Genomic DNA, 115,343 nt, shown 5'->3' with positions numbered 1-115,343 from the left:
ATGACCCGCTCGGTGTCGACGCCGTTCGCGCTCGCCGTTTCCGACAAGATCCATGCGCCGAAGGACCTGACCGCGCTGTTCGTGATCGCGACCGGCATCTGCGGGATGCTGCTCGGCGAGATCGTGCTCGCGCTCGTGCCGATGCGCACGCGGCTCGCGCGCGGCGCGCTGTTCGGCGCGGCCGCGCACGGCGTGGGCACCGCGAAGGCGCGCGAGATCGGCAGCGAGGAAGGCGTCGTGTCGAGCCTGACGATGATGATCGCGGGCGTCGCGATGGTGCTGCTCGCGCCGCTGCTGACGCTGCTGCCGATCTGACGGCGGCCGCCCGGCCGATCGCGGCTGCCGGCGCTCGCCCGGCCCTTTGCCGTTGCCGGCCCTCCGGCTGCCCGTCGCTGCGCCCCCTCACCGCCCCGCCCGCCCGACAATCGCCTGAGATAACCGCAATTCCCCCCTCTTTTCCGCCCATCGGCTTCGGGCCGGATGCCGAACAATGCATGCTACGAGTCACCACGCACGCATTCACATGGCCTCCACGACTGCAAATCCGCCCGCCGACAAGCCGGCTTCGTCCGGCAAGCTCAAGCGCATCGCGCTGTTCGCCGTCATCGCGCTCGGCGCCGCGGCCGCCGCCGCGGGCGGCATGTACGTGTTCCTGAGCAAGCAGGGCGTTAGCCACGCGAGCGGCCCGGTCGAGCCGCCGCCGCTCGCCGCGCCGGTGTTCTTCCCGCTCGACCCGCTCACCGTGAACCTGCAGTCGGAAGACGGCATCCAGCACTACCTGCGCGTCGGGCTGTCGCTGAAGATCACCGATGCGAAGGCGCAGGAGCAACTGACCGCGCGCATGCCGGAGATCCGCAGCCGCATCCTGCTCGCGCTGAGCAACAAGCACCCGGAGGAGCTCGCGACGCCCGACGGCAAGCGCGCGCTCGCCGGCGAGCTGAAGGGCCTGATCGAGCAGCCGACGCAGCCGGGCAACCAGCACGCGAAGGTCGACGACGTGCTGTTCACCGAGTTCGTCGTCCAGTAACTCGCCGACAAAGGAACGCAGATGGGCCACTCGGAGTTCATGTCCCAGGAGGAGGTCGATGCACTCCTCAAGGGCGTCACGGGCGAAGCCGACGCGGATGACGACAAGCGCGACGCAGCCGGCATCCGCCCCTACAACATCGCGACGCAGGAGCGGATCGTCCGCGGCCGGATGCCCGGCCTCGAGATCATCAACGACCGCTTCGCGCGCCTGTTGCGCATCGGCATCTTCAACTTCATGCGGCGCACGGCGGAAATCTCCGTCAGCCAGGTGAAGGTGCAGAAGTACAGCGAGTTCACCCGCAACCTGCCGATCCCGACGAACCTGAACCTCGTGCACGTGAAGCCGCTGCGCGGCACGTCGCTGTTCGTGTTCGACCCGAACCTCGTGTTCTTCGTCGTCGACAACCTGTTCGGCGGCGACGGGCGCTTCCACACGCGCGTCGAGGGCCGCGACTTCACCGCGACCGAGCAGCGCATCATCGGCAAGATGCTGAACCTCGTGTTCGAGCACTACACGACCGCGTGGAAGAGCGTGCGGCCGCTGCAGTTCGAATACGTGCGCTCGGAAATGCATACGCAGTTCGCGAACGTCGCGACGCCGAACGAGATCGTGATCGTCACGCAGTTCTCGATCGAGTTCGGGCCGACGGGCGGCACGCTGCACATCTGCATGCCGTATTCGATGGTCGAGCCGATTCGCGACGTGCTCGCGTCGCCGATCCAGGGCGAGGCGCTCGAGGTCGACCGCCGCTGGGTGCGCGTGCTGTCGCAGCAGGTGCAGACGGCCGAGGTCGAGGTGACCGCGAATCTCGCCGAGATCCCGGTGACCTTCGAGCAGATCCTCAACCTGCGCGCGGGCGACGTGCTGCCGCTCGCGATCGAGGACACGATCACCGCGAAGGTCGACGGCGTGCCGGTCATGGAATGCGGTTACGGGATTTTCAATGGTCAATATGCGTTGCGCGTGCAGAAGATGATCAGCGCGAACGACACGATGAGGGAAGGTGGATATGAGTGAGCTGAATCAGACGGACGACCTCGACCCGCAGGCGCTGGCTGACGCCGCACTCGCGGAGACGGCGCCCGCGGCCGCGCCCGCGGCTGCCGCCGACGCCGATGAGGAGCAGGGGCTGGACGACTGGGCGGCCGCGCTCGCCGAGCAGAACCAGCAGCCGGCGGTCGAGCCGGGCGCGACGGGCGCCGGCGTGTTCCAGCCGCTGTCGAAGGCCGCGTCGACGTCGACGCACAACGACATCGACATGATCCTCGACATCCCGGTCAAGATGACCGTGGAGCTCGGCCGCACGAAGATCGCGATCCGCAACCTGCTGCAGCTCGCGCAGGGCTCGGTCGTCGAGCTCGACGGCCTCGCGGGCGAGCCGATGGACGTGCTGGTCAACGGCTGCCTGATCGCGCAGGGCGAAGTGGTGGTCGTGAACGACAAGTTCGGCATCCGCCTGACCGACATCATCACGCCGTCCGAGCGCATCCGGAAACTGAATCGATGAGATTCGCGCCGTCCGGCCGCCGCGCGGCCGCGTTCGTCGCCAGCGCGTTCGTCGCCGAGGCGGCAAGCGCCGCCGACCTGAACGCGGTGAACCATGCCGGCGCGATCGCGTCGAGCGTGGTGGTCGGCTCGGCCGCGCCGTCGCTCGGCGTCGGCGCGGTGCTGCAGACGCTCGTCGGGCTCGCGGTCGTGATCGGCCTCGTGTTCGGCTGCGCGTGGCTCGCGCGCCGCTTCGGCTTCCAGCCGGCGCGGCGCGGCGGCCCGCTGAAGGTCGTGTCGAGCGTCGCGGTCGGCGCGAAGGAAAGCGCGACGATCGTCGAGATCGGCGATACGTGGCTGGTGCTCGGCGTCGCGCCCGGCAACGTCCGGCTGCTGCACACACTGCCGGCCGGCTCCGCGCCCGCCGGTGCGGCCGTCGCGGCCGATGCGCCGCCGGCCTCCGCGCCCGCTGCCGGCGACGGCCTGCCCGGCACGTTCGGCCAGCGCTTTCGCGATGCGCTCGCGGGCGAAGCCGCGAAACGTTTCGGGCGCGGCAAGGACCGCTGAGATGCGGCTCGCGCGCCCTTCCACTCACCGCATTCCGATGAAACACGTCTTCCTGCGCCGCGCGGCGCGCATCGCGCCCGCCCTGATCCTCGGCCTTGCCCCCGCGCTCGCGTGCGCGCAGGCGGCGGGCCTGCCCGCCTTCAATGCGGCCCCCGGCCCGAACGGCGGCACGACCTACTCGCTGAGCGTGCAGACGATGCTGCTGCTCACGATGCTGTCGTTCCTGCCGGCGATGCTGCTGATGATGACGAGCTTCACGCGCATCATCATCGTGCTGTCGCTGCTGCGGCAGGCGCTCGGCACGTCGTCGACGCCGCCGAACCAGGTGCTGGTCGGCCTCGCGATGTTCCTCACCTTCTTCGTGATGTCGCCGGTGCTCGACCGCGCGTACAACGACGGCTACAAGCCGTTCTCCGACGGCAGCGTGCCGATGGAGCAGGCGGTGCAGCGCGGCGTCGCGCCGTTCAAGGGCTTCATGCTGAAGCAGACCCGCGAGACCGATCTCGCGCTGTTCGCGAAGATCTCGAAGGCCGCGCCGATGCAGGGCCCGGAAGACGTGCCGCTGTCGCTGCTGGTGCCCGCGTTCGTCACCAGCGAGCTGAAGACGGGCTTCCAGATCGGCTTCACGATCTTCATCCCGTTCCTGATCATCGACATGGTCGTCGCGAGCGTGCTGATGTCGATGGGGATGATGATGGTGTCGCCGTCCACCGTGTCGCTGCCGTTCAAGCTGATGCTGTTCGTCGTCGTCGACGGCTGGCAGCTGCTGCTCGGCTCGCTCGCGCAGAGCTTCACCTGAAACACGCCGGAGAGCATGCGATGACGCCCGAACAAGTGATGACGCTCGCGCACCACGCGATGGTGGTCGGCCTGCTGGTCTCCGCGCCGCTGCTGCTCGTCGCGCTCGCGGTCGGCCTGCTCGTGAGCCTGTTCCAGGCGGCGACGCAGATCAACGAATCGACGCTGTCGTTCATCCCGAAGCTGCTCGCGGTGCTGGCCACGCTCGTGATCGCGGGCCCCTGGATGATGACGACGGTGCTCGACTACCTGCGGCAGACCCTGCTGCACGTCGCGACGCTCGGCGCGGGCTGAGCGGCGCACGCCTAGCGGCTCCGGGCTCCGGCGATGTTCTCGGTCACCTACGCGCAGCTCAATGCGTGGCTCACGGCGTTCCTGTGGCCGTTCGTGCGGATGCTCGCGCTCGTCGCGGTCGCGCCGGTGACCGGCCACGCGTCGGTGCCGGGGCGCGTGAAGATCGGCGTCGCGGCGTTCATGGCGCTGGTCGTCGCGCCGACGCTTGGGGCCATGCCGGCCGTCACCGTGTTTTCCGCGCAGGGCATCTGGATCGTCGTCACGCAGTTCCTGATCGGCGTGGCGATGGGCTTCACGATGCAGATCGTGTTCGCCGCCGCGCAGGCCGCCGGCGACGCGATCGGCCTGTCGATGGGCCTCGGCTTCGCGACCTTCTTCGATCCGCACGCGAGCGGCGCGACGCCGGTGATGGGCCGCTTCCTGAACGCGGTCGCGATCCTCGCGTTCCTCGCGTTCGACGGCCACCTGCAGGTGCTCGCGGCGCTCGCCGCGTCGTTCCAGGCGCTGCCGGTGTCGGCCGAACTGCTGCACGCGCCCGGCTGGCGCACGCTCGCCGCGTTCGGCGCGACGGTGTTCCAGATGGGGCTGCTGCTCGCGCTGCCGGTGGTCGCGGCGCTTTTGATCGCCAACCTCGCGCTCGGCATCCTGAACCGCGCGGCGCCGCAGGTCGGGATCTTCCAGGTGGGCTTCCCGGTCACGATGCTGGTCGGCCTGCTGCTCGTGCAGCTGATGGTGCCGAACATGGTGCCGTTCTTCGGGCATTTGTTCGACATGGGGCTGGATGCGATGGGGCGGGTGCTGGGGGGATGGCGGTAGGCGCCGTCCGCACCCATTCGTCCGGCCAGATTGCTGGAAAACCCCTAAAGGAATTGCCGCCCCGCGAAAGGTAGCGGAAGGTTTCGGGTCCCTATACTCGTTGCAACGATGCAAGAAAGCATCGCGCCATACGGACAACGAACGGAGACACCCCGATGCGCCCCATCCTGCGCCCCCTCGCCGTTGCAGCCACCCTGACCTGCGCGCTCGCCGCGCATCCCGCCTTCGCCGCGGACGACGGCGGCAAGATCACGATCATGGTCGGCGGGATCGCGAAGCTGATCTACCTGCCCGCGCGCCTGACCCAGGAACTCGGCTACTTCAAGGACGAAGGGCTCGACGTCGAGCTGCTGTCGCAGCCGGCCGGCGTCGATGCCGAGAACGAGCTGCTCGCGGGCGCGGTGCAGGGCGTGGTCGGCTTCTACGACCACACGATCGACCTGCAGAGCAAGGGCAAGGACGTGAAGGCGATCGCGGTGTTCGGCCAGGTGCCGGGCGAAGTCGAGATGGTGGCGACCAAGGCCGCGCCGACCTTCAAGTCGATGGCCGACGCGAAGGGCAAGACGCTCGGCGTGACGGGCCTCGGCTCGTCGACGAGCTTCCTCACGCAATACCTCGCGCTGCAGCACGGCGTGCCGTCGACCCAGTACACGATGCTGCCGGTGGGCGCCGACGCGAGCTTCATCGCCGCGATCAAGCAGGGCCGGATCGACGCCGGGATGACGACCGAGCCGACCGTGTCCGCGCTCGAGAAGATGGGCGACGCGAAGGTGCTGGTCGACCTGCGCACGCTCGAAGGCACGCGCGCGGCGCTCGGCGGCACCTACCCGGCCGCGAGCCTGTACGTGCAGTCCGCGTGGGCGGATTCGCACAAGGCGCAGGCGACCAAGCTCGCGCATGCGTTCGCGAAGACGATGCAGTTCATCCATACGCACAGCGCCGAGGAAATCGCCGCGAAGATGCCGGCCGACTACCAGAAGGACAAGGCGCTGTACGTGAGCGCGCTGAAGGCGTCGCTGCCGATGTACACCGCCGACGCGAAGATGCCGGCCGACGGCCCGGCGACCGTGCTGAAGGTGCTGTCGGCGTTCAACCCGTCGGTGAAGGGCAAGCACATCGACCTGGCGCGCACCTACACCAACGAGTATGTGAGCGCGAAGTAAGCGCGAAACAAGCGAGGCCGCGGACGATCCCGCGCGCCCCGCTTCCCCGTTCCGGCCCGGCTGACCGGCCCAGGCGCCGCCCGCGACGCGGCGTCCCACACGCAGGACCACATGCGATGAACCAGGCAGTTTCACCGAGCACACCGGCGATCGAGTTTCGCAACGTGTCGTGCCGCTTCATTTCGCCGGAAGGCAAGGCAACCGTCGCGCTGCGCGACTTCAGCATGAGCGTCGCGCGCGGCGAGTTCATCGCGATCGTCGGGCCGACCGGCTGCGGCAAGTCGACGACGCTGAACCTGATCACCGGCCTGCTCAAGCCCGCGTCGGGCGAGGTGCGCGTGATGGGCCGCCCGGTCGACGGGATCGACCCGCGCATCGGCTTCGTGTTCCAGGCCGACGCGGTGTTCCCGTGGCGCAACGTGATCGACAACGTCGCCGCGGGCCCGCTGTTCCGCGGCCGCTCGAAGGACGTCGCGTATGCGCAGGCCGAGGAATGGATCCGCAAGGTCGACCTCGACAAGTTCACGAAGCACTACCCGCACCAGCTGTCCGGCGGGATGCGCAAGCGCGTCGCGCTCGCGCAGACCTTCATCAACCAGCCGGAAATCCTGCTGATGGACGAGCCGTTCTCCGCGCTCGACATGCAGACCCGCACGCTGATGCAGGACGAGCTGCTGCAGCTCTGGTCCGCGAACAAGGGCTCGGTGGTGTTCGTCACGCACGACCTGGAAGAGGCGATCGCGCTCGCGGACCGCGTGTTCGTGCTGACCGCGCGCCCGGCGACGCTCAAGCGCGTGTACCCGATCGACCTGCCGCGCCCGCGCGTCACGTCGGAGATTCGCTATCACCCGCACTTCATCGAGATTTCCAAGGACATCTGGCACGACCTGCGCGAAGAAGTGCAGATCGGCTGACGCAAGCAAGGACGCAAAGGACAGGAGCATGACCGACATGACGCTTCCCCCCACCGCCATTCCGGCGCCGACGCTCGAGGACGAGTCGCGCGCCGCACAGGCCCGGCTGCGCCGCCGCCGGCAACTGATCATCGGCCTGCGGATCGCCGTGCTCGTCATCGTGCTGGGCGGCTGGGAACTCGCCGCGCGGCTCAAGTGGATCGATTCGTTCTTCTTCTCGCAGCCGACGCTGATCTTCGCGCAGATCCAGGACTGGTTCGTCAACGGCACGTCGCAGGGGCCGCTGCTCACGCAGGTCTGGGTGACGCTCGAGGAAACCACGATCGGCTTCCTGATCGGCTCGGTCGCCGGCGTGATCTGCGGGATCGTGCTCGGCCGCAACAAGCTGATGGCCGACGTGTTCGGCCTGTACATCCAGATCGCGAACTCGATCCCGCGCGTCGTGCTCGGCTCGGTGTTCGTGATCGCGCTCGGCCTCGGGATGGCGTCGAAGATCGCGCTGGCCGTCGTGATGGTGTTCTTCGTGGTGTTCGGCAACGCGTTCCAGGGCGTGCGCGAAGCGGACCGCTACCTGATCGCGAACGCGCAGATCCTCGGCGCGTCGCGCCGGCAGATCACCACGTCGGTCGTGATCCCGTCCGCGCTGAGCTGGATTCTCGCGAGCCTGCATGTAAGCTTCGGCTTCGCGCTGGTCGGTGCAGTCGTCGGCGAATTCCTGGGTTCCAAGCAGGGCATCGGCCTGCTGATCTCCACCGCCCAGGGCGCGTTCAACGCGAGCGGCGTGTTCGCGGCGATGATCGTGCTGGCCGTGGTCGCGCTGGCCGCCGATTACCTGTTGACCCGGATCGAGAAGCGGCTGCTGAAGTGGCGTCCGGCGCAATTCTGAGCGCCGCCGCAAGACAACGGACCGCGCCTGAGGCCTTGCCGGCCCCGGCGCGGTTCGGCATTGAGAAGAAGGAGCGGGAACGGATGACGCACAGCCTGCGCGGTCGGCTGCTCTGGTGGCTGCTGCTGCCGCTCGCGGCGTTCGTGCTGATCGCGGGTGCGATGTCGTACGACACCGCGCGCCGCACCGCCGACCTCGTGCAGGACAGCGAGCTCGTCGCGTCCGCCCGCACGATCGGCGAGGACGTCGAGTGGCGCAACGGCTATCTCGCGGCCGACGTGCCGCCGGCCGCGCTGGAGATTTTCGAGTCGCCGTCGCGCGATTCGGTGTTCTACAAGGTGGTCGACGGCCACGGCCGGCTGCTCGCGGGCAATCCCGGGCTCGAGGTGAGCGCGCGGCACGGCGCCGAGCCGACGCTCTACGACACGTCGCTCGACGGCATCGGGCTGCGCGCGGTCGCGTACGACCGCCAGCTTTACAACGAAGGCCAGGTCGAGACGGTGACGGTGGCCGTCGCGAAGACGCCGCGCTCGCGCGGCGCGATGCTCGACACGATCTGGCGGCCGCAGCTCGCGCGGCTGTCGCTGATGCTGCTGCTCGCGGTCGCGCTCGTGTATCTCGGCCTCACCTTCGAGCTGCGGCCGCTGATGAAGCTGAAGGACGACGTCGCGGACCGCGGGCCGATGGAGCTGGAGCCGATCCGCCCGGAGCGGCTGCAGCACGAGCTGCGGCCGATCGTCGACGCGATCAACCAGTGCATCGCGCGGCTGAACACGCACACCGCGACGCAGCGGCGCTTCATCGCCGACGCCGCGCACCAGCTGCGCACGCCGATCGCGGTGCTCGACACGCAGATCCAGTACGCGCAGCAGCGCGAGCGCGACGATCCGGAGCTGACCGCGATGCTCGACAGCATGCAGCGCAGCAGCCGCAAGATGGCGGACGTAACCGACAAGCTGCTGCTGCTCGCGCACGCGGAGGCGACGCCGCCGACGCTGCTCACGCATCGCGTCGACCTGGCGGCGGTCGTATCGAGCGTGTTCGAGGAGACGATCGTGCTCGCGCAGCGGCGCAATATCGACCTCGGCGCGGATCTCGGCGACCATCTCGACGTGACGGGCAGCGACAGCCTGCTGACCGCGCTCGTGATGAATCTCGTCGACAACGCGGTGCGCTATACGCAGCCGGGCGGCTGCGTGACGGTCGCCGCGCGCCGCGACGGCGACACGGTCGTGCTCGACGTGATCGACAACGGCCCCGGCATTCCTGCGGAGGCGCGCCCGCACGTGTTCAAGCGCTTCTACCGCGTATCGAGCGATACTGAGGGATCGGGGCTCGGCCTCGCGATCGTGCGCGAGATCGCGCAGGCGCACGGCGGGATGGCGTCGCTCGCGCCGGGGCCCGGCAACCGCGGGGTCGTCGTGACGGTGCGGCTGCCTGCGTATGTTTGAAGAGAACGTCTGATGAAACTCCTGCTGGTCGAAGACAACGCCGAGCTCGCGCACTGGATCGTGAACCTGCTGCGCGGCGAGGATTTCGCGGTCGACAGCGTCGGCGACGGCGAGCGCGCGGACGCGGTGCTGAAGACCGAGCGCTACGACGCGGTGCTGCTCGACATGCGGCTGCCGGGCATCAGCGGCAAGGAAGTGCTCGGCCGCCTGCGGCGCCGCAACGACAACGTGCCGGTGCTGATGCTGACCGCGCACGGCTCGGTCGACGACAAGGTCGACTGCTTCGGCGCGGGCGCCGACGACTACGTCGTCAAGCCGTTCGAGTCGCGCGAGCTGGTTGCGCGCATCCGCGCGCTGATCCGCCGCCAGGCGGGCGTCGGCGCGACCCGGCTCGTGTGCGGCGATCTCGTCTACGCGTTCGGCACGCGCGAATTCCGCTGCAACGACGTGCCGCTGACCCTGCGCCGCCGCGAGCACGCGATCCTCGAGACGCTGATGCTGCAGCAGAACAAGACCGTGTCGAAGGCGCGGCTGATGGACAGCGTGTTCGCGCTCGACGACGAGCCGAGCGCGGACGCGATCGACATCTACATCCACCGGCTGCGCAAGCATCTCGCGCTCAGCACGGCGGAGATCATCACGCTGCGCGGGCTCGGCTACATCCTGCGCGCGAAGACCGCGCAAGGCTGACGTCGCATAACCCCACGGGCTGCCGCCGGCGCGGCGGCGCTTGCGCACGCCCGCAAAATCGCCGCGGGCCGGCCGCGCTCACTGTTGTATTCATGCAAACGCCGCAGATCCCGGCGCGCGGCGCCGATGATCCTGCTCTCCCCCGCCCGCACGGCCTTCGGCACTCGTCAGGACTCCGTCGTTCGGTGTTTTCACCGATCCGATTCGCCGGGCCGGGAAAGCGGCGTGAAGGATTGCGCGCTCTACGATGCTACGCGTCGGTCCTCTCGCTAAGGCCGGCAGGAGACGGCAACCAATAGGTACTGCCAACAACCGAATTTCAATGCGGCAGCTCGGAGGAGACGATCTTGAAACGAAAATACCTGGCCCTTTCCATCGCGGCGGGGCTGTGCGCCGCGACGCAGGCTCATGCGCAATCGAGCGTGCAGCTCTATGGCCTGATGGACCTGAGCTTCCCGACCTACCGCACGCACGCCGACGCGAACGGCAAGCACGTGATCGGCATGGGCAACGACGGCGAGCCGTGGTTCAGCGGCAGCCGCTGGGGCTTGCGCGGCGCCGAGGACATCGGCGGCGGTACGAAGATCATCTTCCGCCTCGAAAGCGAATTCGTGGTCGCGAACGGCCAGATGGAAGACGAAGGCCAGATCTTCGACCGCGACGCGTGGGTCGGCGTCCAGGACGACCGCTTCGGCAAGCTGACGGCCGGCTTCCAGAACACGATCGCGCGCGACGCGGCCGCGATCTACGGCGACGCGTACGGCACCGCGCAGCTGACCACCGAGGAAGGCGGCTGGACCAACTCGAACAACTTCAAGCAGATGATCTTCTACGCGGCCGGCCCGACCGGCACGCGCTACAACAACGGCCTCGCGTGGAAGAAGCTGTTCAGCAACGGCATCTTCGCCAGCGCGGGCTACCAGTTCAGCAACTCGACCAGCTTCGCGACCGGCTCCGCGTACCAGGTTGCGCTCGGCTACAACGGCGGGCCGTTCAACGTGTCGGGCTTCTACAGCCACGTGAACCACAACGGCTTCAGGAACCAGACGTTCTCGGCCGGCGGCAACTATACGTTCAGCATCGTGCGCGTGAATGCCGGCTACTTCCGCTACAACGGCGACCAAGGCGCGCTCGGCCAGCGTCACGACAACGCGTGGACCGTGTCGATGAAGATCGCGCCGCAGGGCCCGCTCGACTACGAGCTCGGCTACCAGCAGATGCGCATCAAGAACGCCGCGTACAACGCGGACGGCTTCACGCCGAACGCGAACCTCGGCGCGTTCAGCCTGACCAACGGCGTCGGCAACGGCTTCAAGGAGACGATCTACGGCTCGATCTTCTACCACCTGAGCAAGCGCACCGAGCTCTACCTGGCGGGCGACTACATGAAGCTGCACGGCGGCTACAAGGTGTCGTCGACGTTCGGCTCGAACAACCAGCTCGAGCTGACGACCGGCATCCGCACCCGCTTCTGATCCTCTTCTGACCCTCTTCCGACCCCGTGCGGGGCGCCTCGCGCCCTGCCCGGGACCCTCATTCACGCATGCTCCCTCGGGGCACGCCGGCGCACCGCGCCGTCCGTGCCCCTTTTTTTCGTCCCCTATTCCGGCCCGCCCGCCGCGCGCTGCGACAACGCGGCCGATGCCCCGCCGCGCCCGTCCGGCGGGCGATCCCGCTCGTCGGAGCGGTTTGCGGCGCACGACGGCGCTTGACCTGCGCCGACCGACTCGCTAGCGTTTCGGGTTCGCCCGCGGCGGCCCCCTCTGCCGGCCGCCGGCATCGCGACAGCGCCCGACGTCCGGGCGCGGCGCGGCCGGGCCCAGGATGAAAATGACGATGCACAAACTCGATGCGGCGAGCCCGCAGGCGAAGTCGACGGATTTCACCGCCGACAACGTCGCGCGCCTGAAGGCGCTGTTCCCCGAACTCGTGACCGAAGGCCCCGGCGGCGCATCGGTCGACGTCGACGCGCTGAAGGCGCTGGTCGGCGATCGCACGGTCGGCGACGCCGACGAACGATACGGCTTCCACTGGCACGGCAAGCGCCGCGCGCGGCAGGCGGCGCTCACGCCGTCGACCGGCACGCTGCGGCCCTGCCCGGCCGACAGCGTCGCATGGGACGACACCCGCCACCTCGTGATCGAGGGCGACAACCTCGACGTGATGAAGCTGCTGCACAAGAGCTACACGGGCAAGGTGAAGCTGGTCTACATCGATCCGCCGTACAACACCGGCAGCGATTTCGTGTACCCGGACGACTTCAGCGACAGCCTGCGCCACTACCTCGCGGTCACGGGCCAGACCGACGGCGGCGTGAAGCGCAGCACCAACACCGAGGCGAACGGCCGGTTCCATACCGACTGGCTGAACATGATGTATCCGCGCCTGAAGCTCGCGCACGCGCTGCTGTCCGACGCCGGGCTGATCGCCGTGCACATCGACGAGCACGAGGTGCATGCGCTCGTGCTGATGCTGCGCGAGATCTTCGGCGAGGAGAACGAGCTCGGCGTGGCCGTGTGGGACAAGCGCAACCCGAAGGGCGACGCGCGCGGCGTCGCGTACCAGCACGAATCGCTCGTGCTGTTCGCGCGCAACGCGGAGGCGCTGCACGAAGCGACGCCGCTCAAGCGCCCGAAGCGCAACGCGCAGCGCATGCTCGACGCGGCGTACGACCTGGTGCGCCGCAGCGGCACCCACGCGGACGCCGCGCAGGCGTATCGCGCGTGGGTCAAGGCGCAGACCAACCTGTCCGGCGGCGAGGTGATGTACGACCGGCTGTCGGAAGACGGCCGCGTGTACCGCCTCGTGTCGATGGCGTGGCCGAACAAGAAGAAGGCCCCGGACGAGTACTTCGTGCCGCTCGTGCACCCGGTCACGGGCAAGCCGTGCGCGATGCCGGAGCGCGGCTGGCGCAATCCGCCCGCGACGATGCAGGCGCTGCTCGAGCGCGGGCTGATCGAGTTCGGCGCGGACGAGACCACGCAGCCGCAGCGGATCTACTACCTCGACGAGAACATGTACGAGAACGTGCCGTCGGTGCTGCCGTTCGGCGGCTCGGACGACGCGCTGCTGAAGGCGCTCGGCGTGCCGTTCGAGCAGCCGAAGCCGGTCGATTTCGCGGCGGCGGTGATCGGCTGGTGCACGCGCGGCGACGACATCGTCGTCGACTGCTTCGCGGGCTCCGGCTCGACCGGCCACGCGGTGATGCAGCTCAACGCGACCGACGGCGGCGCGCGCCGCTACGTGCTCGTGCAGCTGCCCGAGCCGCTCGACGGCCGTGACAAGGCGCAGCAGGCCGCGGCCGAATTCTGCGCGAAGCTGAAGAAGCCCGCGACGCTCGCCGAGCTGACCAAGGAGCGCCTGCGCCGCGCCGCGCAGCAGGTCGCGCGCGACTATCCGGAAAGCTATGGCGACCTCGGCTTTCGCGTGTACCGGCTCGACACGACCAACGTGATCGAGTGGGACCCGCGCCGCGACGATTTCGACCATGCCCTCTTCGCATCCGTCGAGCACGTGAAGACCGGCCGCAGCGACGACGACCTGCTCGCCGAGCTGACGCTCAAGCTCGGCCTCGACCTGTGCACGCCGGTCACGCATCACGCGGTCGCCGGCAAGACGGTCCACCTGATCGGCCGGTCGGTCGTTGCCTGCTTCGACGCGCGCGTGTCGCGCGACGACGCCGAGCCGCTCGCCGACGGCATCGTCGCGCTGCTCGACACGCACGGCGCGCCGCGCGACGTCACCTGCCTGTTCCGCGACAGCGGCTTCGTCGACGACGTCGCGAAGCTCAATCTCGCCGCGCTGCTCGAGCAGCACGGCGTGAAGCGCGTGCGGAGCCTGTGATGCGGCTGCATTTCGAAGCGGACCTCGACTACCAGCGCGACGCGATCGACGCCGTCTGCGACCTGTTTCGCGGGCAGGAGGCGTGCCGCGGCGACTTCAGCGTGCTCGCGAACGCCGCGCCCGGCACGTCGGCGAGCGCGCAGACGGCGCTCGGCTTCGCGCTGTCGGAGCGCGGCGTCGGCAACCACCTGTCGATCACCGCCGACGCGCTCGCGCGCAACCTCGCCGACGTGCAGCTGCGCGGCGGGCTGCCGCCGTCCGGCGACCCGGCCTCGCGCGACTTCACGGTCGAGATGGAGACCGGCACCGGCAAGACCTACGTATACCTGCGCACGATCTTCGAGCTGAACCGCCGCTACGGCTTCACGAAGTTCGTGATCGTCGTGCCGTCGGTCGCGATCAAGGAAGGCGTGCACAAGACGCTGCTGATCACCGAGGATCACTTCCGCGGCCTGTACGCGGGCATGCCGTACGACTACTTCCTGTACGACTCCGCGAAGCTCGGCCAGGTGCGCCACTTCGCGGCGAGCGCGACGATCCAGATCATGGTGATGACGGTCGCCGCGATCAACAAGAAGGACGTCAACAACCTCTACAAGGACAGCGAGAAGACCGGCGGCGAGAAGCCGATCGACCTGATCCGCGCGACCCGGCCGATCGTGATCGTCGACGAGCCGCAAAGCGTCGACGGCGGCCTCGAGGGGCGCGGCCGCGAGGCGCTCGCCGCGATGGACCCGCTGTGCACGCTGCGCTACTCGGCGACCCACGTCGACCGGCACCACATGGTGTACCGGCTCGACGCGGTCGACGCGTACGAGCGCAAGCTCGTCAAGCAGATCGAGATCGCATCGGCGATCGTCGAGGATGCGCACAACAAGCCGTACCTGCGGCTCGTCGGCGTGTCGAACCGGCGCGGCGCGATCGCCGCGCGCGTCGAGCTCGACGTCGCGACGGCGGCCGGCGTGAAGCGCCAGATCGTATCCGTGACCGACGGCGACGATCTCGAGCGCGTGACCAGGCGCGCGCTGTACGCGGGCCTGCGGATCGGCGAGGTGCATGCGGCGAAGGGCGCGGAATACATCGAGCTGCGCCATCCGGAGGGCGAGGCGTTCCTGTCGCTCGGCGAGGCGTACGGCGACATCGACACGCTCGCCGTGCAGCGCGAGATGATCCGCCGCACGATCCGTGAGCATCTGGACAAGGAGCTGCGGCTCGCCGAGCGCGGCGTGAAGGTGCTGTCGCTGTTCTTCGTCGATTCGGTCGAGCGCTACCGCCGCTACGACGAGAACGGCATGCCCGTGAAGGGCGACTACGCGCTGATCTTCGAAGAGGAATACGCGCGCGCGGCGCGCGTGCCCGCGTATCGCGCGCTGTTCGACGGCGTCGACATCGCGCGCGAGGTCGAGGCGGCGCACAACGGCTACTTCTCGATCGACCGCAAGGGCGGCTGGACCGACACCAGCGAGAGCAGCGCCGCGAGCCGCGAGAACGCGGAGCGCGCGTACGGGCTCATCATGCGCGAGAAGGAAGCGCTGCTGTCGTTCGACACGCCGCTCAAGTTCATCTTCTCGCACTCGGCGCTCAAGGAAGGCTGGGACAACCCGAACGTGTTCCAGATCTGCACGCTGCGCGACATCCAGACCGAACGCGAGCGCCGCCAGACGCTCGGCCGCGGGCTGCGCCTCGCGGTCGATCAGGACGGCGAACGGGTGCGCGACCCGGGCGTGAACACGCTCACCGTGATCGCGACGGAGCGCTACGAGAGCTTCGCGGAGAACCTGCAGAAGGAAATCGAGGCCGATACGGGCATCCGCTTCGGGATCGTCGAGGAGCACCAGTTCGCGGCGCTCGCGGTGCAGGAAGGCGACGGGCCCGCGCATGCGCTCGGCATCGAGCTGTCGGGCGTGCTGTGGACGCACCTGCGCGAGCACGGCTACGTCGACGCGCAGGGCAAGGTGCTCGACCGGCTGAAGGATGCGCTGCGGCAAAGCACGCTCGTGCTGCCGCCGGCGTTCGAGATGCTGCGCCCGGGCATCGTCGCGACGCTGCGCAAGGTGTCCGGCCGCTTCGCGGTGCGCAACGCGGACGAGCGCCGCGAGATCGCGCTGCGCCGCGACCCGTCGGGCAAGGCGGTGGTGCTCGGCCCCGACTTCCGCGCGCTGTGGGAGCGCATCAAGCATCGCACCGTGTACCGCGTGCAGTTCGACAACGCGAAGCTCGTGAGCGATTGCGCGGCCGCGCTGCGCGACGCGCCCGAGGTGGCGCGCGCACGGCTGCAGTGGCGCAAGGCCGAGATCGACATCGGCAAGGCCGGCGTCGAGGCGATCGAGGTGACGGGCGCCGGCACGGTGCTGATCGACGAGGGCGCGCTGCTGCTGCCTGACCTGCTCACCGAGCTGCAGGACCGCACGCAGCTCACGCGCCGCTCGCTCGCGACGATCCTCGCGGACAGCGGCCGGCTCGACGATTTCCGGCTCAACCCGCAGCAGTTCATCGCGCTCGCGGCCGACGCGATCAACCGCTGCAAGCGGCTCGCGCTCGTCGACGGCATCACGTACCGCAAGCTCGGCGAGCGGCACGTGCACGCGCTCGAATCGTTCGAGAGCGAAGCGCTGACCGGCTACCTGCGCAACCTGCGCACGGACGCGCGCAAGTCGATTCACGAGGCGGTGGTGTGCGAGACGGATGCCGAACGTGCGTTCGCCGATGCGCTCGAGGCGCGCGACGACGTGCAGCTTTACGCGAAGCTGCCGCGCTGGTTCGACGTGCAGACGCCGCTCGGCAGCTATCACCCCGACTGGGCGGTGCTCGCGGGCGGTGACGGCGACGCGCGCCTGTATTTCGTCGTCGATACGCCGCGCAGCGCCGACGACGAAGCGCCGCGCGAGCACGAGCGCGCGAAGCTCGCGTGCGGCGACGCGCATTTCCGGGCGCTTGCCGACGGCGACGATGCGGCGCGCTTCGTGCGGGCGCGCGACGTCGACGCGCTGTTCGCGCGCGAGCCGCTCGCGAGCGGCGAACGGTAACGCAACGGGGCGGCCGCGCCTGCGCCCGCCCCGCTCTTTTCCCCTCCTTTCCCCCTTGCTCGGCCGGCCCGCGACCCGCGTGTCGCAGCGCCGCAAAACCGGTTCCCCCTTCCATCCGCCTGCGTGCCGTTGCCTGCCTGAAAGCCTGCCGCGCACCGCGTTTTCGCCAGCCGGTTACGCCTCGTTGCAAATTTGAAGAAATGCAGCGACGGGCCGGCACTATGCTCCGGGCACCCTGACAAGAATTGAAGGAGGGGGTTCGCCATGAACAACTTGCTTAAGACGCTTGCCTGTGCATCGGTCATTTCGCTCGCGCTCGCCGGATGCGGCGGCGGCGATGGCGGCGGCAGCCCCGGCGGGCAGACCGGCACGCTGCACGTCGCGATGACCGACGCACCGTCGTGCGGCTTCGATCACGTGTTCGTCACCGTGTCGCAGGTGCGCGTCAACATGAACGCGAACGCCGGCGACAACGACGCCGGCTGGTCGACGGTCGCGCTGCCGGCGCAGCAGAAGATCGACCTGCTGTCGCTGACCAACGGCACGCTCGTCGACCTCGGCCAGACCGCGCTGCCGGCCGGCCAGTACCAGCAAATCCGCCTCGTGCTCGCGCAGAACCAGGGCAACACGCCCGCGAACTCGGTCGTGCCGACGGGCGGCGCCGAGCAGCCGCTCGTGACGCCGAGCGCGACGCAAAGCGGCATCAAGCTCATCAGCCCGTTCACGGTCCAGCCGAACACGCTCGTCGATCTCGTGCTCGACTTCGATGCATGCAAGTCGGTCGTGCAGCGCGGCAACGGCTCGTATGCGCTGAAGCCGGTCGTGACCGCGACGCCGACCATCGTGAGCGGCGCGATCTCGGGCTACGTTTCGCCGACGGAAGCCGGCGCGACCGTGTACGCCGAACAGGGCGGCAAGGTCGTGCGCGGCACGGTGGCCGACGGCAGCGGCAAGTTCGTGCTGTCGCCGCTGGTCCAGAGCACGACGCAGGGCAACTACGACGTCGTGATCGTGCAGAACAACGTCGCGTCGGGCGTCGTCCGCTCGGTGCCGGTGGTCGTGAACACGACCACGGCCGTGTCGACGTCGAACGTGCCGATCGCGCTGCCGGCCTCGACGATGAGCTCGGTCAGCGGCACCGTGACGCCCACCGCGAACGCACTGGTGCGCGCGCTGCAGACGGTCGATGCGAACGCTTACGAGATCACGTCGGCCAACGCAAACCTGGACACGGGCATCTACGCGCTGTCGGTGCCGACCGCCGCGCCGATCGTCGGCACGTACACGGGTTCGCTGCCGGTCGCGCTGGCTGCGGCGCCGGCCGCCGCGGGCCAGTACACGATCGAGGCGGACGCCGCGTCGGGTGCGACGCAATCGACGAACGTCAACGCGACGACCAGCCAGACGAACGTCAATTTCAACTTCTGACGACGGATGCGAAATGGGCGCCCGAGGGCGCCCATTGCTTTGGTGCGTGCCGGACGACGCTTACAGCGTGCGGCCGAACGCGTTGTGCTTCGAGTGATGCGTATGCGAGCTCGCGTGCGCGGTATGGCCGTGCACGTGGCCGTGGCCCGGCTGCACGCCTGCGCGACCGGCAATCGTGTCCGAGCGGTCGGCCGCGCGCGACAAGCCCTTGTCGCGGTCGCCGGCATGGATGCCGTTCGAGTTGGACAGGGCCTCGCCGCTCATGTGGCCGCCCGACATGCCGCCGGCGTTGCCCCCGGAGCCGCCCGCGCCATGACCGCCGCCACCGCCGTTACCGCCTGCCGCCGCGTGTGCCGAGACCGCGCCGAGCGCGAGGAGTGCCGCTGCGAGCGCGGGCAGGAAGCGTCGTTGTTTCATCTTTTGCTCCTTGGAGCGCATTGAGGTGATTGCATTGTACGAACGCGCCGATTCGCGACATGCTCACCTTGTAAATATTCGTAACGCGGGATTCGTCAACCATTCATCTGACCAATTCACGCGTGCCGGCAGTTGAAACACCGTCCGTCCCGCGCGACACTCATCTGACCGCGCCCGCCCGGCGCATTCCGGAGATCCGATGGAATCGCGCACCGCCGTATCGTCCCGTCCCGCGATCCCCCGCACCGTGTGGGCGCTGGGGTTCGTCAGCCTGCTGATGGACCTGTCGTCGGAGCTCGTGCACGCGCTGCTGCCGGTGTACCTGGTGACGACGATGGGCATGAGCGTCGTCGCGCTCGGCGCGCTCGAGGGCGCGGCCGAAGCCACCGCGCTGATCGTGCGGATTTTCTCGGGCGCGATCAGCGACTGGCTCGGCCGCCGCAAGGCGCTGCTGCTCGCCGGGTACGGGCTCGCCGCGCTGACGAAGCCGCTGTTTCCGCTCGCGCACGGGCCGGGGCTCGTGATCGCCGCGCGCCTCGTCGACCGCTTCGGCAAGGGCATCCGCGGCGCGCCGCGCGATGCGCTCGTCGCCGACGTCGCCCCGCCCGAGATTCGCGGCGCGTGCTACGGGCTGCGGCAGTCGATGGATACCGTCGGCGCGGTCGGCGGCCCGCTGCTCGCGATCGCGCTGATGTTCGTATTCGCGGATCACATCCGCGCGGTGCTGTGGTTCGCGTCGATCCCCGCATTCGCGACGCTCGCCGTGCTGATGTTCGGCGTGCGCGAGCCCGCTGCCGCGCGGGCGGGCCGCATCAGCCCGTTCCGCTCGCCGCTCGACCGGCGCGCGCTGCGCATGTTTTCGGCACGCTACTGGTACGTCGTCGCGATCGGCGCGACGTTCACGCTCGCGCGCTTCAGCGAGGCGTTCCTCGTGCTGCGCGCGCAGCAGACCGGGATGGAGCTCGCGTGGGTGCCGTCGGTGATGGTCGTGATGAGCTTCGCGTATACGCTGTCCGCGTATCCGGTCGGCGTCGTGTCGGACCGGCTCGACCGGCGCGCGCTGCTCGCGATCGGCATGGCGCTGCTGATCGCCGCCGACCTGCTGCTCGGCGCGCGCGCCGATGCCGCGACGGTGCTGACCGGCGTCGCGGTGTGGGGGCTGCACATGGGGTTCACGCAGGGGATACTCGCGGCGATGGTCGCCGATACCGCGCCGGCCGAATGGCGCGGCACCGCGTTCGGGCTGTTCAATCTCGCGAGCGGGGTCGCGATGCTGCTCGCCAGCGCGATCGCCGGATGGATCTGGCAGCGCTTCGGCGCGCCGGCGACGTTCTTCACCGGCGCGGCGATCGTGGTCGTGCCGCTGGCGATGTGCGCGTTCGCGCCGGGACGGCCGCAACGCTGACGCGCACGGCGCGTTTGCCGTGCGCGGTTCTTGTCGTGCCGGTTGCCCGACGTGTCTGCAGGTATCAATCCCAGCGGCCGCGATCGCGCCATTCGCGTTCACGCCACTCGTGCTCGCGCCATTCATGACGGCGCCACGCGCGTTCCCGCCATTCGCGGGCGCGCCAGTCGTCGTAGCGATAGCCGACCGGCGCATACGCAACGGGCGGCGCGACGTACACCGGCTGCGGGGACGCATAGACGCCCGGCACGCCGATGCCGACCGCGACGTCGACGTGGGCCGACGCAACGCCCGACGCCGCGAGCGCTGCTGCACCGAGAACGGCGCCGATGAGAAGTTTCGTGTTCATCCCGCGACTCCCTGCACTTGACGTGCTTCCAGTGAATACGGTTCGGAGTGTAGGCGGGAGGCGGCGATACAGGTGCTACGGGTCTGCGAGACTGGTAACGGGCGTTTACGCGTTGCGACGCCGCCCGTCGTCACGCACGAACGTCGCCCGGGCTGCGCAGCCAGTGCACGCTGAACAGGCGCGCGTCGTCGGTCCACACGGCATCGGGCTCGAAGCCCGCGCGTCGCGCGATCGCACGAAAGCCGTCGACGGTGAACTTGTACGAGTTCTCGGTGTGGATCCGCTCGCCGGCGTCGAAGCGGAACGTGCGGCCGCATACGCGCACAGTCTGCGCGCGCACGCTGACGAGATGCATTTCGATGCGCTGCCGTTGCGGATCGTAGAACGCGTGATGTGCGAAGCCGTCGAGATCGAAATCCGCGCCGAGCTCGGCGTTCGCGCGCGCGAGCAGGTTCAGGTTGAACTCCGCGGTCACGCCCTGCGCGTCGTTGTACGCGCGGTGCAGCGTGGCTTCGTCCTTCACGAGATCGGCGCCGACCAGCAAGGCGCCGCCGCGCAGCAGCCGCGCCGCGTCGCGCAGGAACGTGTCGGCTTCGTCCGGCGAGAAATTGCCGATCGTCGAGCCGGGAAAGAAGCCGATGCGGCGACGCGGCTCGGCCGCCAGCGCGGCGAGCTGCTCGGCCTTCGTGTAGTCGGCGGCGATCGGCGCGACGTCGAGCCACGGATAGGCGGCGCGCAGGCGCGCGGCCGCCTCGTGCAGGTAGTCCGCGGAAATGTCGACCGGCACGTAGCGCGCGGGCGCGCGCTCCGCCGAAAACGCATCGAGCAGGATGCGGATCTTCGCGAGCGAGCCCGCGCCGAACTCGACGATGTCCGCGTGCGGGCCGACGCGCCGCACGATCTCCGTCGCGTGCGCGCGCAGGATGCCGAGCTCGGTGCGCGTCGGGTAGTACTCGGGCAGCGCGCAGATGCGGTCGAACAGCGCGGAGCCCGCCGCGTCGTAGAAATACTTCGGCGGAATGCTGCGCGGCCGGCGCGACAGCCCGTCGATCAGGTCGCGCTCGAATGCGACGGGCCGCGGATCGCGGGCGGATTGCAGGCCACCGCTCGTGGCCGTCAGGTCAGACGTCTCGCGCAAGTCGGACTCCCGTGAACTGCCAGCGCGCGGCCGGCGGAAAGAAGTTGCGGTACGTCGGCCGCGCGTGGCCCGGCGGCGTCGCGATGCTGCTGCCGCGCAGGACCAGTTGGCCGACCATGAACTTGCCGTTGTATTCGGCCGCGATGCCCGCGAGCGGCCGGAAACCCGGATACGGGTCGTAGGACGAGCGCGTCCATTGCCACACATGTCCCGTCATCTGCCGCACGCCGTCGGCGCCGTATGCGGCTTCCCATTCGAATTCGGTCGGCAGCCGCGCGCCCGCCCATTCCGCATACGCGGCCGCTTCGTAGAAGCTCAGGTGGCACACCGGCGCAGCGGGCGCGAGCGGCTCGACGCCATGCAGCCCGAACGCGCGCCATGCGCGGTGCGGCGCGTCGCGCGGCGCCGCTTCGGCGTCGCCGTCGAGCCAGTACACGGGCGCGCGCCAGCCGTCGCGCTGGACCGTCGCCCAGCCGTCCGACAGCCAGAACTCGGGGCGCGCGTAGCCGCCGTCGGCGACGAACGCGGCGAACTCCGCGTTGGTCACGAGGCGATCCGCGATCTCGTACGGCTGCACCAGCACCGCATGCCGCGGCCGCTCGTTGTCGAACGAAAAGCCGTTGCCGTCATGGCCGATCTCGACGAGCCCGCCCGGCTGGCGCAGCCAGCGCGGCGCGCCGGTCGTTGCGTGCTCGACGCCGCTCGCGCCGTCGCGCGGCCGGAACGCCGGCCGCAGCGGATTGCACGAGAACGCATGCAGCATGTCCGTGACGATCAGCTCCTGGTGCTGCTGCTCGTGCTGCAGCCCGAGCTCGATCTCCGGCGCGATCGCTTCCAGCAGCGCCGCATCCGCGTTCGCGATCGCCGCCAGCATCGCTTCGTCGACGTAATGGCGGTACGCGCGCACCTCGTCGAGCGACGGACGCGTCAGCAGCCCGCGCTGCGGCCGCGGATGGCGCGGGCCGAGCGATTCGTAGTAAGAATTGAAGAGAAAGCGGTAAGCGTCGTCGAACGGCGCATAGCCCGCGACGCGGCGCGACAGCACGACCGTCTCGAAGAACCACGTCGTGTGCGCGAGATGCCATTTGGCCGGGCTCGCGTCGGGCATCGACTGCACGGCCTGGTCTTCGGCGGACAGCGTCGCCGTCAGCTCGACGCTGTGCGCGCGAACGTCGCGGTAGCGGCGCTGAAGCTGGGATGCAAGGAGGCTCATCGGTTCACCGTCCACGTCGCGATTAGCTGCGTTGCCGGAAAAGAAAGCCCCGCGCTCGGTGCGCGCGACTGACGTGCGACCTTCGATGCTGCGACGGGCAGGACCACCGATGCGGCGTCGATTCGTCCGCCCGTGCAGAGCAGTATGGCCCAGAAATGTGAATGTCGCGACCTGCGATTGGAATGAAACGGCGACGCAAGTGGAATGAAAGCCTGCGTCGTTGCGACGCTTGCGTGCGCATCCGGTCGCCTGCGGCCCGATCGTGACGATCATGTGACGCCGCAATCGTCGGAAGATCGGCAGCCGCACGCACGCCGCACAATATTTTTTGCGCGCATGTCACACACGCGGGGGGCTCGCTCGTCATGTCATCGAAACCCAACCCAAGGAGATGAAACCATGACTGCCAAACTCGACCCGTTCGCCGCCGCCCCGTCGCTGATGAAGAACTGGATGAGCACGTCGCTGGCCGCTGCCGCGAGCCTCGAGCCGACGCTGATCGAGCTGGTCAAGGTCCGCGCATCGCAGATCAACGCGTGCGCGAACTGCATTAACATGCATACCGCCGAAGCGCGCGCGAACGGCGAGACCGAGCAACGCCTGTACCTGCTGTCCGCGTGGCGCGAAGCGCCCTGCTACACCGACCGCGAACGCGCGGCGCTCGGCTGGACCGACGCGCTCACGCGGCTCTCCGAAGGCCACACGCAAGAGCAGGCGTACGCGGCGCTGAACGACCACTTTACGCAGGAGGAACAGGTGAAGCTCACGCTGATGATCAACGTGATCAACGGCTGGAACCGGCTCGCCATCGGCTTCGGCCTGTGGGTCGACCCGGCCGCGGCGAAAGCCGCGCAGGCCGCGGCATGACGCCGGAGCGCGATCCCGCCGCGGCAACGAACGCAACGGACGCCGCGGCGAGCTTCGACCCGCTGCGCCGCCTGCTCGTGCGCGTCGCCTACCGGATGCTCGGCTCGGTCGCCGATGCCGAGGACATCGTGCAGGAGGCGTTCATTCGCTGGATGGACGTCGATCGCGGCGAGGTGCGCGTGCCCGAGGCGTTCCTGCGCCGGATGGTGATGCGGCTGTGCCTCGACCAGCTCAAATCCGCGCGGCATCAGCGCGAGACCTACGTCGGCCCGTGGCTGCCCGAGCCTGTCGTCGAAGAGGACGAGCAGGAGGACGTCACGCTGCCGCTGATGCTCGCGCTCGAACGCCTGTCGCCGCTGGAGCGCGCGGCGTTCCTGCTGCACGACGTGTTCGGCCTCGAGTTCGACGAAGTGGCCGCGACCATCCGGCGCGAGCCGGCCGCGTGCCGGCAGCTCGCCGCGCGGGCGCGCACGCACGTGCGCGAAGCGCGGCCGCGCTTTCGCGTGGAGAAGCAGCGCGGCGTCGAGATCGCCGAGGCGTTCTTCGCGGCGTCGCGCAGCGGCGACATGCGCGCGCTCGGCGCGCTGCTCGCCGAGGACGTGAGCCTGCATGCGGACGGCGGCGGCAAGCGCTCGGCGGCCGGCAAACCGGTGTTCGGCTTCGGGCCCGTGATGAAGGTCCACGAATATCTCGCGGCGCTGTTCCGCCAGAACGCGTCGACGCTCGTGCGCGCGGGCTTCATCAACGGGCTGCCGGGCTTCGTCACGCTGGAGGCCGACGGCGAGCTGCAGACGACCGCGCTCGAGATCCAGGACGGCAAGGTCGCGGCGATCTACGTGGTCCGCAATCCGGACAAGCTGCGGCATCTGCATTGACGCCGCGGCGGTACGTCATCCGCGCATCACCAGTAGTACTGCAGCGACTGCGCCCACTTGCTGCGCGGATACGCCGCCTTCAGCGTGTTGAACCACTGCTTGCGTGTGCGGGTCGGGATGTCGTTGCCGCCGCATTCGCTGTAGCCCGCCGGCGCGAAGCAGCGGACCGCGCGATACAGCGCATACGCGCGATCGTCGGCCGGCGCCTGCGCGTTGCCGATCACCTTCCGGTAACTGTCGATCCGCGCGTAGTTGCGGCCCGGGAACTGCGACGGCGCGCTGCCGAGCGACGGCGGTCCGTCTTTCTTCGACGCCCACATGCGCGGGTTCGCGGGCGACAGCCCGAACAACGGGTCGTCGCCGCCATAGACGGGCGGATTGCGCCGCACGAATTCGGCGATGCAATTGAGCCCCTTCGGATCGTCGGGCGTCTGCTTCAGCGTTGCGGCGACGTCGCGGATCGACGGGCACGCATAGCTTGCGTCGCCGACGCCGCCCTTCTGCACGTAGGACTTCAACGCGTCCGACGGCCTGGCCGGCACGAGCGCGAGGTCGTCGAGGAACGCCGCGTAGCGGCCGCGCGTCAGCTCCTTGTACAGCAGCGTCGCCAGCGCGATCTCGCGCAGCACCGCGTCGCCCGAGCGGTTTTGCGCCTCGCGGCGCAGCAGGTCCGCGTCGGCGGCGTGCTGCAGCAGGATCGAACGGATCGCCGGGCTGCGGATCAGCGAGCCTTCCGCGAACATCGGCGCGATCTGCCCTGCCCGCTCCAGGTTGATCGCGAGCGCAAGCTCCAGCGCCTCGCGCTGCAGCGGAAATTTCGCGAGCGGAATCAGCCGTTCCCACAGTTGCCGCGCCTTTGCAGGCTGGCCGCTGTCCTCGAGCGCGAAGCCGCGCAGCGTCTGCTGGCTGAGGGCGAGGTAATCGAGCGATGCGCCGGGCGACGACGGCAGCAGCGCGAGCGCCTGTTGCGGCTGCTTGTCGACGTATACGTGGTACGCCGCCAGCAGGTAGTCGTGCAGCGCCGGCGCGGCGGCGAAGCGCGGCTTCTGCGCGCGCAGCTCGTTCAGCGTCAGTGGCTTGGGCTTGCGGTCGCTCCAGTACACCGTGTCCGCGGACCGCATGCGCGTCAGGTCGACGAGCGCGAGCACGGCGGGCGACTGAATGCGGCTCGTATCGTCGCCGAGCGACATCAGCATCTTGCTGTCGAGCTCGTTCGCGAGCTGGCCGAGCGGGACGTTCGACGCTGCCGGCGACCACGTCGAGAAGGCGTTGTCGTACATCGCGGCCAGTTGTTGCGTGTCGCCGCCGAGCCACGCGATGCGCCGCTGCAGGCCAAGCGCGGACGCCGCATAGCGGCCGTGCGGATACGCATGCAGGTAGTCGCGGAACGCCGCGTCGGCGGCGGAGAGCGCGGCCTTGTCGACGCGGTCCGGGCTCATCGTGTCATTGCTGGAACCGAATGCGCCGGCCTGCGCAACGTTGAGCCGCGCGCGGCCGACCATGTACAGCGCGGCTTCCTTCAGCCACGGATCGGCGCTGTCGCGCAGGCCGCCGAAGGTGGTGGCCGCGACGGCGAAGTCGCCCGCATAGAACGCGTGCGCGCCGTCGAGATAGGTTGCGAACTGCTGGCCGAGCGGCGACTGAAGGCCGGCCGGCTTCGCCCAGCCCGCCCCTGCCGCGTTCGCGCCCGGCGCGCAGGCTTTCACCATGTCGGCGCGGGCCGCGCGCAGGCGCGCCGCATCGTCGCCCGAGAGCCCCTTCGCCGCGTCCAGCGCGTCGTTGAACGCGGTGGTGCCCGACGACGCGCTGCGGCAAATGCCGCCCTCGCCGTCCGCGTAGGTGTCGGATTGCGTGCCGTCGGCGACCTGCATCGTCGTCGCCTTCTGGCCGATGTCGATCCATCCCGAGAAGTCATACCAGAACGGCACGCTGAGCCGTGCCGCGCGGTCCGCCGGCGCGACGGCGGCCGGGCTCGGGAACGCGTGAGCGAGCTTGCCGCTGCCGGCCATCAGCAGCATCGCGTTGATCCGCGTGTCGTTGGCCGGGCTCAGGAACGGCACGCCCGCGCAGGTGTACGAGTCGTAGCGCAGCGTCGCGCCCGGAAAGCAGTCGATGTCGCCGCTCGCGTGCGCGGCGGCCGCGGGCAGCAGGCTCGCGATCAGCGTCGCGACGACGCGCTGCGCCCGCCATGCGGCGATGCGGTTGGAAGTCTTGGTATTGATGTCGGCCATGCTTGGCGTGCTCTCAGTCGGGCGCGATGCGCGTTGTTGTTCTGTTGCACCCGCAATCGAGCGGCAGGCGGCGCGGCCGCTGCGTCGGGCGCCTGATTCTAGCAAGCAAAACGGTTGACGGCGCCGGTCGGGCGCGTCGAGAATGGCCGCGACGACGACGCTCGACGGGACGATGCACGCAGCATGACGACCGCAATCGACCTCCGCGAACGGCACGACTGCTGGGTCGTGATGTCCGACCTGTTCGTCGACAACGAAGTCGATTACGCGTACATCGCCGCGTCGCTGCGCAAGCGCTGCCCGAACCTGTCGCACGCCGCGCTGGAAGCGGCGTTTTTCGACGAAGTCGCGCCGGTGCTGGGCAGCAACCTGCTGACGCCCATCCCGCCCGTGTGGCTCGCGTTCGCCGACGAAGACGTGATCCGCGAGATCTCCGTCTGGCTCGACCAGCAGCAGGCGTCCGCGTTCAGCCGCTTCGAGGCCCGCTGCCGGCGCGCGATCTGCCGCCGCCGATGCATCTTCCGCAGCATCTGGCAGGAGCTCGATCGCGAACTGACGGCGTTGCGCGCGCCGTGACGCCGGCCGCGCAACGTCCCTCCCCTTACTCGACCGTCACGGATTTCGCCAGATTCCTCGGCTTGTCGATATCCGCGCCGCGCACGCATGCCGCGTGATACGCGAGCAACTGCAGCGGCACGACGTGCAGGATCGGCGACAGCAGCCCGTAGTAGTCCGGCATCCTGAGCACCGACACGCCGTCGCCGTTGTCGATGCGCGTATCGGCATCCGCGAACACATATAGCTGCCCGCCGCGCGCCCTCACCTCCTGCATGTTCGACTTCAGCTTTTCGAGCAGCATGTCGTTCGGCGCGATCGTCGCGACCGGCATCGTGTGCGTGACGAGCGCGAGCGGCCCGTGCTTCAGTTCGCCCGCCGGATACGCCTCGGCGTGGATGTACGAGATCTCCTTCAGCTTCAGCGCGCCTTCGAGCGCGATCGGATAATGCAGCCCGCGCCCGAGGAACAGCGCGTTCTCGTGGCGCGCGAATTCCTCCGCCCAGCGTTCGATCTGCGGCTCGAGCGCGAGCACGTCGGCAAGCGCGTCGGGCACGCGCCGCAACTGCGTCGCATAGCGCGCGAGCTGCGCGTCGTCGACGCAGCCGCGCAGCCGCCCGAGCGTGACCGACAGGATGAACAGCGCGACGAGCTGCGTCGTGAATGCCTTCGTCGACGCGACGCCGATCTCCGGGCCCGCGCGCGTGAGGAAGCGCAGGCTGGTCTGCCGCATCATCGCGCTGGTCGGCACGTTGCAGATCGCGAGCGTGTCCGGATGCCCGAGCGATTGCGCGTACTTGAGCGCCGCGAGCGTGTCGGCCGTCTCGCCCGATTGCGACACGACGACCACCAGCGTGTTCGGCAGCGCGAGCGCGTCGCTGTAGCGGTATTCGCTCGCGATCTCGACCTGCGCGGGCAGCCGCGCGATCGTCTCCAGCCAGCGGCGCGCGGTGAGCCCCGAGTAATGGCTCGTGCCGCACGCGAGGATCAGCACGTTGTCGATCTGCTCGAAGATGCGCCGCGCGTCCGGCCCGAACACCGCGGGATCGAACAGGCCCGCATCGGGAATCGTCGCCGCGACCGCGCGCGGCTGCTCGAAGATCTCCTTCTGCATGAAGTGGCGATACGGGCCGAGCTCGACTGCGGCGTCGCCCGACGTCACCGTCTGCACCGGGCGCTCGACCTGCACGCCGTCGCGATCGAAGATCCGCGCGTGGCCGGCCGTCAGCTCGACGATGTCGCCTTCCTCGAGGAAGATGAAGCGGTCGGTGATGCCGGCGAGCGCGAGCGCGTCCGACGCGACGAAGCACTCGCCGTCCTTCAGCCCGACCACGAGCGGCGAGCCGACCCGCGCGCCGACGAGCCGCTGCGGCTCCGACTTGCTGAACACCGCGATCGCATACGCGCCGTGCAGTTGCGAAGTCGCGTCGCGCACCGCCGCGAGCAGGTCGCCGCGATACACGCTGTGGATCAGGTGCGCGACGACCTCGGTGTCGGTCTGGCCGTCGAATTCATAATGTTCGCTTGACAGTTGCGCGCGCAACGATTCGTGATTCTCGATGATGCCGTTGTGCACGAGCGCGATTTCGTCGCGCGAGAAGATCGGGTGCGCGTTGCAGGTCGCCGGCGCGCCGTGCGTCGCCCAGCGCGTGTGCGCGATGCCCGTGCTGCCGGAAAGCCCGGCGCTCAGCACGTGCGCTTCGAGATCCGCGACGCGCGACACGCTGCGTTCGCGGCGCGCCGCGCCGTCCACCACGGTCGCGACGCCGCACGAGTCGTAGCCCCGGTATTCGAGGCGGCGTAAGCCTTCGATCAGTATCGGAACGATGTTCCGTTGCGCGACCGCGCCGACGATCCCACACATACGCGTTACCTCCAGTGAAGTGAGCGGTGCCGCGCGCATGGACGCTCGGCGCGCAGGCGAAACGATTCGCGATGACGGCCGCGGCCGTCGTGATGCTGGTGAGCAGTGGCGCGATGCGCCCGCGCGGCGTGCGGCAGCGAGCCGTCCGATGGTCCGTGACCGGCGCAGGGCGACGGTGGCGGCGCGGTCGCGGCCAGCGGCAGCAGGCGCAGCAGCACGCGGCACGGCAGCGGCCGGCCCGGTGTGCGACACGCGCGTGCGCCGTGCGCACAGCCGCTCGCATGCGAGGCCGCGCGCCGGCCGGGCGGGGCGCGCGTCACGAGGCGACGGGCGTCGCGACCGTGCTGGCTCGCGTTGCGGCGCGGTGGAGCGGGTTCGCGAAGATGGCCGTCGTCGACGGGCGGTGCTGGCGGATCGACGGAAGCGGCGAGGGCGCGCGGCGCGCCTGACGCACACGCACGCGAAAACCGGTCGCAGCAGATCGCGCCCGCGACGACGTGCCAGGCCGGCGGCGGGCAGGGCGACGCAAGCAGGAAGCGGTTGGGGCAATGCGGCAGCGCACGCACGTTGCGCGCGCAGACGAGCAGCGCCGCGAGCCACAGCCACGCGGCGCAATACGGCGGCGGGAAGACGAAATCGCGGCAGGCCGGGCACGACAGCGCCGCATCGCATGCGGCGAGCGCGCAGGCAAGCGCGACCAGCAACACGTCGTCGACGCAGAGCGAACCTGCCCGACAGTCCTTCATCGTTCGTCCCCGTGTCCGCGCCGGGATCGCCGTCGCGGACGTACAGCATTCAACGGGAGCCGGTGGAGCGCGCATCGATCCGCGACGCCGCTTTCCGCGCACGGCGCTGCCGATACCGACCGCTCACACCGCCCCCCGGCCTCGTGTCAGTCGCATTCAACCGTCCCGGTATTTGCAGCGAATCGTTCAAGCGTTGGGACGTGGCACAGCCCATCCGAAGCAAAGGCCGAGCCATCCTGCGGCGTGCCCCGTCCGGCAAGGTGAGATTGCGTTTCAGCCGAGACCCGGGATACACGGTCGACAGGTTTTTGATTCATCGGCGTATCAGCCGTGTGCGCGGCCCGAGGAACGTCCGTTGCAGGAGCTGTCATCGGCATCACGCCTTCGCCGCGCCTTGTGCGCAGTGCCGCAACGGTTCGGCGCGCGCCTGCATGCGGCTCACCGGTTGCCGTCGCGAGACGGCCGCGGAAAGGGCGCCGAATGCCCGTTTCATGGACGCAACATTTCGCTCCGGCCGCACGTCGCCTGTGCCGGCATGGGGAAAATCCCCATGCGCGCGCAACGGTCGCCGATGCCTGCGGTGTCGCGTCTCGCGCACTGCCGAAGCAGCAGTCGTGCCGACGCTCGATCATCCGGCATTCGTCAGCGGACACGCGCCGATTGCCGCGTCGCGCCTGCCCGGCGCGCGCTGCGCGTCGTATCACGTGTGCAACGTTCCGTCATGCCGGCGCGACGGCCGAACACGCCGCACGACGCGGCCGCCGGATGCGGAGCGGCTGGTTTGAAATTTGCATCATCCCGCATGCCGCCGGCCGTGTTGCGCCACCGGTTCACCCGTGCTTGCGCGCGGGGCAGACTCCCGCGCCAGGACGAATCAGGGAGCAATTCGAGGTTCGATATGCGGAAATTCCTGTTTGTGCTCGGCTCGCGCCAGGAGGCGGCCGGGATGGCGCCGCTCGTGCGCGCGCTGAGGGCTCACGGCAACATCGACGCGAAGGTCTGCGTCACGGTGCGACGGCGCGAGACGTTCGACCCGCTGCTCGCGCTGTTCGACATCACGCCCGACTACGCGCTCAACCTGACGGATGCGGGCCACGCGCAGGCCGACGCGACGTCCGGCCTGCTTCATGCGGTCGGCGACGTATTCGACCGGCTGCATCCGGACACCGTGGTGGTCTACGGCGACACGATCACGACGCTGATGGTCAGCCTCGCGGCGTTCTACCGTTATCTGCCGGTCGCGCACGTCGAGGCGGGCCTGCGCAGCGGCGACATCTGGTCGCCGTGGCCCGAGGAGCTGAACCGCCGCATCACCGACGCGGTGTCGACCTGGCATTTCGCGCCGACCGAGCGCGCGCGCCGCAACCTGTTCAGCGAGGGCGTGCCGGCCGGCAGCGTCGTGCTGAGCGGCGACACGCTGATCGACGCGCTGCAGGGCGTGCGGCGCATCCTCGAACGCGACGAGGCGTTCGCACGCACGATCGTCGAGCGCTATCCGTTCGTCGCCGGCGACAGCCGCATCGTGCTGGTGTCCGGCCACCGCTTCTACGGCGGCGACATGCGCGCGTGCTTCGGGCATGCGCTGCGGCTCCTCGCGAGCCGTCACCGCGACGTGCAGTTCGTCTATGCGCTGCACGGCGAATCGGGCGTCGACGAACCGATGTGCGCGCTGCTCGACGGCATCGCGAACCTGCACGTGATCGAGCCGCCCGCGTACCTGTCGTTCGTGTTCCTGATGTCGCGCGCGCACTTCATCATCACCGACTCGTGCGGCATCCAGGAGGAGGCGCCGGCGCTCGGCAAGCCGGTGCTCGTCACGCGCGACACGTGCGAGCGCCCGGAGGCGGTCCAGGCCGGCAACGCGCGGCTCGTCGGCACGGACGCGGAGCGCCTCGTCGAAGAAGCGTCGCGGCTGATCGGCAGCGACAGCGCGTACGACGAGATGGCGCATGCGAGCAATCCGTACGGCGACGGCCATGCGTGCGAGCGGATCGTGCCGGCGCTGCTGAGCCGGCCGCGTGCGGCGCCGAACATCGTGAACTACGGAATGGGATCGGGAGAGATGCCGTTCAACGCGCTGGCGCTGGGGCTGCATGCGCTGCGCTCGGCGTAAGACGGCCTAAAAGAAAAACGCCGCGCGGACCTGCCGCGCGGCGTCTGATCGTTTGGCGAGCTGCGTTGCCTGTGGGCAATGCACGCTGCCGGACCCCTTCTATTGTGCGTTGGTAGGCTCGATTGGACTCGAACCAACGACCCCCACCATGTCAAGGTGGTGCTCTAACCAGCTGAGCTACGAGCCTAAGAAGCCGCAGATTATAGACAGGGTTGGTGCGGAGCACAAGTGTTTCGAGGCAAATTTTTTGGATCGGGGGGTGGGGCGCTGGTCGAGCATCGTTGCGCGATGTGGTCGCGTCGCCGGCGGTCGGCGTGAAGGGGCGTCGTGGATTCGCGAGCGCGACGGACTCGATGCGCTGTGATGCACAGGGAAGCGCGTTCTTGCTGCAAGGTTATCCACACGCGCTTCTGGATAACAGCTTCGGAAGCCTCTGGATTCACAGTGGAACGATTGAGGATATCTGTGACACCCGCGAATCGGTTCAAAAGTTGTTCTGTGCTCCACAGAACTTTGCACGCGAGTCGCGTCCGGTTATGAATTCCGCATCGCGTTGATTTTTCAGGGTGTTTGGCCGGTTATCCACAGCGCGGTGCACGGCTTGTTAACTATCACTACGTATATATACACAGCGAGTCAAAACCGTTGGACAAGTCCGGAGCCATGGCTGTGACCCGTGCATCGAAGACGCGGAACACTGTGGGCCCATGACCGCAAGCAGGCCCGGAAGCACGCGGGGACGGCGGACATACATGCCACCGGTTGCGAAGTCGTCGGGGCTGAATGTCGCGAGCACCCATCCCGCGCCAGCAGCGCTTGAGTATCGAATTGCGGTTCGATGGAACCGTGCACGTGATTCGCTGATCCCCATTCTCATGTTCCCCAAGGCTACGGCGAGCAAGTTGACCTTCGGTCCGGCCCGAGGGCGACCTGACGACGTGCCGCATGACCGATATTCGCGCGAACTGAATGCCGTCTGCTTTAAACGGCAAGTGATCGGCCCAGCGGGATTCCGATTGTGGATATCCGGCGCAAGCAGGTGCGAAAACACTGTGCAATGCCGAACCACCGATTGACGATTATTTACTTCAGCGTGCTGATTCGACTGTAGAATCTCGCGCGGCAGGGCAGCAGACACCATCCGAGGGTGCTGAAATAAAATAGGGCCGCATTATGCGAATGCAGGATATCGCCGCCGCGATTCGCGGCGGCCTGATTCAGCAGGACCGCCTGCTGAAGTTCGACTCGCCGCTCGGCGCGGACGCGCTCGTGGTACAGCGGGCGGTGGGACGATCGCGGATCGGGCGAGACTATTCATTCACGCTCGACGTGATGTCGACCGATGGCGGTCTCGAACTCAAGAAGCTGATCGCCCAGCCGGCGACGCTCTGGATTCAGCAGGCGGACCGATCGTACCGGCCCGTGAGCGGCTACCTCTACACCGCGCGCCGGCTTGGCGCGAACGGCGGTTTGACGACCTACCAGATCGAACTGCGCCCCTGGATGCACGTGCTGCGGTTTCGCCGCGACCAGAAGATCTGGATCGACAAGAGTGTCGAAGAGATCATCGCCGATGTGCTGGACATGCACCCGGAAGCGCGCGGCCGGTTCCGCTTTGCGCTGTCGAACCCGCTGCCGAGCCGTTCGTACACGCGCCAGCACGAGACCGACTGGCATTTCGTGCACCGGCTGATGGAGGACGAAGGCCTCTACTGCGCGTGGCAGCAGGCCGACGACGGCAAGTCGCACACGCTCGTGATCACCGACAACCTGCAGGCGTTCGCGCCGCTGTCGCCGGAAACCGTGCGTTTCTATCGCGGGGGCGCCGACAGCGAGGCGGACGCGTTCACGCAATGGTCGGGTACGCGCACGCTGCAGAGCGTCGCACTGTCGACCCGCACCTTCGACTACAAGAACCCGTCGCTGCCCACGGCGCCGAAAGGCACCAACGTGCCGACGATGCCGGGCCAGGGTGCCTTGCCCGACCAGCTCGAGGTCTACGAGTACACGGGCGCTTACACGTATCTGGATCAGACCCGCGGCGACCATCTGACGAAGGTCCGGATGGAGGAATGGGAATCGAGGGCGAAGCGTTTTCACGGCGTCGGCGGGGTGCGCGGCATCGATGCGGGGCGGCGTTTCACGTTGTCCGATCATCCCGGGCACGATCGCGATTCCGCCGACCAGCGGGAATTCGCGACGATCGAGGTTGCTTGGTGGATCGAGAACAACTTGCCCGTATCGGATGGCGGTCTGCACTTTCCGCACAGCCTGGGGCAGGAGCTTGACCGGATGCGCGCGCGGTATCGGGATATCTCCGCGTTTCAGGCGTTGCACGGCGACGGCTCGGTCGGCTTCTATCTCGTCGAGGTCGAGGCGCAGCGCGCGAGCATCCCGTACCGCAGCCCGTTCGAGCATCACAAGCCGGTAATGCATCTGGAGACGGCGATCGTCGTCGGGCCGCAGGGCGAGGAAGTCTATACCGATGCGCTGAACCGGATTCGCGTGCGGTTCGTCTGGGATCGCGTGAATCCGGGCGACGAGAACGCGTCGTGCTGGGTGCGCGTCGTGCAATCGGATACCGGCGGCGGCTATGGCGGCGTGCACATTCCGCGCATCGGCGAGGAAGTGCTGATCGACTACGTCGGCGGCGATTGCGATCGGCCGCTCGCGGTGGGCCGCGTGTACAACGGCGCGACCAAGCCGCAATGGCATAGCGACGGCATTCTGTCCGGGTACCGGTCGAAAGAGTATTCGGGCAGCGGCTACAACCAGCTCGTGATGGACGACGCGACCGGGCAGAACCGCGTGCAGCTGATGAGCAGCAGCGCGAACAGCCTGCTGCATCTCGGCTACCTCATCGACCAGAACGGCAACACGCGCGGGTCATATCTCGGCAGCGGGTTCGATTTGCGCTCGGATGCGTATGGCGCAGTGCGCGCGAGCCAGGGCCTGTACGTGACGACGCACCCGAAAGCGCCGAACAGCCAGCCGCTCGACGTGAAGGAAGCGCAGCAGCAGCTCGTGAACGCGGAGAGCCTCGTCGAGGCGCTGTCGGGCGCCAGCGAACAGCATCAGGCAGAGAACCTGAAGGACGCGCACGAAGCGCTGCGCGCGTTCACCGATGCGACGCAGGACAGCGTGCCGGGCAGCGCGTCGGGCGGACGCACGGCGGGCGGCGGCACCGGCAACGCGAACGCGTTCAAGGAGCCGGTGATGCTGTTCGGCAGCCCGTCGGGCATCGGGATGTCGACGCAGCAGTCGGTGCACGTGGCGGCGAACGATCACGTGAATATTGCCAGCGGACGGAGCGTGCACGTTGCGGCGGGCAAGTCGCTGCTGGCGAGCATCGGGCAGAAGCTGAGCCTGTTCGTGCAGAACGCAGGGATCAAGCTGTTCGCCGGTAAAGGCAAGGTCGAGATCCAGGCGCAGTCGGACAGCATCGAAGTGACTGCGCAGAAAAGCGTCAAGCTGCTGTCGGCAACGGAGAAGATCGAAATCGCCGCGGATCAGGAGATCCTGCTGACGAGCGGTGGCGCATATATCCGGCTAAAGGGCGGGGCCATCGAGATTCATGCGCCCGGGAAGATCGACGTAAAGGGCGCATCGCACGCGTTCAGCGGGCCGGCGAGCATGGGGTATCCGCTGCCGAGCCCGCGGCCGGACCAGCCGGGGCAGCTGGAGTTGCTGCATCAGTATGCGAACGGTGAGGGTTTCAAGGGTGGCAAGTTCACAGTGCTGGATGCGAACGGCGGCGTGTTGCGCGAAGGCGCGCTCGACGCAAAGGGGCACACGATCGTAAGCGGCCTGCCGGCCGGTGCTGCGCAGGTTCAGTTCGGCGAGGATCCGCGCAATCAATACGATTCGTCGAGCGTGTTCAAGACGGCGCAATGGCCTGCGAAGCCTGCGCAGGCGGCCGACACGGCCGCGACCGCGATGTCGCAGCTGGGTGGTCTGCTGCCGCCGGGCGCGGGGAGCGCGGTGTCGGGTGCAACGCAATTGGCCGGTGTTGCCCGTCAGGTTGCGCAAGGTGGCATCGGGCAGGCTTTGGGCGGTCAGGCGATGAGCCTCGCGCAAGGCGCGCTCGCCAAGGCGCTGCCATCGGGCGCGATGAGCGCGGTGTCGGGTGCGACGCAATTGGCCGGTGTTGCCGGTCAGGTTGTGCAAGGCGGCATCGGGCAGGCATTGGGTGGTCAGGCGATGAGCCTTGCGCAAGGCGCGCTCGCCCAGACATTGCCGGCAGGCGCGAGCGCAGCGCTTGCGCAGGCGAGCCAGCTCGGCGCTGCCGCAAGGCAGGTCGGCGCGCTTGCGCAAGCGGCACGCGGCGCCGTGCCTGCCTTGATCTCTCTCTGACGATCCGTTCGCGTCGGACGCGACAACACACTTTCGAATCAAAGAACCGCCATGACCGATTCTTCGGGTGTCATTCTTCCCAAGCCGACGGAGGTTTACGTCGCACCGCTGCTGCAGATCGAAACCGTCGACGTCAATGCCGGCATCACGGCGTGTGACCGCTGGCTGCGCGGCATCAGCCACGATTTCATCACCATCGAGCGGCTCAAGATGGTCGCCAGCTCGCTGCCGGTGGTCGCCAACATCATGGCGGCGGTCGATCTCGTGCTCGATATCAAGGACATGGTCGAGCATGGTCAGAGCGGCCGGAATCCCGACGTATTCGATTATCTGAACCTCGGCCTCGACCTGATCGGCGTCGTTCCGGTTCCGCTCGGCACGGCCCAGTTCCGCATGGGCATGCGACCGGTCATGAAGCTGGTGCGGCAGAAGCTCGTGCAGAGCGGTAGGGCGATCGGCGAGGCGTCGTTGCAGGTCATGCAGACGGCGCTGCTGCAGGCACTGATCGACAGCTTGAGCGAGCAGTTCGCCGGCAAGATCCAGAGCTTCGTTGATGGCGTGAAGAAGGAACTGAACAGCGTTCTCAAGACCTGCGCCGAGTACATCGAGAAGTTCATGATCGGGTTCGCGCACCTGTTCGAGGAAGTCGCAGGCGAGAAGCCGCTCAGCGCCGCGCACAACGTCCGCGCGGCCGAACGGCATGCGGGCCAGATTGCCGCGGGATTCGCCGCGCATGATGCGGGCAAGACGTTCTCGAGCCTGGGCCACTTGATCGCCGACTTCGTGAAGATCGAGGCGAAGGGCGTGATCAATGCCGGCACGCAGGCGGCAAAGGTGCTGGACCTGAAGTATCGCGAGCCGCTGCTGAAGATGGCCAAGGCGCTGCGCGCGATGGTGCCGGTGGTCAAGGAGAAGATTCTAGCGCTGGGCGGTGTCGAGGCGGGCAAGATCGGCTGGCTGATCAACCTGGTGCAGGTCGCGATCGAGAAGAAGCGAGACGTGCTGCGCAAGCAGAAGGTGCATTCGACGGGGATCAAGGAACAGGGAACGACGAAAGTTCATCGTCACGAGGGAGAGGGGCAGTCGGAAACGGTTCGGCATACGGAGCCGGCGAAACATCCGGGACCGAATGACAGCAAGGTCGCTTGTCCGTTACGTTCACCGCCGGTCGCAACGAAGCGTTCGATAGGTTTCGCGTTGGGCGACGAGCGGCTCGAGCATCACGATTTCACCGTGCCCGGCGTTCTTCCCATTGCCTGGACGCGGACCTATCGATCGTTTTTCGACGCCAACGATCTGCATGGAGAACTTGGCGCACGCTGGATCACGTCATATACGACGCGTATCGACGTGCGTCAGGATCAATTGACCTACCACGACGCGACAGGCCGCAGCATCGACTATCCGCAGCTTGCGCCCGGCGACGCCCATGTCGACCGGAGTGAAGGCTTGACGCTGATGCGACTCGATGACACGTGGATTACGTTGACTCGTGGGCATGAGCTGCTTGAAGCGTACGAAAAGCGCGGCGATGCGTTTCGCCTTGCCTTCGTCAAGGATCGGTCCGGCAACCAGGTTACGCTCGACTATGACGATCATCATCGACTGACCCGCTTGATTGTGCCGACTGCGGTCGTTGCTTTCCGTTACGATGAAAAAGGCCGGATCGTCGAAGCGACGCATCATGGCGCCGACGGAAAGCGTATCGATACGTTGGCACGCTATACGTATAGCGCAGATGGTGATCTCGTCGCGGCGATCGACCGGAATGGAGATCGCCGCGAATACGCGTATCGTCATCACCTCATCACACGTTATACGGATCGAACCGGCCGTGCGATGAACCTCGAATGGAACGGCACGGAGCCGAGATCGAAGTGCGTCCGCGAGTATGCGGACGACGGCAGCTTCGATACGCGGCTTGCATGGCATCCGGACTTCAGGATGGTCAGCGTCACGGACGCGCTCGGCAACGTGACGAAGCATTATTACGACCTGAACGGCTATACGTTCCGTATCGTTCATCCGGACGGCAGCGAGGAATGGATGTATCGGGATGCTTATCACAATCTCGTGCAACATACCTACCCGGACGGCGGCGTCGAGCGCATGACCTATAACGGGCATGACAACCTCGTACGGCATGTGCGTGTCGACGGGAGCGTCATCGAGATGGACTACGACGAAAAAGACCACATGGTCAGGATCGTCGATCCGCAAGGCGCGGTGTGGCTGCGTGAATACGATGATGCGAGCCGCGTCGCGGTCGAAACCGATCCGCTCGGATACAAGACGACGTATAGCTATAACGCGCAAGGCTTGCCGATTGAAGTGACCGACGCCAAGGGCGGGGTCAAGGTCATGGCATACAACGACGCGGGCCGGTTGATTTCACATACAGACTGTTCGGGCAAGACGACGACCTGGACCTATGATGTGCAAGGCCGGCTGACCGAAACGACGGATGCGTCAGGAGGAACAACGGCGTACCGGTACGGCGGCAATGGACGGCTCGAAGCAATTTGTACCGCCGCCGGCGTCCAGCGTGTTCAATATGACGCCGAGGGGCGTCTGCTTGCCGTCACGGACCCGATGGAGCGTACCACGCGTTACGGCTATGACGTTGCGGGCCGAGTCGCGGTGCGGACCGATGCGCTCGGGAATACGCTGAGTTACGGTTATGACCGCCTCGGACGGCTGGTGCGGTTGACCGATTCGAACCATGTGAGCTACCAGTGCAAGTACGATCCCGTTGGCCGGCTGCTCGAAACGGTCGGCTTCGACGGGACGGAAACGCGCTATGTCTACAGTGACGACACGGGCTATGTATCGACCATCGATGTAGCCGGGAAGATCACGCAGGTCGAATTCGATCGGGGGGGCAGGCTCACGCGACGCGCATGCGATGGTAACGAGGAGCGCTTCGCATATGATGCGCTCGGGCGGCTCGTCGACGCGCAGAATGCCTGCAGCCGTGTCCAGCATTTCTTCGATCCCGCGGGAAATCTTGTGCGGGAGCATCATGCACACGATCTCTTCGGCGAGCAGCGTAGCTACGTTTGGCATCACACTTACGACGAACTGGGCACGCGTATCGGCACGGTGCGACCGGATGGGCACAAGATCGACTGGCTCACCTATGGGTCGGGGCATGTCCATGGCATGTTGCTCGACAACGAAGAGTGCGTGCATTTCGAACGTGATGATTTGTATCGCGAAGTCCATCGAACCTACGCGAGCAAGCTCGAGCAGCGGACCGAATACGACTCGGCAGGACGTTTGCTGCGCCAGACCCTCCATCGAGAGAAGGCACCCGCGCCGTTGATGGCCCGGCATTATCGTTACGATGCCACAAGCCAGATCGCCCATATCGAGGACAGCCGGCAAGGTCTGTTCGACTATCGATACGATCCGGTCGGACGGCTGATCGAAGCGACCGGACACGGCGGAGCCGAGCGCTTCGCCTTCGATCCGGCAGGCAACCTGATCGATGCAGGCAGCCCGCAACATGCGCGCACGCAGGCACCGCCGAGCCCGGTTCGGTCCGTCAGCACGTTGCCCCCTGAAGTGCATAAAGTTCTCGGCAACCTGCTCAGGGAATATGCCGGTTCGCATTTCAGTTACGACCCGCAAGGGAACGTCGTCGAGAAACGCACACCGGACGGTACGCAGCGCTTCGAGTGGGACGCGTTCAACCGGCTGGTTCGTGCACGAATTGAAACGTCGACGCGACAAACCGATGCGCGCTATTTCTACGATGCGGCAGGGAGACGGATCGCGAAGGAAGTCGACGGGATCGCAACGATATTCGGTTGGGATGGCAACCGGCTCGCCTATGAGAGCGACCACGAGCGCAGCACGCACTATGTGTACGAAGCAGGCTCCTTCGTGCCGCTTGCGCAGTACGTCAGCTTACCGGTCGGCGGAATACCGACGCCCTCGCGCGACGGCTCGGCGCGTTACGCACCCGAAGACGATCCGTTGCAACGGGTTCCGGTTTCGAAGGCGGACGCACACTTGTATTACTACCATTGCGACCAGGTCGGCACGCCACTGATGCTGACCGACGAGCTTGGCGAGGTTGTGTGGGAAGCGACGTACAAGGCATGGGGTGAAGCGAAGGAAATCATTTCACGCGTCTCGCGCGCATCCGGGCACGCGGTGCGAAACGCGATTCGCTTCCAGGGGCAGCAACTGGACGATGAAACAGGGCTCGCCTATAACCGTCATCGCTATTACGATGCCGCGACGGCCCGCTATGTCAGCGCCGATCCCATCGGCCTGCTGGGCGGCGTCAATCAATATCGCTATGTTCTTGCGCCGACCGCATGGGTCGATCCGCTGGGGTTGAGCGAAGATCCATGCTGCTCGTGCGGCGGCAAGGCGATCATCCGGCACTATGACACCGGTTCGAAGACCGGGCATTATACGGTCGAGGTGGAGAGCGGCTATTTGTCGGTTCACACGCATCAGATGACGGACAGCAAAGCTGGAACCACGAAGATCGTGAACGAGAAGCGCAGACGCGCCATGACCGGCGACCCGATTCTGCATACTGCCGAGGTTCCGTTGCCTGACGCAAAAGCTGCAATTGCCTATCAGCAGTCTCAGATCGAGAAGACGTTTGAGGCGTATGACGAACGTACGAACAGCTGCGTCGACCACGTGTCGAATGTGCTTCGAGCGGGTGGCGCCGATGTTCCGCAGGGACCCTTGGGTCAGATGAGATACCTCGGGAAGCTGGGTTTCAAGGCAAAGTTGAAAAAAGGGTGAGATATCCGGGAAACCGGGTTTCAAGTCAAAGGTGAAATGATGCCGTTAGTGAATTGCTCGTACCACGGAATTGTTGGGGGCGAGCTCGTGACGCGAGCCGTAGCCGATCTCGTCAATGATCGTGGCAACTGGAAGGGCAGTCGTCGGGTCTTGCCGCTGACGCTTGTGCGTGACGAAATCGAGTTTCCGGGCTACATGCTTGAATCTGAAGAGGCGAAAGTGCTGGAGCTGGGCGGTACGCATGAAGGGGGGGGCGTCTATCGCTTCGACGACGACGCGTCGATGGAAACAGCTATTGGATTACTGACGGCAACCTGTGCCGACTGCCTGCGAGAATTGATGGCGGTGCAGGACGGAAGGTAGACGGGGCCATTTCACAATGGGGGTGAGGGCGACGACGTGCAGCCAAGGCTGTCCCGACGCCCGAAGACTACGTCATCTCACCGGAAATCGGTGAGATTCTCAGGATTTTCCTGACCAAATGACTTCGGGGCGACGCTACGCGAGACGTGATGCTCTCCATGCCGCCTCGTGGAGGCAAATCAGGGAAAATCCGCGCATCGCTGGCTACGTCATACGCACATTGTTTAGTGGCGGGTGTCGACCGTAGCGTTTGGACATGAACGCGCCATGCTGACAATCGAAGAAGTTGCTTCCCATAGGAGACGGGCCGAGTCGGGCGATGCGGAATCGGCCTTCATCCTGTATGAGCACTATGAAAGTCTCGGCGAGCACCAGGAAGCCGATAAGTGGCTGCTCGCGTCGACAGCCAATAGGAACGCGCCGATGGCGCAAACGCCTGATGACCCGATACCGCAGACTGCGCGAGAGCAATATAAATTGTCCGCGGAGGTGTTGAACGCAACACCGGCCGCTGCCAAATCCGGCGATATGGCTGCTGCCGAGCGGCTGTATATTCACTACTCGTTCAGTGAATATCATCAAGCTGAAGCCGATCACTGGCGCTTGACAGCTGCCCGTTGTGGCTCTGAGCGAGCGCAGTGCGATCTGGCGGTCGCGCTGATGGATGCGGACCCGCCAGAACTGGGCCAGGCCCGAAAATGGGCTGCCGCTGACAAAGCTTCCGGAAGCACGCGCGGTCACGAGCTCGTATGCAAAATCGACAGTCGATTGGGACGTACGAACTGAGACTCGAGTTGATCGAAGGTCGCTCGGTGCGGTCGACAAGTTTGTTCGCGGTCCGGTGAAACACCTTTCCGCACACTACCGTGCAATTCCTGAACCGGATGGGGGCACGGCCACGCGCCGAAGTGGTTGGAGGCGCTGGACCTGGTCAAGTACCAGTCGCAAGCATTTTCCAAACTGAAGGATTTTTGCGCGACCGTTCGTCTGGCCATTGGTCGTTCGCTTGATGCGCGCGTCGACCGGCTGTTACCGGAAAAGTGGCGGGCCGCGCTTGAGCGCATCAGCGCCGGTTTCGACGCGATTCAGGATATGGGCCGACAAGATCGTGCCGGAGGCGATCAAGGAACTGAACGCGAAGCTCAGCGATGACGAATACGATCAAGCAGTACGACATGACGGACGACGCGACGCGGCGCAAGATTTTCTGGCTGCTTCAACGCCTGACCAGTTTCTCGCTCTGGAAGCGCAAGCGCGATGCGTTTGCGATCTTCGCGAACGAATACGAGAACGCGGTGAAGACCTGGCCCGAAGATGATCCGGAGACCATGCCGGCAGACAATTTGCCGACCATTTTCGAGATTCTCGCCGCTTACGATAGAGGATTGTCCGAGCTGGCCAGAGGGTACCGGTTCGTCTGGCAGCGCGGTGAGCCGCTGCAATACGCGGTCGACCGGTATCAGCATTTGAACGCATATTTCTTCCCTCATCCCGATTACTGGGATCGCGGTGCGCAGGCTGCCCCCTACCCGCCGAAGGTCGATGCGCTGGCCCAACTGCTTCACGCATCGGAATACCAGATGGAGTATGCGCCGTTCGAGCTGGGACATACCGACCTCGCAAAACTGCGCTCGGTAGGGCTGCTGCTGTCCCCGAATGCATACAAGCACAGCTTCTACACGCTTCCGTATCCGGTGTTTCCAGCGAACTTGCCGGAGGTTTCGGAAGCCGTCGGCCCGGTGATCAAGTCCGGCGACAAGGTGCCTTGTGACGGCATCTGGGAACCCGTTGTTGTCGAGCAATCGAAGTTGCTGGGCGTCGTGCCGGTCGGCAATCGCAGTTTGCGCGGCAACGGCTGCTTCAATTATTTCATTCGCGACATTCGCGCACCGAACCTCAGCGATGACGACACGGGTGCGGTCGTCAAGACGCACTGGCGACTGTTATGGGAAGACAAGCGATACGCGGACGGCGTCATCCCCGACGAATCGCAGTACTTCCTCGAGCCGCCGTCGGCGCCGCAGCCGAATCGTGAAACCGTCGCGCCGGTCCGGACCGGCGATATCTGCCCGGTTTCCGGTGAATGGCAAACGGATGAATACGGCGGCAAGACGCTGCGCGTCGAAGCCGGGGCTGCGATGCCGGACATGTTGGTCAGGGACAATCTTGGCGAGCTCAAGGTGCACTGGGTGACGTGGCATCTGGTGAAGCGTTCGTAACGCGAAGATGCACCGATGATTCGTGCGGCTCGGCCGGGTGGATGTGGATAAGCGCGAGCGAACCAGTCGCAAGCGCTGTGTCGCATACGGCGCGAATCCCGGTATGCGTGTGCGCGTTGTTTGTCGACCGGATCGGTGCGTTGTCGGACAGCGATATGGCCGACATCGTCCGGTTGCTTGTCGCGTGAACGAGGGAACATGGATGTCGGTAATCAATTGTTCGGTACATGGCCGCGACAGCGGCGTCCGTCTGACGCGCACCGCGGCCGCGCTGCTTTACGGCGATCGCGACGAATGGGCGGCCGCCAGCCGGCTCGTTGCGCTGACGCTCGAAGACGAAGGCGTCGAATGGCGGTGCTTCATCCTCGAATCGGACGGGCCGACGGTCGTCGCGCTGGGCGTGGTGCGTGATGCCGACGGAAGCTACCGTATCACCGGCGAGGACGCAGTGTGGGCGGCGTTCGATCTGATGACGGCGACGTGCCACGGCTGCCTGATGGAAATGAAGCAGGTGCAGGATGATGCGCGCAGCGGAGATCGGTGATGGGGCCGGTGCTTTGTCATCGTCACGGAGTCCGGTTCTTCAGGAAGGCGTCGACCGGGATCGGTGCGCGCATCCGCACGCGTGGGCAGTTCGCGCCCGGCGAACTGGTCAAGGTGTCGCTCGACCGGCCCAAGGGCAGCAAGGTCGCGTGGATGCTGCGTGCGGATCTCGATGCGCATCAGGTCGATGCGAAGTACGTCGACAACGTCGCGCATGTGACGGCATTTCCGCAGATCGCCGCGCTCGAACGCGCGTGGACGCACGTCTGTCCCGCGTGCCTGGATGAACTGCTGGTGAGGTCCGGCGAAGTGCCGGATGCACCGACGTCGGACGCGCAGGCGTTCGATACGTCGATCGTGGCCGAAGGCGTGACGTGCAGCGGGTCGATCGCGCAGTGCGAGCTGCATGGTTTGATCTTTCCGACGCGATCATCGCCGGACATCGAGGAGGCGATTCTGACGATCGATGTGCTGCGCGAGGTTCGCGTAGTTCGGGTCGTCGATGCTTCAGTGGCGCATGAGCCCGTGTACTGGTTCGACGAAGCGTTTCTCCGGAAGGTATTCGGGCCCGAGATCGGGATCGCCGAATCGACGTTCCGGCTGGAAAGCCGGGCCGCTTTCGTGAAGCTCTGGAATGCGGGGGAGCGGGTTTGTCCGGTCTGCTTGCGTGAAGTGTTGCGGCGTAGCGGTGTGGTGGGTGCCGATGCGCCGGCATGAAAGTCGAGGTGCGGGAAGCCGATGGCGCCGTGATGCAGGTTGTGAATATCCGGTAGTGAAAAGGGGATGAAAATGCTGTGCCTGCGATGGCCGGCACATGCCGAAGCGCGTTCGGTGGCATGAGTGGATTGTGTCGCTCGACGTCGCTTCCAGCTGCGACATCTCCAAAATCTTCGCGCTGCACGACATGCAACGCGCTTCGATCCATCATTTGCGTTGTGGATATGCGGCGCGGAACAGAATGAAAACGCTGTGAGCGCGCTCGTCTTCACCAAATGCACGCGTCATACGACGCCGGGCGTCACATGATCGAGTCGACGGTTCTGTCGTCCAAGTTGTGGACAACCATGCTCAAGAAGAATTGAAAATGCTGTGCCTGACTCGATCGCAAGCGCGTGCGACGTGATGGACGTTTTGCGACGTCTTTGGTGACGCGTCGACCGCAAAGGTGTGGACAATCGATCTCAGAAGCAATCGGAAATTCTGTGTGTGGTATCGTGCGCGACCGCGCGCATCCGCCTGGCGATGCGGATTCTGCGACGCGATCGGATGGGAGCAGGCGTCCGCACAATGGGCGCTGCGCTGCCGGCCATTTTTCGAAGAGACCGCGCCAGGTCAAGGGCGAGAGGCGGTCATGTTGTGTCGGTCGTTGTGGATAACCGGCCCGCGAAATGACTCGAAATGCTGTGAATCGGAAAGGTGAGAGTCGATGCCTGCGGTTGACCGTATCGCGTCAATCGGCCTGCAGGCGGTCGTTCCGTGCAGATTGCCGGGGTGTTTCAATCGGGAGAAAGTGGTCGGCCGGGCTGTCGTGTTCGTTGTGGATATCCGGCTTCGAAACCAGTCGAAATGCTGTGCATTCCGAAGGTGAGGGTGAATGTTCCCGGATGAAAGCGTCGAGTCGCCGCGCTCGTTGTGGATATCCACCCTCCAAAAGGACTCGAAACGCTGTGCAATCGAATGGTGAGCGTGTGTGGCTCCGATCGGATACACCGCGTCATCCGGTGCGTGAGCGGGCGCGTTGAGCTGCAGACGGCGACCACATCGCGCCAATCACGTCTGCTCGTCGAGCGCGCGCGCGCGACGGCTTTCTCGCCGAGACTATCCACCTTCCCGACCACGGCATAGTTGAGCCCGTGCAGTGAGCCATAGCGCGCGAGCAATTCACCATCGACGCGCTTACCAGCCGCGAGCAGCCGATGCGCCGACTCAGGCGGCCGCACGTAGAAGCTCAGCGTGCGACCCGCATCGTCTTCGTACAGCACCATCGCCGCCGCACCGCGTTCGGTCGCGAACAGACGCCCCCCAACCGGCCGGAACCCCGCCGCGCTCAAATCCGGCAGCTTCGCGCCCGAACCAACGCGACGGGTGAGCCAAGTCTGCAACTCGCCCGCACTCGTCGGCGTGACATCCACGCGCGCACTGCGATCGACCACCATCAGTTTGTACGCCTCGACTGCGTCGCTCATCGGCGCGACCGCCGGCGGCGCATTCCACCCGCGCGCCTGCCAGCCGCCGAACGTGCCGAGGCCAACGCAGAGAACAAAGGATGCAGCCATCGCGAACCGCATCCGCGTGCGTTCGGCGCGTCGTGCGCGGATCGCCGCCGGATCGAGCGCCGCGTTCTCCGCCGGCAGCGGCACGCTCGCGAGCGCGGCCCGCAGCCGCTGCGCGTCCTGCCGCCAGCGCTGCACCTGTTCCGCGCGGTCCGGATGAAGCGCGAGATAGCGTTCGACCGCGGCGCGCGCGTCGTCGTCGAGCTGCCCGTCGACGTAGGCGTGGAGATCGTGTTCGTCGGGTGGGATGTTCATTTCTTCATCAACCGCAGTGAAGGGGCGGGGATTTCGCCGTCGCTGAGCTGGCGCAGCGCCTGGCGCGCGCGGGAGAGCCGCGACATCACGGTGCCGATCGGCACGTCGAGCAGATCGGCGACTTCCTGGTAGCTGAAGCCCTCGACCGCGACGAGCAGCAGCAGGCTGCGCTGCTCGTCGGAGAGGCGGCCGAACGCTTCGAGCGTCGCGCGCGCGGCGAACTCGCGTTCGGCGGACGGCCAGTGCGGCTCGTCCGGTTCCTGCAGGCGGCCGAGCAGCCACGCGTAGCGCTTCGCGCTGCGTTTCCCGTCGAGGAAGCGCCGGTACAGGATCGTGAAGAGCCAGCTGCGCAGCGACGCGTCGTCGCGGCGGCTCGACCAGCGCGACAGCGCGCGCTCGAGCGCGGACTGCACGAGATCGTCGGCCGCGTGCGCGTCGCGGGTCAGCCAGAGCGCGAAGCGGCGCAGCCGCGGGATCAGTTCGCGCAATTGATCGTCTTGGTCGGTCGAGGGCATGGCGGGCCGGTTGCCGGGTGGGGCGTGGATTCGTCGGGTAAGACGATTGCCGCGCGGCGTTATTCCACCAGCTTACGAGAAATTTTTCGATGGAATAGAGCGGGCCGGGCGGCGTCTTACTTCGATTCGACACATGACCGCATGGTCGGGAGTGACTTTCATGGAGCGATCTTCTTCTTCGCAACGCGAGCCGGGGCGAGGGTTATGGCGCTGGGCGGCGATCGGCGGGGCCGTGGTGGGCGTGGCGGCGGCGTTCGGGTATGTCGGCGGCTGGCTCGCGCCGGCGCGGTTGACGCCGCAAAAGCTCGTCGATGCGCTGCAGGCGAACGGCGGCTTGCATCCCGGGTACCGGCGCAATCACGCGAAAGGCGTGTGCGTGACCGGGTACTTCGACGGGAATGGCGCGGCGAGTGCTTATTCGACCGCACCCTTTTTCAAGGCGGTGAGGACGCCGGTGGTCGGACGGTTCGCGTTGCCGGGCGGGAATCCGTATGCGCCGGACAGCAGCGTGCCGATCCGCAGCATGGCGTTGCGGCTCACCGCGCCGGATGGGGAGCAATGGCGGACCGGGATGAACAGCATGCCGGTGTTTCCGGTGGCGACGCCGGAAGCGTTCTATGCGCAGACGGTGGCGAGCCGGCCCGATCCGAAGACCGGGAAGCCGGACCCGGCGAAGCTCAAGGCGTTCTTCGATGCGCATCCGGAGACGGCCGCGTTTCGCGCGTGGGTGAAGGGGGCGAAGCCGAGTGCGAGTTACGTCACCGAGACGTATTACGCGTTGAATGCGTTTTATCTCGTCGATGCGACGGGTGAGAAACGGGCGGTGAGGTGGCGGGTGGTGCCGGAGCAGACGGCCGGGGCGGGGGCGGTCGCGCAGGCCGGGGATCCGGATGTGTTGCAGGCGGACCTGACGCGGCGGATCGGTGACGGTGCGCAACGGTGGAGGCTGCTGCTCACGCTCGCGGAGCCGGGCGATCCGGTGGACGACGCGACGAAGGCCTGGCCAGCGCAACGGACGGCGATCGATGCGGGGACGCTGGTGCTCGATCGCGTGGCGAAGCAGGACAGCGGGCCGTGCCGGGATGTGAATTACGACCCGACGGTGCTGCCGGAAGGGATTCAGGCTTCGGGGGATCCGTTGCTGGCGGCGAGGTCGGCGGCTTATGCGGATTCGTATCTGCGCAGGACGAGTGAAGAGGCGGGGGTGCCTGGGGCTGGGCGTGTGACTTCTTCGGAGAAGCGGTGATGAAAAGCGTGTTCAGTTTGCCGGCGAGGGTGCTGCATTGGGTGATGGCCGCGATGATTTTGTCGATGCTGTTTATCGGGGTGGGGATGGTTTCGTCAGTGTCGGCGCGCCATGCGGTTTTGGTGGCGGTTCATAAGCCGCTGGGGATCGCGATTCTCGTGCTCGCTTGTGTGCGGGTTGTCGTGCGGTTGAGCTCCAGGCCGCCGGGGTTGCCGGAGGATTTGCCGGGGTGGCAGAAGGTTGCGGCGCTTGGGTCGCATCTCGCGCTCTACGCGCTGATGATCGCGATGCCGTTGATCGGGTGGGCAATGCTCTCCGCCGGCGGGTATCCGGTGACGCTCGGGGGCGGGGTGCAACTGCCGGCGATTGTTTCGGCTGATCCTGTTGCGTTTGCGTGGCTCAGGATCGCGCATCGGTGGGTGGCTTATCTGTTCTTTGCGACGTTTCTTCTCCATTTTGCTGCCGCGCTTTATCACGGGTTGGTGAGGCGGGATGGGGTGTTGAGGGCGATGGTGGGGAGGTGAATGACGGGCGTCTTCGTCACTTTCAAAGCGGCGGAGACGGCCGACGTTGAAAGTTGCACGGCCAGAGGTCTCGGGTCGTGAGCCTTTGACCGCTCTATCCGAAATTGAGGAGATGCTACTCACTCGCTAGGAATTCTTGTTGGCTGGCGATCAGTGACGCGCCACATGCCGTCTTCATTCCGTCCAGCGCTACCGCGCAGCCTTCTATCGTGTACTGGCTTGAGCCCTGGACGATCGGAAAAGTGCCGTTGCACTTTGGACACGAAACCATGTGACCGATGCCAGATGCGGGCTTGCCGTTCAAGTTCGAAAGCCCAAAGCCGTCGAGGACTGTACCGCCGTGATCCGTTGAGTCGCCCTTGCGGATGATGGCCTTCATAGTGATGGATGCCTCCGTTCAGAAATTAAATCGAACAATATCGCTCGATTACCTGGCAGGAGCATCGAGATCGGTGCTCGGTGCCATGTAATCGGTATATAAGCTATGAAGCAGACTTATTTTCCCGTTTTGAGGAGGCGAATTATTTCGGCGTTTTTGCTGATCTCGGCGACATCAAGAGGCGTTTGGTCGAATTCATTCTTCAGTTGCTTCTTGGCGCCGCACTTCAAAAGGAATTTCACCGATTCTACTTGCTTCATCATTGCCGCCTGATGAAGCGGTGTATTGCCCAAATCACCCACAATATTCACGTCGGCACCGGATTCAATCAGAACTTTCATATCGTCAACGGCACCCTTACGCGCGGCAAGATGCAGGAGAGTGTCATCTACCGCCCCTCGTTGGTTTGGATCCGTCAGTTCAAGACCCAAGAATTCAGGATGGGTCTTGTACTTCTCAAATACGGATTTCAGCTGCTCTTTTGAGGACATTTTTGTGTGCATTTCCTATTGTGATCATCCTTCAGGTTCTGAAGGCGATTTTTCCAGCCGGCAAGTTTTTGGTCATGCCGCCCTGGTAGCCATTTCTGATCCCATGCCTCGTACAATTTAATGCACTTCTCGGCATGGTCGATTTGTCGCGAAAGCGTCGAACATTCGTTACCGCCCGGAGGAGGTGGTGTATCACAGAAACCTTTAGCATATTCGTACTCTGACTGGCGTGCTTCTGTCGCGCTCTGTGCCCCGGAATTGGAGGCCGCATTTGCCATCCAGATCATCGCTCCGGCACCGACAACCGCTCCGAGCAGGCCCCCAACGATTGTGCCGATTCCCGGAAACACGGCGGTTCCGCCGGCAGCACCTAACTCAGCGCCTGCCGCTACGGTAAGTAGCCCTGTCGGATCAATGGCGTCTACAGGTCGATTATCCGCGTACGCGTAGTGGTTCCCACCACCCAGCAGTCCAATCGGGTCCTGATTGATATATCGTCCGACTTCTGGATCGTAGTACCGATGCCGGTTGTAGTACAACCCGGATTCAATATCGCGATACTGCCCGGGATACCGAATGGGGTTGTCAATCTCGGCGACAATCTGATGTTGCGTTTGCCCGTAACCATCGAAATCCACAGCCCACACGACCTTGCGGTCGTCGTCGACCAGTTCTTGCGGCGTACCTAGGTGGTCGTTCAGATAGTGATAGCGCTTGCCGTCTGCCAAGCGTGCGAGCGGCCCTTGATGATCAGGATGTGGAATATAGGTCACGACGGCGTCGTCGTGCGTAGTCGCGCCTGCATGTACTTCTTGCAGCATCCAGTCGCCGTCCCATACAAACAAGGTCATGCGCGACGGCTGACCGGCTGGCATATGAAGCTTTGCAATTCGCCGTCCCATCGCGTCATAGCGATATTCAGTGCGTCCGCCATCGACATATTCGATGCCGACGAGCTGATGTCCACCATCGTAGCGATAGCGCGTCACGCGCGGGGGCGACGCTGTCGTGTTCGATTCGGCTGTGTCCTGGCGTGACAGCAGCCTGTCAAGCAAGCTCGGCGTCGACTTGACGGATGGCATCTCCGTCATAAGCTGGGCCGTTCGTCCTGTCCGGTTGCCGTGACCGTCGTAAGCGAACTCGAGCAGGGTTCGTGTCGCCGCATCGGTCGAAATAAAGCGCGTTAGCCGGTCGCCGATTACGGGTTGTTCGTTGTCCGTGAATACGGCTTCCGGCACGTCGCCAGTCATCCTGGCCAGCAGGTTTCCAGTTGGGTCGTATCGGAACGTCTCGCTCGTCACGTCGGAAATCGCTTCCCCACCTTGTCGAGCGACATTGATTAGCCGCGCAAGTGGATCGTAGCTGTAATGCTTGGTACCGCGCCACGCATCGCGCAGCCCCGTAAGCTGTCCCGCCGTATCGTAGTCCCACGTCCGCCACTGGCGCGGTTCTGTGCGTGGCTGCCCTCGTTCGTCAAGATCCTGTAGCCGCTGTGATGCGAGTTGGCCTGCGTCGGTGTACGCGAATAGTTGGGCGATTGAACCCTGTATGTTGACGATCGTGCGATGCAGCGCATCTCGCTCGAAGCTTGCGAGCGGAACGCCATCGAGCAGCATGCCGTGGACATGACCACTTCCATAGCGCTGCCATGCCACTGTACCGGTCCCCGGGATCTGCGACTCGCTACGGTTCCCCTTTGCGTCGAGTCGATGCTGCATCCGCCAGACACGACCGTGATGCGATTGAGTTTCGGCCGTGCGTCGCCCAGCAGCGTCGTACTCGTAGGTGATTTGCGACACGTCGCCGGCGGTTGCCTGATGGCGCGCCTGCTTGAGCAGACCTCGCTCGTCGTAGGCGAAGATGGTTTGCGTACCGTCACCAAGCCGGCGCTCGATCGCATTACCGAGATTGTCGTACAGCAGCGTCGTACGAAGTTGTCCGTCTTGTCCGTGATTGATTTGTTCGATTACTTCGCCCGCAGCACTGTAACGAACCTGCTGGCGCCGGCCGTCAAATCCGCTTTGCTCGACTACGCGGCCTCGCGCGTCATACACGAAAGTGCTGCGTTCACCTTTCGCATTTGTCAGCGTCGTCAACTTGCCACGGTGATCGTATCCAAATTCGTGGGTTTCGCCTGCAGCGTCGGTCACTTTGAGAGGCCGGTTGTACGCGTCCCATGCCATGTGCGTGACGCGCCCAAGCGGATCGGTATAGGAAATCGCCCGTCCAGCTTGATCGTATGACGTTCGCCAGCAACCCAAACCGGCTGGCTTGATCGCGGTCACATTTCCCGCTGCGTTTCCGTATGTCTTGCTCGTTTGTCCGAGCGCATTCGTCTGGCTGATTTCCCGGCCGAAGGCGTCGTATGCGTATTGCGTCGTGAACCCCGAGCAGTCAGTGCGCGCAATGAGCTGACCTGCATCGTTCCATTGCATGCGCGTTACGTTGCCGAGTTCATCGGTGCGCGCGACGGGTAGCCCATGTTCGAAAACGGTCGACGTTGAGTTTCCCAACGGGTTGACTGTTTTGACGAGGTGCCCGGCAGCATCGTATTCGCGTTGCCAAATCTGGCCAGCTGGATCGGTAATCCGCGTCGGCAGGTTGTATGCGTTGTACTCGATTCGTGTCAGATGGCCCGCAGCGTCACGAATTGCGATGGGATTGCCTTGTTGGTCACTGACGATTTGTGTCTTGCGTCCGAGCGCGTCGACTCGCCCAGAGACATTCCCCATCTCATCGAATTCCGTGAGTTCGGTGCTGCCGTCCGGATGGGTGATTTGGTCGACTGCCCATAGGCCGTTGTAACGGTACGTCGTGGTATTCCCAGTTGCGTCAGTTACGCGCGTAATCTGGGCGGTTGGCAAATAGTTAAATCGCGTATCGAGAGTAATGGTTTGTTTGCCATCTTCGCCGACGGTGTAGGCGTATGTGCGCACGCAGCGAGAGGACGGCGCATCACCGTCCCATTCGGAGACGAACGTTGCGCCGGCCGGGGTCTCGTAGCTTGTGAGCAAGTGGTTCACATAGCGATACCGCCAGACTTGTCCGCCGCGATCGACCGCCTTCACCATGTCGCCATGTTCGTCGTACTGGTACGCGGCTAGCTTCTGTTTCGAATCGCCGTGTTCGTCCAGCAGGTGTACCTCGGTAATCCGTCCGTGATCGTCGTGCCGGCACGCGACGGCGTAGACGTTGTTGCGCACTTCTTGCAAGGTGCCGGTTGCTGTGTACGCGAACGTCAGCGCTTGACCGTCGCGCGTTTCATATCGCTGCAACAGGTGCCGATTCGGATCCTGCGGGTGCGGCCCGTAGGTTTCGACGAGTCCATTCGGAAAGCGCACCGCGTAGGCGGGTTGATCTGCTCGATCCTCAAGTCGGGCGAGTGTGTACTTCTCGAGCGGATGGAAGTGTTCCTGACCGATCTCGAGGGACGGGAAGTGCAGTTGCCGGCCGTCGAAATCGACATAGATCAGCTTTCGTGTGCCATCCGGTGCGGTGTGCAAAAGGACTTCCGTCGCATATTGCAACTTCCACGCGACGCCAAAGCCGCCATTTCTCTGGTCTGCGCTTCGATATCTCCGGTTCCATTGGATCGGCACCCGACCCGGCAAAGTGAAGTCGTCGTGCGCAAGCAGCTTTTGACCGGTAGCAACATCCACTGGGTGTGCACTGGTCGTTTTCTTTGCGCATTCCGCGCAGTCAGCCTCGATCACAGGCGCAAGGGCTTTTGCGTTGCCTCCGCTTTGCGTAACGGGGCCGTCGAGATAAATGCCTTTGCCTTTGAGATGGATGCCCGCCGCATCGATCGTGATCGTGCCACCCGGGCCGATCAGTTGCGCGGTCGACGACCCCGAAAGGCTTGCCTGACCTTGATCAGTGATTCGAATCTGGTTGCTATCGGCGCTCTGAACGTGATCCGGGATCTGCGGGCTGAAGTCCGGCGAGATATCGAGCGGCTTTTCCTGATCTCGCTTGACTGCATCTCCAACCGCTTTGCCACGCACGGTCACCGCGTACGTATGTCCGACATGCGCGGTCCAGTCCTGCACCACCCGGTCGACTCGGCTCAGCCCGACAGTGGTGGCCATTTGCAGCACGACGTTGCGCAAGTAAAGCCCACCCACGTTGACGTTGTAGGCAAGCCCGACGTTGAGCATCTTGCCGAGCCCCACGCTTTGCACGGATGCGAGGCCGACCGTTTCGAATTTGACACCGCCGGTGGAGAGCGTCCAGTTTCGGCCGATCTTCGCGTTCTCGTTGTTGCCGACCGATTTGTCGCGATCGTTGCCAACCGAGTGCGATTCGTCATTCTCGACTTCGATACGTTGATCCTTCTCGGCGTGCAACCAGACTTCTTCTTGTCCTCTTTTGTCCTCGAAGCGCAGCGCGTTCGCGGTGTGGGCATTTCCGCCGGTGGTCGACCGCGTCAGAATCCCGCTTTGCGTCGCGTTCGCCGGGAGTTGCCACGGCGGCATGTTCTGTGCGTTATAGACGGACGAGATGATCAGGGGGCGATCGGGATTGCCCTCGCCGAATACGATGACCACTTCGTCGCCGATTCTGGGCAACTGGATCATCCCGAAGCCGCCGCTCGCCCACGGCTGCGCGACACGAACCCAGCACGAACTCGCCTGATTTTTCTTGCCCAGCCGGTCCCAATGGAATTGGACCTTCACCCGGCCGAGTTCGTCCGTGAAGATTTCCTCCCCTTGAGGGCCGACCACGATCGCCGTCTGGATGCCATGAATGACCGGGTGCGAAATCGTCCGCAGCGGTCGGTATGGAATCTTCTTGCGAATGCACTTGAATTCGGTCACATAGGTTGCGACGCCCTGTCGTGCCTGGTAGTTGTTCGTTCCATGGTGACGAATCCAGGTCAGCAGGAATTGCCGCTCTTCGGGCTGCGCGTGTTCGTGATCGTAGTGATCCTCGATCTGCATGTAGTGATCGAGCGTGAGACGTCGACAGTTGCTTTCACCGACGAAAATCTTGCTGTGGGCGGCAAGTGCCTCGGTGCGAAACCGAGCGAGCTGTTCGCCGCGGTCGCTATCCTGGAAGCCATGCGCGCCCAGGTAATCGTAGACCTCGTAGTTGTCGACTTCGCCCTGATTGATGCCGGTGTTGTCCTCGGCCTGCCGTCTTGCTCCGGGGGCCTTGTAGTCCACGGTCTTGAGCGTCGTGCTCCCGGAGGTCAATTGCCGACGTGCCGCGAACGATGTGATTACTTGTTCGTCGTCGAGAATCTCGTCGGCCGAGTAGCGTAAGGACGGCGTGCGGCCGGGGATCGGCTTCGCGCTGACCGAGGTATCGCTGATGATCAGCTTGTGGCCATCCTTTGCATGCTCGAAATAGAAGAACAGCCCTTCCTCTTGCATCAGCCGCAGCGCGAACGTCAGGTCCGTTTCCTTGTACTGCGTGCAGTAGCTGCGATTCGCGGTCGGTTTCTGCAGGCGGAACGCGACGTCGCCGAATTTTCGATACCGACGAAACACGGCGTCCAGGATTTCCTCGACCGTCTGTTCCTGGAAGATGCGGATGTCCTGGCGACGCTCCATGAACGCGATCCAGGGTCGAGCGATTGCCTCGTAGGTTGCGAGGCCGCCATCCGTGCCGGTGTGCTCGAAGTCCGTCACATAGCCGTGAAAGTAGCGCTCCTCCGAACTGGCCATTGCGTCGGTCAGTTGCAGCGTGACCGTGACCGGCTTGCCGATCAGCTTCTTGAGCTCGATGCCGGGGTCTTGAGACGCGAATTTGAGTTTGAGCTCGAAAAGCTGTCCGAGCCCCTCTTCGCAGTCGAACTCGGTTAGCACGAGCTCTGAGCGGCCGGACAGCGGCGTCGCAATCGTGAACAATCGGTTGTTTTGTAACGCGAGAAACTGCTTCGCAATCTCGGCTAAGGAAAACGAATACATCTGCGGCCCCGGATTAATTGTTTGCGCAGATCGTACCGCATGGTTATCGAAAGGGGGAAGCGATATTAGGCAGATGTTTTAAATCTGACGTGGTATTGGAGGTCGTTAACCGAGATTGCCACGCGCGTATGAGGCATTGATTGCGATATCGGGAGATTGGTGACGATCCGGCGGGGAAACGTGCTGGGTCTTGATGTGAGCCGGGATTTTGGCCCTTGGGTGATTGGCCCTGAGTTGTGCGGTGAGCCGGACGCTTGCGGGCTCCGATGGTGAAGCTCGCTACAGCTGTGAGGCTACTTTGGGTTGTGACATTTGCTAAAGGTGACTGTTGAAAAATCACTGCGATAGTGACGGAGGGCGTTTCGCATTGGAACCAACAACCAAACAGCAAGGGCCGCACAAAGCGGCCCTTGCTTGTTACGCCGGCCGCTCTCGCTGCGCAGGCTGGCTGCAGTCCGGCGTGATGGTGATTTGCCGGGTCTTGTGATTGATGTCGAGGAAGACTCGGTCACCCGGTTCGAATCCGAACAGCTTGAAGTGGGCATCGATGACGCTCATCCATGGCAGGTACGGCCAGCCTCTCTTGGGGCGGTCTGGCGTGCTGCGGAGGATCATCGCAAGCCTGGTGTTCAGATTGCGTTTCTTTGGACGTGACTTATGATTGGCGTCAGCCATGAGCAACTCCTGGTGTGAGTTGGTTGTGGTCAGCGGGTCGTATGGGTGGCAGCCCATGCGGCCCGCGCTTTTTGCGGTGCTGCTGTTTGAGTTTACGGGAAGAAAAGCGTTTGATGAGGCCACTGCGTGTGGATTAGCCGAACGGCATATAGGGCGGTGAAAAAACGTCGGCGACAGCACATGATCAAAGCTAGACAATAGGGACATTTCGTACCTGTCCAATAGTGTGTTGGATTTCTCCATGATATGACTTCGCATACCTAATAAAACAGGGCGAAGAAAAATGAAACGGTTCTATATCAGGAAAGGAGACCTTTCGTCGAACGGTGGTGTCGTTCAAGAAGGCTTGGACCTCTTCATACACCACGGCACACCAGTGACTTTTCTCGGGGCGGAAGTTTACTGCTCGGCGTGCGAATCGACAGGCGTCATCGTCGGTCAGGGGCCTCGTTTGCCGCACACAATCATGGGTAAGGAGGCCGCGCTTGACGGTGATCTGTGCGCTTGTCGTTGTTATCCCCGTCCGGTTATGTTGGCTTCCCAAGATACCGCTTTTCAGAGTTTCGCCGCGGCAGAACTCGCCAGCATGGGCTTCTGTCCGGAAGGGAATCCACTCCCGGAGCACCGTCGTGAACAGTACGACGAACAGGTGCGAGTTGTAGACAGCGCTGGAAAGCCATTGTCCGGTGTGCCATATCACATTCGTACCGCATCCGGCGCCACGTACAAGGGGCTAACCGATAGCAAAGGGCACTGTCCTCGCGTCTATACAGACAACCCCCAACAGCTCGACATCGCTGTCGGCATCCAGGCTCTGGAAAGGTGGAAGCGATGAGCGACTACATTTATCGAGCGCCGACAAACGATCGATCAGGATCACAATACGACGTCCTCGGACATTTGATGCCCGCTCGCGTGTTCGTGCTCGTAGTTGTAGATGAGCCGGGCAAAGACGGGTTTCTCGTTCGGCGCAGCTATACGACCATTCACGATCCATACTTGCAGGCACTCCGGCTGCGGCCACTCGACGCGATGCGAGAAGTGCATCCGGAAAAATATGGGTTGTGGCCCAGGGGGCCGGGTTCGAACGCGAGCATTGCCGAGCACGTGATGGGCTACGACAAGCTAACGAGTTACATTTCCACCAGCAGCGACTTTCCGGGTGGAGCTGATCGATTCAAGGGCAAGGTAATCTTCGTTGATATCGCGAAGGCGAAGCGAGCAGGCGCAAAGCTTGTGACGACGCAGGAGATCAAACTGGAGCTGGATAGATACGCAGCACAGTATCCTCACCTGAAAAACAGGATTGCCCGTATCAAGAGTTATGCGGAAGGACTTGACAAGGAAGTGCTCGTCAAGCCGAATCCGATGGTTCCGCCGTCTGGGATTTACACCGAGCGCGGGCTGGCCGTCACACTCGGTCTGGTCAAATTCGCACGCGTGGTTCAAGTCATCGGGATCGTATTCACCGCGTACGATCTCGGCGTCGCCACAAACGCGTCGTTCGAGGCGAAGTCCGTGAAGCCGATTGAGAAAGAGGTCATTCGTCAGATGGGCGGCTGGGGTGGTGCTATTGCCGGCTGGAAGATGGGCGCAGCTGCTGGCGCGCTAGTCGGTCTTGAGACTGGACCGGGCGCCGTGATTACGGGACTCGTCGGTGGCGTCGTTTTTGGGTCCATCGGATATTTCGGCGGCGGGTTTGCTGCTGACGAGATCGTCGGAAAATGACGGGGAGTTGATGTGTCGACCTTGAAGAGAATGTTTGGCGACTTTATGGAAGGGCGCCAGAGTAGGCGTGCATCACGAGAGCTACTCGAAGAGCGAAAGGTGGCAATCGAGCAGCTTTTTGAGGCGGATCTGACGTACTTGCGCGAGACGTTTGCGGGGACGCCGATGACGCTTCAGTCGGAGTCGTTTCCGGATTATCCCGGGGCGGTGTGGATGGGAGACCTTGGCGTTAAGGCGTTCTGCGTGACACAGGATGTCGAAGTCGAACAGTTCCCTGTCTACGTCAATCTTGTGGTCGTGGGCAGGGAGCGAGTGGGGCCACGCCAGTTCGTGCGGGATGGATCGACTCATACGTTCTTTTCCAGCGCTGATCACTACTCAGGAAAGAAGGTCAGATTGCTGACGAACGATGTCGAGCTTGTTCGCTCAGTTTCGGCATCCGGATTCAATCCGCCACCGCCATGGCTTGCGTGGTACGAACTCGGGGCGTTGATCTACAACCTGCAGGGGGATGCGCAGTATTGGTATGAGAACGTGTGGGATCGGTATTGGGAGAGCCTGAGTCTGGAAGAGCAGGATGCGTTTGCCGAAAAGCGGCGATTGTCGACCAACGCCTACTTGAGCGAAGACGAGTGGGAGGAATGGCTCGGGGCGATCCGAATGAGGGACGGACGTTATCGACAGCGGCTGAGGATGGAGTACCAAAGGGGAGGCAACGAGCACTAGCTGTCAAAGATGGAGTTGTCCTGACGTGCGGCCATGCCGGAACGTCGATGATGGCTGAGTGACGACGGCCGGACGAAGCGTGACTGTTGAGATTGGTTCAGTGAGAGGCCGAAGAACGATGCGACGTTGGTCGAATGTACTATCGCTGGATCCCATGACGATAGCGTAGGATGGCCGTCGGTGTTTTTCGACGATGGCACGGGGAGTCGGATCATGGAAGAAGTGTTCCCAAGCAGGATCTTTGCGAGCAGTGTGATCGCGCCAAAAAGCGCGGTGGCCCAGACGGCCCATTCTTCAACAGGGGTCAAATGTTTATTTTCGCAAGGCGTCATCGGTCGATGTTAGGGGTTCAGGCCGCTCTGTGGCTCATCGAAAAGGCGACTATTCCTCAAGGACCTGGTAAAGTCTCGACGTACCGTCAATCAAAGCTAGGAATCACATGCGTATCCCGGTCGTAGATTTATTTGCGGGCCCCGGTGGGCTGGGCGAAGGATTTTCCGCTGTCCGCGATGAAAAAGGCGAACGGGTATTTGACATTCGAGTCTCGATCGAAAAGGACCCGGTCGCACACAGGACGTTGTCGCTTCGGGCGCTGTTTCGCGCCTTGGCGGAAGATCGCGTCCCTGATTCTTACTATGACTATATCCGGGGCGACATTTCCCTCGCGGCCTTCCACTCTGATCCGAGAGTCAAAGCGTGCTTGTCCTTGGCGAATCACGAAGCACATTGTCTTGAACTCGGAATCGATCCGGAGCAACGGGTCGATGCGCTAATTCGCGAGGCAGTCAAAGGTCGCGATGACTGGGTTCTGATCGGGGGGCCTCCGTGCCAGGCGTATTCGATGGCGGGGCGGTCGCGCCGGCGCAACGTTGATCCGACCTTTGAGGACGATCCCAAGCACTTTCTCTATAAAGAGTATCTGCGCATCATCCGCGATTTTCAGCCGGCGGTTTTCGTCATGGAAAACGTGAAGGGCATGTTATCGTCGACTCATAATGGACAACGAATCTTTGAAAGGATTATCAACGACCTGTCCGAACCGCAATCAGGTACGTTGTACGACATTCGTTCCTTCGTCACAGTTTCGCGTCCAGGTGGCTTGGCGCCTGATGACTATGTGATCCATGCGGAAAATTATGGCGTGCCACAGACGCGACATCGTGTCATTTTGCTGGGCGTCCGCGCGGATTATGCAGGTGCGCCTCATGACTTGCTTTCGTCTCTCGAGTCTAGAGTTACTGTCCGAGACATGATAGGTAACATGCCTGCTCTGCGCAGCAAGCTATCAAGGGCAGTTGACACCCCGGACGCGTGGTGTAGAGAACTAAAAGCGGCGGCTGCACGCCTCAAGGGCCTGCAGCATCCAAAGCGCGCAGAGATAAAGAATCTCATGCATGAAGCTGCACTGCGTGCTCAACATCGGATCAGCGTTGGGGGACAATTCGTTCCCGGTAGCCCGAAGCTGCCTCGGAGCGTGCCGGCTGAACTCGCGTCATGGATCATCGACGCCCGCATACGTGGAGTCTGTCAGCATGAAACACGCGGCCACATGGCCACCGACTTGCACCGTTATCTGTTCGCGTCTAGCTTTGCGCAAGTGACGGGGCAATCCCCCCGGTTGCGTGTATTTCCAGCCGGGTTGGTGCCGGAGCATCAGAATGCAACCAAAGAAGATGCGCCTTTCGATGACCGCTTCCGGGTTCAGCTATTCGATGATGCCTCGACTACGATCGTTTCTCACATTTCAAAAGATGGACACTATTACATCCATCCGGACCCTTCGCAGTGTCGGAGCCTGACTGTGCGAGAGGCCGCACGTTTGCAGACCTTTTCCGATAATTACTTTTTCGAGGGCAACCGCACGCAGCAATACCACCAAGTTGGAAATGCTGTTCCGCCGTTTTTGGCGTTTCAGCTCGGCGAATCAGTGTATCGCTTCCTCGCGCAGCCTAAGACGAATGCGGATCGAATCGACTCACGGGCAGATCTGTTTTCTGCTTACGCCTGAATCGATCTCGATGGCGCTTGCGCTGGGATTTGCGCGAACGGCGAGTCGCTCAGGAGCCAGTCGGCCATGTCGGCCTGAAGATTCGAGCGGAGTTCACCAATTCGCGTTGCGCACTCCCATACGATCAAAACGCGCCATCCAAGCGCTTTCAGCGCCTCGATCTGGCGCTGGTCGCGCTCACGGTTTCGCGCCAGCTTCTTCTGCCAGAAGTCGCGATTCGATGAAGGTATCGTAGCGAAGCGGCAATTCGCGTGCACGTGCCAAAAACAGCCGTGGACGAATATCGCCGCTTTGTGCTTCGGCAGGATCAGGTCAGGAACGCCAGGTATGTCACGTCGATGCAATCGATATCTGAAGCCTGCGGCGTGCAGCATGCTGCGCACTAACCGCTCGGGTTTCGTGTGCTTGCTGCGGATACCCGACATCATTAGGCTCCGCTTTTTGGGGTCTACGACGTCAATCACAGCGTGGCTCCCCGGGTAGGCCGGTCTGCATCAACATGAAGTCGTGTTGTGTCAGGGGACGATAGTTCATTCGTTCCTAAAGCCCTCGTCAGTACACAACTGTTTAATCTCGAGGAGCTTCCGCCAGTTCTTTTCAATATTGATTCGCGTAAAGCCATGGACTGTGCTGGCTTTGGTTAATAGCTGACGGTCAGAGAGATCGAGCAGCTGTGCGCATTTCGGCCAAGCGAGTAGCGCTTTCCAGTATCCCGTTATCGTTAAGTCGAGAACCGCTTTCTGAACGGCGATTCCGTCGTCTTGCGCACCTTGAGCTCTCGCAGTGGCTTTTTCCTGTCGGAAGTCGTCCTTGTCGATGGACCAGCTACCGATCGACTCAACGTTCCACGTAGCAGATTGCTTCATCTTTTCCCAGCAAGCTTCTTTCTTCGACCATTCGCCGACATTGGTTATGCCTGAAGGAGGGTTGAGCAGAATATCTTGAACGACGATGGCCAGTTCGCGAATACAATTTTCGACTGTCGCATCGACGCCTTGTTTCGTCCAGACGCTTCCAAGGTCGAACTCGCCCCCATTTTGTCGAAGCGAATGGAACAACAGCGACAGCGAGTATGCAACGATTTGAGGCCGGTAGTCCCCTTTGTACCAGTCTCCGCGCCCGGAGGAGACGACGAGCTCCGCCTGTTTCCAAAGGATGGCAATGGCTACCATCCGCTTGTAGTACGCATCTCCATAGCTTGGGCTAATGGAAGCCCAATGCTCGCTTTCGCTGGAGTTGGAAGTCTTACTCGAAAATTGTTCCGCGAACTTCGTGAAATTCTTCTGCGCCCCGAGACTGACCCATTGCGGCTTTTCCCCCCATGTGCTGTCGTACTTGGCCAGCTCCGTCTTGTTGATCACCTGCTCGGGCGGATACTCGAGATCGAACGCGTCCTTCTTCGCTTTCGTCAAATACAGCCGTTCATTTTGAAACTGGCCTCTCGATCGCTCATAGAACCACTTGCTTTGAATCCGAGCGCCCGCTTTCGCCGGGACCTGAAGTCTGCGGGAGATTTCCTCGATCTTCCGATGGAATGGGTGATTGGCGAAGAAGTCCGCTACTGCAACCTTGTTTTGGGTATTGGCGAACTGGGCAATCCTCGGAATCAATTCATGAGCGCCTTCGCGGTTAACCTCGGTCAGCTTCATTTGGACGGTCACGCCGCTCAGTGAAAGTTGATCCTTCTTCCTAGCACTCAATATGCTCGCCGTTGTCTGGCCGCCGTTGACGATCTGAAAGTCGACCAGATGCGTGAGGACCGGTCTGCCGTCGACCTGCTGGATCTTCACATCTGTCGCAGTCGCAGCAATTCCGTTGTTATATGCAAAGAACAGTGACGGTGAATCTTGAATGGTGCTCCGAATGCCCTTGTTCACACCACCCTTCATCCCGAGAAACGATCGGACGTTGCCTTCCAGAAGGCGACTGCCGTAGCGCTCGAACAGGTTAGCGAGCAATGTCCCATCCAGGACGCAAAGAAACGATCTCAGCTCTTCCGTGCGTGCTGCTTCAATGCAGGGAATGCCTTCTGAGCCGAAGTTCGTCAAATCGATTTCCACGGCCTCCCGTTCACGGGAAGATTCATAAATCGCCTTGAGCCGGCGCAGATCCCAGATATGCCTTTCAAGGGGAATGCCCGCGATTTCCCCGAATTTCTCGTCCTTGAATGATGTGCTAAGCGTCTGGTTGGAGAATATGTGCAGCCGAATCCGACTTATCTTGCTCTGATAATCTATGAGTTGGCAAGCCAACTCATAGGCTGAGTTGGCTTCAGCGATGCGCTTGTTCAGCTGAAGCTCGATAGCTTCGCGCACGAAATTTTCAAGCCAGCTCGTTAATCTGTTGACCTCGGCGGTCGTGAGCGTGACAGGCTCATCGTCGTCCAGCCACTTGCCCACGACCAGGCCAATGGTGCCATCGGCTTCATCGAGTTCGGTAAAGCCATGTACCTTGAGCTGTCGGGCACGGCTACCTGTTCCGAGATATTCAACAGGGACGAATTCCCCAAATACCGGATCTTCTTCCAGTCGCTCCGCGACTTCAGAAACGAAAGCGATCGTATCGACCGAATTTGTTGCCTTGGCTCGACGGACAACGATCTGTTTGAGCTCCCCGAGGAATTCTTTGAAGTCTCTCATGCTGGCGAACCGTCTTCGAAATCAGAGATTGAGCAAATGCTGATGGCATAGCTCGCGCTTGAGATCCCAGGCGGGACCATCTCGTGGGTAAGCTTCGGAAACGCATCGGCGATCCGATAACGCAGCATCGATAACGGTTCGAACAGAATCGAATCATAATGCTCGTGCTCGAAGTAACTCGCTTCGAGCAAGCGTTCCTTGAAGGTTTTCAAGGCATCCATGTTTCCTGCGATCGAGCCCTCGATTCGCGCGACCAGATTGTTCAGTCCTATGGCAGCCGGTTCGGACGAGGCTGCTTGCCGAAGAGTAACAACGATCAGATGCATTGGCAGTCGGCAATCCAGCTGTTCGAGCGACGAGATTGATACACTTTCCGAGCCGGGTCCGATCGCCTTGACTTCGAGTGCACAGTCCGAAAACACGAAGTCCTGGTCGGTCGCCAGCGGTCCTGTCCAACCGGTGATCGTTTCGTTCACGTCCCTTATTCCGCTGTGGACCAGTGTCTCGAGCACGAGCAGTTCCGCAATCAAGCCCTTGATCTCGTGCGGCCGAAGAAACCCGTCTCCACCATCCTGAAACAGCTTCTTCCACAGGTTGAGACGCAATTTGAAGAGCGAGACCAGTGAGTTCTCGTCGGGAACACTCTCGGCTGCGTCCAGAAGGTCCTGACACAATCTACCGAATACCGCTTCCAGCCCCCTCTTGCGGAGCCGCAACACCATGAGCCAGGAACCGTCCAGACGCTGCTGTCGGAAATAGTCGAGCGACGTCGAATCAGTTGCGATGCCGGGCGGCGTCGCGTGAATCCCGATTGCGAGCAAGACGAACGCCGACTCATCGACGCCAGCATAGATGTCAAAACGTGATTCCGGATGAATGCGCGTGAGGCGGAATCCGTTTGGCTCGATGGGCTTGCGACTGACTTCGACGATCGCGGTTCGCCACAGATCTTCAATCGTCGCCATCATCGTCTCCGTCCTCGGCGTCGATCAGTCCCATATTGCGCAAGGCTACCTTGTTCAATCGATAGGGAACACGCGAAGCCTTGTCACGGTCTTCATACTTTGGGAACGAAAGGCCGACAGCCACGAGCAGCCTCGGCTTGATGTCGCTGCTCTTCATGATGCGGTCTTTCTTCGCCGCGCGGCTCTTCTTTGCATCGGCAGCTCTGCCCGGTTCGACGGCTTCGTCAGATTCATGGCCTTGCGCAGCATTGGAGGCTCCGCTCGGCTCCTCAGGATCGCTCGGCTTGATGATGTGTATGGTCAATAGCGGCCGATCCCGGTATCTCCGGTACACGAAACCTGGTACGGTTTTGCCCTTCTCCGAATCACGCTTGCGCTCTTCCGCCCATTCTTGCTTCGCGGCTTCAATCTCCGGCGGCCTAAGTCCAACCATCTCATCGGTGATGTCGCCTACGCGCTGCTTGTTCAGCTTTAGATAATCTGAGCCGGCAGGAACCTTTTCAAACTGCCGCTTGCGTGACCGAACGCATGTGCGGTTGCCATCGGAGTCCAGCACAGAGAACTCCGGTATCTCTTCACCCGAGCCTTGTGACAGGCAGACGTCCCACTTCTTCAGTGCGGCGATCTGATTGTTTCGGATAAACGAGATAATCGGTCGGTCGCGCCCTGTAATATCGGTCGTGAACGGCATGTTCATAAGCGATATGTCGAGGCCATTGAGAAAGTTTGCTACTTCCGCAGCCGTTTTCCCTTTCCAGATGTACCTGCTACCGATCTGCTTGGCGTGACCGAGATCGCCTACGAACTCGATTGCGTGCTTCAAGTTCTTCTGGTTGACTTGCTCGTCCCTTGGAAGAAACGCCGTCTCCGCGCCGGCTGTACTGTACGAAACGTCGACTTCGACATTCTTCGTATTTCGCATCTTGTTCAGCGCTGTCACGATGAGCGAATCGGGATGTGACCGTACTCGCATACCGAAGTCAATCGGCTTGTATCGATTGGCGTGCATACGTCGGATGTCCAGCTTTAGTTCGGAAATGACGTCGGCAACGTGGCTAAACCAGTCCTGCACATTCGGGTCCATCCAGACTCTGCAGAGATCGTCATAGCCCGGCCGGTATCCGAACCATCGACCCATTTGAAGAAGCGTGTCGTAGGCTTTCGAATTGCGGTAGAAATAACTGACGCACAATCCCTCCAGCGTCAGACCGCGAGACAGGGTAAGGCCACCGATCGCGATGACGCGTCGGCCCTTTTCCGCATTTTTGTACGCGCCGAAGTTCAGGCGATCACTGGCTTCGCTCTTCTGATTTACGGTGAGAACCTTAACCGATGCTACTGAGTCGTAAAGCGACTTCCTGATTTCATCCCATGAGTAGTCGCAATCGATGTAATGCGCTTCCCAGGTTTCGTGCAACTGCATCAGGCGTGCGTGTTTGTGCCACGCCGTATCTGATGCCAGATATTGCTTGATTTCTTCGGTGAGTACATAAATGTAGTCCTTGACAAGAATCGAGATCTGATCCTGAACGTCCGTGAACCGCGTCACGTTGATCAGCATCGATCGATGCCTGAGTGGTTCGCCTCGCAGGTCGCGAATCGCACAGGAGATGAGAAATGTTTGCAGTGCCCGTTCGAGGCTCGGCGGCAATGCCGGTACCTGCCACTCCTTCTTGTGTGCGTACGGGAAGGTAGCGTCGGCATCCAGAATGTCCTTCGTCTGATACTGGTGATTACCCGAGTCAGAGAAGATGCTGCCCGCGCCGATATAGTTGCTCGGAGTGTTCAGGGAATAGACGAAATCTGACGGGAAGAGATCGCCGCCATCCGGATTGATGAATACGTTGGCGAACGGCGTGGCCGTGTACGCCACATATGTGGACTTGGTAAAGCGCTTGAGGACTTCTCGTATGAGCTTGTTGATAGTGGTGGGGTCCTCATCTTTCTTCGAGTTCACGGACGCGTTATCTGCTTCGTCGTCGATCAAGAGTAGGGGCAGATTAAGTGGTCCGCGGCCCTTTATCTGAGAATCGAGAAATCCAATCAGGTTTTCGAGCGGCGACTTGTTCTTCTTCATGACAAGCAAAACCGGCGCGTTGATGTTCTCGAGCGGGATACCCCGCATGAATTTTTCGTTTGCAGTCAGGAAGTCGGAATCGACTGAAGTGAGGACATTAGGAAAGACGGTCCGAAATCGTCCAGAACCGATTGCCTTCTTTTCGCGCTCGTCTGAGAGAATTTTTCGGCTGTCGCGGCCAACGAACCCGGAGTCCATGCGTTCCTGAGATTGGGAACGAAGGTCCTCGATCATCCCGGTAAGAAGCACGATAAACTTGTAGCCAACGTCGGCGGCCTTGTTGATCAGGCCGCAGTAGCTCGCGGTCTTGCCGGACTGGACGTCACCCATCACGAGACCTTTCGTGCGCCACGCAGATGAGGCGTTTGCGTTACCGCAAGCGTCAAGAATATTGTCGGTGTCCTCGTCGAGAACCCGAATGACATTCTGGCTGAAACCGGTCGACTTCAGCTCATTCACGTAAGCATTCCAGTAGGTCCACTGGATGGACGACTTGGCGTCCTCGAGCCACGGTTCTTGCTTTTCATCGACTATCCCTTGGCCCGTCACCATGCTGACGCCGATCGTCGCTTCCAGTTGCTTGCGGATCTTGTCCAGGACCTCTGCTTCGATGTCGGGAATGATTTTTGGGAGCATGCTTATCACGTCATTAAGCAGCGCATCGGTGAGTTCCCTCTTGCCAATGATGCCTACTGCAATTAAGTACGGATCGCTGTTCATTTCTCGAGCTCCTCTCGAAGTTTTTCGTGGTGTTGCGGGTGACGGACGATCGGATCAATCGTCAAAATCTGCTCGACATCCAGTCCGGTGATTTCGAGCAGACTGGTCGCGTGGTCAATCAACGTCGCAATCAGCTGTGCACTGTCGCTTTTGTGATGATCGGCACACATGTCCGCATAAATTGCTTCCATTGGCAACGCGTCGCCGAAAAGGCTGAGCAAGGCGAACAAAGACTTCTGGTCGTCCATATCGAGCTTCGACGAAAGTGCCTCTATGGCCGGATGGTCTACATTGACTTCGTAGCGGAAAGCGCCGTGGTACGGTTCAACCCGCGTCCAGAGCGGGACGAGGTCCTTTGTGTTGCGTTTACGACCGGGATAGGTCAGTGTTCTCTTGCTCGTGTTCGCAAAATGAGGAATGAGCTCCCGGAGGCGCGTTCTGATGATGTCAGGCGGGTAAGCGACCGATTTCTTGATATCAAGCGCCCATAGATCATCGAAGGAATTGGGGATATCGACCTGCACGCGGGTCAGCTTGAAGAACTCGTCCTTGGGGACAAGCTTAAACCAGGTTCCCCAGATCACGAGCCGCCGATTGCGGTAGATATAAAACCCCTGGGTGCCGCGAAGACCTTCGTTGCCACCGGACAAATCGATCTCGTCTGCCGTCAGATTTCTGACTGGCGGAAGAATGTAGGGCGTGACGTGAACGTCTCCCCGTTCATGCCTGATTATCTGTCCCTCGAGAGGCTGACGGAACATGTTGCTCTTGAGGAACGGGTCGCGAGGCGGCAGACGCAAGCCATTCACCGAAATCCGGATGAGATTGAATCCGGTTTCCTTTTGAGTGAAGCGGTGAAAGACCAGAGCCAGGTGTTCACGCAATAACGACAGCTTGATCGTCATTTCCTGTTGCGGATCGAGCGCACCGGCAGCTAACTTGTCCAGCGACTGCCAGATGACCAGCGTTCCCGAATCCAGTTCCATCAGAGAGCGAAACATTGGCAGGTTCTTAAGTTCAGCGTCTTCTGGAACGACCACGAGCCATTTGCCGTAATGCTGAACAATGTCCAAGTCCCAGCGTCGGGCGCTTACGGTTTCGTGCACCTTGCTGATGACGGTGAGGCTTCGGCATTGCGAGAGAGAAGCTGTTTTAAGCCCTAGGCCGAATCTGCCCAAATCGCTCGGATCTCGTTCATCCGTCGGATTCCGGCTGCCATGACGCATAGCATTGGTTAGCTCGTCTGGCAGCATTCCCACGCCGTCGTCCAGAATGGCGACGAATGGATTGTCGGAAGCATCGTATTCGATATCGATCCGTTTTGCGCCCGCAGAAATACTGTTGTCTACCAAGTCAGCAATTGCGGCATCAACGGAGTAGCCCACAGCCCGCATCGATTCCATCAAAGAGACGGGGTCCGGCACTACTTCTAACGTATTCATCAGCCTTTGATTCCTTTTAAAACTTCTTCGACACATTCCTTGTGTGAATGTGCCTGGGTGCCCGGTCTCTCTCTCTTTGCGCACGTTACGCGTCGCGCGGAAGTTAGTGTAGCTTAGTGCGGTTGCCGTCAATCATTCGAACGTTAGCAAAATCCGGTAAATGGCAGGCGACGACGACAGGTTGGCGCGCTTGGAGCCCCGAAATTGGCCGCACGTCGATGTGGCGAAGTCGCCAAAATTCTCAAACGGATGAGCGTGCACAGCGGCACGGGCAACCGTCCGTAAGATTGTAGAACGAGGGATGGATCTGCGACGGCTGACGCGGCCTTTCAATAGGATCCAGCAGGTGTGCCGTAAGCGGCCGGGGCAACCCGACTTGAGCTGCGGTAAAGCTTTTGAGAGTATCGTGTCTACCTAACGAATAAGCGGATACGCGAACAATATCGAATCGGGATCGCTCCCGGAGCGTCATCGTCGGCAACGCTACAACAAAAGAGTTCAAGGGCAGGTGATCGCGGCTGCTAGGGAATCGGCGTATCGGTTGCGGCGATCGCGCTGGAACACGGGCTCAACGCGAATTTGCTGCGCCGCTGGATCGCTGCGTGCGGGTCAGTGCGGCCACCATCATCATGAGCTTGATCCGCTTCAATCCACTTGCCTATCTGAAGGACGTCCTGACCACGCTTGCCGACCCACAAGGCCAGCGCCATCGGCGCGCGACGGCTGCATCGCTGGCAGCCTTTCTCGACCGCCGCCTTAAGTGTCGCTCGTCAAGACGAGTTGGCTAGCCGCTTACTGCTGTCCCCAAAGTACGCGCTGACCGTGGTGTAGCGATACGGCCGTAGAAGGAGCTAGACACTGACCGAGCACATCTACGGAAACGACTACTTCGCGACGAATGCTGCCGAACTTATCATTCCGCCTGTTATTGCGCCCACTGCCTGTCCGGTCAACTGCGCGTAATGTACGGATTGAGGCGTAGGGTGATACGAGTCTATGATCCGGGGGAGATCGGAAAATTCTAATGCTAATGTGGCGGTCGCCCAGTCTACTAGAGGCTTAGGCACCATCGAGGGATAGGTGGCTGCTTCCATCAGAACGTTCCGTGAAATCGTCTGCAGTTGATCAAACGCGGATCTTGACTTGATAAGTTCTGAACGAGTCACGTCAGAAACTAGAGTTTGCCAGTCTGGAATAGCGCCGGCGGCGCTGATTGACAGCGCTCTTGAGGTCTCGTAATCCAGATAATTTTTCGTCGTAAGTGAATGCGTCAGTAGCCATGTAAAATCATCTAATATCTGAACGCGATAGCCGGATAAGCTTGTGAGAACTGTGAGTCGAAGTTGCGCAGTGCGCAAAGCGTTAGCCTGCTGCCGCGCGTAGTGCTGGTTAAGTAGAGCGGCCGCCACGACCATGCAAGATGCAAATGCTGAGATTCTGATGGCCCTAAGAACACGTGGATTGTGACCGTCCTTGATTCGATCTTTGTGCAAACTAGCAAAGCACGCGAAGATAGCCGATATTGAGGATATTATTAATAGTGCGGTTGGCAATTTGACCTCATATGGTTGAAATTTGGTAAAGGTTGAGCTGACTGTAGGTCATATCGCTGTGAGAAACTCGATAGACAAACTCACTCGGTTTTACATCCCGGGTAAATTGGCGAAGATCCGTATTCGATTTCCATCCAACGCTCATGGGCCGTATTCATGCTGGCTCTGAATTCCTCGATTTTTACGGCGACTTCGTTTAATGGTGTTTTATCGCAGCCGGCGAAACGATAGGCTGCTCTTAGCCGAAGCTCGAAGCAGGTGAAGCAATCTGAGATAAGACGCACGAGATGCGCCATGTGTGCCGAGTCACGCCGTTCGGGCGAACGCGTCTCACGATCCATTGCGATAGAAACGCCGGAATAGTCCGCATGTTGTATGTGGCTGGCCACTGAGTAGGAATAGGACAATCCAGAGAATCCCTTGTAGAAGGGGTCTCCGCTCCTACTTAAGGACTCCAAGATCCCAACGTAGCCCCAACGAGTCTCCATGGCGCGACGAGTGGGTTTGTCGTAACGTGCTCGCAGTTCGTCTCGTTTAGCGTCTGGAAGGACCAAATCGCGTATGGGTCTCCATTGATCCGCCTCTGGGTCACGAAGGTTGGCCAACAAGTCTCGTGCCTTCTGATCGTCCTTCATGAGTGCAAGTTCAAACTGGTCCTTCGTATATTCTTTGAATCTTTGACTAAAGTCCTCGCGGTTTTGAACGATAAATGCGAATTTAAGTGACGCCTCGAATACAGATCGTACAACGACCTCTGCATCCCAGAGTTGACCATAGATCATTAAGAGGAAGGCACTCTCACTGGAGCGAGCCGAAGCTGTAAGCAGCATGCCAAGATTGGCGCGCTCATGTTCCTTCAGTTCGGGGGCACGTGCGAATGCCCCCATAAATGAAAGCAACTCTCGCATAAGGAATAAACCCTGCTTGCCCCAAGCCTCCTGTACGGCAATCATCTCATCGGTGTACATTCTTCCTCCTTCCGTGTTCCAATTTTTCTTGTCTACTGCAAACGGTACACCACTTATTTGGGTTGAGCATCGGAATCTAATGCGAATGCATGTCACGGACGGCCCGCTCGGCCCCTATGTTTGGCTGATCGACTGTGCAGCGGCGGATGGCTCTTTAGTTGCATTGCCTGCGACGCTGGTCGCGCTTCTGCAGGACACAAATAACAAGCGTTGCAGCTGTGAGTTAGCGGAAGAAGCGATAAAAAGCTGTCCTGCCTGTGGGGGAGAAAAGGTACATCGGACGAGTATTTTTTCGGTCGCGGGGGCAAACTATTGCGGTATGTATCGACAATACATACCTTGCGATCCATTGCGTGAGCGAGAATTGTGATCGTGGACAGAAACAAAAAAACCCCGCGGGGCCTTCTGGCTCGCGGGGTTTCAGAAATTCAAAGGCACCGTTGGTTTCGGTGTTAGACGTCAATATTCCCCGCCCTCAACGCATTCGACTCAATAAACGCTCTCCGCGGCTCGACCTCATCCCCCATGAGGGTAGTAAAGATCCCATCCGCCGCGATCGCGTCTTCGATCTGCACACGCAGCAACCGCCGCACAGCCGGATCCATCGTCGTTTCCCAAAGCTGTTCGGGATTCATCTCCCCCAGCCCCTTATACCGCTGCTTCGAAACGTTCCGCTCGGCATCCGCCAGCAACCACTTCATCGCGCTCTTGAAGTCGCTGACAGCCATACTGCGTTCCCCCCGCTTGATGACCGCCCCTTCCCCAATCAGCCCCTTGAACGTATTCGCGGTGGTCACGAGCTGCTGATAATCCGCCGTATGCTGGAATTCCTCGTCGATGACTGAGACCCGCACATTCCCGTGATGCGCGCGCTCGACGCGCAGCGACCGCAACTCACGCACGGCGTCATACGAAGGCACGACCCGCACTTCATTCTTGAGCGCTTCATCATGCAGCGCGGCGTGAAGCGCCTTGGCCGAAGCCTCGGTCGATTCTTCGCTGGAGAGATCGATCACAACCCCATCCATGACGGCTTCAAGCGCGGCCGGGTCATACAGGCGGCTGAGTCGCTCGATCACGCTCTGCGACATCAGATACGACCGCGCAAGCTCCCCAAGCGCATCCCCCGAAATCGCCGTAGCATTCTCGCCCGGCACCAGCTCCGACCCTTGCAGCGCGAGCCGCAGCATATGCGCGTTGAGCTCCGAGTCGTCCTTCAGATACCGCTCGTCCTTGCCCGCCTTGATCTTGTAAAGCGGCGGCTGCGCGATATACACATATCCGCGCTCGATCATGTCCGGCATTTGCCGATAGAGGAACGTGAGCAGCAGCGTCCGGATGTGCGCACCGTCGACGTCCGCGTCGGTCATGATGATGATGCGGTGATAGCGGAGCTTGTCGAGGTTGTAATCGTCCTTGCCGATCCCGCACCCGAGCGCGGTCACGAGCGTCACGATCTGCTCGGACGACAGCAGCTTGTCGTAGCGCGCCTTCTCGACGTTCAGCACCTTGCCGCGCAGCGGCAGGATCGCCTGGAACTTCCGATCGCGGCCTTGCTTTGCCGAGCCGCCTGCCGAGTCGCCCTCGACGATGTAGATTTCGCACTTCGCCGGGTCTTTCTCCTGGCAGTCCGCGAGCTTGCCGGGCAGGCCGACGCCGTCGAGCACGCCCTTGCGTCGCGTCATCTCCCGCGCCTTGCGCGCAGCATCGCGCGCACGCGCGGCTTCGACGATCTTCCCGCAGATGATCTTCGCGTCGTTCGGCGTTTCGAGCAGGAACTCTTCCAGCGCCTTCGCGACGACTTCCTCAACCGGCGCCCGCACTTCGGAGGAAACCAGCTTGTCCTTGGTCTGCGAGCTGAACTTCGGCTCCGGCACCTTCACGGACAGCACGCACGACAACCCTTCGCGCATGTCATCGCCGGACGTCTCGACCTTCGCCTTCTTCGCGATTTCGTTGTCGGCGATGTACTTGTTGATGACGCGCGTCATCGCGGCCCGCAGGCCGGTCAGGTGCGTGCCGCCATCCCGTTGCGGAATGTTGTTCGTGAAGCACAGCACGTTTTCGTTGTAGCTGTCGTTCCACTGCATCGCGACTTCGACGCCCACGCCATCCTTCTCGCCGTTCACGTGGAAGATGGTCGGGTGCAGGTTGCTCTTCGTCTTGTTGATGAACTCGACGAAGCCCTTCACACCGCCGGCGAACGCGAAATCGTCTTCCTTGCCCGAACGCAGGTCGGTCAAGCGAATCCGCACGCCGTTGTTCAGGAACGAAAGCTCGCGCATCCGCTTGGCGAGGATGTCGTAGTGATACTCGACGGTCCCGAAGATCGTCGGATCGGCCATGAAGTGCACTTCGGTGCCGCGGTTCTCGGTATCGCCGATCAGTTGCATCGGCGACACTTCCACGCCGTCCACCGTCTCGATCACGCGGTCCTGCGCAATGCCGCGATGGAACTCCATGAAACGCTTCTTGCCGTCGCGCCGCACGGTGAGGCGCAGCCAGCTCGACAGCGCGTTCACGCACGACACGCCCACGCCGTGCAGGCCGCCGGACACCTTGTAGCTGTTCTGGTCGAACTTGCCGCCGGCATGCAGCTCGGTCATCACGATCTCGGCGGCGCTGCGCTTCGGCTCGTGCTTGTCGTTCATCTTCACGTCGGTCGGAATCCCGCGGCCGTTGTCGGTCACGGAAATCGAGTTGTCCGCATGAATCGTCACGTGGATGTCGTTGCAGTACCCGGCGAGCGCTTCGTCGATCGAGTTGTCGAGCACCTCGAACACGAGGTGATGCAGACCGGTGCCGTCCGACGTGTCGCCGATGTACATCCCGGGGCGCTTGCGCACCGCCTCCAGACCCTCGAGGATCTGGATCGACGAGGCGCCGTAGCTGCTGTTATCGGGCTGCGTATTGTGCTGTTCACTCATGGATATCTTCCGGTTCTGCGAGGCCACTCAAGCGGCGGCGCGGTGCGTTTCCGCGAGAAAACGCCGGGCCGCTCCAGTTTTCCTGACCCGTCCAGGGCGCCGGCCCGGCGCCAAAAGGAGGGGTTTTAGATTCGCCATAAAAACGCCAAAGGGGCTTGCCGCCCCCTGGTGTGTGTCGTGATGTCGCGCGCGTCAGATGCGCATCGGCATCACGACATACTTGAACTCGTCGTTCTCGGGCACAGTGATCAGGGCGCTCGAGCTGGCGTCGCCGAGGCTCACCTGCACGGTGTCGACCTTCAGGTTCGCGAGCACGTCGAGGAGATAGGTGACGTTGAAGCCGATGTCGACGGTGTCGCCCTGGTAGGCGATTTCCAGCTCTTCCTGCGCCTCTTCCTGGTCGGCGTTGGTCGACATGATCTTCAGTTGGCCCGGCGCGATGATGCAGCGCACGCCCTTGAACTTGTCCGAGGTCAGGATCGCCGCGCGCTGCAGCGAACGCTGCAGTTCCTCGCGGCCGATCTCGAACGTGTTCTTGTGCGCCTTCGGGATCACGCGCTGGAAGTCGGGGAACTTGCCCTCGACCAGCTTCGACACGAGCTCGACCTGGCCGAACGTGAACTTCGCCTGGGTCTGCGCGATGTCGATGGTGACGGTGTCGTCGATGTCCTCGAGCAGGCGCTGCAGCTCGAGGATGGTCTTGCGGGGCACGATCACTTCCTGGCGGCCGAATGCGCCGCCCTCGATCTTCATCGACGAGAACGCGAGGCGGTGGCCGTCGGTCGCAACGGCCATCAACTGGTCGCCGTCGACGACGAGCAGCATGCCGTTCAGGTAGTAGCGGATGTCCTGCTGCGCCATCGCGAAGTGCACCATGCCGAGCAACTGGCGGAACGACTTCTGCGGGACGGAGAGGCTCGCGCCGAAATCCTTCGCCTGCGCGACGGTCGGGAACTCGTCGGCCGCGAGCGTCTGCAGTGCGAAGCGGCTCTTGCCCGATTGAACCGTCAGGCGCTTGTCGGCGAGCGACAGCGTGACCTGGCCGTCAGGCATCGCGCGCAGGATGTCGAGCAGCTTGCGGGCGGCAACGGTGGTCGCGACCTGGTCGTTGCCGACGCCGAAATCGGCGCGCGTGGTGATTTGCAGCTCCAGGTCGGTCGACAGGAACGAAACGTCCGCGCCGTTCTTGGTGATCAGCAGATTGGCGAGGATCGGCAACGTATGGCGGCGTTCGACGATGCCGCTGACCGTTTGCAGCGGCCTGAGGAGGGTGTCTCGTTCGGTCTTGACCAGTTGCATAGAGTTCCTTCGTTGAGATAACGGCCTGCAGCAGCCTCGCAACGCCCCGCCGGCCGGGCTCTTGGCCCTTCGCCGCCGGAGCGGTCAAACCTATATTGTGCCTCAAAACCGAACCGCCCCCCTTAAATTGGGGCGGACGCCGAATTCTCAACCCGGCGCGCCGGTCAGCCCTTCAGCGTCTGTTCGAGCACGTGCAGCTCGTGGTTGAGCTGCGCATCCTTGCTGCGCTCGTCGGCGATCTTGCGCACCGCGTGCAGCACGGTGGTGTGATCGCGCCCGCCGAACAGCTCGCCGATTTCCGGCAGGCTCTTCTGCGTCAGCTCCTTCGCGAGGTACATCGCGATCTGCCGCGGCCGCGCGATGTTCGCCGGACGCTTCTTCGAATACATGTCGGCGACCTTGATGTTGTAGAAGTCGGCAACGGTCTTCTGGATGTTCTCGACCGAGATCTGCCGGTTCTGCACGGTCAGCAGGTCCTTCAGCGCTTCCTTGGTCAGCTCGATCGAGATCTCGCGGCCGTGGAACTTCGAATACGCGAGGATCTTGCGCAGCGCGCCTTCGAGCTCGCGCACGTTCGAGCGCAGGTGCTTCGCGACGAAGAACGCGACGTCCTCCGACAGGTTCACGCCTTCCGACTGGGCCTTGCGCATCAGGATCGCGACGCGCATCTCCAGCTCGGGCGGCTCGATCGCGACGGTGAGGCCCGAATCGAAGCGCGAGATCAGGCGATCGTCGATCCCCGAAATCTCCTTCGGGTACGTATCGCTGGTGATGATCACCTGCGCCTTGTTCGCGACCAGCGCCTCGAACGCGTAGAAGAATTCTTCCTGCGTGCGCGACTTGCCGGAGAAGAACTGGATGTCGTCGATCAGCAGCAGGTCGAGCGAATGATAGTAGCGCTTGAAATCGTCGAACGCCTTGCGCTGGTACGCCTTCACGACGTCGGACACGTACTGTTCGGCGTGGATGTAGCGGATCCGCGCGCCCGGCTTGTCGAGCAGGAGCTGGTTGCCGATCGCGTGGATCAGGTGGGTCTTGCCGAGGCCGACGCCGCCGTACAGGAACAGCGGGTTGTACGAGATGCCGGGGTTGTCCGCGACCTGGATCGCGGCGGCGCGCGCGAGCTGGTTCGCCTTGCCCGTCACGAAGTTGTCGAACGTGAGCACCGGGTTCAGCTTCGAGCGCTCGTACATCGAATCGGCCTCGCCGGCGGCGGCCGGCGCGGCGCCGTTGCCGGGGCGCCAGGTGCGGCGGCCGGCGGCCGCTTCATGCGCGGGCAGGCTCGGCAAGTCGATGTCGGCGTCGTCGGCGCTCAGGTGCGTGGCAGCTTGCGCGCCGATCGGCGCGTCGACCACGGCGGGTGCGGCTGCGGCGACGTTCGCGGCAATCGCGGCCACGGCGGCAGCCGGGCCGCCGGCCGGCGCCAGCGGCGCGCGCGGGGCCGCCGGCGCGGCGCCGGCCGCGCTGCGCATGCCGGCCTTCGGATCGAGGACGAACAGGACTTCGATCGGCGCATTCCAGAAATCGCGGGCCAGATCGGAGATCCGCCCCGAAAACTGGCTCTTGACCCAGTCCAGCTTGAAGCGGTTCGGCGCGGCGATGGACAGCGTGTTCGCCGCCGCATCGAAGGCCACCGGGGCCAAGGGTTTGATCCACGTCACGTACTGCTGGGGCGTCAGCTCGCGCTCCAGCAGTGCGGAACAGTGTTGCCAGAAATCGTTCATCAAGTAACTGTCGTTTTTGCGTGCACTGCGGCTCGCCGGCGCCCTTGTCGCGAATGCGCAACAAGGCCCGAAGCGGTCGTGCGAGCATGCGTCGGACACCTGCGTCACAGCGGTGGAGGGGCAGGCTTGGGCCGACGCGGCGTGCGGGATTCTTGGAGATAAGGCGAGATTCTACCCGCAAACGCGGCCACAGAGCGAGTTATCCACAGGGGTGCGCTGTGGGTCGCGGGGCCGGATCACGGGGCCCCGGCGCGCCTGGATAGCTTCTAAAGTATTGACCGTCAAGAGAAAAACGGTTTAAATAGCGGGTTCCGCGAAAACCAATCCTGTATTTCCGGCGATTGCGTTCGCCCGAAGGCCTGTTGGTAAGGGTGCGCGGTCCCTGAATTCCGACATTCTCAACCAAGAGAGAGCATCATGAAACGTACTTACCAACCGTCCGTGACGCGCCGCAAGCGCACCCATGGTTTCCGTGTCCGCATGAAGACGGCAGGTGGCCGCAAGGTCATCAACGCTCGCCGCGCGAAGGGCCGCAAGCGCCTCGCGATCTAACGCGGGTTGCGCGCTGTGACCGCCGTCCGCAGTGATGCGGAAGGGGCCGTCGAGCCGGGTGCGAATCCGTTGCAGACGAAAGCTGCCTTCCCCAAAGCTGCGCGACTTCTGAAAACGGATGAATTTTCATCCGTTTTTCGTTTGCGCCCGTGGCGGCGCTCCGCGCACTTCGTGATTTACGGCAAGCCGACCGGCCAGCCTGCGCGTCTGGGGCTCGTGGTCGGCAAGAAGTATGCGCCGCGCGCGGTGACGCGCAACCTCGTGAAGCGGCTCGCACGCGACGCGTTTCGCCTGCGCCGGGCCGAGTTCGCCGGTTACGACCTGCTGCTGCGGCAGCACACGCGCTTCGACAAGAAGGCGCTGCCGAGCGCGGCTTCCGCCCCGCTCGCGGCGATGTGCGCGGCCGAGATCCGCGAGCTGCTCGACAGGGCGGCCCGGGAGATCGCCCGCCGCGCGTCGAAGCCCGCGTCCGAGTGACGCACCCGTTAGCCGTGCGGCGTTCGCGCCTGCGCGGCCGGCTTTGAAGCGGCGCTGAACGGCGCCGCGTTGGGTATGCAAACGGTATTGATCGCGTTGCTGCGCTTCTACAAGGTTGCCGTGAGTCCGCTGCTCGGCAACCGTTGCCGTTTTTATCCTTCCTGTTCGGATTACGCGCGCGAGGCAATCCAGTATCATGGCGCCGCGCGCGGCACGTATCTCGCCGCCAGGCGACTGTGCCGATGCCACCCGTTTTCCGCGGGCGGCATCGACCTCGTTCCGCCGCCCAACTCCGAAACACGCGCCCGCGGCGACGCCGAAGCGCAGTCCCATCGACTCTGAGACAACGCATGGATATCAAACGCACCGTCCTATGGGTGATCTTCTTCATGTCAGCTGTCATGCTCTATGACAACTGGCAGCGCTCCCATGGACGCCCGTCGATGTTCTTCCCGGGCGCCACGCAGACGGCTCCCGCAGCCGCAGGCGGCGCTTCCGGCACCGGCGCGACCGGCGCCAGCACGACGACGGCCGGCGACGTGCCGGCCGCGGCAGCCGGCGCCGCACCCGCGACGACGGCGCCCGCCGCGCAGGCGCAGCTCGTGAAGTTCTCGACCGACGTGTACGACGGCGAAATCGACACGCGCGGCGGCACGCTCGCGAAGCTGACGCTGAAGAAGCAGGGCGACGGCAAGCAGCCGGACCTCTACATCACGCTGTTCGACCACACGGCCGGCCACACGTACCTCGCGCGCACGGGCCTGCTCGGCGGCGACTTCCCGAACCACAACGACGTCTACTCGCAGGTCAACGCGGGCCCGACGACGCTGTCGGGCGACCAGAACGCGCTGAAGCTGTCGTTCGAATCGCCGGTGAAGGGCGGCGTGAAGGTCGTGAAGACCTACACGTTCACGCGCGGCAGCTACGTGATCGACGTCGATACGAAGATCGACAACGTCGGCACCGCGCCGGTGTCGCCGACGGTCTACATGGAGCTCGTGCGCGACAACACGGCGGTCGAGACGCCGATGTTCTCGCACACGTTCCTTGGCCCGGCGGTCTACACGGACAGCAAGCACTTCCAGAAGATCGACTTCAGCGATCTCGACAAGAACAAGGCGAACTTCGAGAAGTCCGCGGACAACGGCTGGGTCGCGATGGTCCAGCACTACTTCGCGTCGGCGTGGATTCCGAAGCAGGGCGTGAAGCGCGACATCTACGCGGAGAAGTTCGATCCGTCGCTGTACCGCGTCGGCGTGAAGCAGCCGGTCGGCGCGATCGCGCCGGGCCAGTCGGCCGACGTGTCGGCGCGCCTGTTCGCGGGTCCGGAAGAAGAGCGCATGCTGGAAGGCATCGCGCCGGGCCTCGAGCTCGTGAAGGACTACGGCTGGGTGACGATCATCGCGAAGCCGCTGTTCTGGCTGCTCGAGAAGATCCACGGCTTCGTCGGCAACTGGGGCTGGGCGATCGTGCTGCTGACGCTGTTGATCAAGGCGGTGTTCTTCCCGCTGTCGGCCGCGAGCTACAAGTCGATGGCGCGCATGAAGGAAATCACGCCGCGCATGCAGGCGCTGCGCGAGCGCTTCAAGAGCGACCCGCAGAAGATGAACGCGGCGCTGATGGAGCTGTACAAGACCGAGAAGGTCAATCCGTTCGGCGGCTGCCTGCCGGTCGTGATCCAGATCCCGGTGTTCATCTCGCTGTACTGGGTGCTGCTCGCGTCGGTCGAAATGCGCGGCGCGCCGTGGATTCTGTGGATTCACGACCTGTCGCAGCGCGATCCGTTCTTCATCCTGCCGGTGCTGATGGCCGTGTCGATGTTCGTGCAGACCAAGCTGAACCCGACGCCGCCGGACCCGGTGCAGGCGAAGATGATGATGTTCATGCCGATCGCGTTCTCGGTGATGTTCTTCTTCTTCCCGGCGGGCCTCGTGCTGTACTACGTCGTGAACAACGTGCTGTCGATCGCGCAGCAGTACTACATCACGCGCAAGCTGGGCGGGCTCAAGAAGAAACCCGCCTGACGATCGGCCAGCGCCGCGGGTGGAAACTGTCCGCCCCGCGGCCCCGGCCGTCGCGACGATGCAAAAAAAGCCGCATGGCCTTCGGGCCCTGCGGCTTTTTTTTACGGGTGCGGCGCTCAGCGTTTCGTCGCGTCGCCGTAGAACTGCTCGATCAGTTCCTGAACCAGGTAGCGATGGTGGGGCGACAGCGCCTCGATCTTAGACGCGAGCTCGATCGTCTCGGGCGTCGGCGGGTAGCGCTCGTCGCGCGGCAGCGGTTGCGGCGTCGAATGCGCCGCACCGTTCGGCGGCGGGCCGTAATGCAGCCAGTGGAGATCGACGCGCAGCCACTCCGCGAGCGTGCGCAGCTTGTCCTGCGTCGGGATCGTGCGCCCCGTCAGCCATTTGTGCGCCGTCTGCGGCGACACCGGATGCTCGCCGTGGTGTCGAAGATTGAACTGGTTGGCAAGCTCCGTCGCGCCCACGATCTTGTGCGGGTTGCGCTGCAAGGCGAATTTCAGGCGTACGGAGAACGCCTTTTTCTCTTCGGATGTCGGCATGGAAGAGATTGTGCATTTCGACTAACGGCTTTCAGACAACCAATTGGGATAAACATATCTTTATTGGATGAGTCCCAAGCTATTATCAGATGAATGCCGCGCCAGGCGGACGGCGCGCGAGTCGCCCTGATTGGGCGTACCTATGGCGCATTTATCCGAAACCGATGTCGGCTCGCGTGGTTCGATTAGTATTTATCTTATCTCTGACGGGATAAATTAGTTCGAGTTCTAATTGTGGCTGGGGCGGGCGCGGGTGACGCGCATGTCGCCACGCTACAATGCCGGCGTCCCTCCCGATGCCCGCGCGGCGATCCGCGCGGGTTGGCCGTTCCACCGCTGATTTCCGATTGCCATGCTTGCTACCGATTCCGATCCGATCGTCGCCATTGCCACCGCTGCCGGCCGCGGCGGGATCGGCGTCGTCCGCGTGTCGTTCGGGCGTGGCGGCGAGGCGGCGGCGCTGCCGCTGATCGACGCGTTGTGCGGGCAGCGACTCGCGCCGCGCCACGCGAGCTACGTGCCGTTCCTCGATGAACATGGCGCGCCGCTCGACCGCGGCATCGCGCTGTATTTCCCGGCGCCGCATTCGTACACCGGCGAGCACGTGCTCGAACTGCAGGGGCACGGCGGGCCGATCGTGATGCAGCTGCTGCTGCAACGCTGCCTCGACGCCGGCCGCGGCTTCGGGTTGCGGCTCGCGGAGCCGGGCGAATTCACGCGGCGCGCGTTCCTGAACGACAAGCTCGATCTCGCGCAGGCCGAGGCGGTCGCCGACCTGATCGAGGCGAGCACCGAGGCGGCCGCGCGCTCGGCCGGCCGCTCGCTCGACGGCGCGTTCTCGCGGCAGATCCATACGCTCGTCGACGACGTGATCACGCTGCGGATGCTGGTCGAGGCGACGCTGGATTTTCCGGAAGAGGAAATCGATTTTCTCGAAGCGGCGGACGCGCGCGGCAAGCTCGCGCGCATTCGCGAGCAGCTCGCGCACGTGCTCGGCGATGCACGGCAGGGCGCGCTGCTGCGCGAAGGGCTGTCGGTGGTGCTCGCGGGGCAGCCGAACGTCGGCAAGTCGTCGCTGCTGAACGCGCTGGCGGGCGCCGAGCTCGCGATCGTCACGCCGATCGCCGGCACGACACGCGACAAGGTGGCGCAGACGATCCAGGTCGAGGGGATTCCGCTGCACATCATCGATACGGCGGGGCTGCGCGAGACCGAGGACGAGGTCGAGCGGATCGGCATCGCGCGCACGTGGAGCGAGATCGAGCGCGCGGACGTCGTGCTGCATCTGCTCGATTCGCGCGGCGGGATGACGGCGGACGACGAGGCGATCGCCGCACGGTTCCCGGCGGGCGTGCCGGTCGTGCGTGTGCTGAACAAGACGGACCTGACTGGCGTGCCGGCGTCGGTGGCGCATCCGGCGGCGCAAGGGGATCTCACCGAGGTGCATCTGTCGGCGAAGCGCGGCGACGGGATCGACCTGCTGCGCGGCGAGCTGCTGCGGATCGCGGGATGGCAGGCGGGGGCCGAGGGCGTGTATCTGGCGCGCGAGCGGCACCTGATCGCGCTGCGTGCCGCGCAGGAGCATCTTGCGCAGGCGGCTGATCACGCGGAGCAGCGCGCGCAGTCGCTCGACCTGTTCGCGGAGGAGCTGCGGCTCGCGCAGGAGCAGCTCAATTCGATTACCGGGGAATTTACTTCGGATGACTTGCTGGGGGTGATTTTCAGCAGGTTCTGTATCGGGAAATGACAAGGCGCTGAGGCGCACGGCGGCAATCACCGCCATGCGTCCGCGTTCCCCCTCAATCCCAATCCCGATGATGATGATGGTGATGGTAATACCCGTCACCGTAATAACCGTCATACGGCGCAACGACACAGCCGCTCAACAACGCGGCGACGCCGGCAATCAACAACAGGGTTTTCATGGCGCTCACCTGCCCAGGTTCAAGATGAGCCCAGCATATCGAGCGCCCCTGGCAGCGGCTGTAAGGAATCGTTTCCCAACCGTGCATTGCGTAACGGCGGATTATTCCGGTCAAAACGCCCGATGAAAAGAGCGCGTCACACCGTCATGATCCGGTTGCGCCCGGCATCCTTCGCGCGATAAAGCGCGGCGTCGGCGGCTTCGATCAGCGCGTCCGGCATCATCGGTTCGTCGGGCGCCGCCGTCGCGCAGCCGACGCTGACCGACACACGCCCGGCCGGCTCGCGCGTCGGCAAATTGAGCCGCAGCACCGCCTCGCGCGCTTCTTCCGCGACGAGCCGCGCGCCGCGCGCGCCGGTGTTCGGCAGCACGATCGCGAACTCCTCGCCGCCGTAACGCGCGACGAGATCCGCGGGCCGGCGCACGACGCCCGTCAGCGCATTCGCGACCGCGATCAGGCACGCGTCGCCCTTCACGTGACCGAACGCGTCGTTGTACGCCTTGAAGTGATCGACGTCGACCATCAGCAGCGACAGCGGCTCGCCTTGCCGACGCGCCTGCAGGAACAGCAGGTGGAAATGATCGTTGAAGTGGCTGCGGTTGTAGACGCCCGTCAGCCCGTCGCGCGCGGACGAGCGCATCAGCGTCGCGTGCGCTTCGAACAGGCGCTGGTACAGCATCGTCACTTCCCACGCGAGCACGCAGACGAGCACGCCGGGCGTGAACATGCTGAACACGCGCGCGACGTACCAGCCGACCGTGAAGCGGTTCGTGCTCAGCAGGTTCAGCGTGGTATCGGTGAGGCACGCGAGCACGGCGATCGCGAGCCACAGGTCGAGCGTCGTGCGCAGCCGGCCGGTGAGCAGCACGGCGGCGAGCGCAAGCGCGTTGAGCGTCCAGACGACGAGCGCGACCGCGTTGACCGGCAATACGGCCGCGTCGCCGGGCGGACGGAACGCGGGCGGCAGCGGCACGTTCAGCGCGAGCACGCACAGCAGCGCGGCCGTGGCCGCCGGCCCGCCGATCAGCGCGATCGTCCACCCGCGCATGCGCTGCGCGCTGATCGCCGTGCGCGCCATGCGCTCGCGCGCGAACAACGCCAGCAATACGAAGGACGGAAAGCCCGCGTGCCAGAAGATCCACATCCACGCGGCGCTTTGCGGCAGTGCGCCAAGCAGGCCGTGCGGCGCGAACACGCCGGGAAACGTCAGCAACTGCAGCGCGACGGCGAGTGCGGTGAACGCATAGGCGCCGCCGAGCGCCCCGAGCACCGGCTGGCGCGTGACGGCGAATTGCGCGCCGAGGAAGAACGCCGCGATGCCGGCGGTGGTGAACACGGTGAGCGCGCACATCGGCATGAACGGCTCGACCGCGGGCAGCGCGACGTTCGCATGCGGCGCGGCGATGCCGAGCGTGAGCAGGATCACGAGTGCCGACAGCGCGGCGAACCAGAATTGCCGTCGCGTGGTGTGCTGGATCAGGATGCCTTCCATGAGGTCTCCGAGGCGTTCGTGCGCGCAGCCGCCCGGTCGCCGCGCGACCGGTGCGGCCTGATCCTAGCGCGTTATTTGCGCGCGCTCAAATCCCCAGCCCCGGTCCGTAGTTGCCGGCGACCCAGCGCGTGACGGCGTCGATGTCCGCGTAGTCCTGCTCGGGCAGCCCGTCGAGCATCGACAGCACTTCGTTGCTTGCGCCCGCAACGCGCGCGGCGTCGACGATCGCATCCTTGTTCGCGGGGTAGGCGACGCCGGCGAGCACGTCGGCGATCTGCAGGTCGATCGTTTCGTGCGGGATATCCGGCTTGCGGGAGGAAGGGGTGTCGTTCACGTCAGCGCCTCGCAATGGAATCGAAACGGCTCGCGCGCCGGCAATGCGCGCAAACACGCACCCGGCCGGCGCGGGATTATCAATGCCCGCGCCGCACGCGGCGCCACGGATGCTTCCAGTCGATGTGCGGAGCGTTCTCGTCGCGCGGATGCTGACGCCGGTGTTCCTGCCAGAGTTCATCGGAAAACAGCACGGCCACGATCACGAGCGGCAGCACCAGAAAGACACCGAGTATCACTTGCTCGATCACGATAGCCTCCTTGCGGTGGCGGGAACCCTTAACCCATTCTAGGCTCTGAACTTCGCCCACGTTCATTTTCTTGCCGTGTGCACCGGAATCAATCGGGACAAGGACCCTTACGATGCAACTACAAAACGAAACTCACACGCTCGCGCTGAGGCCGCTCGAGCGTCAGGACCTGCGCTTCGTGCATGAACTGAACAACGACGCGAAGATCATGCGCTACTGGTTCGAGGAGCCATATGAAACCTTCGCGGAGCTGTCGCAACTGTATGACCGCCACGTGCACGACCAGCGCGAGCGCCGCTTCGTCGCGGTCGACCCGCAAGGCGAACTGGTCGGGCTCGTCGAACTGATCGAGCTCGACTACATCCACCGCCGCGGCGAATTCCAGATCATCATCGCGCCGCACTGCCAGGGCCGCGGCCATGCGGGCCACGCGACGCGTCTCGCGGTCGAGTACGCGTTCAAGGTGCTGAACCTGCGCAAGCTGTACCTGATCGTGGATACGTCCAATGCGGCGGCCATTCACGTTTATGAAAAATGCGGGTTCCGGCGTGAAGCGGAATTGATCGAGGAATTCTTCGGCAACGGGGCATATCACAACGCTTACCGGATGTGCCAGTTCCAGAGCGATTATTTCGAGCGGCTGCGCGCGGCCTGATATACGGGTAAATGCCAGGTATTCGATGCCTGGCATTTTTCTTGTTTGCGCTTAATAACATGGCGCAATGCGATAAAGCCGCTGATGTTCCGGATGACTTTATGTGCGATGCATCAAAATCGTCCGGATATCGAAATGAATTATCCAAACCGTTCATCCGGAGTGATGGCGCTTCATTAGAAGCCTTGCCAAGCAAGGCATTGCGGCCGATATCCCATGCCGGTGTGTCGCGCACGAGTTGATTGCCACATCGGCGACAGGTCGCCCAAAGCTGCGGCGCGCGAGGTGCGACAATTCGCCGCTATTGCGGTCGCACAACAAATGTGCTTGCCATCGCTTATCGGTCTCCTAAAGTGAGAAACGTTGCTTCACGCTCACCTTTAAACACATAGCTAACCCAGCCTGTTGCCAGCGCGCATGGGAGACTGAACATGATGAAACGAACCGGTGTGTTTGTTGCGCTTGTCGGTGCATTTGCCGTGGTGTCGATTGCCCAGGCCGGCGGCGATGCCGCCGTGAAGCCGCGGCAGGAGATCCAGTTGACGAAGAACGCGTGGGGCTGCCTGTCGAAAGATAATCTGGATTCCGTACTGGATCACGAGCGCGGCGGACACTCGCAGGCGAAGCAGCAATACTTCGACGACTTCCGCTGCCTGTCGGTGCCGGAAGGCCAGCGCTTCCGCGTGGTGTCGGTGGACAACGGCGACGTGCAGTTCGTCAGCGCCGACAACAGCGACCAGCAGGGCCTCTGGGCCGATTCGCGCTTCATCAAGCAATAACGCGCCGTTCAACGGGCGCATGCGCGCGCCGGCGCAAGCCGGCGGCGCGAACCGATACGGCCCGGCCGCCCGCCGGGCCGTTCTGCTGTGCGCGTCATGCAGCGGACGTCGGGCTTTCGGTATCATCACGGCCCGACCTGAACCGATGCCCGCCCGGGCACTACCCGCATGGCGCTCAAATCCACGATCTACAAAGCCGAACTGCAAATTGCCGACATGGATCGGCACTACTATGGCGACCACACGCTGACGGTCGCGCGCCATCCGTCGGAAACCGACGAGCGGATGATGGTGCGGATCGCCGCGTTCGGGCTGTTCGCGCACGAGCGGCTCGAATTCTGCAAGGGGCTGTCGGATACCGACGAGCCCGATCTGTGGCAGAAGGACCTGACGGGCGCGATCGACGCGTGGATCGAGGTCGGCCAGCCCGACGAGCGGCGCATCTCGAAGGCGGCGGGCCGCGCCGCGCAGGTGACGGTGATCGCGTACGGCGGCAAGACCTCGGATATCTGGTGGCAGGGCGTGCGCAGCAAGGTGGAGCGGCTGCGCAACGTGCAGGTGCTGTCGCTCGACGACGGCGTCGCGGCGGCGCTCGGGCGGCTCGCCGAGCGGACCATGCGCCTGCAGTGCACGGTGCAGGACGGCGCCGCGTGGATCTCGAGCGCGGATCACGATCCGGTGGCCGTCGAATGGACGGTCCTCAAGGCGCGCGCCGACACGTGACGCGCGCGCCGGCCGCACTCACGCGATCGCGGCCGGCGGCCCCTTGAGCTCCAGCATGTTGCCTTCCGGATCGAACAGGTAGATCGACGGGCCGTAGCCGTCGGCGCCGTAGCGTTCCTCGGGCGCGCCCGGCGGCGCGCCGTGCGCGGCGAAATGCGCGGCGAGCGCCTGCGGGTCGAACGGCTCGACGCGCAGGCACAGGTGGTCGAGGTTGCGCCCGGCGCCGGGCGGCCCGCTGTCGGGCCGGTCGAGCGTCCCGCCGACGGCGAGCAGGTCGATCAGCGCGTCGCCGGCGCGCAGTTGCACGAGGCCGAGCTCCGGCTGTTCTCGTTCCACATGGCAACCGACGGCGTCGCAGTAGAAGCGCGTCATCGCGGCCATGTCGGTCACGCGAAGCACGACGTGATCGATCCCGCGGAGGATCGGTTTCATAGGTGAACGCTCCTTGGCAAGCGAGGTTCAACGAGTGTAGACCAAGGAGCCGGGAGCGCCTGCGCGAACGCGGCAAAATCGGCAGACGAAAAAAAAGCCCGCTCACGTGGAACGGGCTTAATCCATATCAGGAGGAGACATGGAGGAGACAGGTCCAACTATACACACGGCGATGGTGCGACGCAATATTGTTTGTGTAAAAAAACGTCAGGACGGCGTTTTGCCGCACCTGCACTGCAACATGAATGTGACGGAACGGTGACTAATGAGCCCGAAAGTTGACCGTTCATGCCCGCTTTTCCGATGCGCCTCCCGTTTGTCGGCCGCCGGCGCGAATCACAGAGCAAGATTCGGGGCGCGACGGTGCGTGCGGCTGACTACAGTAGGCACCGTCTACACTGAGAGTGCGAGGTTCCGATGAAATCCGCCTATCCAACCGACGACGCCCGCTGGAATGCCGTGACCGCCCGCGATCCGCAGGCGGACGGCGCATTCTTCTACGCGGTGCGCACCACCGGCGTGTTCTGCCGCCCGACCTGCGCGTCGCGGCTGCCGCGGCGCGACCACGTCGCCTTCTTCGACGATCCGGCCGCCGCGCGCGCGGCCGGGTTCCGTCCCTGCAAACGCTGCCAGCCCGAGGGGCTGCCGCGCGAGCTCGAAATCGTCAATCGCGCGTGTGCGGTGCTCGACGCGCATCCCGAGCGGCTCACGCTTGCGCAATTGAGCGATGCGGTCCACGTGAGCCCGTTCCACCTGCAGCGGCTGTTCAAGCGCGTGGTCGGCGTGTCGCCGCGGCAATACCAGGCCGCGCAGCGCGGCGCCGCGTTGCGGCAGGCGCTGCAGAACGGCCGGCCGGTCACGCAGGCGGCCGTCGACGCGGGCTTCAATTCGCCGTCGCGGCTGTATGCGTCGGTGCCGCGCGAACTGGGGATGGCGCCGTCGGCGTTTCGCCGCCAGGGCGCGAGCCTGCGGATCGACTACGCGACCGCGCCGACGTCGCTCGGCACGGTGCTGGTCGCCGCAACCGCGCAGGGCATCTGCCGGATCGCGTTCGGCGACGATCCGGCGCCGCTCGTCGCCGGGCTGAAGGATGCGTTCGCGCGCGCCGAACTGGTCGAGTCGCCCGCGCGGCTCGCGCCGTTCGTCGCGCAGATCGGTGCGTACCTGGACGGCACGCGCCGCACCTTCGAGCTGCCGCTCGACATCGCGCCGACCGCGTTCCAGCAGCGCGTGTGGGAGGCATTGACGAACATTCCGTACGGCGAGACCCGCAGCTATTCGGAGATCGCCGAGGCGCTCGGCGCGCCGCGCGCGGTGCGGGCCGTGGCGTCCGCGTGCGCGTCGAATCCGGTCGCGCTCGCGATTCCGTGCCATCGCGTCGTGCAGAAGGGCGGCGCGCTGGCCGGCTATCGCTGGGGCGTGCGCCGCAAGGCGACGCTGCTCGCGGCCGAGGCACACCATGCGCACGATGCGCACGACGAACCGGCCGACGTCGCCGTCGCGGAGGGCAGCGCAGCTTGAAGGTCGCAACCCCCATCGCAACCGTGAACGGCGGCGGCGTGCCGTCGGCCGTGCAACTCGAGCTGCGCTTCAAGGCGCCCTACGACTGGGCGCGCGTGCTGCGCTTCTTCAGCGGGCGCGCGATTCCGGGCGTCGAGCAGGTCGCGGGCGGCGTGTATCGCCGGATCGTCGACCTGAAGGGCGAGCCCGGCCGGCTCACCGTCGAGCGGCATCCGCGCCGGCATTGCCTCGTCGCGACGGTCGAGGGCGCGGCGGCGCGCCACGTCGACGACGCGTTTGCCGCCCGCATCGCGTCGATGTTCGACCTGCGCGCCGATCCGGCCGCGATCGGCACGGAGCTGGCGCGCGACCCGTGGTTCGCGCCGCTCGTCGCGGCCGCGCCCGGGCTGCGGGTGCCGGGCGCGTGGTCGGGCTTCGAGCTCGCGGTGCGCGCGATCGTCGGCCAGCAGGTCAGCGTAAAGGCGGCGACGACGATCGTCGGCCGGCTCGTCGAGCGCGCGGGCGAGCGCGTCGTGCACGACGACGGCGCGCACGCATCGGACGGTGCGCCCGCGTGGCGCTTTCCGGCGCCGGACGCGCTCGCCGCGTGCGACCTCGCGAAGATCGGCATGCCCGGCAAGCGGGCGGCGGCGCTCACCGGCATGGCGCGCGCGGTCGCGGCGGGCGACGTGCCGCTCGATCCCGCGCAGGCCGACCTCGCGACGCTGCGCCACGCGTGGCTCGACCTGCCCGGCATCGGCCCGTGGACGGTCGAATACATCGCGATGCGCGCGTGGCGCGACCCGGATGCGTGGCCCGCGTCCGACCTCGTGCTGATGCAGTCGATCACCGCGCGCGATCCGTCGCTCGACCGGCTCGCAAGCCAGAAGCGCCGCACGGACGGCTGGCGTCCGTGGCGCGCGTATGCGGCGCTCCATCTGTGGAACGAGGTGGCCGACCGCGCGGGCGCGGCGCGCGGCGGATAGCGCAACGCACGATGCGGGCAAGGCGCCGGCCGGCGCATCCCGTCATCCGGCAGACGAATGCCCGCCGCCGTGCGCGACGGCGTTTGCGCGACACCCCGCGCACGTCCGCCGGCCGCCGAAAGTCGCCTTCCCGCACGGTCCTTTCCGCGCGCTCCGGCGCGCCCGCCCAGGCGCGAGGCCGCCCCAAGCGCGTGTTCCGGCGAGATGTTAAAGTGCCCGCTACCAACGAAGCGACCAACAATCCTGCCGGCCGCGCGCGAGCGTTCCGCGCGCGGCCGTGCCCGCACTTGCGCATCAATGTCGAACACCATGACCATCCGCCAGACCGAATTGCTGCTGGATCGCCTCGACGTGCTCAGTTCCGGCCCGACGCGGCAACATCTGCCCGACGGCCTGCGCGGCATCGAAAAGGAAAGCCTGCGCGTGACGCGCGACGGGATGATCGCGTTCACGCCGCATCCGCGCGCGCTCGGTTCTGCGCTCACGCATCCGTCGCTGACGACCGACTACTCGGAAGCGCTGCTCGAACTGATCACGCCGGCGGAGCCCGACGCAGCGCTCACGCTCGAACGCCTCGACGAGCTGCATCGCTACGTCTACGCGTCGATCGGCGACGAAATGCTGTGGAACGAGTCGATGCCGGGCCTGCTGCCCGCCGACGACCAGATTCCGATTGCCGACTACGGCACGTCGAACATCGGACGCCTGAAGATGGTGTACCGGCTCGGCCTCGCGTATCGCTACGGCCGCACGATGCAGTGCATCGCCGGCATCCACTACAACTACTCGCTGCACGAGGAAGTGTGGCGGCGCCTGCATGCGGAGGAAGGCTCGACCGCGACGCTCGTCGACTATCAGTCCGAGCGCTATCTCGCGCTGATCCGCAACTTCCGCCGCACGAGCTGGCTGCTGATGTACCTGTTCGGCGCATCGCCGGCGCTCGACCGGCGATTTCTGCGCGACCGCCCGCACACGCTCGACACGTTCGACGCCGACACGCTGTACCGTCCGTACGCGACGAGCCTGCGGATGAGCGACCTCGGCTACTCGAACACGACCGCGCAGGCGGCGCTGCAGGCCGACTACAACACGCTGGCGGGCTATCTGGACGCGCTCTCGAAGGCCGTGAGCGAGCCGTATCCGCCGTATGAGGCGATCGGCACGCATCGCGACGGCGAGTGGATCCAGATCAACACGAACGTGCTGCAGATCGAGAACGAGTTCTATTCGACGATCCGGCCGAAGCGCGTCACGTATTCGGGCGAGCGTCCGCTGCATGCGCTCGCGTCGCGCGGCGTGCAGTACATCGAAGTGCGTTGCCTCGACATCGATCCGTTCGCGCCGACCGGCATCGCGCTCGACACCGCGCGCTTCATCGATGCGTATCTGCTGGCGTGCGCGCTCGACGCGAGCCCGCCGCTCGACGGCGACGCGTACCGCGAAGCGAACGCGAACTTCGGCGCCGTGACGATGGAGGGCCGCAAGCCGGGCCTCGCGCTGTCGCGCAACGGCAGCCCGGTTGCGCTGCAGGCGTGGGCGGACGAGCTGATGGCGAAAGTCGAAGCCGTCGGCCGGCGTCTCGACGAGATTCGCGGCGGCGACGAGCACGCGCGCGCGATCGCCGCGCAGCGCGAGAAGCTCGCCGATCCGGAACGCACGCCGTCCGCGCGCGTGCTGCGCACGATGCGCGACAACGGGCAGTCGTTCCTCGCGTTCGCGCGCGCGCAAAGCGATGCGCATGCCGCGCATTTCCGCGCGCGGCCGCTTCCGGAGGCCGACGCGCGCGCCGCGGCCGCGCTCGCCGAGCGCTCGCTGGCCGAGCAGGCCGAACTGGAAGCGAAGGAAGCCGGTTCGTTCGACGCTTTCGTCGCGGCCTATCGCGCGTATACGCTGAACCGCTTCAGCGTCTGACGATCGCGCACGCGGCCGCGCGCATCGGCGTGCGGATCGCCTGCGCGCGATCACGCCGGCGGAATCCGGCATGCGCGCGGCGGCGCGTACAGGGCAGCCGGTGCGAGCCGGGGAAGCCGTTGCGTTCCGGCGTCGGTGCGCCCGGCGCCGCATCCACGCGGTTCATCGCGCGTCTGCTTCAGGTCAGTGGTGTGAATAGGTCGACGGATCGAGCGCCGGCGCTGCGCCACGCTTGCCGGATTCGACCGTCGCATGGCCGTTGCCGCCGTAGCTGGCGGCTTCCGCGCGCGCTTGCGCGACGCGCTGCGTGATCGCCTGCACGTTCTGCGGATAGTCGGGGCTGCTGACGATGGCGGGCCGGTAACCTGCCGCTTGGTACTCGGCCAGTTCCTGTCGAACCTGGGCTCGCGTCAGCGGTTGGGAGGAGGCCTGCGCCTGGGCCGCGGCAGCGGCACCCATCATCAGGATGCCGATACAAGCCGCGCGTATCATCGTCTTCTTCATGTTGCACTCCGGGTTGGTCGAGCGTCGCGCGCTGAATCGTCGCGGCGTGAATCGATGCGTGCAGTCTAGGCTTCGGATACCCGGGGAAACACCCCGCTCGCGGATAGGCACCTTTGTTGGCAGCGCAAGATTGCGGCGGTGCGGTCGCCCGGATTCGTCATATCGGGCTGCCCCTCCTTGTACAAGCGGCGCGTGCCGCCTAACCTTTTTGAGTGACCGATCGACTGGCCGCGGCGACGTCGTTGCGCGGGCAAGCGACGTCCGGGCCGTTGTGATCGCAGACAGCTTTGCATGGGACCGGAGTGCGAAGCATGGGACCGGAGTAAGCGCTGAAGCGCTAACTCCGGTCGACCGCGAAGCATGGGGCCTGAGTAAGTGCTAAAGCACTAACTCAGGCCGACAGGAGACAAGATGACACCCTCATCCGCCCTACCCGCCGGCGCCGTCTTCGCCCAGCCGCTCACGCCCGTCGGCGACTCGCTGTTGCTGTCGTTCCTCGTCGCGGTGATCCCGATCGCGGTCGCGCTGATCGCGCTCGGCGTGCTGCGCCGCCCCGCGTGGCAGGCGTCGCTCGCGGGGCTGATCGCCGGCCTCGCGGTCGCGATCGGCGCATGGGGCATGCCCGTCGGCCTCGCGTTCGACGCGGTTGCCGCGGGCATGGCGCTCGCGCTGATTCCCGTGATGTGGATCGTCTTCAACGCCTTGCTGCTGTACAACATCGCGGTGAAGTCGGGCCGCTTCGACCAGTTCCGCCAGTGGATGCTCGACCACCTGCCCGACGATCGCCGGCTCGTGCTGCTCGTCGTCGCGTTCTCGTTCGGCTGCCTGCTCGAAGGGATCTCCGGGTTCGGCACGCCGGTCGCGATCACGAGCGCGCTCCTGATCGCGCTCGGCTTTCCGGCGATCGAGGCGCTCACCTACACGCTGCTGTTCAACACCGCGCCGGTCGCGTTCGGCGCGCTCGGCGTGCCGATCACCGTGCTCGGCGCGGTCACGTCGCTGCCGGCCGCGACGCTCGGCGCGATGGTCGGCCGTCAGTTGCCGTTCGTCGCGCTGCTGCTGCCGTTCTACGTGGTCGGCGTGTACGGCGGCGTGCGCTCGATCGCGCGGCTGTGGCCCGCGTTGCTCGTGTCGGGCGGCAGCTTCGCGCTCGCACAGTTCGTCACGTCGAACTTCCTCGGCTATCAGCTCACCGACGTGCTGTCGTCGCTGACGTCGCTGATCGTGACGATCGGCTTCCTGAAAGTGTGGAAGCCGCTGGCCGATCCGCAATTCGCGATCGCGCGCAGCGCGCCTGCGAACGGCGGGGCGGGCGGGCGCGTCGGCTACGGCGGCTGGCTGCCGTGGCTCGTCGTGTCGGTGATCGTGATCGTCTGGGTGCGCGCGAACATCGCGGCGATCGGCGACGTGAAGGTCCACTGGCCGGGGCTGCACAACGCCGTGTACGTCACGCTGTACCAGAAGCCGTACGCGGCGGTCTGGGACTTCCAGCCGCTCGGCACCGGCACCGCGATCCTGCTCGCGGCGCTCGTCACGGCCGCGTGGACGCGCACCGGCGCCGGCGATGTCCTCGGCTGCGTCGCGAAGACGTGGCGGCAGACCCGCATCGCGATCGTCACCGTGATGATGATCGTCGGCCTCGGCTACCTGCTGAACTACTCGGGCATCAGCTACACGCTCGGCACCGGCGTCGCGTCGACGGGCGCGCTGTTCCCGCTCGTGTCCGCGTCGCTCGGCTGGATCGCGGTGTTCCTGTCCGGCAGCGACACGTCGGGCAACGCGCTGTTCGGCAACCTGCAGGTGGTCGCGGCGCGGCAGCTCGGCCTCGATCCGGTGCTGATGGCCGCGACCAACTCGTCGGGCGGCGTGATGGGCAAGATGATCTCGCCGCAGAACATCGCGACCGGCGTGTCGACGACGGACCTGAAGGGGCAGGAGGGTGTCGTGTTCGCGCGCACGTTCTGGCACAGCGTGATCCTCACGCTGCTGCTCGGGGTGCTCGTGTTCCTGCAGCAGCACGTGCTGACGTGGATGATCCCGACGCTGCCGAAGTGAGTGCGCAGCCCGCCCGCGCTCAGCGCGCGGCCGGTTCGGCGACGGCCTCGCCGCGCTTCGGCACGATGCACGCGAGGAACGCGTCGATCGCGGGGCTGTGGCGGCGCGCTTTCAGGTAGTACACGTATTCGTCGATCGTCGTGTCGACGCCGCGCAGCGCGACGATCCGCAGGTCGGGGTGGCGTTCGGCCTCGCCGCGCGGAAACAGGCTGCCGCCCACGCCGTGCAGGATCGCCTCGCGGATCGCTTCGCGGCTGCCGATCTCCGCGACCGAAGCCGGCGCGACGCCGGCCGCCGCGAGGATCGTCTCGGTGCAGCTGCGCGTGACCGAGCCCTGTTCGCGGATCAGCAGCCGCACGTCGGCGAGCCGCGCGGCGTCGATCGCGTCGAAGCGCGCGAGCGGATGGCTGCGATGCACGACGAGCACCAGCGGGTCGGTGGAGATCACCTGCCGCTCGAGGCCGTCCGCGTCGTTGCGCTGCGACGAGACGGCGAGATCGATGCGGAACTCGTGCAACGCCTGCAGCATTTCTTCCGAGTTGCCGATCCGGCACGTAAGCGCGATCGACGGATGCGCGTTCGAAAAGCGCCCGACCGCTTCCATGATGTAGTACGGCCCCGTCGCGCCGATCCGCAGATGGCCTTCGAACAGGCCGCCTACGTTGCGCAGCATGATGTCGGCCTGCGCTTCGAGCGCGATCATCTGCTCGACCAGCGGCAGCAGCCCGACGCCGGTCTCGGTGACTTCGAGCCGTCGGCCGCTGCGGTGGAACAGTTCGACGCCGTACACCTGCTCGACCTGCCGGATCTGCGCGGCGATGGTCGGCTGGCTGACGCCGAGATGCCGCGCCGCGCGCGTGATGCTGCCCTGCCGGACGGTCGCGTGGAATGCCTTCAGCTGATCGAACACGGATCGGCCTCTCCCCCTTTCATCGCGCGTCAGGCTAACGCAAGCATGTGTCGGCCCCATGAAACCCGCATCGCCCGCCGCTTCGAAAAAAAGCTGGGGATGACCGAAAGAAACCTGCGGGAACCGGTCACGGCCGGGACACGCGCCTGCGGACTAATAACGGCATCGTCACAGCACCGAACCGTCGGCCCCGCTCGCGCCGGCTCCATCCCTACCGACCCACAGGATCCTTTTCATGTCCTCGACCAACCGACGCGATTTCCTGCGCCTTGCCGCCCAGTCAGCCGGCGCGATGGCCGCCTGCGCGGGCTTTCCGCCCGCGATCCGCAAGGCGCTCGCGATGCCTGCCGCCTCGCGCACCCGCTCGATCCAGGACGTCGAGCACGTCGTGATCTTCATGCAGGAAAACCGCTCGTTCGACCACTACTTCGGCGGGCTGCGCGGCGTGCGCGGCTTCAACGACCCGCGCCCGCACCTGCTGCCGAACGGCGCGCCGGTCTGGCGGCAGCCGCCGGCCGCCGTGCACACGAAGAACTACCATGCGCGCGGGCTCGATCCGGCCGCGCCGTACGTGCTGCCGTTCTACCTCGATCCGAAGCAGACGACCGAATTCCAGCCGGGCACCAACCACGGCTGGAGCAGCGGCCACCTTGCATGGAACAACGGCCAGTGGGACCAGTGGGTGAACCAGAAGCAGGACGTGCTGACGATGGGCTACCTGAAGCGCCAGGACCTGACCTATCACTACGCGCTGGCCGACGCGTTCACGATCTGCGACGCGTACTTCTGCTCGGCGCACGCCGACACCGCGCCGAACCGCATCTACCTGTGGACCGGCACGATCGATTCGCGCAACGTGTACGGCACTCAGCCGAACGGCCCCGGCATCGGCGAGCGCAACGACGTCAACGGCTATACGTGGACGACCTATGCGGAGCGGCTCGAGAACGCGAACGTCAGCTGGAAGGTGTACCAGGGCGGCACCGGCATCCCGGGCGACCCGACCGACAACTACACCGACAACTCGCTGATGTTCTTCAAGCGCTTCCAGGTGAAGGAAGGCGCGAGCGGCCCGCTCGTCGACAAGGGCGCGTCGAACCACACGCTCGCGGAGCTGAAGGCCGACGTGCAGGCGAACCGCCTGCCGCAGGTGTCGTGGATCGTCGCGCCGTACAAGTACAGCGAGCATCCGCAGGCGTCGCCGACCGACGGCGCGTTCTACATCAACATGGTGCTCGAGGCGCTGACGTCGAACCCGGACGTGTGGGCGAAGACTGTGTTCATCCTCAACTACGACGAGAACGACGGGCTGTTCGATCACGTCGTGCCGCCGGTGCCGCCCGTCACGAGCGGCGTGAACGGGCAGGGCGTCGTGTCGGCGAACCTGCTGGGCAATCTCGGCGACGAGCTGCTCGACCTGAACAAGTACCCGGGCGAGATGAGCCCGCTCGTGCCGGGCGCGGACCCGGGCGGCATCCAGCCGATCGGCCTCGGGCCGCGCGTGCCGCTGATCATCATCTCGCCGTGGACGAAGGGCGGCTGGGTGTGCTCGGAGACCTTCGATCACACGTCCGTGCTGCGCTTCCTCGAGGCGCGCTTCGGCGTGAAGGAGCCGAACATCAGCGCGTGGCGCCGCTCGGTCTGCGGCGACCTGACGTCGGCGTTCGACTTCTCCGGCAAGCCGGATGCGTCGACGGTGAGCTTCACGGTGCCGCGGCACCTCACGACGGCGGGCCAGGCGTACCAGGTGCCCGCGCAGCAGACGATGCCGGCGCAGGAGCCCGGCACGCGGCCGGCGCGCGCGTTGCCTTACGAGGTGTTCGTGCACAGCCGCGTGAACGGCCACGACGGCAACGTATGGCTCGATTTCACGAACACCGGCGACGCGGGCGCGGCGTTCTACGTGTATGACCGCCGCAATCCGTCGAGCCAGCCGCGCCGCTATGCGGTGTCCGCGGGCGACAGGATCGCCGACAGCTGGAGCACGTCGGTCGCGCAGGGCGACTATCACCTCGCGGTGTACGGCCCGAACGGCTATCTGTGCGAGTTCCAGGGCAACACCAAGCTCGCGATGGACGGCCATCACGCGAACCCGGAAGCGAAGCTCGGCTACGACGTGCGCAACCGCCATGTGTACCTGCAGCTGCGCAACAGCGGCCGCGCGGCGTGCCGCGTGGTCGTCGACAACGCGTACAGCCATGCGCATGCGCGAACCTATGTGCTGGAGCCGGGCGCGCGCATCGAGGATCACTGGGAACTGAGCTCGAGCCACGGCTGGTACGACCTGAACATCGTCGCGACCACGACGGGCGGCGCGAGCGACAAGGTCGTGCGCCGCTTCGCCGGGCACGTCGAGACGGGCCGGCCGAGCCAGAGCGACCCGGGGCCGGTGAAGCGCTGACGCGCGCGACGGTGGGCGCCGCGATGCCGGATGGCATCGCGGTCCGTCGGGATCGGCGTTTGGAGACTGAAGACTGTTGACAATGTGCGGGGCCGCGGGTATACAACGGAGCATTCGCCGACTTGGCCCCCCGTTCCTCACCGCAGTCCCGCTGCCTGCCCGACCATGACTTCCCCGAACGCGCTCAACGCCATCGAACTCCTGCAGAGCCAGTCGCTCGCGATGATCGTCCAGGACATGCTCGAGCGCGCGATCGTGTCCGGCGAATACGCGCCCGGCGAGAAGCTCAACGAAGTCGACATCGCGACGAAGCTGAACGTGTCGCGCGGCCCCGTGCGCGAGGCGTTCCGCGCGCTCGAGCAGGCGGGCCTGCTGCGCAACGAGAAGAATCGCGGCGTGACGGTGCGCGTCGTGCCGCTGCGCGAGGCCGAGGAGATCTACGAAGTGCGCGCGATGCTCGACGAGTCGGTCGCGCGCGCGCTCGCGAAGCGCATCGCGCCCGACACGCTGAAGGTGCTGAAGGGCATCATCCAGTCGATGAAGGCGGCGGCGAAGGCACACGACGTCACGCGCTACACCGAGCTCAACGTGCAGTTCCACGACGCGATGGTCGTCGGCGTCGGCAACACGCACCTGACCGACACCTACCGCCGGCTCGTGCGGCAGCTCGGGCTGCTGCGGCAGGCGGCGATCGAGGCCGAGGAGGATGCGCTGTCGGTGTCGGCGTCCGAGCACGAGAAGATCGTGCAGGCGCTCGGCCACGGCGACGAGGAGAAGGCGGTCGCGCTCGTGCGCGAGCATCTCGCGCACGGCCTCGCGCGGATGCGTCGCATGCACGGGCAGGGCTTGCCGGTGGTGGGCAAGGCGGCGAGGGAGAAGGCGGAGCGGGCGTGAGCCGCGCGTGACGGCTGCCGTTCCGGCAGCGTCACCGTGCCGGGAAAGCGAACAGGGCGCTGCGAAGCGCCCTTTTTGCATCGCGCGGATTGCGCCGCCCGCGCGCCAATCGCCTATGCCTTGTCCGCCTTTCCGGCCGCGCCGGCCAGGCGGCTCAACCAGGTGTCGATGCGCCACGGCCGCCTGTTCGCATCCTCCGCGCGCTCCTTGCGGCGGATCGCGTTGCGCACGACATGCGAGCCGACGTAGCGCAACGGCTCCGGCGGGAACCGGCCGAGCGGGCCGCGCGTGAGCGGGCTGCGCGTCCACGCGTTGTCGAGGCCGAGCACCAGCGACGACAGGATCTGCCCGCCCATGTAGGTCGGCCCCACGCCGTTGCCCGAATAGCCGAAGCCGTAGAACACGTGCGGCGCGCCGTCGAGGCGGCCGAAGAACGGGAAGCCCGTCACCGAGCGGTCCGACGGGCCGTTCCAGCTCGCGGTGATCGGCACGCCGGCAAGCGACGGGAAGAATTCGCGCAGGCTCTGCGTGAGCTGCGCCTCGTACGGCGAGCGCTGGTCGAACACCGGCGCGATGCGCCCGCGCCACGCGAACGTGTTGCCGCCCTTGCCGAGCATCAGCCGCCCGTCCGGCGTGCTGCGGTAGTAGTACACGAAGATCCGCGAATCCAGCACCGACACGCCGTCGGCGAGCCCCGTCCTCGCGAGCAGCTCCGGACACTTCTCGGTGATGACCATATCGCTCGACACGACCGCGATCGTGCGCGCGAACTGCGGGAAGCGGCTCGCCATCCACGCATTGATCGCGAGTACGAGCTTGCCTGCGGTGACGCTGCCGGCCGGCGTGCGCACGACGGCCGGCGGCCCCGGCGTGAAATCGAGCATCGGCGTGCGCTCGTGGATGCGGATGCCCATCGCGAGCGCGACGCGGCGCAGCCCGCGCACGAGCTTGCCCGGATGCACGGTCGCGGCGATCGGCGAGTACACGCCGTCGAGATTGCGCGCCGAGCCCGAGCGGCGCGCGACTTCCGCCGGCGGCAGCGGCGTGTAGCTGTGGATGCCGCACGCGGCGAGCGCGTCGAGCACCGGCGCGAGCGTGCCGACCTGCGCGGGCGACGTCGCGGTGTACAGCGTGCCGTCGAAGCGCAGTTCCGCGTCGACGCCGTGTTCGCGGCAGAACGCGGCGATGAGCTGCACGGCCGCCTCCGACGCCTTCACGAGTCGGATCGCCTCGGCTTCGCCGAACAGGCGCCGCAGCGTCAGGAATTTCGCGGACCATGTGAGCAGGCAGCCGCCGTTGCGGCCGCTCGCACCCGCGCCGCACAGGTCGCTTTCGAGGATCACGACGTCGAGCGCGGGGTTGTGCTGCTTCGCCTGAATCGCCGTCCACAGCCCGGTGAAGCCGCCACCGACGATGCAGACGTCGGCCTGCGTCGCACCTTGCAGCGCAGGGGCGAGATCGCCGTCGTGGAACAGCGCTTGTTCGATCCAGAAGGGACGCATCAGTCGATCAGTCGTTTCGCAAGGATGGAAAGGCGGCCGTGTCGTGCACGGCCGGAAACAGAAAGAAGGGAAGGTAGCCGCGCTTTTTGACCACCCGACAAAACATGCCGAAGTCGTCGCCATGGCCGACCGGCATCTTGCATTCTGTTCTCTGCCTATTGTTGACAATCTACAAATCATCGATTTTAATGTCAAGCATCGAAGCGCCGCCGGGCACGGATGCCGGCGCCGCCCTCCCTCCGCATCGAAAGGATTGTCATGACCGAAACGCCTGTTCCCGTGGAAGTGAACGGCCGCCGCTACAACTGGATGAGCCGGCCGGTGGTGGTGGTATGCGTGGACGGCTGCGCGTACGAATATCTGGAGCAGGCGGCCGAGGCCGGCGTCGCGCCGTTCCTGCGCACATTGCTGAAGCCGGGGACGGCGCTGAAGGGCGAGTGCGTGGTGCCGAGCTTCACGAACCCGAACAACCTGTCGATCGTGACGGGCGTGCCGCCGTCGGTGCACGGGATCAGCGGCAACTATTTCTACGATCGCGACGGCGGCGCCGAAGTGCTGATGAACGATCCGAAGTACCTGGTCGCGCCGACCGTGCTCGCGGCGTTCGCCGACCGGGGCGCGCGCGTCGCGGTGGTGACTGCCAAGGACAAGCTGCGCCGCCTGCTCGGCAACGGGCTGAACGGCATCTGCTTCTCGTCCGAGAAGGCCGACTGCGCGACCATCGCGGAAAACGGCATCGACGACGTGCTCGAACTGGTCGGCAAGCCGGTGCCGGACGTGTACAGCGCGGACCTGTCGGAGTTCGTGTTCGCCGCGGGCGTGCGGCTGCTCGAGACGCGCCCGATCGACCTGATGTACCTGTCGACCACCGACTACGTGCAGCACAAGTGCGCGCCCGGCACGCCCGGCGCGAACGCGTTTTACGCGATGATGGACGGCTACCTGAAGCGGCTCGACGAACTCGGCGCGATCGTCGCGCTCACCGCCGACCACGGGATGAACGCGAAGCACGACGCCGCCACCGGCGAGCCGAACGTGATCTACCTGCAGGAACTGTTCGACGGCTGGCTCGGCGAGGACGCCGCGCGCGTGATCCTGCCGATCACCGATCCGTACGTCGTGCACCACGGCGCGCTCGGTTCGTTCGCGACCGTCTACGTGCCGGCGTCGGCCGACGTCGACGCGCTGCGCGCGCGGCTCGCCGCCGTCGACGGGATCGAGCTCGCGCTGACGGGCGCCGAAGGCTGCGCGCGCTTCGAGCTGCCGCCGGCCCGGCTGGGCGACCTGATCGTGGTGTCGCGGCAGGACGTCGTGCTCGGCACGCGCCGCAGCAGGCACGACCTGTCGGGCCTCGACGTGCCGCTGCGCTCGCACGGCGGGCTCTCCGAGCAGATCGTGCCGCTGGTCTTCAGCCGGCCGGTCGACGCCGACGCGGCGGGCCGTGCGCGGCTGCGCAACTTCGACGTCATCGACATCGTGCTCAATCATCTGCAGTGACGCGCACGAATCCGGAAGGGAGCTCATTCATGAACGCCATGGCAGCATCGACGGAGGTCGGCGAGATCCGTCACGAAGCATTGCGGATCGACGGCGAACGGATTCGTCGCGACGCGACGATCGACGTGCGCAATCCGTACGACGGCGCGCTGGTCGGCACCGTGCCGAAAGCGACGCTCGACGACGTGCGGCGCGCGTTCGCGGTCGCGCGCGCGTACCGGCCGACGCTCACGCGCCACGACCGCGCGGCGATCCTGCGCCGCGCGGCCGACATCGTGCGCTCGCGCACCGCCGGGATCGCGGCGCTGATCACCGCCGAATCGGGGCTGTGCATCAAGGACACGATGTACGAAGCGGGCCGTGTCGCGGACGTGCTGACGTTCGGCGCGGGCGAGGTGCTGAAGGACGACGGCCAGATCTTCTCGTGCGACCTGACGCCGCACGGCCAGAAGCGCCGCGTGTACACGCAGCGCGAGCCGCTGCTCGGCGTGATCTCGGCGATCACGCCGTTCAACCACCCGATGAACCAGGTCGCGCACAAGGTCGTGCCGGCGGTCGCAACCAACAACCGGATCGTCGTGAAGCCGTCGGAGAAGGTGCCGCTGTCGTGCTGCCTGTTCGCGGACATCCTGTACGAAGCGGGCCTGCCGCCGCAGATGCTGCAGGTGATCACCGGCGACCCGAAGGAGATCGCCGACGAGCTGATCACGAACCCGGCGATCGACCTGATCACGTTCACGGGCGGCGTGTCGATCGGCAAGTCGATCGCCGCGCGGATGGGCTACCGGCGCGCGGTGCTCGAGCTCGGCGGCAACGATCCGATCATCGTGATGGAGGACGCCGACCTCGACGAGGCGAGCACGCTCGCGGTGTCGGGCTCGTACAGGAACTCGGGGCAGCGCTGCACGGCGATCAAGCGGATGCTCGTGCACGAGGCGGTTGCCGACCGCTTCACCGAGCTGGTGGTCGAGAAGACGCGCGCGTGGTCGTACGGCAATCCGGCCGATCCGTCGGTCGACATGGGCACGGTGATCGACGAGGCGGCCGCGAAGTTTTGCGAGCAGCAGGTGAACGACGCGCTCGCGCGCGGCGCGCGTCTGTTGGCCGGCAACGTGCGCGACGGCGCGCTGTATGCGCCGACGGTCGTCGATCGCGTGACGCCCGACATGCCGCTCGTGAAGCACGAGACCTTCGGGCCGGTGTCGCCGATCATGCGCTTTCGCGACATCGACGACGCGATCCGGATGTCGAACAGCACCGACTATGCGCTGTCGTCGTCGATCTGCACGAACCGCTTCGACACCATCACGCGCTTCATCACCGAGCTGGAAGTCGGCAGCGTGAACGTGCGCGAAGTGCCCGGGTATCGGCTCGAACTGACGCCGTTCGGCGGCGTGAAGGATTCGGGGCTCGGCTACAAGGAAGGCGTGCAGGAAGCGATGAAGAGCTTCACGAACACGAAGACGTATTCGCTGCCGTGGTGAGCGCGGCGGCGTGCGCATGCCGCGTCGCCGCCGCGCGGTAGTGCGCGGCCGTCATGGCCGCAGGCGGCGGTCAATCGTCGTCGTCGCCGTGATGGTGATGGCGCCAGCCGCGATGCCAGCCGTTGTCGTGCCAGCGGCGGTAGCGGTATTCACCGTAGTACGGGCCGTAGTAGTAGGCCGGCGCAGGTTCGTAGTAGACGGGCGGCGGCGCGTAGACCACCGGAGGCGGCGTTTCGATCACCGGGCCCGGCACGCCGAAGTACACGCCGATATCGGCACGCGCGAACGCGCTTGCCGACACGCAGGCCGCCGCAATGCCGATGACGCCGGACAACAGGATTCGCTTCATCTCTCTTCACTCCCTTCGCGGCTGACTGCCCGCGAACGATCAACCTCCTTGCTTCAATGGTACGTATGGCCCACGGCGCGGGTGATACCGCGTTGTGGCTTCTGTAACCACCCGTAACGCCTCGCCGCGCGAGGTTTCGTCTGACGTTCGGGCTCAGAGGCCGTCGCGACGCGGTTCGCGCGTTATTCGCCGCGCTCATATCGTTAGCCGATTTGCGTTTTTGCCGGCCATCGGGCCGTCGGTAGAATTCGCGGACCGCTCGCGCGGCAGGTCGCGCCGGCGAGATCGATCACCTTGTCCAATCATTCGGGGTCCGTGCCATGAAACTCATCCGCTCCATGCTGCTCGTCGCGTTGCTGCCGATCGTGGCGGCTGCGAACGCCTTCGCCGCAGACGACCTCTCGCACATCAAGTCGTCCGGCGTATTCCGGGTCGGCACCGAAGGCACGTACGCGCCGTTCACGTATCACGACGAGACGGGCCGGCTGACGGGCTTCGACGTCGACATCGCGACCGCGATCGCGCAGCGTCTCGGCGTGAAGCCGCAGTTCGTCGAGGGCAAATGGGACGGGCTGATCGCGGGCCTCGACGTGAACCGTTACGACGCGGTCGTGAACGAAGTGGCGATCACCGACGCGCGCAAGGCGAAGTACGACTTCTCCGCGCCGTACATCACCTCGCGCGCCGTGCTGATCGTGCGTGCGGACAACACGACGATCCGGTCGTTCGACGACCTGAAGGGCCGGAAATCGGCGAACACGCTGACGAGCAACTTCGGCAAGCTCGCCGCCGCGCACGGCGCGGACGTCGTCGCGGTGCAGGGCTTCAACGAGTCGATCGACCTGCTGACGTCGGGGCGCGTCGACGCGACGGTCAACGATTCGCTGTCGTACCTCGACTTCCGCAAGCACAAGCCCGACGCGAAGCTGAAGATCGCGGCGACGGACACGTCCGGCGCGGGCGACCAGTCGGGCGTGCTGATCCGCAAGGGCAGCCCCGAGCTGCGCGCGGCGATCGACAAGGCGCTCGCCGACATCAAGGCGGACGGCACTTACGCGAAGATCTCGCAGAAGTACTTCGGCCACGACGTGTCGCAACAGTGACGCGGGGCTGAACCATGCCGGCGTGGCTGCACCTGATGGCGCAATCGCTGTGGCCCCTGCTGTACGCGGGGCTCGTGTTCACGGTGCCGCTGACGCTCGCGTCGTTCGCGATCGGCCTGCTGCTCGCGTTCGCCGCCGCGCTCGCGCGCCTGTTCGGGCCGCGCTGGGCGCAGGCGGCCGTGCGCTTCTACATCTGGCTGTTTCGCGGCTCGCCGCTGCTCGTGCAGCTGTTCGTGATCTTCTACGGGCTGCCGAACGTCGGCATCGTGCTCGATCCGCTGAGGGCGGCCGTGATCGGCTTCTCGCTGAACGTCGGCGCGTACAACGCCGAGGTGATTCGCGGCGTGATCGAATCGATCCCGAAGGGGCAGTGGGAAGCCGCCTATTCGATGGCGATGACGCGCGCGCAGGCGCTGCGCCGCGCGATCCTGCCGCAGGCGGCGCGGGTCGCGCTGCCCGCGCTGTCCAATTCGTTCATCTCGCTCGTCAAGGACACGTCGCTCGCGGCGGTGCTGACCGTGCCGGAGATCTTCCAGGCCGCGCAGCGCATCGCGGCCGTGACCTACGAGCCGCTGATCCTCTATACCGAGGCAGCGGTGATCTATCTGCTGTTCAGCTCGGTGCTGTCGACGCTGCAGCAGCGCCTCGAAACGCATTTCGGCCGCCATGCGCGGTTCCACGCGGAGCTGCGATGATCCGGCTCGAACGCATCGACAAGTCGTTCGGCGCGCAGCGGGTGCTCGCGCAGGTCGATCTCGCGCTGAAGCCCGGCAGCGTCACCGCGCTGATCGGCCCGTCCGGCAGCGGCAAGAGCACGCTGTTGCGCTGCGTGAACCTGCTCGAGGTGCCGGAAGCCGGCGCGCTGACGGTCGGCGACGCGCACGTCGAATTCTCGGCTGGCAGCCGGCCGTCGCGCGACGCGGTGTTCGCGGTGCGCCGGCAGACCGGCATGGTGTTCCAGAACTTCCAGTTGTTTCCGCATCTGACGGTCGTGCAGAACGTGATGGAGGGGCTCGTCACGGTGCAGAAGTGGGGCCGCGATCGCGCGCGCGAGCGGGCGCTCGCGTTGCTCGCGAAAGTCGGCATCGCGGACAAGGCCGACGCATGGCCGTCGACGCTGTCGGGCGGCCAGCAGCAGCGCGTCGCGATCGCACGCGCGCTCGCGCCGTCGCCGCAGGTGCTGCTGTGCGACGAGCCGACGTCGGCGCTCGATCCCGAACTGTCCGTCGAAGTGGTCGAGGTGCTGCGGCAGCTCGCGCGCGAAGGCACGACGATGCTGATGGCGACGCACGACCTGCGGCTCGCCGCGTCGATCGCGCACGATGCGGTGTTTCTTGCGGACGGGCGGGTGGTGGAAAGCGGGGCGTCGCGCGACTTGTTCAGCCGGCCGCGCGATGCGCGCACCGCGCGGTTTGTCTCGACGCTTGCGCAGGCGGCGGTGGTGGTTTGAGCGGCGCGGGCAGATCATTGACGCGTTGCCGCGTTCTTCAAGGCTTCCGCGATTCCGTTGCGGTAGTTGAGGGGGACATCGTCTCCCGATAGCCCTTTCAGAATCTCCGTGTACACGACGTGTTCGTCAATTGTTCCGGCGTTCACGTTGTCTTGCACGAACCTGGCATATCGGCTTCGCGTGTCGAATCCGAGGGCGGAACCCAAAAATAACCATGGCGCACCCATGAGAAGCATGAGGGACGGCTTGGGCAGCGTCGCCAGCGCGAAGACGTGTTCTCTGGTCACGCACGACTCCAGGCGTCGGAGTTCTTCCGTCAGGTACTGACGCGTCGGCATGGTTGCCGACCGCTTGATTCGGGAGGTCAGGTAATCCACGAAGGATGCGTCGTTCCGGACGGTTGCCGGACAGACAAGATCACTTGCTCTGTGAACCGCCCGAATGCACGACGGCTTTTGGCGCGCCATCTCGATGAAGCCGTTGTCGGTGGCAACGCATGCGAGGTGCAGGACATACGAGTCGCATATCCCCGAGATATTTTCTTTGACGATCGTCGCGAGCCCATCAGTCATCGTTGAAGCGGATCCTTGTCCTTGATATTGAGCCTCGCGTCGCCCGGCACCCTTCATGGACGCTGATACACGTACATGTCGCCGACGCAGCGAGAGCAGGTGGAACTGCGGCTGGCGCCATGAGCGACGGCATGGACACGGCGCATGGCCCGCCTTCAGGCTGCATTGCACATTTGTCTGCAGAATCGCGCAAGAGAGTGCTGTTAGCGCGCTGACAGAAAAGTAGGGAAAAAGTAAAAAAAGGATTGTGATGAGTGTGCAAGACATCGTGAGGGCGATGCAAGGGGCACTGCTCCAGCAAGATCGGCTGCTGAAACTCGATACCCCACTCGGGGACAATGTGCTGTTACCCCAACGTAGCTTGGGCTGGTCCCGGATCGGCCGGCATTTCGATTTCACGCTCGATGTCCTGTCGACGCGCAACGACCTCAAGCTGAAATCGCTGATCGGGCAGCCCGTTACGCTCTGGAACGGACTCTACATTGTCACCGTACTAAACGCGGGGAGCCGGTCAAGCGTGGATTTGGGGGCGCCGGTTGCACTCGAGGGGCACAAGACAACCTGTGGGGCGGTCTTGCTCGCGCAGCGTGGCGAAGGAGAGTGACGGGAGAGCGCGTTTTCATCGCCCCTAGGTTGGTTCGGCCGTTGTCCGATGCTGTCGTTCAGGCAACGGTCGAGCGAAGCACTTCAGTTCGGCAAGCCGTGTCGCACTGGCATGCCGAAAAGCAAAAAGCCCGGTCAGCTTTCGCTGACCGGGCTTCAAAATGCTTGGTGGGGCGTGAGTGACTCGAACACTCGACCTACGGATTAAGAGTCCGCTGCTCTACCAACTGAGCTAACGCCCCCAACAGAAGTGGAATTATGCACGGGTTTTTTACCCCTGACAAGCCCTTTCTGCAAATTTCTCGAAAATATTTCGTCACGAACATGCGGGCCGGTTGAGGTGGCAACGAGCGATCGCAGTTTGCGCGCTCCCGGTATGATGACGCCCACACCTGTTTTTGCGCGGCGGTCGCGCAACATTTCCTGGACATTCGAAGATGGACGAAAACGCAGTCCGCGAATTGCTGGACCGCTTGCTGGCCCCGTGGGTCCGCTCGCTCGGTCTGGTCCCCGTATCGATTGCCGACGACAGCATCACGCTGCGCTTGCCTTTTTCCGGCGAATTCCGTCATTCCGGCGGCGTGATTTGCGGCCAGGTGTTCACGGCCGCCGCCGATACCGCGATGGTGGTGGCCATCTCGTCCGCGCTCGGCGAGTTCCGGCCGATGACGACCGTCTCGCTCAACACGAACTTCATGCGGCCGGTGCGCAAGGGCGACGTGCTCATCACCGCGCGCGTGCTGCGGATGGGCCGCAACCTGGTGTTCGGCGAGGTCGAGTTGTTCGACGAGGACGGCAAGATGGCCGTCCATGCGACGTCGACCTACGCGCTCGTCAGCTGAGCGGCGCGCGATGTTCGACCAGATCGTGTTCGCGGGCGGCGGCAATCGCTGCTGGTGGCAGGCCGGCTTCTGGGACGTCGCGCAGCCGGCGCTCGCGCTGCGGCCGCGCGTGATCGCCGGCATCTCGGCCGGCGCCGCGACCGCGTGCATGCTGTATACGCGCGACGCGGCATGGGTGATGCGCTATTACGAGGAGGCGCTGCGCCACAACCGGAAGAACGCGTACTGGGGCAACCTGTTCGGCCGCGAGCCGGTGTTTCCGCACTATCGGATCTACCGGCAGGCATTGCTCGACATCTACGGCGAGCCGTTCGCGAAGCTCGCCGGCGCGCCCGAGATCCGCATCGGCGTGTCGCACGTGCCGCGCTGGCTCGGCGCGCGCAGCGCGGTCGCGGCGGGGCTCGTCGCGTACAACATCGAGAAATACGTGCGCAAGACGCTGCACCCGACGCTCGGCCGCGCACTCGGTTTCCGGCCGGAATTCGTGCGCGCGCAGGACTGCGCGCACGTCGAGGATCTCGCCGACCTGATCCTGCAGTCGTCGTGCACGCCGCCGTTCACGCCGGTTCTGCGCCGCAACGGCCGGCCGGTGCTCGACGGCGGGATGGTCGACAACGTGCCGGTCGGCGCGCTCGACGCGTCGCCGGGCCGCGTGCTGGTGCTCGTCACCCGGCTGTACCCGCGGCCGCAGATGTTCACGGTCGCGCACGGCGAACAGCAGCGCCTTTACGTGCAGCCGTCGAGCAAGGTGCCGATTTCGAGCTGGGACTACACGAGCCCGTCGCAGATGCGGCATGCATACGATCTCGGCCGGCGCGACGGCGAGCACTTCCTCACGCGCATCGACGCGATGACGGGCGGGCGCGCCGCGGCCTGACGGTCGGCTGGCGGTTCAGGGGCGGGCGCGTCCGGGGGGCGGTCAGCGCTTGCGGATCGGCGTCAGCGCTTCCGGGTTGGCGACGTTCGACATGTCGCCCTGGTCGAACGCGAGGATGTTCCTGAACGCCGCGCTGAAATACAGCTCGTAGCTTTCGCGCTCGACGTAGCCGATGTGCGGCGTGCAGATCACGTTCTCCATCCGCAGCAGGCTGTAGCCCTGCAGGATCGGCTCGCTCTCGAACACGTCGATCGCGACCATCCCCGGACGGTTGTGCGACAGCGCGTTGACGAGCGCGTTTTCCTCGAGCAGCTCGGCGCGGCTCGTGTTGACGAGCAGCGAGGTCGGCTTCATCCGCATCAGGTCGTCCTGCTTGACGATGCCGCGCGTGTCGTCGTGCAGGCGCAGGTGCAGCGACAGCACGTCGCTCTGCTCGAACAGCGCCTCGCGGCTGTCGGCCGCGGCATAGCCGTCCGCGCGCGCTGCCTCGAGCGAATGCTCGCGGCCCCACACCAGCACGTTCATCCCGAACGCCTTGCCGTATCCGGCGACGAGCCGGCCGATCTTGCCGTAGCCCCAGATCCCGAGCGTCTGGCCGCGCAGCACCTGGCCGAGGCCGAAGTTCGGCGGCAACGCCGACGTCTTCAGGCCGGACTGCTGCCACGCGCCCTGCTTCAGGTTGGCGACGTACTGCGGAATCCGGCGCTGGGCGGCCATGATCAGCGCCCAGGTCAGCTCGGCGGGCGCGATCGGCGAGCCCGAGCCTTCGAGCACCGCGATGCCGCGCTCGGTGCAGGCCTCGAGATCGATGTGGGTCCCGATGCGGCCGGTCTGGCTGATCATGCGCAGATGCGGCAACTTGGCGAGCAGTTGCGACGAAATCGGGGTGCGTTCGCGAATCAGCACGAGCGCTTCGACTTCCGCCAGGCGGCTCGCGAGTTGTCCCAGGCCGCGCACCGTGTTGTTGAAGACCTTCACGTCGTGGTCGGCGAGCATCTGGAAGCAATTCAGCTTGCGGACGGCGTCCTGGTAGTCGTCGAGGATGGCAATTTTCATGGTTTGCGGGAATCGCGCGTTGAAAGCAGGGGCGGCGGCGCGCGGTCGCGCCTCGTCCCGCCCGGCCGGGGCCGACATGATGCAATGTCGAGCGGCCTCGTGGTGTCTTTTTAACAGGTTGTTACGCCCTGCCGCAATTGGCGCCGGCCTGCTCCGGCGCCGTGTTTGCGCCCCCCCGCCGGCCGCCGATGCCGTGCCGCATCAAATACGTCCTTCCTGAATCCGTCGCTTGGGCGCCGAGGTTCACCCAATTGTTGCTCCAATCAGAATAATTGGGTCATTTTTCCGGCAGTGGCGAGGATGTTTGACTGTTTTTATCGGCTACGGCGGGTTTGTTGAGCAACTCTGCATCAATTCCGCTGTCGTAGGAGAATTACGCATTTGCTTCATCTTTTTGAAGCGGTAACAGCGGCAGGAGTCGTTAATGGATCATTTGCAGTCGATGCGAGTGTTCGTCAAGGTTGCGGATCTCGGGAGTTTCGCGCGGGCCGCAAGTGCAATGGATATCTCCAACGCGGTCGCGACCCGTCACGTCGCCGATCTGGAAGGCCGTCTCGGCACGCGCCTGCTCAATCGCACCACGCGCAGCCTTTCGCTGACGGAGTCCGGCCAGGTGTATCTGGAGCGCGCGCGCCAGATTCTGGACGAACTCGAAGACGTCGAGCAGATGGTCGTCGCCCGTAACCACGAGCCGGTCGGCACGCTGCGCATCGTTGCGCCGGTCGTGTTCGGCCTGCATAACCTCGCGCCGGTGCTGCAGACCTATACCGAGCAATTTCCGAAAGTGGTGCCGGATCTCACGCTGGTCGACCGGCAGGTCGACCTGGTCGAGGAAGGCTTCGACGTCGGCATCGTGGTGACGCGCCAGATGCGCAGCGCGAGCATCGTGACGCGACGGCTGACCACCGGCTGCATGACCGTCTGCGCGACGCCGAGCTATCTGGAAAAGCACGGCGTGCCGACGCATCCGGAACATCTCGCCGAGCATCCGGGCCTGAGCCTGCCGAGCGAATACTGGGGCGACGACCGGGTGTTTACGGGGCCGGATGGCGAAGTGCGGGTGCGGCCGACCAACGTGGTCGTCGCGAACAACACCGCGATGCTGCGCCAGTTCGCGCTGCTCGGGATGGGCGTCGCGATCCTGCCGAGCTACCTGATCGGCAGCGACATCGCGCGCGGCGCGCTCGTGCGGCTGTTGCCGGATTTCCGTCTGCCGCAGGTCGAGATCAACATCGCGTACCCGAGCCGCCGCCATCTGCCGGCGAAGGTGCGCACCTTCATCGACCACCTCGTCGAGCATTTCAGCCATTCGACCGATGCGACGATGGGCGAGCAGTGGGCGGCGCAGGGCGTCGCGCCGGCGCCGATCGGCGTCGAGATGCGCCCCGAACGGCCGGACCAGGTCGATTCGACGGTCTCGTCGCGCCTGCCGCGTTCGCCACGGTCGCGGGTTGCCGTGCCGTCGCCACTGTAGCGCGGGGGGGCGGGGCGGTGATCGGACCGCCCGCGCAATAAAAAACGCGGATCGAGCGATCGATCCGCGTTTTTCGTCGGCCGGCCGGGCGCGGGGTGCGCCGGGAGGCAAGCCCTTACGAGCCGGTCTTGCGCGCCGTCGTCTTCCGCGCAGCGGTCTTGCGGGCCGGCGTCGGCTTCTCGTCGGCGCCTTCCGTCACGGTTTCGGCTTCCTTCGTCGCCGATTTCGCCGTCTTCTTCGCCGCTGCCGCCTTCGGCTCCTTCTTCTCGAACTCGAAGCCGATCTTGCCGTCCGGCTGCTTCACGAGGTACGCCTTGAAGTTGCGGCCGGTGCGCGACGACTTGAAGTTCGGCAGCAGGTCGGTGCGGCCGTCGGCGAGCAGCTTGCCCATCTGCTCGCGGGTGATTTCCTGCTGCAGGATCACCTTGCCCGAGCGGAAGTCGCAGGTCTTCGGGTTGGCGACCGAGTGCTCGCACACGTAGCTCATCCCGTGCTCGAACACGCGGCCCTTGCATTTCGGGCAGGCGCCGACCGGCTCCTGCGCGGAGAAGTCCGGCGCCTCGCCTTCCTCGCCGCCCTGGTCCTGGCCGAAATCGAACTCCAGCTTGTAGTTCTTCGTCTCGTCGTCGAACGAGAGCTTCAGGATTGCCGAGAACGGCCGCCCCATCTTGCTGCGGAAACCGGACAGCGGGCCGATCTCCTTCTTCTGCAGCAGTTCCTCGACTTCCGCGATCTCGAACTGCCGGCTGCCCGGGATCTTCGAGATCGAGAACTCGCACTTCGTGCACGCGAAGCGCCGGTAGTTTTCCTTCACCTGGCCGCCGCAGTTCGGGCACGGCGTCTCGAGCGTCGCGTAATCGCCGGGGATCGTGTCGGAATCGTATTCCTTCGCGCGCTTGACGATCTGCTGCGTCATGCGGGCGATTTCCTGCATGAACGCGTCGCGCCCGAGATTGCCGCGCTCCATCTGCGACAGCTTGTATTCCCATTCGCCGGTGAGCTCCGGCGCGGTCAGTTCCTTCACGCCGAGCCCGCGCAGCAGGGTCATCAGCTGGAACGCCTTCGCGGTCGGGATCAGCTCGCGGCCTTCGCGCACGAGGTATTTCTCGCCGAGCAGCCCTTCGATGATCGCCGCGCGCGTGGCCGGCGTGCCGAGCCCCTTCGCGGCCATCGCCTCGCGCAGCTCGTCGTCCTCGACCAGCTTGCCCGCGCCTTCCATCGCGGAGAGCAGCGTCGCTTCCGAGTAGCGTGCGGGCGGTTTCGTCACGAGCGCCACCGCGGCGATCTCGTCCGTTTTCACCTTCTCGTCCTTCTGCACCGGCACGAGGTTCGCGTCCGCGCCTTCGGCGTCGCGGCCGTACACCTGCAGCCAGCCCGGCTCGACGAGCACCTTGCCTTCGGTCTTGAAGTGATGGCCGGCCACCTCGGTGATCCGCGTCGTGACCCTGTATTCCGCGGCGGGGAAGAACACGGCGAGGAAGCGCTTCACGACGAGGTCGTAGAGCTTCTGTTCCGGCTCTGACAGCGATTTCGGCGCCTGCAGCGTCGGGATGATCGCGAAGTGGTCGCTGATCTTCGAGTTGTCGAAGATCCGCTTGTTCGGCTTCACCCAGCCCTTGTCGAGCACCTGCTTCGCATGCGGCAGGTAGTTGTGGCTCTCCTTGAGCATCTCCATCGTCGACTTGACCGTCGCGATGTAGTCTTCCGGCAGCGCGCGCGCATCGGTACGCGGATAGGTCAGCACCTTGTGCTTTTCGTACAGCGCCTGCGCGAGACCGAGCGTGTTCTTCGCGGAGAAGCCGAAGCGGCTGTTCGCTTCGCGCTGCAGGCTCGTCAGGTCGAACAGCAGCGGCGACAACTGCGTCGACGGCTTCGATTCCTCGCTGACGGTGCCGATCTGGTCGCGGCAGGCCGCGACGATCGTCTCGGCGGCGGGCAGGCTCCAGAGCCGCGAGTCGCGCTTTTCCGGATCGAATTCGTCGCGCTTGAATTTAGGGTCGTACCACTTGCCTTCATAGAAGCCGCCCGCGCACGCGAACGCCGCCTTCACTTCCCAGTAGTCGCGCGGGACGAAACGGCGGATTTTCTCTTCACGTTCGACGACGATCGACAAGGTTGGCGTCTGAACGCGGCCGACCGTGGTCAGGAAGAAGCCGCCGCCCTTGCTGTTGAACGCGGTCATCGCGCGGGTGCCGTTGATCCCGACGAGCCAGTCGGCTTCCGAGCGGCAGCGGGCCGCGTCGGCGAGCGGCTGCATGTCGGAGTCGCTGCGCAGGTGCGCGAAGCCGTCGCGGATCGCCTGCGGGGTCATCGACTGCAGCCACAGGCGCTGGACCGGCTGCTTCGCCTTCGCATGCTGCACGATCAGGCGGAAGATCAGCTCCCCTTCGCGCCCCGCGTCGCATGCGTTGATCAGGCGGTCGACGTCCTTGCGCTTCATCAGCTTGGTCAGCACCTTGAGGCGCGACTCGCTCTTGGCGATCGGATTCAGGTCGAAATGCGGCGGAATGACGGGCAGGTGCGCGAAGCTCCACTTGCCGCGCTTGACCTCGTACTCTTCCGGGGCCGCGATTTCGAGCAGGTGGCCGACAGCGGACGACAAGACGTACTCGTCGCTCTCGAAGTATTCGTCATGCTTCGTAAAGCCACCCAAAGCGCGCGCGATGTCGTTCGCGACAGAAGGCTTTTCCGCAATGATCAGAGCTTTGGACATGACTGTGTGTGTGGTAGACCGGGTTTGCCGGTTGTGGGTCCCTTTTACGACGGCTTTATAGCACACGGCGCCATGACGGCGGCTCGGCGTGCAAAAAGCGGCTCATCATAGTGGGGGGGCGTGACGGCGGCAAGCGTGCGGCGCAGCAGGGCGCGCTTTCGCGCGAAATACCGCGGCACCGGCACGCGGCTCAGGCCTCGACGTTCAGGATGTTGCGCAGTTTTGGTGCATGCGGCACGCCCGGCAGCGCGGTCAGGTCGGACAGCATCCGCTCGACGATGGCCGCGTGCGGGAGCACCGTGCCGAAGAAGCGCGCGGCGTTGGCGTCCTCGATCAGGATCGTCGGGAAATTCTCGACGTCGAGATCGTCGAGCCGGTCGGCATGCGTTTCGATGTCGATCCATGCGAAGCAGGCCTCGGGATGCGCGTCGGCGAGCTGGTCGAAGGCGGCGCGGTAGTCGCGGCAGGTGCCGCACCAGTCGGCGCACAGGCAGGCGACGAGCAGCGTGCCGGGATGGCGGAGGCGCTCGGCGATCCGATCCGCATCGGTGTCGAGATTCAGCGCGGGCATGGGTTTCCTTGCATGAAGTCGGCGGGCGGCGCAGCCGCCCCTATGCGGGGGAATGTAGCACGCCGCACGCAAGCTGCGGCGCGGCCGGGCCGCCGAGCCGGACGAAGCGGCCGCCGGCCACGCTCGCGACGCGGCCGGCCAGTTCGAGCGCGAGGAGCGCCCGGTGGAGCGCGTCGTCGGACAGGCCGCTGCGCTCGGCCAGCCATTCGTACGTCACGGGGCCATATCCGAGCGCGGCAAGGACGGCCTGCTCGGTCGCGTCGCCGGATGTCGCGGCGGCCGGCGCCGCGTCGCCCGGCGATTCCGTGCGCAGCCCATATTCGTCGAGGACGTCCTCGGGCGTTGCGGTGAGCTTCGCGCCGTCGCGGATCAGCGCGTGGCAGCCTTGCGCAAGCGGCGCGTGGATCGAGCCCGGCATCGCGAACACGTCGCGGCCCAATTCGTTC

Annotated in this window: 95 protein-coding genes, 2 tRNA genes and 3 pseudogenes (2 of these 100 cut by a window edge); 60 read left to right on the top strand and 40 right to left on the bottom strand. The window is 64.6% G+C overall.

The genetic code is table 11. From position 1 onward, the window contains the following. From KY49_RS22430 to KY49_RS22350, 17 genes are all read left to right on the top strand, one after another. A protein-coding gene (locus KY49_RS22430) for an LrgB family protein (protein WP_042586665.1) crosses the window boundary here: on the top strand, window positions 1–315 show its final stretch. It extends 408 nt beyond the left edge of the window; only the last 315 of its 723 coding nucleotides appear in the window; its start codon lies off the left edge, out of view; its stop codon occupies window positions 313–315. A 175-nt stretch (window positions 316–490) separates the two neighbouring features. Then, entirely contained in the window at window positions 491–1,027 is a 537-nt protein-coding gene (fliL, locus tag KY49_RS22425; protein WP_042586664.1) for a flagellar basal body-associated protein FliL, read from the top strand. A 21-nt stretch (window positions 1,028–1,048) separates the two neighbouring features. Then, window positions 1,049–2,047, top strand: a complete 999-nt coding sequence (fliM, locus tag KY49_RS22420) for a flagellar motor switch protein FliM (protein WP_010090252.1) — start codon at window positions 1,049–1,051, stop codon at window positions 2,045–2,047. After that, window positions 2,040–2,537: a flagellar motor switch protein FliN gene (gene fliN / locus KY49_RS22415; RefSeq protein WP_042586663.1), complete on the top strand. Its 498-nt coding sequence runs from the start codon at window positions 2,040–2,042 to the stop codon at window positions 2,535–2,537. The genes fliM and fliN overlap by 8 nt, the downstream gene beginning before the upstream one ends. After that, complete coding sequence (gene fliO, locus KY49_RS22410; RefSeq protein WP_042586662.1) at window positions 2,534–3,082, top strand: flagellar biosynthetic protein FliO; 549 nt, start codon at window positions 2,534–2,536, stop codon at window positions 3,080–3,082. The genes fliN and fliO overlap by 4 nt, the downstream gene beginning before the upstream one ends. Before the next feature lie 37 nt (window positions 3,083–3,119). Next, window positions 3,120–3,881 (top strand): flagellar type III secretion system pore protein FliP, encoded by a 762-nt coding sequence (gene fliP / locus KY49_RS22405; RefSeq protein ID WP_010090256.1) that lies wholly within the window; start codon window positions 3,120–3,122, stop codon window positions 3,879–3,881. 20 nt (window positions 3,882–3,901) lie between these two features. Continuing rightward, window positions 3,902–4,174, top strand: coding sequence for a flagellar biosynthesis protein FliQ (gene fliQ, locus KY49_RS22400; protein WP_010090257.1), 273 nt, complete (start codon window positions 3,902–3,904; stop codon window positions 4,172–4,174). A gap of 33 nt (window positions 4,175–4,207) precedes the next feature. Continuing rightward, complete coding sequence (fliR, locus tag KY49_RS22395) at window positions 4,208–4,990, top strand: flagellar biosynthetic protein FliR (RefSeq protein WP_042586661.1); 783 nt, start codon at window positions 4,208–4,210, stop codon at window positions 4,988–4,990. Window positions 4,991–5,145: 155 nt separating this feature from the next. Beyond that, complete coding sequence (locus tag KY49_RS22390) at window positions 5,146–6,153, top strand: ABC transporter substrate-binding protein (protein WP_042586660.1); 1,008 nt, start codon at window positions 5,146–5,148, stop codon at window positions 6,151–6,153. 116 nt (window positions 6,154–6,269) lie between these two features. Beyond that, on the top strand, window positions 6,270–7,067 hold the full coding sequence (locus KY49_RS22385) for an ABC transporter ATP-binding protein (protein ID WP_042586659.1): 798 nt from the start codon (window positions 6,270–6,272) through the stop codon (window positions 7,065–7,067). 28 nt (window positions 7,068–7,095) lie between these two features. Continuing rightward, window positions 7,096–7,953, top strand: coding sequence for an ABC transporter permease (locus tag KY49_RS22380; protein ID WP_088500513.1), 858 nt, complete (start codon window positions 7,096–7,098; stop codon window positions 7,951–7,953). Window positions 7,954–8,036: 83 nt separating this feature from the next. Further along, window positions 8,037–9,404 carry a sensor histidine kinase gene (locus KY49_RS22375; protein ID WP_042586658.1) on the top strand — a complete coding sequence of 456 codons (1,368 nt, stop codon included), beginning with the start codon at window positions 8,037–8,039 and terminating at the stop codon, window positions 9,402–9,404. Window positions 9,405–9,416: 12 nt separating this feature from the next. Beyond that, window positions 9,417–10,094 (top strand): response regulator, encoded by a 678-nt coding sequence (locus KY49_RS22370; protein ID WP_042586657.1) that lies wholly within the window; start codon window positions 9,417–9,419, stop codon window positions 10,092–10,094. 347 nt (window positions 10,095–10,441) lie between these two features. Continuing rightward, a complete protein-coding gene (locus KY49_RS22365) occupies window positions 10,442–11,569 on the top strand; it encodes a porin (protein ID WP_042586656.1) in 1,128 nt (375 codons plus the stop codon). Window positions 11,570–11,930: 361 nt separating this feature from the next. Further along, complete coding sequence (locus KY49_RS22360; protein ID WP_197083596.1) at window positions 11,931–13,937, top strand: site-specific DNA-methyltransferase; 2,007 nt, start codon at window positions 11,931–11,933, stop codon at window positions 13,935–13,937. Continuing rightward, window positions 13,937–16,963: a type III restriction-modification system endonuclease gene (locus tag KY49_RS22355; protein WP_042586654.1), complete on the top strand. Its 3,027-nt coding sequence runs from the start codon at window positions 13,937–13,939 to the stop codon at window positions 16,961–16,963. Before KY49_RS22360 ends, KY49_RS22355 begins: the two co-directional genes overlap by 1 nt. 264 nt (window positions 16,964–17,227) lie before the next feature. Next, a complete protein-coding gene (locus tag KY49_RS22350; protein WP_042586653.1) occupies window positions 17,228–18,391 on the top strand; it encodes a DUF4382 domain-containing protein in 1,164 nt (387 codons plus the stop codon). A gap of 60 nt (window positions 18,392–18,451) precedes the next feature. On the opposite strand, the gene KY49_RS22345 is transcribed toward KY49_RS22350, so the two are convergent. Further along, the gene (locus KY49_RS22345; protein WP_042586919.1) at window positions 18,452–18,808 is read right to left on the bottom strand and encodes a hypothetical protein; all 357 of its coding nucleotides are present in this window, start codon (window positions 18,806–18,808) and stop codon (window positions 18,452–18,454) included. Between the two features lie 199 nt (window positions 18,809–19,007). On the opposite strand from KY49_RS22345, the gene KY49_RS22340 reads away from it, so the two are divergent. After that, window positions 19,008–20,213 carry an MFS transporter gene (locus tag KY49_RS22340; protein WP_042586652.1) on the top strand — a complete coding sequence of 402 codons (1,206 nt, stop codon included), beginning with the start codon at window positions 19,008–19,010 and terminating at the stop codon, window positions 20,211–20,213. Between the two features lie 64 nt (window positions 20,214–20,277). Here KY49_RS22340 and KY49_RS22335 read toward each other — a convergent pair whose 3' ends face one another. The 3 genes from KY49_RS22335 to egtB all read right to left on the bottom strand — a co-directional run bounded on the left by KY49_RS22335 (window position 20,278) and on the right by egtB (window position 22,913). Continuing rightward, a complete protein-coding gene (locus KY49_RS22335; RefSeq protein WP_042586651.1) occupies window positions 20,278–20,562 on the bottom strand; it encodes a hypothetical protein in 285 nt (94 codons plus the stop codon). A 130-nt stretch (window positions 20,563–20,692) separates the two neighbouring features. Beyond that, complete coding sequence (gene egtD / locus KY49_RS22330) at window positions 20,693–21,700, bottom strand: L-histidine N(alpha)-methyltransferase (RefSeq protein ID WP_042586650.1); 1,008 nt, start codon at window positions 21,698–21,700, stop codon at window positions 20,693–20,695. After that, window positions 21,684–22,913 carry an ergothioneine biosynthesis protein EgtB gene (gene egtB / locus KY49_RS22325; protein ID WP_042586649.1) on the bottom strand — a complete coding sequence of 410 codons (1,230 nt, stop codon included), beginning with the start codon at window positions 22,911–22,913 and terminating at the stop codon, window positions 21,684–21,686. The genes egtD and egtB overlap by 17 nt, the downstream gene beginning before the upstream one ends. A gap of 399 nt (window positions 22,914–23,312) precedes the next feature. On the opposite strand from egtB, the gene KY49_RS22320 reads away from it, so the two are divergent. Continuing rightward, window positions 23,313–23,780, top strand: a complete 468-nt coding sequence (locus KY49_RS22320; protein ID WP_042586648.1) for a carboxymuconolactone decarboxylase family protein — start codon at window positions 23,313–23,315, stop codon at window positions 23,778–23,780. Further along, window positions 23,777–24,655: a sigma-70 family RNA polymerase sigma factor gene (locus KY49_RS22315; RefSeq protein WP_042586918.1), complete on the top strand. Its 879-nt coding sequence runs from the start codon at window positions 23,777–23,779 to the stop codon at window positions 24,653–24,655. The genes KY49_RS22320 and KY49_RS22315 overlap by 4 nt, the downstream gene beginning before the upstream one ends. A 26-nt stretch (window positions 24,656–24,681) precedes the next feature. Here KY49_RS22315 and KY49_RS22310 read toward each other — a convergent pair whose 3' ends face one another. Further along, complete coding sequence (locus tag KY49_RS22310) at window positions 24,682–26,886, bottom strand: hypothetical protein (protein WP_042586647.1); 2,205 nt, start codon at window positions 26,884–26,886, stop codon at window positions 24,682–24,684. Window positions 26,887–27,069: 183 nt separating this feature from the next. Between KY49_RS22310 and KY49_RS34630 the strand changes: the two genes are divergently transcribed. Continuing rightward, a complete protein-coding gene (locus KY49_RS34630; RefSeq protein ID WP_143188332.1) occupies window positions 27,070–27,462 on the top strand; it encodes a DUF7079 family protein in 393 nt (130 codons plus the stop codon). A gap of 25 nt (window positions 27,463–27,487) precedes the next feature. Here the strand turns inward: KY49_RS34630 and glmS are convergent, their stop codons facing one another. Beyond that, window positions 27,488–29,305 (bottom strand): glutamine--fructose-6-phosphate transaminase (isomerizing), encoded by a 1,818-nt coding sequence (glmS, locus tag KY49_RS22300; RefSeq protein WP_042586646.1) that lies wholly within the window; start codon window positions 29,303–29,305, stop codon window positions 27,488–27,490. 5 nt (window positions 29,306–29,310) lie between these two features. Then, window positions 29,311–30,051: a hypothetical protein gene (locus KY49_RS22295; RefSeq protein ID WP_042586645.1), complete on the bottom strand. Its 741-nt coding sequence runs from the start codon at window positions 30,049–30,051 to the stop codon at window positions 29,311–29,313. A gap of 898 nt (window positions 30,052–30,949) precedes the next feature. Between KY49_RS22295 and wecB the strand changes: the two genes are divergently transcribed. Continuing rightward, a complete protein-coding gene (gene wecB, locus KY49_RS22290; RefSeq protein WP_042586644.1) occupies window positions 30,950–32,164 on the top strand; it encodes a non-hydrolyzing UDP-N-acetylglucosamine 2-epimerase in 1,215 nt (404 codons plus the stop codon). A gap of 110 nt (window positions 32,165–32,274) precedes the next feature. Here wecB and KY49_RS22285 read toward each other — a convergent pair. Next, window positions 32,275–32,351: transfer RNA gene (locus KY49_RS22285), tRNA-Val, on the bottom strand. Between the two features lie 986 nt (window positions 32,352–33,337). Between KY49_RS22285 and tssI (KY49_RS22280) the strand changes: the two genes are divergently transcribed. The 8 genes from tssI (KY49_RS22280) (at window position 33,338) to KY49_RS22255 (ending at window position 45,132) form a co-directional block, all read left to right on the top strand. After that, window positions 33,338–36,517 carry a type VI secretion system tip protein TssI/VgrG gene (gene tssI, locus KY49_RS22280; RefSeq protein ID WP_042586643.1) on the top strand — a complete coding sequence of 1,060 codons (3,180 nt, stop codon included), beginning with the start codon at window positions 33,338–33,340 and terminating at the stop codon, window positions 36,515–36,517. Between the two features lie 51 nt (window positions 36,518–36,568). Beyond that, complete coding sequence (locus KY49_RS22275; RefSeq protein WP_052495760.1) at window positions 36,569–41,290, top strand: RHS repeat-associated core domain-containing protein; 4,722 nt, start codon at window positions 36,569–36,571, stop codon at window positions 41,288–41,290. An 87-nt stretch (window positions 41,291–41,377) separates the two neighbouring features. Further along, window positions 41,378–41,653 (top strand): hypothetical protein, encoded by a 276-nt coding sequence (locus tag KY49_RS22270; protein ID WP_231636462.1) that lies wholly within the window; start codon window positions 41,378–41,380, stop codon window positions 41,651–41,653. A 267-nt stretch (window positions 41,654–41,920) separates the two neighbouring features. After that, window positions 41,921–42,439, top strand: a complete 519-nt coding sequence (locus KY49_RS37550) for a hypothetical protein (RefSeq protein WP_143138069.1) — start codon at window positions 41,921–41,923, stop codon at window positions 42,437–42,439. Between the two features lie 126 nt (window positions 42,440–42,565). Continuing rightward, entirely contained in the window at window positions 42,566–42,805 is a 240-nt protein-coding gene (locus KY49_RS36035) for a hypothetical protein (protein WP_231636461.1), read from the top strand. Continuing rightward, window positions 42,802–43,872, top strand: coding sequence for an Imm72 family immunity protein (locus tag KY49_RS22265; protein WP_042586642.1), 1,071 nt, complete (start codon window positions 42,802–42,804; stop codon window positions 43,870–43,872). The genes KY49_RS36035 and KY49_RS22265 overlap by 4 nt, the downstream gene beginning before the upstream one ends. A gap of 202 nt (window positions 43,873–44,074) precedes the next feature. After that, a complete protein-coding gene (locus tag KY49_RS22260; protein WP_042586641.1) occupies window positions 44,075–44,416 on the top strand; it encodes a hypothetical protein in 342 nt (113 codons plus the stop codon). 113 nt (window positions 44,417–44,529) lie between these two features. Further along, window positions 44,530–45,132: a hypothetical protein gene (locus KY49_RS22255; RefSeq protein ID WP_156162583.1), complete on the top strand. Its 603-nt coding sequence runs from the start codon at window positions 44,530–44,532 to the stop codon at window positions 45,130–45,132. A 1,053-nt stretch (window positions 45,133–46,185) separates the two neighbouring features. On the opposite strand, the pseudogene KY49_RS22250 reads toward KY49_RS22255, so the two are convergent. Together KY49_RS22250 and KY49_RS22245 are read right to left on the bottom strand one after the other, a co-directional pair. Then, a pseudogene (locus tag KY49_RS22250) lies at window positions 46,186–46,943 on the bottom strand (anti-sigma factor family protein). After that, a complete protein-coding gene (locus tag KY49_RS22245) occupies window positions 46,940–47,458 on the bottom strand; it encodes a sigma-70 family RNA polymerase sigma factor (protein ID WP_042586639.1) in 519 nt (172 codons plus the stop codon). Before KY49_RS22245 ends, KY49_RS22250 begins: the two are co-directional and overlap by 4 nt. 160 nt (window positions 47,459–47,618) lie before the next feature. On the opposite strand from KY49_RS22245, the gene KY49_RS22240 reads away from it, so the two are divergent. Together KY49_RS22240 and KY49_RS22235 are read left to right on the top strand one after the other, a co-directional pair. After that, window positions 47,619–48,704, top strand: coding sequence for a catalase family peroxidase (locus tag KY49_RS22240; protein ID WP_042586638.1), 1,086 nt, complete (start codon window positions 47,619–47,621; stop codon window positions 48,702–48,704). Continuing rightward, the gene (locus KY49_RS22235) at window positions 48,704–49,228 is read left to right on the top strand and encodes a cytochrome b (RefSeq protein WP_042586637.1); all 525 of its coding nucleotides are present in this window, start codon (window positions 48,704–48,706) and stop codon (window positions 49,226–49,228) included. The genes KY49_RS22240 and KY49_RS22235 overlap by 1 nt, the downstream gene beginning before the upstream one ends. A gap of 115 nt (window positions 49,229–49,343) precedes the next feature. Here the strand turns inward: KY49_RS22235 and KY49_RS22230 are convergent, their stop codons facing one another. The 4 genes from KY49_RS22230 to KY49_RS22215 form a co-directional block, all read right to left on the bottom strand. Beyond that, complete coding sequence (locus KY49_RS22230) at window positions 49,344–49,607, bottom strand: PAAR domain-containing protein (protein ID WP_042586636.1); 264 nt, start codon at window positions 49,605–49,607, stop codon at window positions 49,344–49,346. A 116-nt stretch (window positions 49,608–49,723) separates the two neighbouring features. Continuing rightward, entirely contained in the window at window positions 49,724–50,098 is a 375-nt protein-coding gene (locus KY49_RS36030) for an ankyrin repeat domain-containing protein (protein ID WP_071750442.1), read from the bottom strand. Beyond that, the gene (gene tssI / locus KY49_RS34840) at window positions 50,077–56,010 is read right to left on the bottom strand and encodes a type VI secretion system tip protein TssI/VgrG (RefSeq protein ID WP_063840493.1); all 5,934 of its coding nucleotides are present in this window, start codon (window positions 56,008–56,010) and stop codon (window positions 50,077–50,079) included. Before tssI (KY49_RS34840) ends, KY49_RS36030 begins: the two co-directional genes overlap by 22 nt. 417 nt (window positions 56,011–56,427) lie before the next feature. Further along, window positions 56,428–56,685 (bottom strand): hypothetical protein, encoded by a 258-nt coding sequence (locus KY49_RS22215; protein WP_042586912.1) that lies wholly within the window; start codon window positions 56,683–56,685, stop codon window positions 56,428–56,430. A gap of 283 nt (window positions 56,686–56,968) precedes the next feature. On the opposite strand from KY49_RS22215, the gene KY49_RS36025 reads away from it, so the two are divergent. The 4 genes from KY49_RS36025 (at window position 56,969) to KY49_RS36020 (ending at window position 61,147) form a co-directional block, all read left to right on the top strand. Then, window positions 56,969–57,520 (top strand): PAAR domain-containing protein, encoded by a 552-nt coding sequence (locus KY49_RS36025; protein WP_082062423.1) that lies wholly within the window; start codon window positions 56,969–56,971, stop codon window positions 57,518–57,520. Beyond that, window positions 57,517–58,413 carry a hypothetical protein gene (locus tag KY49_RS22210; RefSeq protein WP_042586634.1) on the top strand — a complete coding sequence of 299 codons (897 nt, stop codon included), beginning with the start codon at window positions 57,517–57,519 and terminating at the stop codon, window positions 58,411–58,413. The genes KY49_RS36025 and KY49_RS22210 overlap by 4 nt, the downstream gene beginning before the upstream one ends. A gap of 99 nt (window positions 58,414–58,512) precedes the next feature. Then, window positions 58,513–59,139, top strand: a complete 627-nt coding sequence (locus KY49_RS22205) for a hypothetical protein (RefSeq protein WP_143136273.1) — start codon at window positions 58,513–58,515, stop codon at window positions 59,137–59,139. A 439-nt stretch (window positions 59,140–59,578) separates the two neighbouring features. Then, complete coding sequence (locus tag KY49_RS36020) at window positions 59,579–61,147, top strand: DNA cytosine methyltransferase (protein WP_071761858.1); 1,569 nt, start codon at window positions 59,579–59,581, stop codon at window positions 61,145–61,147. Here the strand turns inward: KY49_RS36020 and KY49_RS22195 are convergent. The 5 genes from KY49_RS22195 to KY49_RS22175 all read right to left on the bottom strand — a co-directional run bounded on the left by KY49_RS22195 (window position 61,138) and on the right by KY49_RS22175 (window position 68,990). Further along, a complete protein-coding gene (locus KY49_RS22195) occupies window positions 61,138–61,611 on the bottom strand; it encodes a very short patch repair endonuclease (protein WP_080493123.1) in 474 nt (157 codons plus the stop codon). The genes KY49_RS36020 and KY49_RS22195 overlap by 10 nt on opposite strands. A gap of 66 nt (window positions 61,612–61,677) precedes the next feature. Beyond that, window positions 61,678–63,786 carry an AIPR family protein gene (locus KY49_RS22190; RefSeq protein WP_052495759.1) on the bottom strand — a complete coding sequence of 703 codons (2,109 nt, stop codon included), beginning with the start codon at window positions 63,784–63,786 and terminating at the stop codon, window positions 61,678–61,680. Continuing rightward, complete coding sequence (locus KY49_RS34620) at window positions 63,783–64,754, bottom strand: PD-(D/E)XK motif protein (protein WP_052495758.1); 972 nt, start codon at window positions 64,752–64,754, stop codon at window positions 63,783–63,785. Before KY49_RS34620 ends, KY49_RS22190 begins: the two co-directional genes overlap by 4 nt. Next, a complete protein-coding gene (locus KY49_RS22180) occupies window positions 64,738–67,548 on the bottom strand; it encodes a Z1 domain-containing protein (protein ID WP_042586631.1) in 2,811 nt (936 codons plus the stop codon). Before KY49_RS22180 ends, KY49_RS34620 begins: the two co-directional genes overlap by 17 nt. Then, window positions 67,545–68,990 (bottom strand): ATP-binding protein, encoded by a 1,446-nt coding sequence (locus tag KY49_RS22175; RefSeq protein ID WP_042586630.1) that lies wholly within the window; start codon window positions 68,988–68,990, stop codon window positions 67,545–67,547. Before KY49_RS22175 ends, KY49_RS22180 begins: the two co-directional genes overlap by 4 nt. Before the next feature lie 589 nt (window positions 68,991–69,579). Between KY49_RS22175 and KY49_RS37545 the strand changes: the two are divergent. Then, window positions 69,580–69,746, top strand: a pseudogene (locus KY49_RS37545) (transposase domain-containing protein); the annotation flags it as partial. An 877-nt stretch (window positions 69,747–70,623) separates the two neighbouring features. Here KY49_RS37545 and KY49_RS37540 read toward each other — a convergent pair. The 4 genes from KY49_RS37540 to dnaA form a co-directional block, all read right to left on the bottom strand. Next, entirely contained in the window at window positions 70,624–71,511 is an 888-nt protein-coding gene (locus KY49_RS37540; protein ID WP_156162581.1) for a DUF5677 domain-containing protein, read from the bottom strand. Window positions 71,512–71,963: 452 nt separating this feature from the next. Further along, complete coding sequence (gene gyrB, locus KY49_RS22170; protein ID WP_042586629.1) at window positions 71,964–74,438, bottom strand: DNA topoisomerase (ATP-hydrolyzing) subunit B; 2,475 nt, start codon at window positions 74,436–74,438, stop codon at window positions 71,964–71,966. Between the two features lie 192 nt (window positions 74,439–74,630). After that, the gene (dnaN, locus tag KY49_RS22165) at window positions 74,631–75,737 is read right to left on the bottom strand and encodes a DNA polymerase III subunit beta (protein ID WP_010097668.1); all 1,107 of its coding nucleotides are present in this window, start codon (window positions 75,735–75,737) and stop codon (window positions 74,631–74,633) included. Window positions 75,738–75,901: 164 nt separating this feature from the next. After that, window positions 75,902–77,461, bottom strand: coding sequence for a chromosomal replication initiator protein DnaA (gene dnaA, locus KY49_RS22160; RefSeq protein WP_042586628.1), 1,560 nt, complete (start codon window positions 77,459–77,461; stop codon window positions 75,902–75,904). 417 nt (window positions 77,462–77,878) lie between these two features. Here dnaA and rpmH point away from each other — a divergent pair, with 417 nt between their 5' ends. The 4 genes from rpmH to yidC all read left to right on the top strand — a co-directional run bounded on the left by rpmH (window position 77,879) and on the right by yidC (window position 80,514). After that, window positions 77,879–78,013 (top strand): 50S ribosomal protein L34, encoded by a 135-nt coding sequence (gene rpmH, locus KY49_RS22155; RefSeq protein ID WP_004198824.1) that lies wholly within the window; start codon window positions 77,879–77,881, stop codon window positions 78,011–78,013. Between the two features lie 15 nt (window positions 78,014–78,028). After that, the gene (rnpA, locus tag KY49_RS22150) at window positions 78,029–78,490 is read left to right on the top strand and encodes a ribonuclease P protein component (RefSeq protein WP_033355859.1); all 462 of its coding nucleotides are present in this window, start codon (window positions 78,029–78,031) and stop codon (window positions 78,488–78,490) included. Between the two features lie 75 nt (window positions 78,491–78,565). Beyond that, window positions 78,566–78,832 (top strand): membrane protein insertion efficiency factor YidD, encoded by a 267-nt coding sequence (gene yidD / locus KY49_RS22145; protein ID WP_010093045.1) that lies wholly within the window; start codon window positions 78,566–78,568, stop codon window positions 78,830–78,832. A gap of 8 nt (window positions 78,833–78,840) precedes the next feature. Continuing rightward, window positions 78,841–80,514 (top strand): membrane protein insertase YidC, encoded by a 1,674-nt coding sequence (gene yidC / locus KY49_RS22140; protein WP_042586627.1) that lies wholly within the window; start codon window positions 78,841–78,843, stop codon window positions 80,512–80,514. Between the two features lie 116 nt (window positions 80,515–80,630). On the opposite strand, the gene KY49_RS22135 is transcribed toward yidC, so the two are convergent. Further along, entirely contained in the window at window positions 80,631–81,053 is a 423-nt protein-coding gene (locus tag KY49_RS22135; RefSeq protein WP_042586626.1) for a transcriptional regulator, read from the bottom strand. A 352-nt stretch (window positions 81,054–81,405) separates the two neighbouring features. Here KY49_RS22135 and mnmE point away from each other — a divergent pair, with 352 nt between their 5' ends. Then, on the top strand, window positions 81,406–82,800 hold the full coding sequence (gene mnmE, locus KY49_RS22130; protein ID WP_042586625.1) for a tRNA uridine-5-carboxymethylaminomethyl(34) synthesis GTPase MnmE: 1,395 nt from the start codon (window positions 81,406–81,408) through the stop codon (window positions 82,798–82,800). A gap of 52 nt (window positions 82,801–82,852) precedes the next feature. Here mnmE and KY49_RS39035 read toward each other — a convergent pair whose 3' ends face one another. From KY49_RS39035 to KY49_RS38235, 4 genes are all read right to left on the bottom strand, one after another. Beyond that, window positions 82,853–82,978, bottom strand: coding sequence for a hypothetical protein (locus tag KY49_RS39035; RefSeq protein WP_256243928.1), 126 nt, complete (start codon window positions 82,976–82,978; stop codon window positions 82,853–82,855). 136 nt (window positions 82,979–83,114) lie between these two features. Beyond that, the gene (locus KY49_RS22125; protein ID WP_042586624.1) at window positions 83,115–84,470 is read right to left on the bottom strand and encodes a GGDEF domain-containing protein; all 1,356 of its coding nucleotides are present in this window, start codon (window positions 84,468–84,470) and stop codon (window positions 83,115–83,117) included. An 85-nt stretch (window positions 84,471–84,555) separates the two neighbouring features. Beyond that, window positions 84,556–84,804, bottom strand: coding sequence for a DUF2795 domain-containing protein (locus KY49_RS22120; RefSeq protein ID WP_042586623.1), 249 nt, complete (start codon window positions 84,802–84,804; stop codon window positions 84,556–84,558). 79 nt (window positions 84,805–84,883) lie between these two features. Beyond that, the gene (locus KY49_RS38235) at window positions 84,884–85,054 is read right to left on the bottom strand and encodes a hypothetical protein (RefSeq protein ID WP_042586622.1); all 171 of its coding nucleotides are present in this window, start codon (window positions 85,052–85,054) and stop codon (window positions 84,884–84,886) included. Window positions 85,055–85,166: 112 nt separating this feature from the next. Here KY49_RS38235 and speG point away from each other — a divergent pair, with 112 nt between their 5' ends. The 3 genes from speG (at window position 85,167) to KY49_RS22100 (ending at window position 87,211) form a co-directional block, all read left to right on the top strand. Continuing rightward, entirely contained in the window at window positions 85,167–85,709 is a 543-nt protein-coding gene (gene speG / locus KY49_RS22110; protein ID WP_042586621.1) for a spermidine N1-acetyltransferase, read from the top strand. Window positions 85,710–86,140: 431 nt separating this feature from the next. Next, window positions 86,141–86,488: a surface attachment protein Sap1 gene (sap1, locus tag KY49_RS22105; RefSeq protein WP_029226295.1), complete on the top strand. Its 348-nt coding sequence runs from the start codon at window positions 86,141–86,143 to the stop codon at window positions 86,486–86,488. 168 nt (window positions 86,489–86,656) lie between these two features. After that, window positions 86,657–87,211, top strand: a complete 555-nt coding sequence (locus KY49_RS22100; protein ID WP_042586620.1) for a YaeQ family protein — start codon at window positions 86,657–86,659, stop codon at window positions 87,209–87,211. 18 nt (window positions 87,212–87,229) lie between these two features. Here KY49_RS22100 and KY49_RS22095 read toward each other — a convergent pair whose 3' ends face one another. Continuing rightward, window positions 87,230–87,643, bottom strand: a complete 414-nt coding sequence (locus KY49_RS22095) for a VOC family protein (RefSeq protein ID WP_042586619.1) — start codon at window positions 87,641–87,643, stop codon at window positions 87,230–87,232. A gap of 417 nt (window positions 87,644–88,060) precedes the next feature. On the opposite strand from KY49_RS22095, the gene ada reads away from it, so the two are divergent. From ada to gshA, 3 genes are all read left to right on the top strand, one after another. Further along, window positions 88,061–89,164, top strand: a complete 1,104-nt coding sequence (gene ada, locus KY49_RS22090) for a bifunctional DNA-binding transcriptional regulator/O6-methylguanine-DNA methyltransferase Ada (protein WP_042586618.1) — start codon at window positions 88,061–88,063, stop codon at window positions 89,162–89,164. After that, window positions 89,161–90,129: a DNA-3-methyladenine glycosylase family protein gene (locus tag KY49_RS22085; RefSeq protein ID WP_042586617.1), complete on the top strand. Its 969-nt coding sequence runs from the start codon at window positions 89,161–89,163 to the stop codon at window positions 90,127–90,129. The genes ada and KY49_RS22085 overlap by 4 nt, the downstream gene beginning before the upstream one ends. Before the next feature lie 297 nt (window positions 90,130–90,426). Further along, complete coding sequence (gshA, locus tag KY49_RS22080; protein WP_042586616.1) at window positions 90,427–92,040, top strand: glutamate--cysteine ligase; 1,614 nt, start codon at window positions 90,427–90,429, stop codon at window positions 92,038–92,040. Here gshA and KY49_RS38230 read toward each other — a convergent pair. Together KY49_RS38230 and KY49_RS22075 are read right to left on the bottom strand one after the other, a co-directional pair. After that, entirely contained in the window at window positions 92,030–92,206 is a 177-nt protein-coding gene (locus KY49_RS38230; protein WP_197083592.1) for a hypothetical protein, read from the bottom strand. The two genes, gshA and KY49_RS38230, sit on opposite strands and share 11 nt — an antisense overlap. A gap of 17 nt (window positions 92,207–92,223) precedes the next feature. Further along, window positions 92,224–92,544 carry a DUF4148 domain-containing protein gene (locus KY49_RS22075; RefSeq protein ID WP_042586615.1) on the bottom strand — a complete coding sequence of 107 codons (321 nt, stop codon included), beginning with the start codon at window positions 92,542–92,544 and terminating at the stop codon, window positions 92,224–92,226. A 411-nt stretch (window positions 92,545–92,955) separates the two neighbouring features. On the opposite strand from KY49_RS22075, the gene KY49_RS22070 reads away from it, so the two are divergent. Next, a complete protein-coding gene (locus KY49_RS22070) occupies window positions 92,956–94,599 on the top strand; it encodes an L-lactate permease (RefSeq protein ID WP_042586614.1) in 1,644 nt (547 codons plus the stop codon). A gap of 19 nt (window positions 94,600–94,618) precedes the next feature. Here KY49_RS22070 and KY49_RS22065 read toward each other — a convergent pair whose 3' ends face one another. Beyond that, window positions 94,619–95,509, bottom strand: a complete 891-nt coding sequence (locus KY49_RS22065) for a LysR family transcriptional regulator (RefSeq protein ID WP_042586613.1) — start codon at window positions 95,507–95,509, stop codon at window positions 94,619–94,621. A gap of 235 nt (window positions 95,510–95,744) precedes the next feature. On the opposite strand from KY49_RS22065, the gene KY49_RS22060 reads away from it, so the two are divergent. Then, on the top strand, window positions 95,745–97,910 hold the full coding sequence (locus tag KY49_RS22060) for a phosphocholine-specific phospholipase C (protein ID WP_042586612.1): 2,166 nt from the start codon (window positions 95,745–95,747) through the stop codon (window positions 97,908–97,910). Between the two features lie 165 nt (window positions 97,911–98,075). Continuing rightward, window positions 98,076–98,804: a phosphonate utilization associated transcriptional regulator gene (locus KY49_RS22055; protein WP_042586611.1), complete on the top strand. Its 729-nt coding sequence runs from the start codon at window positions 98,076–98,078 to the stop codon at window positions 98,802–98,804. A 113-nt stretch (window positions 98,805–98,917) separates the two neighbouring features. On the opposite strand, the gene KY49_RS22050 is transcribed toward KY49_RS22055, so the two are convergent. Then, window positions 98,918–100,306 carry an FAD-dependent oxidoreductase gene (locus KY49_RS22050; protein WP_042586610.1) on the bottom strand — a complete coding sequence of 463 codons (1,389 nt, stop codon included), beginning with the start codon at window positions 100,304–100,306 and terminating at the stop codon, window positions 98,918–98,920. A gap of 258 nt (window positions 100,307–100,564) precedes the next feature. Between KY49_RS22050 and phnA the strand changes: the two genes are divergently transcribed. Together phnA and phnY are read left to right on the top strand one after the other, a co-directional pair. Beyond that, complete coding sequence (gene phnA, locus KY49_RS22045) at window positions 100,565–101,803, top strand: phosphonoacetate hydrolase (RefSeq protein ID WP_042586609.1); 1,239 nt, start codon at window positions 100,565–100,567, stop codon at window positions 101,801–101,803. Window positions 101,804–101,832: 29 nt separating this feature from the next. Next, the gene (gene phnY, locus KY49_RS22040; protein WP_042586908.1) at window positions 101,833–103,287 is read left to right on the top strand and encodes a phosphonoacetaldehyde dehydrogenase; all 1,455 of its coding nucleotides are present in this window, start codon (window positions 101,833–101,835) and stop codon (window positions 103,285–103,287) included. A 70-nt stretch (window positions 103,288–103,357) separates the two neighbouring features. Here the strand turns inward: phnY and KY49_RS22035 are convergent, their stop codons facing one another. Next, window positions 103,358–103,636 carry a hypothetical protein gene (locus KY49_RS22035; protein ID WP_042586608.1) on the bottom strand — a complete coding sequence of 93 codons (279 nt, stop codon included), beginning with the start codon at window positions 103,634–103,636 and terminating at the stop codon, window positions 103,358–103,360. Between the two features lie 320 nt (window positions 103,637–103,956). On the opposite strand from KY49_RS22035, the gene KY49_RS22030 reads away from it, so the two are divergent. From KY49_RS22030 to KY49_RS22020, 3 genes are read left to right on the top strand one after another with little or no spacing between them, the layout of a single operon-like run. Continuing rightward, window positions 103,957–104,739 (top strand): amino acid ABC transporter substrate-binding protein, encoded by a 783-nt coding sequence (locus KY49_RS22030; RefSeq protein WP_042586607.1) that lies wholly within the window; start codon window positions 103,957–103,959, stop codon window positions 104,737–104,739. 14 nt (window positions 104,740–104,753) lie between these two features. After that, window positions 104,754–105,434: an amino acid ABC transporter permease gene (locus KY49_RS22025; protein WP_042586606.1), complete on the top strand. Its 681-nt coding sequence runs from the start codon at window positions 104,754–104,756 to the stop codon at window positions 105,432–105,434. Then, window positions 105,431–106,189 (top strand): amino acid ABC transporter ATP-binding protein, encoded by a 759-nt coding sequence (locus tag KY49_RS22020; RefSeq protein ID WP_042586605.1) that lies wholly within the window; start codon window positions 105,431–105,433, stop codon window positions 106,187–106,189. Before KY49_RS22025 ends, KY49_RS22020 begins: the two co-directional genes overlap by 4 nt. Window positions 106,190–106,203: 14 nt before the next feature. Here the strand turns inward: KY49_RS22020 and KY49_RS22015 are convergent, their stop codons facing one another. Continuing rightward, window positions 106,204–106,761, bottom strand: coding sequence for a hypothetical protein (locus KY49_RS22015; RefSeq protein ID WP_042586604.1), 558 nt, complete (start codon window positions 106,759–106,761; stop codon window positions 106,204–106,206). Between the two features lie 250 nt (window positions 106,762–107,011). On the opposite strand from KY49_RS22015, the pseudogene KY49_RS36005 reads away from it, so the two are divergent. Further along, window positions 107,012–107,230, top strand: a pseudogene (locus tag KY49_RS36005) (hypothetical protein); the annotation flags it as partial. 300 nt (window positions 107,231–107,530) lie between these two features. On the opposite strand, the gene KY49_RS22005 reads toward KY49_RS36005, so the two are convergent. Continuing rightward, window positions 107,531–107,606: transfer RNA gene (locus tag KY49_RS22005), tRNA-Lys, on the bottom strand. Between the two features lie 195 nt (window positions 107,607–107,801). On the opposite strand from KY49_RS22005, the gene KY49_RS22000 reads away from it, so the two are divergent. Beyond that, complete coding sequence (locus KY49_RS22000; protein ID WP_042586602.1) at window positions 107,802–108,206, top strand: PaaI family thioesterase; 405 nt, start codon at window positions 107,802–107,804, stop codon at window positions 108,204–108,206. A gap of 10 nt (window positions 108,207–108,216) precedes the next feature. Further along, window positions 108,217–109,083, top strand: coding sequence for a patatin-like phospholipase family protein (locus tag KY49_RS21995; RefSeq protein ID WP_042586601.1), 867 nt, complete (start codon window positions 108,217–108,219; stop codon window positions 109,081–109,083). A 42-nt stretch (window positions 109,084–109,125) separates the two neighbouring features. Here KY49_RS21995 and KY49_RS21990 read toward each other — a convergent pair whose 3' ends face one another. After that, window positions 109,126–110,139, bottom strand: coding sequence for a D-2-hydroxyacid dehydrogenase family protein (locus KY49_RS21990; RefSeq protein WP_042586600.1), 1,014 nt, complete (start codon window positions 110,137–110,139; stop codon window positions 109,126–109,128). Between the two features lie 424 nt (window positions 110,140–110,563). Between KY49_RS21990 and KY49_RS21985 the strand changes: the two genes are divergently transcribed. Then, window positions 110,564–111,613, top strand: a complete 1,050-nt coding sequence (locus tag KY49_RS21985) for a LysR family transcriptional regulator (RefSeq protein WP_010090306.1) — start codon at window positions 110,564–110,566, stop codon at window positions 111,611–111,613. A gap of 115 nt (window positions 111,614–111,728) precedes the next feature. Here KY49_RS21985 and KY49_RS21980 read toward each other — a convergent pair whose 3' ends face one another. The 3 genes from KY49_RS21980 to dprA form a co-directional block, all read right to left on the bottom strand. Then, window positions 111,729–114,326 carry a DNA topoisomerase III gene (locus KY49_RS21980; protein ID WP_042586599.1) on the bottom strand — a complete coding sequence of 866 codons (2,598 nt, stop codon included), beginning with the start codon at window positions 114,324–114,326 and terminating at the stop codon, window positions 111,729–111,731. Window positions 114,327–114,516: 190 nt separating this feature from the next. Beyond that, entirely contained in the window at window positions 114,517–114,897 is a 381-nt protein-coding gene (locus KY49_RS21975; RefSeq protein ID WP_042586598.1) for a thioredoxin family protein, read from the bottom strand. 40 nt (window positions 114,898–114,937) lie between these two features. Next, on the bottom strand, window positions 114,938–115,343 hold the 3' portion of the coding sequence (gene dprA, locus KY49_RS21970; RefSeq protein ID WP_042586597.1) for a DNA-processing protein DprA. The gene runs 800 nt beyond the window's last position; the window shows 406 of its 1,206 coding nt (coding positions 801–1,206); its start codon lies beyond the right edge, outside the window; it ends in the stop codon at window positions 114,938–114,940.

It is taken from the genome of Burkholderia sp. MSHR3999 (assembly GCF_000833595.1).
GTDB classification, from domain to species: domain Bacteria; phylum Pseudomonadota; class Gammaproteobacteria; order Burkholderiales; family Burkholderiaceae; genus Burkholderia; species Burkholderia ubonensis.
Note: the sequence above shows the minus strand (reverse complement) of the source record. Positions and strands in the feature narration are given on the sequence as shown.

Excerpts from the sequence above, each read along its gene's own strand:
- egtB (WP_042586649.1), bottom strand. The coding sequence starts at position 22,913 with ATGAGCCTCCTTGCATCCCAGCTTCAGCGCCGCTACCGCGACGTTCGC.
- KY49_RS22320 (WP_042586648.1), top strand. The coding sequence starts at position 23,313 with ATGACTGCCAAACTCGACCCGTTCGCCGCCGCCCCGTCGCTGATGAAG.
- tssI (WP_063840493.1), bottom strand. The coding sequence starts at position 56,010 with ATGTATTCGTTTTCCTTAGCCGAGATTGCGAAGCAGTTTCTCGCGTTA.
- KY49_RS38230 (WP_197083592.1), bottom strand. The coding sequence starts at position 92,206 with ATGAACCGCGTGGATGCGGCGCCGGGCGCACCGACGCCGGAACGCAAC.
- KY49_RS22340 (WP_042586652.1), top strand. The coding sequence starts at position 19,008 with ATGGAATCGCGCACCGCCGTATCGTCCCGTCCCGCGATCCCCCGCACC.
- ada (WP_042586618.1), top strand. The coding sequence starts at position 88,061 with ATGAAATCCGCCTATCCAACCGACGACGCCCGCTGGAATGCCGTGACC.
- KY49_RS22295 (WP_042586645.1), bottom strand. The coding sequence starts at position 30,051 with ATGAAGGACTGTCGGGCAGGTTCGCTCTGCGTCGACGACGTGTTGCTG.
- KY49_RS22310 (WP_042586647.1), bottom strand. The coding sequence starts at position 26,886 with ATGGCCGACATCAATACCAAGACTTCCAACCGCATCGCCGCATGGCGG.
- KY49_RS39035 (WP_256243928.1), bottom strand. The coding sequence starts at position 82,978 with ATGAAAACCCTGTTGTTGATTGCCGGCGTCGCCGCGTTGTTGAGCGGC.
- KY49_RS22025 (WP_042586606.1), top strand. The coding sequence starts at position 104,754 with ATGCCGGCGTGGCTGCACCTGATGGCGCAATCGCTGTGGCCCCTGCTG.
- tssI (WP_042586643.1), top strand. The coding sequence starts at position 33,338 with ATGCGAATGCAGGATATCGCCGCCGCGATTCGCGGCGGCCTGATTCAG.
- speG (WP_042586621.1), top strand. The coding sequence starts at position 85,167 with ATGCAACTACAAAACGAAACTCACACGCTCGCGCTGAGGCCGCTCGAG.
- fliL (WP_042586664.1), top strand. The coding sequence starts at position 491 with ATGCATGCTACGAGTCACCACGCACGCATTCACATGGCCTCCACGACT.
- KY49_RS22275 (WP_052495760.1), top strand. The coding sequence starts at position 36,569 with ATGACCGATTCTTCGGGTGTCATTCTTCCCAAGCCGACGGAGGTTTAC.
- KY49_RS37550 (WP_143138069.1), top strand. The coding sequence starts at position 41,921 with ATGCTGACAATCGAAGAAGTTGCTTCCCATAGGAGACGGGCCGAGTCG.
- KY49_RS22035 (WP_042586608.1), bottom strand. The coding sequence starts at position 103,636 with ATGAAGCGAATCCTGTTGTCCGGCGTCATCGGCATTGCGGCGGCCTGC.
- yidC (WP_042586627.1), top strand. The coding sequence starts at position 78,841 with ATGGATATCAAACGCACCGTCCTATGGGTGATCTTCTTCATGTCAGCT.
- KY49_RS22385 (WP_042586659.1), top strand. The coding sequence starts at position 6,270 with ATGAACCAGGCAGTTTCACCGAGCACACCGGCGATCGAGTTTCGCAAC.
- KY49_RS22175 (WP_042586630.1), bottom strand. The coding sequence starts at position 68,990 with ATGAATACGTTAGAAGTAGTGCCGGACCCCGTCTCTTTGATGGAATCG.
- KY49_RS22215 (WP_042586912.1), bottom strand. The coding sequence starts at position 56,685 with ATGGCTGACGCCAATCATAAGTCACGTCCAAAGAAACGCAATCTGAAC.
- dnaN (WP_010097668.1), bottom strand. The coding sequence starts at position 75,737 with ATGCAACTGGTCAAGACCGAACGAGACACCCTCCTCAGGCCGCTGCAA.
- KY49_RS22245 (WP_042586639.1), bottom strand. The coding sequence starts at position 47,458 with ATGCCCTCGACCGACCAAGACGATCAATTGCGCGAACTGATCCCGCGG.
- KY49_RS22335 (WP_042586651.1), bottom strand. The coding sequence starts at position 20,562 with ATGAACACGAAACTTCTCATCGGCGCCGTTCTCGGTGCAGCAGCGCTC.
- glmS (WP_042586646.1), bottom strand. The coding sequence starts at position 29,305 with ATGTGTGGGATCGTCGGCGCGGTCGCGCAACGGAACATCGTTCCGATA.
- KY49_RS22190 (WP_052495759.1), bottom strand. The coding sequence starts at position 63,786 with ATGAGAGACTTCAAAGAATTCCTCGGGGAGCTCAAACAGATCGTTGTC.
- KY49_RS21995 (WP_042586601.1), top strand. The coding sequence starts at position 108,217 with ATGTTCGACCAGATCGTGTTCGCGGGCGGCGGCAATCGCTGCTGGTGG.
- KY49_RS22235 (WP_042586637.1), top strand. The coding sequence starts at position 48,704 with ATGAAAAGCGTGTTCAGTTTGCCGGCGAGGGTGCTGCATTGGGTGATG.
- KY49_RS22125 (WP_042586624.1), bottom strand. The coding sequence starts at position 84,470 with ATGGAAGGCATCCTGATCCAGCACACCACGCGACGGCAATTCTGGTTC.
- KY49_RS22030 (WP_042586607.1), top strand. The coding sequence starts at position 103,957 with ATGAAACTCATCCGCTCCATGCTGCTCGTCGCGTTGCTGCCGATCGTG.
- KY49_RS22020 (WP_042586605.1), top strand. The coding sequence starts at position 105,431 with ATGATCCGGCTCGAACGCATCGACAAGTCGTTCGGCGCGCAGCGGGTG.
- KY49_RS22100 (WP_042586620.1), top strand. The coding sequence starts at position 86,657 with ATGGCGCTCAAATCCACGATCTACAAAGCCGAACTGCAAATTGCCGAC.
- fliO (WP_042586662.1), top strand. The coding sequence starts at position 2,534 with ATGAGATTCGCGCCGTCCGGCCGCCGCGCGGCCGCGTTCGTCGCCAGC.
- KY49_RS22315 (WP_042586918.1), top strand. The coding sequence starts at position 23,777 with ATGACGCCGGAGCGCGATCCCGCCGCGGCAACGAACGCAACGGACGCC.
- phnA (WP_042586609.1), top strand. The coding sequence starts at position 100,565 with ATGACCGAAACGCCTGTTCCCGTGGAAGTGAACGGCCGCCGCTACAAC.
- KY49_RS37540 (WP_156162581.1), bottom strand. The coding sequence starts at position 71,511 with ATGTACACCGATGAGATGATTGCCGTACAGGAGGCTTGGGGCAAGCAG.
- KY49_RS34630 (WP_143188332.1), top strand. The coding sequence starts at position 27,070 with ATGACGACCGCAATCGACCTCCGCGAACGGCACGACTGCTGGGTCGTG.
- KY49_RS21980 (WP_042586599.1), bottom strand. The coding sequence starts at position 114,326 with ATGTCCAAAGCTCTGATCATTGCGGAAAAGCCTTCTGTCGCGAACGAC.
- mnmE (WP_042586625.1), top strand. The coding sequence starts at position 81,406 with ATGCTTGCTACCGATTCCGATCCGATCGTCGCCATTGCCACCGCTGCC.
- KY49_RS21990 (WP_042586600.1), bottom strand. The coding sequence starts at position 110,139 with ATGAAAATTGCCATCCTCGACGACTACCAGGACGCCGTCCGCAAGCTG.
- KY49_RS22265 (WP_042586642.1), top strand. The coding sequence starts at position 42,802 with ATGACGAATACGATCAAGCAGTACGACATGACGGACGACGCGACGCGG.
- KY49_RS22380 (WP_088500513.1), top strand. The coding sequence starts at position 7,096 with ATGACCGACATGACGCTTCCCCCCACCGCCATTCCGGCGCCGACGCTC.
- fliQ (WP_010090257.1), top strand. The coding sequence starts at position 3,902 with ATGACGCCCGAACAAGTGATGACGCTCGCGCACCACGCGATGGTGGTC.
- KY49_RS36020 (WP_071761858.1), top strand. The coding sequence starts at position 59,579 with ATGCGTATCCCGGTCGTAGATTTATTTGCGGGCCCCGGTGGGCTGGGC.
- KY49_RS36025 (WP_082062423.1), top strand. The coding sequence starts at position 56,969 with ATGAAACGGTTCTATATCAGGAAAGGAGACCTTTCGTCGAACGGTGGT.
- fliR (WP_042586661.1), top strand. The coding sequence starts at position 4,208 with ATGTTCTCGGTCACCTACGCGCAGCTCAATGCGTGGCTCACGGCGTTC.
- KY49_RS36030 (WP_071750442.1), bottom strand. The coding sequence starts at position 50,098 with ATGTCCTCAAAAGAGCAGCTGAAATCCGTATTTGAGAAGTACAAGACC.
- sap1 (WP_029226295.1), top strand. The coding sequence starts at position 86,141 with ATGATGAAACGAACCGGTGTGTTTGTTGCGCTTGTCGGTGCATTTGCC.
- KY49_RS21985 (WP_010090306.1), top strand. The coding sequence starts at position 110,564 with ATGGATCATTTGCAGTCGATGCGAGTGTTCGTCAAGGTTGCGGATCTC.
- KY49_RS22210 (WP_042586634.1), top strand. The coding sequence starts at position 57,517 with ATGAGCGACTACATTTATCGAGCGCCGACAAACGATCGATCAGGATCA.
- gyrB (WP_042586629.1), bottom strand. The coding sequence starts at position 74,438 with ATGAGTGAACAGCACAATACGCAGCCCGATAACAGCAGCTACGGCGCC.
- rpmH (WP_004198824.1), top strand. The coding sequence starts at position 77,879 with ATGAAACGTACTTACCAACCGTCCGTGACGCGCCGCAAGCGCACCCAT.
- wecB (WP_042586644.1), top strand. The coding sequence starts at position 30,950 with ATGCGGAAATTCCTGTTTGTGCTCGGCTCGCGCCAGGAGGCGGCCGGG.
- dnaA (WP_042586628.1), bottom strand. The coding sequence starts at position 77,461 with ATGAACGATTTCTGGCAACACTGTTCCGCACTGCTGGAGCGCGAGCTG.
- KY49_RS22260 (WP_042586641.1), top strand. The coding sequence starts at position 44,075 with ATGTCGGTAATCAATTGTTCGGTACATGGCCGCGACAGCGGCGTCCGT.
- KY49_RS22095 (WP_042586619.1), bottom strand. The coding sequence starts at position 87,643 with ATGAAACCGATCCTCCGCGGGATCGATCACGTCGTGCTTCGCGTGACC.
- KY49_RS22345 (WP_042586919.1), bottom strand. The coding sequence starts at position 18,808 with ATGAAACAACGACGCTTCCTGCCCGCGCTCGCAGCGGCACTCCTCGCG.
- KY49_RS22055 (WP_042586611.1), top strand. The coding sequence starts at position 98,076 with ATGACTTCCCCGAACGCGCTCAACGCCATCGAACTCCTGCAGAGCCAG.
- KY49_RS22390 (WP_042586660.1), top strand. The coding sequence starts at position 5,146 with ATGCGCCCCATCCTGCGCCCCCTCGCCGTTGCAGCCACCCTGACCTGC.
- KY49_RS22060 (WP_042586612.1), top strand. The coding sequence starts at position 95,745 with ATGTCCTCGACCAACCGACGCGATTTCCTGCGCCTTGCCGCCCAGTCA.
- KY49_RS22070 (WP_042586614.1), top strand. The coding sequence starts at position 92,956 with ATGACACCCTCATCCGCCCTACCCGCCGGCGCCGTCTTCGCCCAGCCG.
- KY49_RS22000 (WP_042586602.1), top strand. The coding sequence starts at position 107,802 with ATGGACGAAAACGCAGTCCGCGAATTGCTGGACCGCTTGCTGGCCCCG.
- KY49_RS22240 (WP_042586638.1), top strand. The coding sequence starts at position 47,619 with ATGGAGCGATCTTCTTCTTCGCAACGCGAGCCGGGGCGAGGGTTATGG.
- yidD (WP_010093045.1), top strand. The coding sequence starts at position 78,566 with ATGCAAACGGTATTGATCGCGTTGCTGCGCTTCTACAAGGTTGCCGTG.
- KY49_RS22370 (WP_042586657.1), top strand. The coding sequence starts at position 9,417 with ATGAAACTCCTGCTGGTCGAAGACAACGCCGAGCTCGCGCACTGGATC.
- KY49_RS22230 (WP_042586636.1), bottom strand. The coding sequence starts at position 49,607 with ATGAAGGCCATCATCCGCAAGGGCGACTCAACGGATCACGGCGGTACA.
- KY49_RS22050 (WP_042586610.1), bottom strand. The coding sequence starts at position 100,306 with ATGCGTCCCTTCTGGATCGAACAAGCGCTGTTCCACGACGGCGATCTC.
- gshA (WP_042586616.1), top strand. The coding sequence starts at position 90,427 with ATGTCGAACACCATGACCATCCGCCAGACCGAATTGCTGCTGGATCGC.
- KY49_RS22180 (WP_042586631.1), bottom strand. The coding sequence starts at position 67,548 with ATGAACAGCGATCCGTACTTAATTGCAGTAGGCATCATTGGCAAGAGG.
- KY49_RS22350 (WP_042586653.1), top strand. The coding sequence starts at position 17,228 with ATGAACAACTTGCTTAAGACGCTTGCCTGTGCATCGGTCATTTCGCTC.
- phnY (WP_042586908.1), top strand. The coding sequence starts at position 101,833 with ATGAACGCCATGGCAGCATCGACGGAGGTCGGCGAGATCCGTCACGAA.
- KY49_RS21975 (WP_042586598.1), bottom strand. The coding sequence starts at position 114,897 with ATGCCCGCGCTGAATCTCGACACCGATGCGGATCGGATCGCCGAGCGC.
- fliN (WP_042586663.1), top strand. The coding sequence starts at position 2,040 with ATGAGTGAGCTGAATCAGACGGACGACCTCGACCCGCAGGCGCTGGCT.
- KY49_RS22375 (WP_042586658.1), top strand. The coding sequence starts at position 8,037 with ATGACGCACAGCCTGCGCGGTCGGCTGCTCTGGTGGCTGCTGCTGCCG.
- fliM (WP_010090252.1), top strand. The coding sequence starts at position 1,049 with ATGGGCCACTCGGAGTTCATGTCCCAGGAGGAGGTCGATGCACTCCTC.
- KY49_RS22355 (WP_042586654.1), top strand. The coding sequence starts at position 13,937 with ATGCGGCTGCATTTCGAAGCGGACCTCGACTACCAGCGCGACGCGATC.
- KY49_RS22015 (WP_042586604.1), bottom strand. The coding sequence starts at position 106,761 with ATGACTGATGGGCTCGCGACGATCGTCAAAGAAAATATCTCGGGGATA.
- KY49_RS22135 (WP_042586626.1), bottom strand. The coding sequence starts at position 81,053 with ATGCCGACATCCGAAGAGAAAAAGGCGTTCTCCGTACGCCTGAAATTC.
- KY49_RS22075 (WP_042586615.1), bottom strand. The coding sequence starts at position 92,544 with ATGAAGAAGACGATGATACGCGCGGCTTGTATCGGCATCCTGATGATG.
- fliP (WP_010090256.1), top strand. The coding sequence starts at position 3,120 with ATGAAACACGTCTTCCTGCGCCGCGCGGCGCGCATCGCGCCCGCCCTG.
- KY49_RS34620 (WP_052495758.1), bottom strand. The coding sequence starts at position 64,754 with ATGATGGCGACGATTGAAGATCTGTGGCGAACCGCGATCGTCGAAGTC.
- KY49_RS22360 (WP_197083596.1), top strand. The coding sequence starts at position 11,931 with ATGCACAAACTCGATGCGGCGAGCCCGCAGGCGAAGTCGACGGATTTC.